We start from the raw sequence: 115343 nt of genomic DNA, 5'->3' as shown, positions 1-115343 counted from the left end.
CGACCGACAGCGCGTTCAGCGCCTTCGGCCGGTTCAGTTCGAGAAAGCCGATGCGGTTCGCGACATACGCGCGTACGTCGGGCTGGGCGGATTCGGCGGAAACGGCAGCGGAAGTGGAATCGGTCATGAGGGTCATCCGGCAAATGGCAGTCGCACGCTCAGTGCGCCTGCATCTTCGAAAACAGGTTCAGCACCACGACGCCGGCGACGATCAGGCCGAGGCCGATCACCGCCGGCAGATCCGGCACCTGACGATAGAGCAGCATCGCGACGAGCGTGATCAGCACGATGCCAGCGCCCGACCAGACTGCATAGATGATGCCGACAGGCATCGTACGCAACGTGAGCGACAGGCAGTAGAACGCGATGCCGTAACCGGCGACGACGAGCAACGACGGCCAGAGGCGCGTGAAGCCGTCTGCCGCACGCAGCGCGGACGTGCCGATCACTTCCGCGACGATCGCGATCGCGAGCCATGCGTAACCGGGCAGTTGCATCGCTCAGCTCCTTGCGAGGGCCAGCACCGCGTAGTCGTGGCCGAGCTCCGCACACAGCGCCTCGACGACGAATTCGTGATCCGCGCGCTGCGGCAGCCCGGATGCGGTGATCGAACCGATCACGCCGGCGCCCGCCACGATCAGCGGAAACGACCCGCCGTACGGCGAGTACTCGGCGACCGGCAGCCCGTGCTTGTCCGCGAGCGTGGTGCCGGCCTGCTGCATGCGCAGGCCGATGGCGTACGAACTGCGGCGGAAATGCGCGACGACGTTGCGCTTGCGGCGCACCCAGTCGGCATTGTCGGGCGTGGCGCCAGCGAGCGCCGCGTAGAACAGCGGCTGGCCGAACGTGACGATGTCGATCGCGACCGCATGGCCACGCGACGTCGCGAGCGCATGCATCCGGTTGCCGAGCGCCCATGCGCGGGCCGGGTCGAAATGGGGAAACACGAGCGCCTGTTCCTGCGCGCCGATCGATTGCAGATCGTGAGCGATGTCCATGAATCCGTCGATACAGTAATGAGAGTCACAACGGCGCCGACGCGATCGCGCACAGCCCCGCTGCCGAAGAGACGAAACAAACCGCTCGATTCTAGCGCACGCGCCCACCGTACCGGCCCCACAAGCGGCGACAAGAAATTGTCAGAAAACGCTTGCACGCGTTCGGGTTACTCCTTATAATTCATTTCTTCGACGGACGCGGGGTGGAGCAGTCTGGCAGCTCGTCGGGCTCATAACCCGAAGGTCGTAGGTTCAAATCCTACCCCCGCAACCAACGTCCAGATTCATGCAAAAAGCCCGGCCTAGTGCCGGGCTTTTTGTTTTTCCGTCGTACTCCCCGCGCCGCTTCGCGCACCCGCACCCTCCACTTTGCGCGACACGCGGCCTGCTCGCGCCCGCGCCCGCGTTCGAGAATGCCGCATCCCGGTGATACACTCGCATCACCTCGTCCCTTCCACTCGACATGAAATTCTGCTCCGTCTGCGGTCACGAAGTCATCGCGCGCATTCCTCCGGGCGACAATCGCGAGCGCTTCGTCTGCGATCACTGCGGCACGATCCACTACCAGAATCCGCGCAACGTCGTCGGCACGGTCCCGGTCTGGGGCGATCAGATCCTGCTGTGCCGCCGCGCGATCGAACCGCGCTACGGATTCTGGACGCTGCCGGCAGGCTTCATGGAGATGGGCGAAACGACGGCCGAAGCCGCCGCGCGCGAAACGCTCGAGGAAGCCGGCGCGCGTGTCGAGGTGCAGAACCTGTTCACGCTGCTCAATGTGCCGCACGTGCACCAGGTCCACCTGTTCTACCTCGCGCGGCTCACCGATCCGGCATTCGAGGCCGGCGAGGAAAGCCTCGAAGTGAAGCTGTTCGACGAAGCCGACATCCCGTGGGACGAAATCGCGTTCCCGACCGTCAGCCAGACCCTGCGATTCTTCTTCGCCGATCGCGCCGCGGGCGACTACGGCGTGCACACCGGCGATATCTTCCGCTCGTTGCGCAACGGCTGAGCCCCCGCCCCATGGTCCCCTGGCTCGGCCCGGACGATCCCTTTCCGCCCATCGAACGCGCGCTCGGCCCCGCGACCGGCGCGCCGGGGCTGCTTGCCGCGAGCGCCGACCTGCTGCCGTCGCGCCTCATCGACGCGTACCTGCGCGGCATCTTCCCGTGGTATTCGGACGGCCAGCCCGTGCTGTGGTGGAGCCCCGACCCGCGCATGATCCTCGTGCCGGCCGAATTCAAGGTGTCGCCTTCGCTGCGCAAGACGCTGAAACGTGTGCTGCGCGCGCCCGAATGGGAAGTGCGCGTCGACTACGACTTTCCGGGCGTGATGCGCGCGTGTGCGCAGGCGCCGCGCCGCGGGCAGCGCGGCACGTGGATCACGGCCGAGATCATCGACGCGTACACGTCGCTCTACCGCTCCGGCAACGCGCACAGCATCGAAACGTGGCACGACGGGCGGCGTGTCGGCGGCCTGTACGGCGTGTCGTTCGGACGGATGTTTTTCGGCGAGTCGATGTATGCGGACGCGACCGACGCATCGAAAATCGCGCTGGCCACGCTCGTCGCGCACCTTCGCGAGCAGGGGCTGGAGATGATAGACTGCCAGCAGAATACGTCGCATCTAGCGTCGCTCGGCGGCCGCGAGATCGCACGCAAGGCCTTTGTCGCTCACGTGCGCAGCGCGGTAGCCGAACCGCCGATTCCGTGGCAGTTCGACAAGCGCGTGCTCGCCGCGCTGACGGGCCGCGCCGAAACGGCGGCCCCCTCCGGGATCGAGCGCTAGCGCGGCACTCCCTCCCTGCAACGAGAGCTGCCCATGACTCACCCGACTGAGCTGCCGCTTTCACCGCTTTCGGCGCTGCAATTCTATGCAACGGCGCCCTATCCGTGCAGCTATCTGGACGGCCGCGTCGCGCGCTCGCAAGTCGCGACGCCGAGCCACCTGATCAATTCCGACATCTACACCGAGCTCGTCAAGGCCGGCTTCCGGCGCTCGGGTGTGTTCACGTATCGTCCGTACTGCGACGGCTGCCGTGCCTGCGTGCCGGTGCGCGTCCCCGTCGACGCGTTCGCGCCGTCGCGCACGCAGCGCCGGATGTGGAAACGGCACCGCACGCTCGTCGCGACGGTCTCGCCGCTGCACTACGACGAAGAGCACTACGCGCTCTACATGCGCTACCAGTCCGCACGCCACGCGGGCGGCGGCATGGATCGCGACAGCCGCGACCAGTACGAGCAATTCCTGCTGCAGAGCCGGATCAACTCGCGTCTCGTCGAATTCCGCGACCTCGACGCACCGGGCGGCGAGCCCGGCAAGCTGCGCATGGTCAGCATGATCGACATCCTCGGCGACGGGCTGTCGTCGGTCTATACGTTCTTCGAACCCGACGACGCGCACACCAGCTACGGCACCTACAACATCCTGTGGCAGATCGAGCAGGCGAAGAGCCTCGGCCTGCCCTACGTGTATCTCGGCTACTGGATCCGCGAGAGCCCGAAGATGGCCTACAAGGCGAACTTCCACCCGCTCGAAGGGCTGATCGACGGCCGCTGGAAGATACTCGACCCGGAACGGATCGACCTGCCGCCGGTCGACGCGGCACTGGCCCGCGCGCCCTTGCCGGGCGGGCATTCCGGCTCGGGCTGACGCGCGCCGCCGGGAGTGACGAAGCGAAGCGCGCCTCTGCCGCGCAACTCCCGGTAAAATAGCGGGTTGTCATTCATTCCGGCTGTCCGCCCTATTCCCGTGTTCAGTTCCCTCTATCCGCTGGCCCGCGCATCCCTGTTCAAGATGGATGCGGAAGACGCTCACCACCTCACGCTGCGCGCGCTCGGCGCGGCCGGCCGCACGGGCCTCGCCTGCGCGCTGTCGGCCCGCGTGCCCGATGCGCCGCGCACCGTGATGGGGCTCACGTTCCGCAACCCGGTCGGCCTCGCGGCCGGCCTCGACAAGGACGGCGCAGCCATCGACGGCCTGGCGGCACTCGGCTTCGGCTTCATCGAGGTCGGTACGGTCACGCCGCGCCCGCAGCCCGGCAACCCGCGCCCGCGGATGTTCCGCCTGCCGCAGGCCGAAGCACTGATCAACCGGATGGGCTTCAACAACCACGGCGTCGACCAGTTCGTGAAGAACGTCCAGGCCGCCCGCTATCGCGGCATCCTCGGCCTGAACATCGGCAAGAACGCCGATACGCCGATCGAGCGCGCCGCCGAGGATTACCTGTACTGCCTCGAGCGCGTGTACCCGTTCGCGAGTTACGTGACGATCAACATCTCGTCGCCGAACACGAAGAACCTGCGCCAGCTGCAGGGCGCGGGCGAGCTCGACGCGCTGCTCGCGGCGCTGAAGGATAAGCAGCAGCGCCTCGCCGACCTGCACGGCAAGCTCGTGCCGCTCGCACTGAAAATCGCGCCCGATCTCGACGACGAGCAGGTCAAGGAAATCGGCGACACGCTGCTGCGCCACAAGATCGAGGCGGTCATCGCCACCAACACGACGCTGTCGCGCGCGGCCGTCCAGGGCCTGCCGCATGCGGACGAAGCCGGCGGCCTGTCGGGCCGCCCCGTGTTCGACGCGTCGAACGAAGTGATCCGCAAGCTGCACGCCGAAGTCGGCAGCGAAGTGCCGATCATCGGCGTCGGCGGCATTTTCTCGGGCGAGGACGCTCGCGCCAAGCTCGCGGCCGGCGCGGCACTCGTCCAGCTGTATACGGGCTTCATCTACCGCGGCCCCGCGCTCGTCGCGGAATGCGTGAAGGCCATCGCCGGCGAACGCACCGCGTAATATAGGCATAAACAAACGATATTTAGAGATCGATTGCGTTTTTGCTATCATCGACCCCGTTATCAGAATCAATGACCCGGACAGGGCAAGGAAACACACGATGAAGATTGCGCTGCTGAAGAAGCTGCTGGTTGCCGGCCTGATCGGCACGTCATTCGCCGCCGCCACCGCGCATGCGGCCGACCTCCTCGACCAGGTGAAACAACGCGGCACGCTGCGGGTCGGCCTCGAAGGCACGTTCCCGCCGTTCAACTCGAAGAACCCGCAAGGTGAACTCGTCGGCTTCGACGTCGACATCGCAAAGGCCGTGGCCGCGAAGCTCGGCGTGAAAGCGGAATTCGTGACGACCGAATGGAGCGGCATCATCGCGGGCCTGCAGGCCGGCAAGTTCGACGTGATCGCCAACCAGGTCGGCATCACCGACAAGCGCAAGGAAACGCTCGACTTCTCGCCGGCATACACGTATTCGTCCGCGCAGCTGATCCAGCGCAACGACGACACGCGCCAGTTCAAGTCGCTTGAAGACCTGAAAGGCAAGAAGCTCGGCGTCGCGCTCGGCACGAACTACATGGACATGGCGAAGTCGGTGCCCGGCATCGACGTGAAGACGTACCCGGGCGCGCCCGAGTACCTGCGCGATCTCGCGGCAGGCCGTCTCGACGCGGCGCTCAACGATCGCCTGATGCTCGCGTACCTGACGAAGAATTCGCAGCTGCCGCTGCGCCCGGGCGCGAACGTCGGCTCGGCGAACCCGTCGGGCATCCCGTTCAAGAAGGGCAACCCGAAGTTCCAGAAGGCGATCGACGACGCGATGGCGCAACTCGAAGCCGACGGCACCTTCACGAAGATCTCGGACAAGTGGTTCGGCATCGACGTGACGAAGCCGATCAAGTAAGCACGCCTGCATTTCCCGCCTGACGGCGGGCCGGAAAGGGCGGCATCCGTAACGATGCCGCCCTTTGTTTTATTCGTCCGGTTTATGATTGCGCTTTCGCGCACGCATTCGATTCGTATTCCATGTCGACAACGTCCCTGCTCGTCCAATCGTTGCCGGTGCTCGCCCAGGGCGCCGTACTGACCGTCAAGTTCGCCGTGCTGTCGATGGTGTTCGGCCTGCTTGGTGCCGTCGTGCTCGCAATGATGGGCATCCGGCAAAGCGAAGCGCTCGAAGGCTTCGAACGCATCTGGGTCAACGCGCTCGCGTGGCTGGCACGCGCGTACGTGAGCCTGATGCGCGGCACGCCGCTGCTCGTGCAGATCTTCGTCATCTATTACGGGCTGCCGAGCCTCGGCATCTCGCTCGACCCGACACCCGCCGGCGTCATCGCGCTGTCCGCGAACGTCGCGGCTTACATGTCGGAAAGCATGCGCGGCGCGATCAACGGGATCGCACGCGGCCAGTGGCTCGCCGCATACAGCCTCGGGCTGTCGTGGGGGCAGACGCTGCGCTACGTGATCGGTCCGCAGGCGCTGCGCATCGCGGTGCCGAGCCTGTCGAACAGCCTGATCAGCCTGATCAAGGACACGTCGCTCGTGTCGGTGATCACCGTGACCGAACTGCTGCGCAGCGCGCAGGAAGTGATCGCGGCGACCTATCAGCCGCTGCCGCTCTATCTCGCCGCCGCGGCCGTGTACTGGATCCTGTGCCAGATCCTCGAATGGGTGCAGCGCTGGTACGAAAAACGCCTGTCGCTGCCGTCGCGGCACTGAGCGCACGTCATCCGCCGGGCCGCACCCGCGTGCCCGGCGCCCTCCTTCCCGCCTACTCGCCCGAATAGCGCACGCCGAGTGCCGCACGCGCGGCATCGGTCATCGCGATCATCTGCCGAGAATGGTCGTGCGTCATGATCGGGCTTTCGGTCTTGCCCGCGCGCAGCAGGTCGCAAAAATGCGCGGTCTCGTAGTTCAGCCCGCCGCCGTCTACCGGCGCGTCGAGTTCGACGGTGCGCCCGTCCGCGTAGCGAATCGTTGCGCGTGACGGGTTCCACCACTTCTCGTGAATCGTCACATGGCCGCCGGCCGCGGCGATCAGCGCGTCGCCGCGCCCCATCACATCGAGCCCGCAAAAGAGCTGCGCGATCCCGCCGTTCGCATGCACGCTGTTCAGGCTCGCGAACAGGTCGACACCGGTTGCGCCGACGCGGCCGAGCGTCTGCACGTCGCGCGCCGCGCCGAGCCAGTCGACCGCGAGAAACGCCTCGTAGATCCCGATATCGAGCAGCGCACCGCCCGCGCGATCGAGGCGATAGACGGAATGGTCGTCCGGCACCGACGACGACGCGCACCCTGCCCGCACGAGCCGGATCTCGCCGATCGGATCGTCATGCAGGTGCGCACGCAACTGACGGTACAGCGGAAAGAACGGCGGCTTCATCGCCTCCATGAAAAGCTGTCCGGCGTCGCGTGCCGCACGCAACACGGTCTCGAGCTGCGCCGCGCTCAGCGTCGCGGGCTTTTCGCACAGCACAGCCTTGCCGGCAGCAAGCGCGGCCAGCGTGTACTGTGCGTGACTGTCATGGAGCGTCGCGATGTAGACCGCGTCGATATCGCTCGCGAGGAGCGCGTCGAGACTGGCGGCTGGCGTACCGCCGTACGCTCCGCAAAATTCTGCCGCGGCATCGGCGCGGCGGGCCCAGGCACCGGCGAGCGTGGCGCCCGGCACATGCGCCAGGCTTTGCGCGAAGCGGCGCGCGATGCTGCCCGCGCCGACGATGCCGAAGCGCACCGGGCGATGGTCGTTGTCGTTCATCCTGATCTTCCGTGTCGGTCGTATGACGGTGGCCGGCATGCTGCCGGCCGGCCGTCATGATAAACGGCCCGGCGGCACACGGATGAGCGACACGCGCAGCGTCAGGCGCGCACGGGCACGTCGACGGAGAAATCGCGCGAGATCTCGTCGGCGCTGAAATCGATCAGCGCGAGCGAAGCGGCTTCGGCTTCGCGCGGATCGCGACGCTCGATCGCGTCGACCACACGCGCATGCGCCTTCACCGCAATGTCGTGCGCCCCTTCCTTCTGCACGACCCGCGGATTCACGAGACGCACTGCACCGCGCACGATCGCCGCCATCTGCTGGAAGAACTGGTTGCCGCTCGCCTGGACGATCCGCGTGTGCAGCAACTCGTCCGCCGTGTCGTAGCCAGGGTCGCCCGGCTGCAGCACCTTGAACGCATCGAACGCTTCGCGGATGCCCGCGATATCGGCCGCCGTCGCACGCACCGCCGCCTGCGCGGTGGCACGCGGTTCGATCAGCATCCGGAATTCGATGACGTCGCGCATGAACTGCGGATCGGGTTTCGCCCGGAATCGCCAGCTCACCACATCCTCATCGATCATGCGCCAGTCGCGCATCGGCCGCACGCGCGTGCCGACCTTCGGCCGCACGTCGAGCATGTCGCGCGCAAGCAACATCGACAACGCTTCCCGCATCACAGTGCGACTCACATCGAACTCTTTCGACAGCACGTCCTGCGGCGGCAAGATGCCGCCATACTTGTCTTCGACGATACCCGAGACAAGCCCATCCATCACTTTGGCGACCAGTGACCGGTCTTTGCCCTGCTCCATGACACCTCCCCGTGCGTCGATTTGCGAACACCTGCTCCGCAGTTCCGCCGGCCCTGGTTACGACTGTTCTTATGATCTATAAGTTGATGAGTTCGAGGACATTTCGCTATCTGGTAAACACCTGACAGGGTTATCCCTCTTTTTGACGGGGTGATTTATACGGCTAAAAATAAGGCCCGGGAAGCGCATTGCGCCTACCGGGCCCCGTTTTCCACAAGATTTAAACATTCAGTCCATTACGGCGTGTGACACATCATTACGGACTGCTTGCCATATCTTTCACTTAGCCGAATAAACGATCGTTTCAACGCCGCTTTCCGTGCCGAGCAAACACAGATTCGCGCCGCGCTCGGCGAACAGGCCAACCGTCACGACGCCCGGCCATGCGTTCACCTGCGCTTCGAAGCCGCGCGGATCGGCGATCTGCAGCCCCTTCACGTCGATGATCTCGTTACCGTTGTCGGTGATGGTCGGCGCACCGTCCTTCGTCACGCGCAGCACCGGCACGCCACCGAGCGCGGTCACGCGCCGGCCGATCGCCGTGCGTGCCATCGGCACGACCTCGATCGGCAGCGGGAACGCGCCGAGCACCGGCACGCGCTTGCTGGCGTCCGCGATGCAGACGAACGTGTCGGCCACCGACGCGACGATCTTCTCGCGCGTCAGGGCGCCGCCGCCACCCTTGATCATCGCGCCGCCCGCGTCGATCTCGTCGGCGCCGTCGACGTACACCTGCAGCGAGTCGACCTCGTTCAGGTCGAACACCTTGATGCCGTGCGATTTCAGGCGTTCGGTCGTGGCGACCGAGCTCGACACGGCGCCGCGATAGCGCGCCTTGACGACGGCGAGCGCGTCGATGAAGCAGTTGGCGGTCGAGCCGGTGCCGACACCGATCACGGCGCCTTCCGGCACGTTCTGGATCACGTAGTCAGCGGCGGCCTGGCCGACGAGGCGTTTGAGTTCGTCTTGAGTCATGGAGTGGTGATGCTGCGGGATTGCGGAAAACCACCAGTTTACCGGACTCGGATGACGGCCCGCGTTTTTCGGCGTACGGCGTGCCGCAGGTTCAGGGCGCACCCGCTCCGGGCGCGTTGTCCGCGGGTTGCGTGCCGGGGAAGTACTTGTCGAGCAATGCCTGCGCGATCGCGTCGGTTTCGGCGTCCGCGTTGCCCGCATAGTCGGACGGCCTGAAATGCATCTGGAACGCCGCGAACACCCGTCGCGTGCGTGCGTCGAGCACACCATCGGTGGCCACGTCGTAGCCGTAGCGCGCGAGCCTGAGCTGCAGTTCCCGCACGTCGACCGGCGCATGCGGATCGCGACCGCCGAGCCGGGCGGCCACGGTCGCATCGTCCGGCCATGCGCCGACGCCGGCCTGGGCCAACGCATGCCACGGAAACAGCGGCCCCGGATCGATCTTGCGTTGCGGCGCGATGTCGCTGTGCCCGACCACGCGCGTCGGCGGAATCCCGTAGCGGGCGACGATGTCCTTCGACAGTCGGGTCAGTGCCGCGACCTGTTCGGGCGGATAGGGCTGCCAGGTGCGGTTCTGCGGATCCAGCGGGCCGCGGTTCACGTTCTCGATGCCGATCGACACCGCGTTCAGCTCGGTCGTGCCCTGCCACTCGCTGACGCCCGCGTGCCATGCGCGCTCGGATTCCGGAACGAGCTGGTAGACAACCGGCATCCCGCGCTCGATGCGCGGCTGCGGCGGGATGACGTAATGCACGCTGACCGAATCGCCCGTCAGCGTGCGCAGCGATTTCGCCTCGTCGCTTTCGGTGTAATGCATCACGAGAAAGCGGATCCGCGAATCGGCCCCGCGCGCGTGCAGGCTCGTGTCGGCGTAGTAGGTACCGCGTTCGACGAGCGACGGCGCCGTGCAGGCAGCCAGCAGGCACAGCACGGCGCAGGATGCGCCAACGCGAAACAGGGTCATCGGTCGCGCGCTCCGGAGAGCCGCGTGCCGCATCGAATCGCGGCACGCGTCGTTCGGGTCATCGAGGACCGCGCAGGTCGCGCGGGACGGGCTGCGTCAGCCCTTCACGCGCCGCTGGCGCACGGCTTCGTACAGGCACACGCCACTTGCGACCGACACGTTCAGGCTTTCCACGCTGCCGGCCATCGGGATGCTCATCACTTCGTCGCAGGTGTCGCGCGTGAGCCGGCGCATGCCTTCGCCTTCCGCGCCCATCACGAGCGCGACGGGGCCGTCGAGCTTCGTTTCGTAGAGCGTGGCAGAAGCCTCGTCCGACGTGCCGATGATCCACACGCCAGCCTCCTTCAGCTCGCGCAGCGCGCGGGCGAGGTTCGTCACCGTGATGTACGGCACCGTATCGGCCGCGCCGCTCGCCACCTTGGCCGCGGTTGCGTTCAGGCCGACTGCACGGTCGCGCGGCGCGATCACCGCGTGCGCACCGGCCGAATCGGCGACACGCAGGCACGCGCCGAGGTTGTGCGGATCGGTGACGCCGTCGAGCACCAGCAGCAGCGCGGGGCCCTGGATGCCGTCGAGCAGCTCGGACAGGTTCTGCGCGAGCGGGATGTCCTCGACGCGCGCGACGACGCCCTGGTGACGCTCGGTATGGGCGAGGCCCCACAGGCGCGTTTCGTCGGCCGCGATCAGCCGCACGCCCGCTTCCTTCGCGGCGTGCAGGAAGTCCTGCATGCGGCGGTCGCGGCGCGTCTGGTCGTACAGCACCTCCGCCACCGTCGATGCATCGTGCCGCAAACGTGCGGTCACCGCATGAAAACCGTAAAGAACCTTCAGACGTGACATGACTGGAACAACCTTCGATCAAACGTGCGGCCGCGCGACGCGCGCAACCGCGATCCATGGAAAAGGAAAGCGCCGCGTTGCCGGCCGATGACCGGTGACGCGGCGTCTCTCGATACTGCAGGGCGGGCGCTTGGCGCCCACCCCGAACGCTCAATACTTCTTGCGGGCGCGAGTCTTCTTCGCGGTCGGCTTCGCCGCCACACCGCCACCGCTGCCGCCCTTCTTCTTCGCGGCGGCACGCGCGGCGCGCGCTTCGTTCACGGCAACGCTCGGCGCGCTCGCGGCCTTCTTGCGGCGCGGCGCGGGTTCCTCCGCCTGCGGCAGCGCGCGGACGCGCGGGCCATTACCGCGGTCGACACCGCCACCAGCGGAAGCCGGCGCGGGCGACGGACGCGGCGCCTTCACCGGCGTATCGCGCACGAGGCGGAAGTCGATCTTGCGCGCGTCGAGATCGACGCGGCTCACCTGCACGCGCACGCGATCCGACAAGCGATAGCGGATGCCCGTCCGCTCACCGCGCAGCTCGTTCTTGATCTCGTCGTACTGGAAGTAATCCGAGCCGAGTTCCGTGACATGCACGAGCCCTTCGATGAAGAGCGTGTCGAGCTGCACGAAGATGCCGAACGACGTGACGCCGTTCACCATCCCGCCGTACTCCTCGCCGAGCTTGTCGCGCATGAAGTAGCACTTGAGCCAGGCTTCGACGTCGCGCGACGCTTCGTCCGCGCGGCGCTCGTTCGCCGAGCAGTGCAGGCCGAGCTCTTCCCAGATCGCCGTGTTCGGGCGCGAGCGGCCGCGCGTTTCGTCGTCGGCCTGCTGCATCGCGCGGGCGCGCGGCGACAGCGCGGTGTTCAGCTCGAAACCGTCCGGCGCCTTCGGCACGTATTTCTTGCCGGACAGGATCGCGTAGATCGCGCGGTGCGTGAGCAGGTCCGGGTAACGGCGGATCGGGCTCGTGAAGTGCGCGTACGCCTCGTAGGCAAGGCCGAAGTGACCGATGTTGTCCGGGCTGTAGACGGCCTGCTGCATCGAGCGCAGCAGCATCGGCTGCAGCATCTGCGCATCGGGCCGGTCGCGGATCTGCGCCATCAGCGCCGCGTAGTCGCTCGCATGCGGCTTGTCGCCGCCACCGAGCGACAGGCCCATGCCGCGCAGGAACGCACGCAGGTTCTCGAGCTTCTCCGGCGTCGGCCCCGCGTGCACGCGGTACAGGCCCGGATGCTTGTTGCGCTTCAGGAAATCGGCCGCGCAGACGTTCGCGGCCAGCATGCATTCCTCGATCAGCTTATGCGCATCGTTACGCTGGCGCGGCACGATCTGCTCGATCTTGCCCTGCGAGTTGCAGACGATGTAGGTCTCGGTCGTGTCGAAGTCGATCGCGCCGCGCTTCTGCCGTGCGGCGAACAGCGACTTGTAGACGCCGTACAGATCCTGCAGGTGCGGCAGCAGGTCCGCGCGGCGCGCAGCCTCCGGCCCCTTCGTGTTCGACAGCACCGCCGCGACTTCGGTGTACGTCAGGCGTGCAGCCGAATGGATGACGGCCGGATAGAACTGGTACGCCTTGATCTCGCCGCGCGCGGTGATCACCATGTCGCACGCGAGCACGCAGCGGTCGACCTGCGGATTCAGCGAGCACAGCCCGTTCGACAGCTTCTCCGGCAGCATCGGAATCACGCGGCGCGGGAAGTAGACCGACGTGCTGCGCTCGAGCGCGTCGGCATCGAGCCCGCTGCCCGGCTGTACGTAGTGCGACACGTCGGCGATCGCGACGATCAGCCGGTAGCCGTCGCCGCGGCCGACCTTGACCGGCTCGCAGTAGACGGCGTCGTCGAAGTCGCGTGCGTCCTCGCCGTCGATCGTCACGAGCGGCACGTCGCGCAGATCGACGCGGAAACGCAGATCGGCCGGCCGCACCTTGTCGGGCAGCGCGGCGGCTTCGTCGAGCGCCGGCTGGCTGAATTCGTGCGGCACGCCGTACTTGCGCACCGCGATTTCGATTTCCATGCCCGGATCGTCGATATCGCCAAGCACCTCGACGACACGGCCGAGCGGCTGCGAATGACGGCTCGGGAAATCGGTCAGCTCGACGACGACGACCTGCCCGACCTTCGCCTTCTTCACGTTCTGCGTGATCAGGATGTCGTGGCCGATGCGCTTGTCTTCCGGTGCGACGATCAGCGCGCCGTTCTCGTTGAGCAGGCGGCCGATCACGCGCTTGTTCGCGCGCTCGGTGACTTCGACGACGTGCCCTTCCGGGCGACCGCGGCGATCGTAGCCGACGATCCGCGCGAGCACGCGATCGTTGTGCATCACCTTCTGCATTTCGCCGTTCGGCAAAAACAGGTCGTCCTGGCCATCGTCACGGATCACGAACCCGTAGCCGTCGCGATGCCCCTGCACGCGCCCGGCGACGAAGTTCGACGGATGGGTCAACTGGTAGTGGCCGCGCTTGTCGAGGCGGATCTGGCCGTCGCGTTCCATCGCGGCGACACGCCGGAAGAACCCCTCGCGCTCCTGACGCTTGATCGACAGGGCTTCGGCGATGTCGTTGGCGGCCAGCGGCGCGTCGCTCGTACGCAGCACGCCGAGAATTTCTTCACGGCTCGGAATGGGGTACGGATATTTGCTCAAGGGTTTGTCGATGGTTGTTCTCGTTGCGTTGATTGATGGTGCACGGCATCAACATAGAGGTGTCCTTCAGACAGTTCTATATTGACGGCGGCGGGTCATTCTATCACCCGCCTGTGTCACCAAATGACGGGAATGCCGCCAGCAGGCGCGGTGGAGGCCGGTTTGCGATGCATCGCAAAAAAGTGTTGACACGAATAATTGGGGCGCTATAATTTCGCTTCTTTGCAGCAAGTAGCTAACTGCAAAACGTGCCCAGGTGGCGGAATTGGTAGACGCACTAGGTTCAGGTCCTAGCGGTGGCAACATCGTGGAGGTTCGAGTCCTCTCCTGGGCACCATCTGTTTTTGAAAAGGTCGGCTTCTAGCCGGCCTTTTTTCATTTCCGGCGCAGGAAACAAAGCGCCTGCTCGCTTCGCGCGAGATCTTGAAAGGCTGCGCTTGCAAGCGCAGCCGGGGTCGCACATGTGTGACTGAGCTCCCCCTCGCGGGCACCCTCTGCTTCTTAAAAGTCTTCTAGCCGGCCTTTTAGCATTTCCGGCGCCCGCATGACAGCGCCCGACTTACTCGCCGATGAACTTGCGCAGCAGCCGGCTCAGTTCATCGAACTCGGTCTTCGAAAATTTCCGCAAGCGGGCATTGAGCACCTTAGGCGCGATCTCAGGAATCTGCGCGGCAACCGCCTGCCCCGCTTCGGTCAGCGCGAGGTCCACCACGCGCCGATCGCTCACACTGCGCGAACGCTCGACGAGCCCCTTGCCCTCCAGTTTGTCGAGCAAGCGCGTCATCAGCCCGGTGTCGACGCCGAGCAGCTTCGACAATTCGAAAGGCGTCGCCGCGCTGCCACTCCGCAGGGACAGCAGCACGCCCATCTGCTGCGCCGTGATATCGAGATCCTTCAATGCCGCATCCATCTCGGACGTGACCAGGTTGCGCGCCTTCGCGAGCACGAACCCCACGCTTTCGGTGAGCAGGAAATTCTTCGGCGTGTAGTGTTCCATCGTGCTCGCTGAGTCGGATATTGTTGACCGACACAATAATTGCGACATCATGATTTTTCAAGGCACGCGGCATCCCGCGTGCGCGCCGGCTCAATGCCCGCCGGCCGCCGCCCCGGCTGCCACGCCCTTGCCCGGTTTCGTCACCCAGACCAGCGGGATGATCAGCACGAAGATCACCGCCGACAGCCAGAAAACGTCGTTCAGCCCCAGCATCGTCGCCTGAGCATTCAACGTCGCTTCGAGGAACGTCAGCGCCTTCGGCATACCTGCATCCAGCGCACCCTGCACGCTGGAGAGCGCGCTCGCGAAGATCGGGTTGTTCACGCTGCCCTGCTCGGCCAGTTGCGCATGATGCAGAATCGTGCGGTCGTTCCACGCCGTGCTCGCGAGCGACGTGCCGACCGCGCCCATGAACACGCGCGCAAAATTGGACAGGCCCGCGGCCGCCGGGATGCGCTCGGGCGGCAGCCCCGACAGGATGATCGACGTGAGCGGCGTCATGAAGAACGCCGTCGGGATCCCTTGCAGCAACGTGGGCACCACGAGCGACCACGTATCGATGCCCGTCGTATAGCGCGAGCGCATGAAAAACACGCCGGCGAATCCGAGAAATGCGAACGTGACGAGCACGCGCATATCCGATTTCGGCATCACCTTCCCGACCACCGGCGCGAGGAGCACCGCGAAGATGCCGAGCGGAGCAGTCACGAGGCCGGCATTGATGACCGGGTAGCCGAGCGAACCCTGGATCCATTGCGGCAGGATCACGAGATTCGCGAAAAATACCGCAAACGCAATCGAAATGGCCACCGTTCCGCCAAGAAAATTTCGTTGTGCAAACAGCCTGATATCGACGATCGGACGCTCCTCGGTCAACTCCCAGATCAGGAAGAACACGAAGCCGACCACCGCCACGATGGTCAGGATCCAGATCGTCGACGAATTGAACCAGTCGAGATCCTTGCCCTTGTCGAGCATGACCTGCAGCGCGGCCACCCACACGACCAGCGCGATCAGCCCAACCTTGTCGATCGGCAGCTTGCTGGTTGGCGTCTCGCGGTTGCGATAGAGCGCCCAGATCACGGCGGCGGCGAACAACCCGACCGGCACATTGATGTAGAAGATCCACGACCAGCTGTAGTTGTCCGTGATCCAGCCGCCGAGCGCGGGGCCGGCAATCGGCCCGACGGTTGCCGTCATTCCCCACAGTGCCAGCGCGCTCGAACTCTTCTCCTTTGGAAACGAAGCCAGCAGCAACGCCTGCGACAGCGGCACGAGCGGCCCAGCCACGGCGCCTTGAACGATCCGTGCCGCGAGGAGCGCGGTGAGGTTGGGTGCAAGCCCGCACGCGGCCGACGACAGCACGAACAGCAGGATGGCCCAGACGAACAGCTTCACCTGCCCGACCCGCTGCGTCAGCCAGCCGGTCAGCGGGATCGACACCGCGTTGGCCGCGGAGAACAGCGTGATGACCCACGTGCCCTCGTCGGTGGACACGCCCAGATTGCCGGAAATGGTTGGAATCGCGACGTTGGCGATCGACGAATCGAGAACGTTCATGAACGTGGCGAGCGCCACCGCGAGCGTGCCCAGTGCGAAGCTGGCGCCGGTCAGCGGCGCCGGCGCGCCCGGACTTTCGGACGGTTTCATCGGAGGTCCTTCTGATCGGGCACCACGCGAACAGCCGCCGCGACACCGAGCAAAATTAACTGACAAGTCAGATAAATGAGGGAAAAAAAGCGACCGGCGCGGCGCGCGGATACTGTCCGCGCCAACGCCAATCGCTGACTCTGAGTTTTCTGCAATGAATATATTTGACTATGCAATCAAATGCAAGCAGGAAACGTCGATCGGCTGTCCGCAAATGATCGAGCGCGCCGCGACCACCGGCGCCTCCACCCTCCCCTTATGCTCGCCAGCCGGATCGATAGCAGAATTTATCGGTTACCGTCTGCCCGCCCCGTTGTAAGTTAGCCGGCTCGCTTCAATGCAACGAACCAGACCAGGAGCACGATCCATGACGTCGATGAACCGCCGCGCATTCGCACGCGTGATGCTGGCCGCAGGCCTCACTGCCGCCGGCGTCCGAACGCACGCCGAGAACGCACCCGATGTGTTGCGTATCGGCTACCAGAAATCGTCGACGCTCATCACACTGCTCAAGACGCGCGGCGCACTTGAACAGGCACTGGCGCCGCTCGGCTTGCGTGTGTCGTGGCATGAATTCGCGAGCGGATTGCCGCTGACCGAAGCGCTCAACGTTGGCGCCGTCGATTTCAGCGCCGACGTGGCCGATACGGTCCCGGTCTTCGCGCAGGCCGCGCATGCGCGTTTCGTGTACGTCGCGCAGGAAGCGCCTTCGCCGAAGGCGCAGGCAATCATCGTCAAGCAGGACGGCGCACTGCGCACGCTCGCCGACCTCAAGGGCAAGCGCATTGCGGTCACGAAGGCAGCCGGCAGCCACTACCTGCTGCTTGCCGCGCTCGCACGCGCGAAGCTCGGGCCTGCCGATGCGGCGATCCATTACCTGACGCCCGCGGACGGCCGCGCGGCGTTCGAGCGCGGCAGCGTGGACGCGTGGATCACGTGGGATCCCTATGTCGCGTCGGTCGACCGGAATCCCGACGTGCGGATTCTCACCGACGGCAACGGGCTCGCGTCGTACCAGCGCTATTACCTCGCATCGAGCCGCTTCGCCGCCGCGCGGCCTGACGTCATCCAGATCCTGTTCGACCAGTTGTCGCAGTCCGGCACGTGGCTGCGCGACCACCCGCAGGAGGCCGCGAATACCCTCGCACCGATCTGGGGGCTCGACGCGACGACGATCGCGCGCGCGAACGCGCGGCGCAGTTATCTCATCCGCGCGGTGGCCCCGCAAAATTTCGGTGAGCAGCAGCAGATCGCCGACACGTTCCTGGCCGCCGGCCTGCTGCCAACGCGTGTCGAGACGGGGCAGGCGCTGCGCTGGAATTTCGCTGCGAAACGGGCGGAGCCGGTCGGTGTGTGAGTGGCCGTTCAGTGAAGGGCGATAATTTTCATCGTCGTCGATGAAATTGTGTTGACAGCCCCTTCGGACACGCTATAATTGCGTTCTTTCGCGATGCAGCAACAAGCGAAACGTGCCCAGGTGGCGGAATTGGTAGACGCACTAGGTTCAGGTCCTAGCGGTGGCAACATCGTGGAGGTTCGAGTCCTCTCCTGGGCACCATCTGTTTTTGAAAAGGTCGGCTTCTAGCCGGCCTTTTTTCATTTCCGGCGCAGGAAACAAAGCGCCTGCTCGCTTCGCGCGAGATCTTGAAAGGCCGCGCTTGCAAGTGCGATCAAGCCCCTCCTGCTAACCACCATCTGCTTTCTACTTTTTTCATTTCCGGCATCCGGAAATGATGCGCTCGAGTTCCTGGTCGGCATCCCAAGTTCGACGACACGCGTCGACCGCCGCAATGTTTGCGCACCCCGCCCGCCCGATGCCCCGAACAGGTCCGCCACATTATTTTCGTTCGCGACCTCAAATTGTGTTGACAGCCCCTTCGGACACGCTATAATTGCGTTCTTTCGCGATGCAGCAACAAGCGAAACGTGCCCAGGTGGCGGAATTGGTAGACGCACTAGGTTCAGGTCCTAGCGGTGGCAACATCGTGGAGGTTCGAGTCCTCTCCTGGGCACCATCTGTATTTAAAAAGGTCGGCTTCTAGCCGACCTTTTTTCATTTCCGGCTCCGGAAAAACATCCCCCATCTTCACGAACGAACCCATCGGTTCCGTTTGCGCGATCAGCACCGGTGAGCCGTGACGGCGTGCTGCGAACCCGGCGACAGCCATTTGTCCCGCGCGAATGCCACCACCGGTATCACGTTGCGCCTGACTTTCCAGCGCGCCTCAATCCGCCCCCGATTCCCGACGCCTCACTCCGCCATCCCCGCCTCCACCCAAAACCGGGATTTCCCTAGGCTGACATGCCGGCGCTCACGCGGTTAAATAAATCAACGTGATTTATTTAATGCGCCACCAAACGGCGCACCATGGAAGGAGACGCCATGAGAAGCCCGCACTTCGGCCAAGGCAGCAACTCGGCCAACGTGCGCCGTTACAACGAGCGCCTGCTGTTGAAGACGCTGCGCCGCGCCGGCAGCGCGTCGAAGGCCGATCTCGCCCGTCTCGCCAGCATGACGGGCACGGCGGTCGGCAGCATCATCGCGTCGCTCGCCGACGCAAAGCTGATCGAATTCGCGGGCCGCACCGAAGGCCAGCGCGGCCAGCCGGCCTCGCTGATTCGCCTCGACCCGCGCGGCGCGTTCGGCATCGGCGTCCATCTCGACCGCATGCGCATCGAAACGGCGCTCGTCAACTTCGCGGGCGACGTGCTCGGCCGCCGCTCGCACGACACGCTGCTGCCTCCGCCCGCCGACGTGCTCGAGATCGTCCGGCACGACATCGACGCGATGCAGGCCCTGCTCCCCGACCACGAGCGCGCCCGCCTGACCGGCATCGGCGTCGCGCAGCCCTACAACCTGGGTGCGTGGATGCGCGAGCTCGGCCTTGCACCCGACACGTTCCGCGCGTGGGAAGACGTCGATTTCGCGGCCGACCTCGGTCGCACGCTATCGCTCCCGGTATTCGGAGAAAACGACGGCAACGCTGCCGCGATCGCCGAGCTGTTCTATGGATACGGCCGGCAGTGCGACGACTTCGTCTACCTGTTCATCGGGCCGGCGATCGGCGGCGGCATCGCGATCGACGGCGACTGCCTGCGCGGCGTAACCGGCAATGCGGGTGACATCGCCGTGATTCCCGTGCCGCCGAGCCGGCTGGCATCCGCACCGCCGCCGCGCGGCCCGTGGGACATCCTCCTCGCGCGCGCGTCGCTGCATGCGCTCGTGCGCCATCTGCGCCATCACGGCGAGACGGTCGACAACCGGGCCGATCTCGAAGCGTGCATCGCCCGCGGCCTGCCTGCCGTCGACGAATGGATCGACGATTGCGTCGACGCGCTTGCGCCGGCGTTGCGAGCGGTGCTGTGCGTGGTCGATGCGCCGGTAGTCGTGCTCGATGCCGATACCGACGCGGGCCTGCTCGACGCGGTCACGACCCGTCTGCGTGCGGCGCTCGTGGCCACCGCGCCCGAAGCGCGCGGCACGCCGGTGCTCGTACGCGGCACGTTCGGCGCCGACGCCGGTGCGATCGGCGCGGCCACGCTGCCGATGTTCTTCAACTTCTCCCCGCGGGCCGGCATCCTCAAAGGCGCCCGCACCGACTCGCAGGAGGCCAGCCATGTCACGATCTGAGTCGCCCCGCCCGCTGCTCGAGATGCGCGGGATCAGCAAGACGTTCCCGGCCGTGCGCGCGCTCGACAACGTCAGCGTGACCGTCTATCCCGGCGAGATCCATTCGCTGATGGGCGAAAACGGCGCGGGCAAATCGACGCTGATGAAGATCCTGTCGGGCGCATACCGCGCCGATGCCGGTGGCGAGATCCTGATCGACGGCGCACGCATCGACATCGACGGCCCGCTTGCCGCACGCGATGCGGGCGTCGCGGTGATCTACCAGGAGCTGTGCCTGTCGCCGAACCTGACCGTCGCGGAAAACATCTATATCGGCCGCGAACTGCGGCGCGGCAACCGGCGCTGGGGCACGATCGACCGCGCGGCGATGGCGCGCGGCTGCGAGGACGTGCTCGCGCGCCTCGGCGCATCGTTCGGGCCCGACACGCTCGTCGACACGCTGTCGATCGCGGAGCAGCAACTCGTCGAGATCGCGCGCGCCGTGCACACCCGCGCACGCATCCTCGTGATGGACGAGCCGACCACGCCGCTGTCGTCGCGCGAGACCGAGCACCTGTTCCGCCTGATCCGCCAATTGCGCGAAGAAGGTCTCGCGATCATCTACATCAGCCACCGGATGGCGGAGATCTACGAACTGTCCGACCGTGTATCGGTGCTGCGCGACGGCGCGTACGTCGGCACGCTCGACCGCGCATCGCTGTCGGCCGAGCGCCTCGTCGCGATGATGGTCGGCCGCGACATCTCCGGCTTCTACAAGAAGGAACACGCACCGTACGATCCCGGCCACCTGCTGCTGTCGGTCCGCGACATCGCCGACGGCGCGCGCGTGCGCGGCTGCAGCTTCGACCTGCACGCCGGCGAAGTGCTCGGCGTCGCGGGGCTCGTCGGCGCAGGCCGCACCGAACTCGCGCGGCTGATCTTCGGCGCCGAACCGCGCGTGCGCGGCGACGTGAAGGTGGGCGACCGCACGTTCGGCTCGCACTCGCCGCGCGACGCGATCGACGCGGGCCTCGTCTACCTGACCGAAGACCGCAAGCGCCAGGGCCTGTTCCTCGACATGAGCGTGCGCGACAACATCAACATCTCGGTCTGCAGCCGCGATGCGCGGCTCGGTGCGCTCGACCTCGCGCGCGGCGCCGAACGCGCACGCGACGCCATTGCGTCGCTGTCGATCCGCGTGCCGAACGCGAACGTCAACGTCGGCGCGCTGTCGGGCGGCAACCAGCAGAAAGTGCTGCTGTCGCGCCTGCTCGAAACGAAGCCGCGCGTGCTGATCCTCGACGAACCGACGCGCGGCGTCGACATCGGCGCGAAATCCGAGATCTACCGGATCATCAACGAGCTCGCCCGGGCCGGTGTGGGCGTGATCGTGATCTCGAGCGAACTGCCGGAGATCATCGGCGTCGCGGATCGCGTGCTCGTGATGCGCGAAGGCGAGATCGCGGGCGAACTCGGCGGCCACACGCACACGCCCATCACGCAGGAAGCGATCATCGCGCTCGCCACCGGCTCGCAGGCCGAACTCGCCGACGCGCACTGAACCCGCCCTTTCATTTCACTTTTACATTCAGGTTACCGAAATGATCAACCCGACCAAGCAGCGGAACCTCGCTTCCGCGACGGCCCAGCCGGTGGGCAACCGTACGCCGCTGTTGCGCGGCACCGATCACCGTGCCCGCGTGCAATCGCTGATCCGCACCGCCGGCATGCTGCCGGTGCTGCTGGTTCTGTGCATCGGCTTCGGCTTCCTGACCGACGGTTTCTTCACGCTGCAGAACCTGTCGATCGTCACGCAGCAGGCGTCGATCAACATCGTGCTCGCCGCCGGCATGACCTTCGTGATCCTCACGGGCGGCATCGACCTGTCGGTCGGCTCGGTGCTCGCCGCCGCGGCCGTCGCGGCGCTGCTCGCGTCGACCATCCCGGGCTGGGGCTGGCTCGGCGTGCCGTTCGCGCTCGTCGTCGGCCTCGTGTTCGGCGCGATCAACGGCGGCCTGATCTCGTTCCTGCGCCTGCCGCCGTTCATAGTCACGCTCGGCGCGATGACGGCCGTACGCGGCGTCGCGCGCCTGATCGGCAACGACACGACCGTGTTCAATCCGCAGTTGCCGTTCGCGTTCATCGGCAACGGCACGATCCTCGGTGTGCCGTGGCTCGTCGTGATCGCGTGCGCGGTGATCGCGATCTCGTGGTTCATCCTGCGCCGCACGGTGCTCGGGATGCGCATCTATTCGGTCGGCGGCAACCCGGAAGCCGCCCGCCTGTCCGGCATCAACGTGCGGGCGATCCAGTTGTTCGTGTACGCGGCGTCGGGGTTGCTCGCCGGCCTCGGCGCGGTGATGTCGGCCGCGCGGCTCTATGCGGCCAACGGCCTGCAGCTCGGCCAGTCGTACGAACTCGACGCGATCGCCGCGGTGATCCTCGGCGGCACGAGCTTCGTCGGCGGTGTCGGCTCGATCGTCGGCACGCTGATCGGCGCGCTGATCATCGCGGTGCTGACGAACGGCCTCGTGTTGCTCGGCGTATCGGACATCTGGCAGTACATCATCAAGGGGCTCGTGATCATCGGCGCCGTCGCGCTCGACCGCTACCGCCAGCGCGATTCCGCACGTACCTGAACCCCTTCCCGTTCATTCGACCTTGCGGCGCAGGCCGATCCCTGCGCCCGCTCGCCAGCCCACTTCTCGGAGACACAACGACATGTTCAAACACAAAGCCATCCTGACCGCCGCTGCCTGCGCACTCGCCTTCGGCGCTTCCGCCGCGCACGCGGCCGACAAGCCGCTCAAATCGATCGGCGTCACGGTCGGGTCGCTCGGCAATCCGTACTTCGTCACGATCGTCAAGGGCGCCGAGGCGCGTGCCAAGCAGCTCAACCCGAATGCGAAGGTCACGGCCGTGTCGGCCGACTATGACCTGAACAAGCAGTTCACGCAGATCGACAACTTCATCTCCGCGCACGTCGACATGATCCTGCTCAACGCAACCGACCCGAAGGCGATCGAGCCGGCGGTGAAGAAAGCGCAGGCGGCCGGCATCACGGTCGTCGCGGTCGACGTCGCGGCGGCCGGCGCGAACGCGACCGTGCAGACCAACAACGTGAAGGCCGGCGAGCTGGCATGCGATTACATCGCGAAGAAACTCAATGGCAAGGGCAACGTGATCATCGAGAACGGCCCGCAGGTGTCCGCCGTGATCGATCGCGTCAACGGCTGCAAGACCGTGCTCGCGAAAAATGCCGGCATCAAGGTACTGTCGAGCGACCAGGACGGCAAGGGCTCGCGCGAAGGCGGGATGAATGCGATGCAGGGCTACCTGACGCGCTTTCCGAAGCTCGATGCAGTATTCACGATCAACGACCCGCAGGCGATCGGCAGCGATCTCGCCGCGAAACAGCTGAACCGTCCGGGCATCGTAATCACGTCGGTGGACGGCGCGCCCGACATCGAAGTCGCGCTCAAGACCAACACGCTCGTGCAGGCATCGTCGAGCCAGGATCCGTGGGCGATGGCGCAGCAGGCCGTCAACGTCGGCTACGGGATCATGAACGGCCAGAAGCCGGCCAACCCGATGATCCTGATCGAACCGACGCTCATCACGCGCGACAACGTGAAGAGCTACAAGGGCTGGAGCACCCCGCGCTGATCGCGCCGCCCCGCCGCAAAACCGGGCGGTGCCCGGCCGCATCGCCGCACGCGACGGCCGGCTCCACCCGCCTGCCGACTTCCCCCCGTGCATGGCCGCGCGCAACGTCGCGGCACAAGGTTTCGACATGACGACGACGTTTCCCCGCCTGATCGTATTCGGCGAAGCACTGACCGATTTCATCCGCGACGACGCGCAGCGCTGGCACAGCGTCGCTGGCGGCTCATGCTGGAACGTCGCGCGCGTCGGTGCGCGACTCGGCGTGCCGACGGCCTTCGCCGGCACGATCAGCCGCGACATCTTCGGCGACGAGCTGATGCGCAAGAGCGCCGACGCGGGGCTCGACCTGCGCTTCATCCGGCAGGTCGATCGCGCGCCGCTGCTTGCGATGGTCGTGTCGAAGCAGCCGCCCCACTATTTCTTCATCGGCGAGCACAGCGCCGATCTCGCGTTCGATCCGGCGGACCTGCCCGCCGGCGCACTCGACGCGGCCGAGATCGTGCATGTCGGTTCGCTCGGTGTCGTGCGCGAGCCGCTCGCGTCGCGCCTGATCGAAGTTGCGCAAGCTGCGCGGGCGGCCGGCAAGCGGATCTCGTTCGACCCGAACTTCCGTGCGCCGATGGCCGCGCCATCGTATCGCGACACGCTGTGCCGGCTGGCCGGGCTCGCCGACTGGATCAAGGTATCCGACGAGGATCTGCACGGGCTGTTTCCCGAACTCGATGAAGCCGCCGCGCTCGCGCAACTGCGCACGTGGGCGCCGGACGCGACGATGCTCGTCACCCGCGGCGCGTCCGGCATGCAGCTCCTGCATCGCGACACCGTGCTGTTCCAGCCCGCGTTCCCGACCGAGGTTGCCGACACCGTCGGCTGCGGCGATGCGAGCATCGGGGGCTGGCTCGCGAGCCAGCTTGCGCGGCCCGATGCGTCAGCCGCCGAGCATCTGCGCTACGCAGCCGCCTGTGCGGCGGTCGCCTGTGCGCATGCAGGCGCCTATGCGCCGACGGCGGCCGAAGTGACCGACATGATCGATCGCTCGGCCGACGCTGTCGTTTCGCAATAACACGCGCCGGCGCGCCGCCCCGGCACCGTCAAGCGGCGGTCGTTCCGCCGCTACCGTTCGGCGGCATCCCGGCCTGCAGCAGCTGCAGGCTCTCGTCGACGCTCAATTCGGACATCGCGTCGTCGTGCAGCGTCTCGTCCGCTGCGCGGCGCAACGCATGCAGCGCGTGCACCTTGAGCCGTACGATCGCAAGGCGCAACCCGCGCGCCGTGCATTCAGCCGCGAACGTGCGCAACGATTCGATCGTCGTGCCGTCGACATCCGGCGTTTCCTCGAGGCTGAGCATCACCGTATGCGTGTCCGGCGCGGTCTTCATCAGCGCACGCACGCGGTTCAGCATCCGGTCCGCATTCGCGAAGAACAGCTGCGCCTCGGGCCGCACGATCAGCACGCCCGACACCGGCTTCGCATCGGCGTGGCTCGCCACGTCGACGAAGTCGTGACTGTCGCGCAGCCGGCCGAGCACGCTGACGTTCGGCTCGGACAGCTTGCGCAGCGTCAGCAGCAGGCTCACGCCGATGGCCGCGAGCAGCCCGTGCAGCACGCCGAGCACGAGCACTGCGAGCAGCGCGGCGATCACGACGAGCCGGTCGCGATGCCAGGCCCAATACGGCCGGAATACCGACGGATGCAGCGAGTGGCTGACCGCGAAGATCACGATCGCCGCGAGCACGGGCTCCGGCGTGCGCGCGAGCTGCGGCAGCAGCAGCCAGACGATCAGCGCGACCACACCCGCCGCCCACAGGCCTGCAAAGCGCGACTGCGCGCCGGCCGCTTCGTTCGCCGAGGTCGCCGAATAGCCCGCACCGACCGGCATCCCGTGCAGCAGGCCCGACACCAGATTCGCGCAGCCGAGCGCGACGAGGTCGCGATTCGGCGACACGCTGTCGCCATGCTTCAGCGCGAAGTTGCGGATCGATCCGTACGATTCCGCGTAGAGGATCAGCATCAGCGCGAACGCAAGCTCGATGGTCTGCATCCACGCATTGCGGTCGAGGGTCGGCAAGCCGAACTCGATGTGCTTGAAATCGATGTGGCCGACGATCGCGATCCCGTATCGCTGCCAGTCGATCGCATAGCCGGCCACGATCGACAGCACGATCACGACGAGCGTCGCGGGCACGCGCGAGCTCCGCCCGAGCGTGAACAGCAATGCCAATGCGGTCGCACCGAGCGCGACGCTGGCGAGATTCGCATGCGGCGCGCCGGTGACCAGGTCGAGCGCGACATGCGGCGCATCGCTGTGCTGCACGGAAATCGCGAGAATCTTCGGCAACTGCTTGATGACGATCGTCACCGCGAGGCCGAACGTGAAGCCGCGCAGCACCGGCCGCGCGACGAAATCCGACATGCCGCCGAGCCGCGCGGCGCCCGCCAGGATGAACAGCACGCCCGTCATCGCGACGAGCGCCGCCGCGAGCGCGAGCTGCGCGGCGAGCGCCATCCCCGACTCCGCGAGCACCGTCGCGGCCAGCACGGCGGCGGACGACGACGTCGACGACACGATCGCGAAGCGGCTGCTGCCGGTGAGCGCATAGACGACGAGACCCGACAGCAACGCGATGAGACCTGCCTGCGGCGGCAGGTTGGCCAACCCCGCGTACGCGACCGCCTCGGGTATCAGCAGGCCCGCGATCGACAGGCCGGCCAGCGCATCGAGGCCGATGCGTCGCTTGGGTGGCGGCGAAGTCGCGTCGAGCACGGCGAAATGGTCGGCATGCTGCGGGCCGGCCTCGGGACGGATCGGGGCGGTCGTCATGAGGCGGTCAAGGCTTGACGGCGATGACGCCCGACCAGCCGGGCAGATAGCGTGCATCCTGCTCATGTGCGCGATGCAGTGCGATATCGAGCGCCTTCGCGAAATTCTTGCGGATCTGGTCGAGCGACACGTGCTGGCGCAGGTAGTCGGCCCACAGGAATTCGCTGAACGGCGTCGCGTCCTTCGCATAGCCGCCCGCCGTGCGCAGCTCGCCGGCAAGGCTGCGGTACGGATCGTCCACGAGCCCCGTCAGCGCCTTCGGCAGATTCTCGTAGTCGCGGCGCGTGCCGTCCGCGCCGAACGGATGCACCCACTGATTGTGTTCCATCATCCGCCAGAAGATCGTGTGGTCGAGCCACGACAGATCCTTCAGCAGCATCGCGTTCACGCGCGCCTCGCCTTCCTCGATCAGTGCGAGGCCGAGATGGTGGTGATCGGTGATGTAGTGCAGCCCGTCCGGGCCGAGCACGGCCGGGAACCAGTGCGATTCGATCGCGGCCTTGCGCGCACGCTTGCTGAGCCCCTTCCAGTGCTTTCGCTTCGCCTTGACTTCGCGATAGCCGACCGTCATCTGCGTGGGACGCAGTTCTTCAAGCTTGACGGGAATCAGATGAACATCATTGCCGAGTGCCATGGTCGTACCCCATGTTGCGAAATTCCGGCAACGATACTCCTGATCGCGCGAGCCGTTAATACGTCATGACCTCGATACGCATCCGGTTGACGATCTCTGACATCCTCCTGCGCATGCGCTACGCACGCAGATCGTTGCGTTCGAGACGATGTCGAATGTAAGGAATACCGTCGTGCACGATGCTCACGCGACGCATCCCGAGCTTGCGCGCGACATTCAGCGAGCCTCTGTTGGCCTCCGCGATATCGGCGATCACGCGCGGCAGCCGCACCGTGTCGAAGGCATGACGCACGACGGCTGACGCAGCCTCGCTCGCGATGCCGCGCCCCCATGTCGTACGCACCAGCCGCCAGCCGATCTCGACGTCGCGCGCGCCGTCCGCATAGTCGGGAATCAGCAGGATCCAGCCGATGAACGCATCGGGCGCGGCCTTCTCGAAGATCGACCAGTAGCCGAGGCCCGGCGGATAGTCGCGCGTGATCCGGTGCGTGACGAAGCGTCGATGCTCGACCGGATCGTGCCACGGGCCCGCGATGTGCCGCGTGACCTCGGGATTGCGATCCATCTCGATGCACGCATCGAGGTCGGCCAGCACACGCGGACGCAGCCACAGCCGGGCCGTTTCGAGCACCGGCAGCGTGGCGGCGGAAGGTTCGGTCATCTGGACTCCTGATTCGGTGACGATGTGCATCGGGCGCATTACAAAACAACTACAAAAAGCCTGCCGGAATGATACAGATGCCTGTCGCCTGTTTCGTGCGACGCCGTTTCCATTTCCGAAACAGTTCATTTCCTAGGGATTATTCCCGATTCGACGTTATCGCGCCCTACATCGCCCGGCGCCGCGGCCTACACTCGATCAATGCCCCCGCACCGCGCGCAAGCCGGGCCCGCATCCGCATCCGCATGCACATCGCGAGCGCGCAAGCCAACGAGGAGACCTCGGACATGAGCTGGACCCGCGAACAACGCAACGTCACGATCGCCGCCTACCTCGGCTGGACGCTCGATGCGTTCGATTTTTTCCTGATGGTTTTCGTGCTGAAGGACATCGCCGCCGAATTCGGGTCGACGATCCCCGCCGTCGCGTTCGCGCTCACGCTGACGCTCGCGATGCGCCCGCTCGGCGCGCTGATCTTCGGCCGACTCGCCGACCGCTTCGGCCGGCGCCCGACGCTGATGGTCAACATCGCATGCTATTCGCTGCTCGAACTCGCGTCGGGTTTCGCGCCGAGCCTGACCGCGCTGCTCGTGTTGCGCGCGCTGTTCGGTGTCGCGATGGGCGGCGAATGGGGCGTCGGCTCCGCGCTGACGATGGAAACCGTGCCGACCCATGCGCGCGGCTTCGTGTCGGGGCTGCTGCAGGCCGGCTATCCGAGCGGCTACCTGCTCGCGTCCGTCGTGTTCGGCCTGTTCTACCAGTACATCGGCTGGCGCGGGATGTTCATGGTCGGCGTGCTGCCCGCGCTGCTCGTGCTCTACGTGCGCGCACACGTGCCCGAATCGCCGGCGTGGAAGCAGATGGAGAAGCGCCCGCGCCCGAGCCTTGGCACCACGATGCGGCAGAACTGGAAGCTCACGATCTACGCGATCGTGCTGATGACCGCGTTCAACTTCTTCTCGCACGGCACGCAGGATCTCTATCCGACGTTCCTGCGCGAGCAGCATCACTTCGATCCGCATACCGTGTCGTGGATCACGATCGTGCTGAACATCGGCGCCATCGTCGGCGGCCTGTCGTTCGGTGCGATCTCGGAGCGGATCGGCCGGCGTCGCGCCATCTTCATCGCTGCGCTGATTGCACTGCCCGTGCTGCCGCTGTGGGCATTTTCGAGCGGCCCGGTTGCGCTCGCCGCGGGTGCGTTCCTGATGCAGATCTCAGTGCAGGGTGCGTGGGGCGTGATCCCGGTTCACCTGAACGAGATTTCGCCCGACGAGATCCGCGCGACCTTCCCCGGCGTCGTCTACCAGCTCGGCAACCTGCTCGCGTCGGGCAACGCGACAATGCAGGCCTCGCTCGCCGTGTCGAACAACAACAATTACAGCTTCGCGCTCGCGCTCGTGGCCGGCATCGTCGCCGTCGTGATCGCCGTGCTGATCCTGTTCAGCCGCGAACGGCGCGGCATCGACATGACGCAATCGGTCAATACGCGTAGCACGGTCAGCTGACCCCGCGGATTGACGCATCGCACCATCGCGCGTGCCCCGCCCTGCCGAGGGCACGCGCGATACTTTCCGCATCCGCACATCGAACTAGAGGAATTTGTCCAGATTCCCCGCTTGCCCGCTCCGCCTGCCCTTTTTTATCTTAATAAAAACGACTGTTTGAATCAGACAAACAAATCACCAGTTCGCGGCCGGGCGACCGGCATGGGAGGCGGGACATGGCAGTAAGTCAGGAAGGACGGCCATCCGTGGGACGGCCGTCCGGGGCACGGTCATCCGGCACTCGGCAGACCGGCGGGACGAAGGCGCGCATCCTCGATGCGGCCGAGGATCTGTTCATCGAGCATGGCTTCGAGGCGATGTCGATGCGCCAGATCACCTCGCGCGCGGCGGTCAACCTGGCCGCGGTCAACTACCACTTCGGCAGCAAGGAAGCGCTGATTCACGCGATGCTGTCGCGCCGGCTCGACCAGCTCAACCAGGAACGCCTCGGCATCCTCGACCGCTTCGATGCGCAACTCGGCACGCACATCACCTGCGAGCACGTGCTCGGCGCGATGTTCATTCCCGCGCTGAAGGCATCGCGCAATCCCGAGCGCGGCGGGCCCGGGTTCCTGCGCCTGATCGGCCGTGCGTACACCGATCCGTCGCCGTTCGTGCGCAACTTCCTGACCGCGCACTACGCGAGCGTCGCGGGCCGCTTCTTCGACGCGTTCCAGCGGGCATTGCCGCACCTGCCGCGCACGGAGCTCGGCTGGCGCCTGCACTTCGCGATCGGCGCGCTGTCCGGCGCGCTCGCCGGCGCCGAAACGGAAAGCCTGATCGACGAGTTCTCGCAAGGCCGCACGATGAACGACGTGCAGATGATCGCGCGACTGTCGTCGCTGATCGTCGCCGCGCTGAAAGCGCCGATGCCCGACAGCGCGCAACTGTCGATCTTCGCGGCCGTGCTCGACGACGCAGGCGCGAGCGAAGCGTTCGGGCTGCCGCAGTCGGGCGCGACCACCGCCGATACGGCGACGCTGCATTCCACGAACTGAGCGCGCGAGGCCACGCGCGGCTTCCTGTTCACGATTTGATTGAAACGCGCGGTCACGCGGGGCGTCGAGACGCCCCCGTCGATCGACCGTGCGGCACGGGGCACGGGCGGGTGCTGAAGCACCCGCCGTCGCCGAGAGCAAAGACCGGAGACATGTCATGTCATCTTCCGCAGCACCCGCAGCGGCCCAGGTTCCGCCGAACTCCGACGGCATCTGGTACGCGTCATACCCGCCCGGCGTCCCGCACGAGATCGACGTCACGCAATATGCATCGCTCGTGCAATTCTTCGACGAATGCACGAGCCGCTTCGCCGAGCGCGTCGCCTATGTGAGCGCAGGCGCATCGATGACCTACCGCACGCTCGCGCAGAAAGTCGACGCGTTCGCATCGTATCTGCAAAGCCTCGGCGTCAAGCCCGGCGACCGCGTCGCGATCATGCTGCCGAACACGTTCCAGTACCCGGTCGCGCTGTTCGGCACGCTGAAGGCCGGCGCGATCGTCGTCAACGTCAATCCGCTCTACACCGTGCGCGAACTCGCGCACCAGCTGAAGGACAGCGGCGCGCAAACGATCGTCGTGTTCGAGAACTTCGCGCGCACGCTGCAGGACGCGCTGCCGGAAACGCAGGTGAAGAACATCATCGTCACCGCGCTCGGCGACCTGCTCGCCGACGGCTTCAATGCGAAAGGACGCCTGATCAATTTCGTGCTGAAGCACGTGAAGAAGCTCGTGCCGGCCTACCACCTGCCGCAGGCCATCCGGTTGCGCTCCGCCCTCGCGCTCGGTGCACGCGGCAAACCGCAACCCGTGAAGATCACGCGCGACGACCTCGCGTTCCTGCAATACACGGGCGGCACGACGGGCGTCGCGAAAGGCGCGATGCTCACGCACGGCAACCTGATCGCGAACCTGCTGCAAGCGAAGGCCTGGATCGCCGACCAGGTATCGGGCGACGTCGAAACCGTGCTCACGCCGCTGCCGCTGTATCACATCTATTCGCTGACGGTGAACGCATTCATCTTCATGGGGCTCGGCGGGCGCAACATCCTGATCGCGAACCCGCGCGACATGACGATGGTGATGAAGATCATCCGCAACGAGACGTTCACCGGCATCACCGGCATCAACACGCTGTACAACGCGTTCCTCGACAACGAGGAATTCCGCAGGCGCGACTTCTCGAAGCTGAAGCTCGCGATGGCGGGCGGGATGGCGATGCAGCGCGCGGTCGCGGAGCGCTTCCAGCAAGTGACGGGCCGGCCGGTCGTCGAAGGCTATGGCCTGACCGAATGCTCGCCGATCGTCACGATGAACCCCGTGGACCTGAACGACATGGCCGCGTTCAGCGGGTCGATCGGCCTGCCCGCGCCGTCCACCATCGTGCGCTTTCGCCGCGAGGACGGCACCTGGGCGCCCATCGGCGAACCGGGCGAGCTGTGCGTGCACGGTCCGCAGGTGATGCGCGGCTACTGGCAACGCCCCGACGAGACGGCCAAGGTGATCGACGCCGACGGCTGGCTCGGCACCGGCGACATCGGCGTGATGGACGAGCGCGGCTTCATCCGCCTGATCGACCGCAAGAAGGACATGATCCTCGTGTCGGGCTTCAACGTGTATCCGAACGAGATCGAGGAAGTGCTGGTGATGCATCCGGGCATCAGCGAAGCCGCGGCGATCGGCATTCCTGACGAGGTACAAGGCGAACGGATCAAGGTATTCGTCGTGCGCCGCGACCCGTCGCTGACGGTCGACGACGTGCTCGCACACTGCCGCAAGAACCTGACCGGCTACAAGATGCCGAAATTCGTCGAGTTCCGCGACGCGCTGCCGCAGACCAACGTCGGCAAGATCCTGCGCCGCGCGCTGCGCGACGAGGAACTCGCCAAAATCAAGGCCGCGAAGCAAGGCTGAACGATCCATCGCCCCGGGAGACGCCGTCGATGAACGAAGGAAAGAAGCGCCACGCGCGGCATGCCGCCGCCGTGGCAGTCGCCTGCCTGTTGTCGCTCGGACAGGCGGGCCTGCATGCACAGGAAACGGCCGCCGCCGCGGGCGCGGCAGCGGGTGCCGCACTGCCGGCGGATCTCGCGAAAGTCACGCGCGAGCCGGTCGCGCAGCAGGCGCGCTGGCTGCGCACGGCCGCACAGCGCGGCACGCTCGCGCAATTCGATGACGCGACGCTCACGGCGCTGTTCAAGGCACTCGATCCGCTCGCCGTACCGCTTTATATCCGGAACGGTCCCAACGGCTATCCGTCATACCAGTTCACGATGGTGCGCCAGGAGCGCATCAGCGGAAAATGGTCCGATACGCCCGACCACATGCTCGTGAAGACCACCCGCGAGCCGCTGCGCGTCTATGCGAAATGGCTGCCGGGCGGTGCGCACGCCGGCCAGGAGACCATCTACGACGCGACGCAGCGCAAGGACGAGATGTACGGTCACCTCGGCGGCCTGCTCGGCAAGATTCCGCTGTGGACGGCACTCGACGGCGCACTCGCGCGCGCCCAGTCGAATCACCAGGTGACGGATCTCGGCACCGAGTTCATCACGAACCTGTACCTGACCGAAGGGAAGAAATACGTGGAAGCCGGCGTGCAGCGGCCGACCGATGTGGAAGCCAGAACGATCGGCGGCGTGCGCGTGGTCGCGCTCACCTACGAAACGCCGACCGGCCGGCCGCAGTTCTACGCGAAGAAGGAAGTCCTCGGGCTCGACCTGCACGCGCCCTATTTCCGGACCGTCGAGTCCTATGACAACGACGGCAAGATCTTCGAGCGGATCGTCATCGAGAAAATCACACCGGCGACACTCGACGACACCGCATTCGACCCGAAAAACCCCGACTACGCGTTCTGATGCGCGCCGGCGGGGCCGGCCTCGGGCTCAATCGTCATCGTCGTCGCCGTGGTGCCGGTGCCATCGCTTGTAATAGTGCTTGCGCCACTTGCGATAGCGATCGTCGTCGTCATCGCCGTAGTAACCGTATCCGTAGCCTGGATAGGCGACCACGGCCGGCTGCGGCGCCACATAGACCGGCGCCGGTTCGACATAGACCGGCGCGACCGGTACGCCGATGCCGACCGACAGGTCGACATGCCCCGCCATCGCACTGCCGGAAGCCAGCAACGCGACGGCCCCGACCCACCCTGCCCATCGTCTCTTGTTCATGTTCTGAATCCCTGATATGCCGGCCCGCCCGGCTCGCCCGACCAATGTACGTGCGGCGCGCGAACCAAGGTGATACGGCACTGCGAGAGTCGTAACGCGGCGTAACGAAATGACATTAGCCGTTCGGTCGAATCGCGAAAATGCGCTGGAACGTCTATAGTGGGTTACGGTTCGACACAATCACGACTGCGCGCTCCCCGATTGAACAGGGTAGAATCCCGCCAAACACCTTGTGGACGAACACGCCACACACACGCACAACATATTCTCTGACGCAGGCTCCTGCCGCACCTCAATGGCCAATCCCGCAGAATCCCATCCGCAAAACGACTTCATCAATTCGGCGCGCAAGGAACGTAAGCGCGTTGAAATCTATCTCGTCAACGGCATTCGTCTGACGGGATGTATCGAGTCGTTCGACCAGTACCTGGTGATGCTGCGCACCCCCGTGGGTCTGCAAGGCATCTACAAGCGCGCGATTTCCACGATCCAGCTCGACACGGGCGGCTCGCGCCCGGGTGGCAGCGGCCCCCGCGGGCCGCGCACCGGCGGGCGCCCGGGTGGCCGTGAAGGCGGCGGTCACAGCCCGTACGGCTCGCACGGCGGCTCGCGCGAATCGCGCGGCGACGGCGGTTACGGCTCCCGCGAACCGCGTGAAGGCTATGGCTCGCGCGAACCGCGCGAAGGCTACGGCGCCCCGCGCGAACCCCGTGAACCGCGCGAAAGCTACGGCGCGCCACGCGACGCCGGCGACGCATCCGGCAGCGCATCGCCGTCGGATTCGCGCGGCGGCAACGGGCCGGTGATCGTGACACGCCGCCGGCGAATCGTGCCGGACGGCCAGTAAAACAAAAGGGCAAGCCAACCGGCTTGCCCTTTTTACTTGTGCGGCCGGCGCGGCATGTCGCCGCACCGCCATCGGGTTCAGTGTGCCGTCGTCGGCAGGCCCGCATCGGCCTCGCGCTGCAACGAACGCACCTGCTGCTGCAACGTACGCAGTTGTGACTGCAGCTCGGCCTGCTGCGCCTGCAATGCGGCCGTCTCGTTGCGTACGCTCTTCTGGCGATCCGCGACCGCCGCCTGCTGCTGGCGGGCGATCGAGATATCGGCCTGCAGGCGCCGCGCGCGATCCTGCGTGACTTCGATCTGCTTGTCCATTTGCGCTTTCTGCGATTCCAGCTTCGCTGCCCGCAGTTCGTTCACGGCCAGCCGCTCCGCCTGATGCGAGAAATCGCGATAGATCGCTTCCGCACGCGTTTCGTCGTAAGTCTTGATCACGCGCCAGAACGCCTTCTGCTGGAACAGTGCAACGAAGTACGCACCGTCCTTGACGTTGAACAGCAGGCTCGCGCCGTAGCTGCCGTTATAGCTCGTGCGCATTTCCGTCAGCGTGTGCGACTGGATCTGGCGCTGCAGGTCGTCGACCGTGCTCGGCCCCGTCGACTCGCCCGCCTGCGGCTGCACCGATGTCTGCGAATCGATCACCGGAATTGCCGCAACCGGCGCCGACGCCTGCTGTACTGCCGGCGAACCGCTGTCTGCCAGACTTTGCGCGTATGCGCCCTGCATGCCCCCCACCAGGGCGAGCAATACGCACGCCCTTCCCAACCCCGTCTTATGGCTCATGAAGTTCTATTCCCGCCCGAGTCGTTATAATTCAGCGCGATTTTATCTCATTAATTACTCACTTTCGCGGGTCTCGGGTTCCTCGTCGAAGATCTGATATTTACGCATTTTTTCCCACAATACCTTGCGGCTGATGCCGAGCTGCTGCGCCGTGTCCTGACGCCGCCAACCGTTTGCGTCGAGCGCCGCAATGACGCGACTGCGCTCGTTCATGTCCCACTTGCTGCGGTCGACGAAGACCTCGGCCGCGCTCTCCGCCGGTACCGGCTGCGCCGAATTGCGAGCGTGCGCAATCAGCCGCTGCAACCGCGCGGCATCCCACCCGCCCGTCTGCCGCACCGTCACGCCGACACGCTCGGCGAGGTTGCGCAGTTCACGCACGTTGCCGGGGAAATAGCTGTCGGCGACCGAATCCGTCAGCCAGTACGGCAGATCGGACAACTGAGCGAGCCGATCCTCGCCGACGATCTGCGCGACGAACGACTTGAACAGCGCGATCTTGTCGACCGCGCCGCGCTCTTCCAGCGACGGAATGCTCAGCTCGATCACCGCGAGCCGGTAGTAGAGATCGGCACGGAACAGGCCATCCTTCACGAGCTGCGGCAGCTTCTTGTTGCTCGCCGCGACCAGGCGGAAATCGACCTTGACCGACGTCGCCGCACCGACGCGCAGCACCGCGCCGTCCTCGAGCACGCGCAGCAGCTTGACCTGCTGGTACAGCGGCAGATCGCCGACTTCGTCGAGGAACAGCGTGCCGCCCCCCGCCTGCTCGAAATAGCCTTTATGCGCAACAACCGCGCCCGTGAACGATCCTTTCGCATGACCGAAGAACAGCGATTCGAACAGGCCGTCGGGAATCGCGCCGCAGTTCACCGGTACGAATTCGCCGTGCCGGTAACGCGAATGCTTTTCGTGCAGCAGTTGCGCGATGCGCTCCTTGCCGACGCCGGTTTCGCCGTGCAACAGCACGTTGGTGTCGCAGTCGGCAAACGTATCGACTTCATGCAGCAGTGCCTGCATCGATTCCGAGTGCGCGACGAGTTCGGTCGGATGCGACGTTTCAGCCGTATGCGCACGCAGCTGCGTGACGAGCTTGCCGATCATGCCGCGCAGTTCGGCGCAGGTGAAGTCGAGCGGCAGGATATGCGAATACTCGGGCGGATACTGCGACGCGTCGTGGTCGCGCGCCGCGCCGACCCAGACGACCGGCATGCCGATGTTGGCCTGCCAGTCGCGCAGGAACGCCGCGCCGGTTTCGATCATCGTCACGCTGATGATCGCCAGCGACGGCCGCAAGGCGGCGCGCTCCGGCGAGATTTCCGCATTGTCGGCGCGGATCACTTCGACGTCGAAGCTCGCCATGCAGCGGGCAACGCGGTCGACAATGTCCGCTTTGCCTTCCCAGACGTACAGGTCGAGCTCTTCGATTGCGGAGGTGTTTCTCATTGTTGATGCTTTCAATGAACGATTTGCGGGGCATTGCAAGTCAGGCCATGTTGTATCACGGTCACCTGGCCGATTTGCAATCCTAATGCCGTCAGCAACGGTGTGACCAACAGGTTGAGCAACGGGTTGACGAGCCCGAGCAGCAGAGGAATGAGCTGATCCGTGAGCGGCTGAAGTATCAAGGTCAGGATCGATAGATCCAGTCCTGCCACGCTGAGCTGGAGCGGCGTTCCGCTCAACAGATTGGTCAGTTGCACGTTGAGTGTGTTGGTTGCTGTCGACGACGTGGTCCAATTGGGTCCCGGAGACCATGCGGACGACGTGCATGCGCCGTTACTCGGCTTGGTATTGCAGAACGAGTATTGCGAATTGTTCGGATACACGATTCCCGTCCCCGACAACGGCAGGCTGGTGCTCAGCGCACCTGGAGTCGAAGGCAATGGCGGCCCGCTGTAGATCGGCGTGCTGGTGCTGCTCCCAACGTACGCTACGGGGTTCGACAGCGACAGACTGAGTTGCAGAAGCGAGAAATTCACCACCCCTGACCCCGACAGTTTCGCCACAGAAAGCGTACCGCTGCTGGTCGCACAGCTCGGGGAATTGAGGTTCAACTTACCCCCGGTAGTCTGTCCGGCGCAAATCATCGCCACGCCCGGCAGCGCGCCGAACGTCGCGGTGCTCGATGCCGGGGTCGACTGGCAACTCGTACTGGCCAGCCAGGCCCGACCCGGCCCGCCCAGGATGATGTAGAGGGGCAAATGTGGCCCTGTCAGCTGAAACGTCAATACGTAGGGAATTCCCACCGGTGGCGGATCCGCCAGCACCTGCACGTCGACGAGGAGCCCGATCTCCGCTTGCGACGCCTGCGTGCGCCATATGCCGTTCACTTGTCCGGCTTCGCCTATTCCGATCGACGGCGGCGCCAGCACCTGCAATTGCAAGCTATTGACTCGAACCAGCGACGACACCGCTGAAATGAGCGGACAGAACGCACTACCGGGGCAGCTTGTTGAATTGACCGACAGTGTCAGCCCGCTGTTGTATGCACCGATCTCCGCCGTCGTGAGCAACAACTGAAGCACATTGATGCTCGCGTTCGCCGCCGCCTCCGCATTGCTGCCCGAGTATTGAAGGAGACTCCCCAAAGAAATCTTGTTGACATTGACATTGGCGCCAACGCTGTTGCTTAGCGCAGAGAGCACCGTGCCCACCGTGGTATTGCTGCCCACCGCCGTGGCGGTGAGGTTCAGGATATCCGAGACGGTCAGATTAAGACCGAGCAACTTCCCGATGCTGGCGGGGCTCGACATGCCCGCCGTGCCGAGTTGGGTCGCCACCGTCGCCAACTGACCCAGCGTAACGTTTGCTCCGGCCAACGCCTGGTAGTTGGCCAGGCCGACGTTGACGTTGGCCGAGGCCCCCAGCAATCCGGTGAGTAGCGGATCGAGTATCGCGGACGAGGAGGTATTCAGGCTCGCAAGCGTCGAACCCACGCTGAACGTGTCGATTGCCGACGCACGTGCAGTAGCCGTCGCGGAGACAGAGGTCTGTCGCCCGCTCAATTGGATCAGCAGCCCCAGGAAGAAGTAGTTCACCTGCCGGTACACCGTTACCTGCGCCGCATTCGCCGCAGTCGACGCCGGCGTCACGTAAGCGCTCGACGAATCCCAACTTCCGCAGCTGACGGCAATCTGGTCGTTTCCCGCGGTAGGATTTCCCGTCGCCGTGGCACCTATCAACGTAAATGCATAACCCTTGTCGTTGATGGTGGCACTCGTCGTCACATTGTTTTGTGCGTCGTTCAGGCAACTGATCGGATCGTTCGACATCGGCTGCACGGCCGCCAATGCGGCCATGTCCGCGATCCGCTGCAGATCCCGCTTCTGCAAATACAGATTCGCGATGTCGATCACCCCGAGCACAACGATCGCGACCATGACCCAGATCGCGGCCATGACCATGATGGAGCCGCGTTGACGTCGTTTGCCCGGCGAGCGAGCGCCGCGCCGCCGAGACCCATATGCTTGATCTGCCCGCATCGTCATCTCGCTTACTGCGCACTCTGCCCGCTACCCGACATGCCGCCGGACGAACTGCCCAGTGTGCTCATCATCGACTGCGGAATCTTGTTCTTGAACGAATCGAGATAACGCTGATAAACGAGCGACGCAACATCGCCGAGCATCGGCTGCACCGGTGCCGCCGCACGGTTGTCTCGCTGCATCGAAAGCCATGCCCTGGTCGAACGGTCGACGTCGGATGCGGCTGGCGCCGTACCTTGTTGCGCATGTACGACTGCGGTGCCCATTGCCATGCAAATGATCGCGCCCAGTACCGCGATCCGCCCCGCACGCATAGCCCGCTGATGGTTGTTATTCATGTCGTTCCCCGCCTGTCTGTTCTGTTCATTGTGCAAACCGTTGCAGCAATGGCACGGTCTGGTCATAGCCAAAATTGTTTGCCATCGGCGTGATCGGCGCGGTCGCGGTGCGCCGCGACACCACCGGTGGCGTTGCGACCGCACGCTGCTGTGCATGTGCAGCCGCCGTAATTTTTGCGGCATCGCCGACGATGTCCTTGCGAATATCCGCCGACAGATGCTGCTGGTTCATCAGCCGCTGCGCGTCCTGTGTGCGCCCTGCCGCGAGCAAATACAGCGCGAGGTTGCTGACGATTTTCGGATTGCGTTGATCCAGCTCCGCCGCCTTCATCAGCGGCACCCGAGCGCCGACCACATCGCCGCTACGCAATTTCGCGTAGGCGAGATCGGACAGCAGCGACGCGTCGGTCGGCTCGAGTTCGGTCGCCTGCGTCAGGGCCTGTACCGCGTGACCGAAATCGCCGGCCGCACCGGCGATCAACCCGAGCCCGCGGTAACCGCGAGCGGCGAGCGGCGTCTTCAGCAACTGCGTATAGGCGGCCGCACCGGCAGCAGGCTGGTCGGTCATGCGCAGTGCGTCTGCGCGCAGCAGGATCGTGTCCGGCGACACGCCGTACGCCTTGTCGTACGCATCGATATGCGCAAGCGACGCGTAATAGAGACCCTGTGCCTGCATCCGCTGGATCAGACCGAGATACATCGCGGGCGTATCCGGCACCGTCTGTTTCTGGTCAGCCGCATGAATCAGCGCCGCGCGTTCGGTCTGCGCACCGATGCCGTAACCGCTTTCCTTGGACGCGCAAGCACCCAGCAGCAGCACCGCCGCCACCATACTTGCGTGCCTCGTCATCCTGATGATCCGCTTCATCGTCGTCCCTTCCACCCATCATTGATGCGCCGACAGCGCATGCATCACGGCCAGCAACCCGGGCCCTGCCGTCACGATCAGCAGTGCGGGTAACAGCGTCAGGACCATGACACCCGTCATCTTCACGGTCAGTCGGCCGATCCGCTCGCGAAGCATCGCGCGGCGCGTCTCCCGCAGCCGGTCGCCGAACTGCTTGAGCGGCTCCTGCACCGCGCCGCCGTGCTTGTCGACCTGCACCATCAACCGGGCAATCGCACGCAAGTCCTCGTTTTCGAACCCGCCCGACAACCGCTGCATCGACTGATCGCGCGTGCGGCCTGCTGCGAACTGACGCTGTGCGATGCCGACCTCCGACGACAGCACCGGCATCATCCCGCGGAAATCGTTGGTCACGACCTGCAGGCTTTGATCCAGCGACAGCCCGACACCCTGCAACAGGCGCAGCATGTCGACGAACAACGGCAGTTCATCGACGACGCTTTGGCGACGAGCGGCGGCACGGCGTTGCACGTAAAGCTTCGGCAGCATGAAACCGAGCCCGAATGCGGCAAACATCCCGATCATCCAGTACGCGCCCTTCATTCGTCCGCTGGCGAATATCGCAAACAGAAGCGGCAACCCGATCCCGCAAGCGATCCGCGCGCTCAGGAACAGTCCGCGCGTGCGCGTATCGACGTAGCCGCATTGCTCGAGAATGCGGCGATCCTCTTCCGCGACAATGTGCTTGCCGAACCCGGTATCGAGCCAGCGCATCCCCGCCGCGGACAGTCGCGCAAGCATGCGCTCGATGCGCTGACGGCCGGGAGAGACCGGTTTCGCGTCGGTCGCGTCCTCCGCCGTGGGCCGTGCCTTGGCCGCGTCGCGTGTTGCCATGCGCTGGTCGAGCGCATCGGCCAGCGCGCGTTCAGCACGCGACGCCGCGCTCGCACGCATCAACGCAATCAGTCCAAACAACAGCACACCTAGCGCGCCAAGCGCCAGAGCAACCGATCCGATCTGAGTTGCCGTCATCGCATCACCTGAGTCGAGCCATTCGATACAACCACACGGTTCCCGCAACCTGCATCAGGAACGCGAAGATGAGGAGCGTTCTTCCGCCCGGGTCGATCCACATCCCTTCCAGATACTTCGGATTGGTCATCACGACAAAACTGCCGATCGCGATCGGCAACATCACAAGCACGAACGCCGATAGCCGCGTCTCGGCCGACATCGCCGTCAGCTCGCGCTCCGCCTGCTCGAGGTCACGCATGAACACGGCCATGCGTTCGAGCATCACGTCCGCGCGACCGCCATACTTGACCGACAAGCGCAGCACCGACCCGAGCAGTTCGAATTCCTGCGCCCGATAGATCTTCGCAATATGGAGCATCGCGCGGTCGATCTCGACACCCGTCCGCAACATTCGCGACACGTGATCGAGGCACCCGCGCAGCGGTTCCTCCGTCGTCAGCAGCGCTGCCTGAAATGCGGCTGGCACGCTGTTGCCAAGCGTCACCAGTCGCACGATCCCGTCGAGAAATGACGGGATCTGCCGGACGATCTTCAGGCGCCGCCGCTGGATGCGCGAAGCGATCCAGATGCCAAAAATCGCAGCCCCGCAGACCAGCGCGGCGAAGCACGCGAGCGCGCCACCGCGGCTGCCCGCGATGGACGCAATCGCGACGAGCACGGCCAGCGCGACGATCGCCTTGCCGCGCGCGCCTTCGATCCCGGCGCGGTTCACGAGGTTGGTCAGATACTCAGTCGCGACCGCGTACCAGTGCGCCCAGAAAGCACGAGATGTCGCGTTGCGCACGCCACCGGATGACGCCACAGTCCGCGACGCAGCGGATGACGCCGGTCTTGCGGACGGCGACGTCGCGCGTGCACCGGGTTCAAGCCGGCTGTCGATGAAGCGCTTTGCATCGGTGCGCACGCGCCGAGTTTCCGCATGTCGCCACAGCATCAGCGCCGATGCCACGCACACCATTGCGACCGCGAGCATCCAGACCATCGCGCTATACATTGAAGCCCCCGCCGCGACCGAAACCGCCGCCGCCGAACCCGGCGCCACCCAATCCGCTGTTCATCAACGTCTGGCGGAAACGTGCGAGCTTCGGCGAATGCGGATGGATACCCAGCGACTCCCAGTTATCGACCTCCTCGCCCTCCGGCGTCACGCGCGCTTCGTAGCGATACAGCTCCTGCGTCGCGATGATGTTGTCGGACAACCCGGTCACCTCGGTGATCGACAGAATCCGGCGGCGTCCATTCGACAGTCGCCCGATCTGCACGATGAAGTCGATCGCGTTCGCGATCTGGCGACGCAGGCTCGATTCGGTCCCCTGGAAGCCCGCGAAACCGGCGAGCATCTCGAGACGATACAGACACTCGCGCGGCGAGCTCGCGTGCACCGTGCCCATCGAGCCGTCGTGGCCCGTGTTCATCGCCTGCAGCATTTCCAGCACTTCGCCGCCGCGCACTTCGCCGACGATGATCCGGTCCGGGCGCATTCGCAGCGTATTGCGCAGCAGGTCGCGAATCGACACGACGCCGGTTCCGTCGAAACCGCCCGGACGGCTCTCGAGACGCACGACGTGCGGGTGATTCAGCGACAGTTCGGCCGTATCCTCGATCGTCACGACACGTTCGGCCTCCGGAATGTGGAATGCAAGCGCGTTAAGCAGCGACGTCTTCCCCGAACTCGTGCCACCCGACACGAGCACGTTGCAACGCGCCTCGACCGCCGCCTCGAGCAACGCGCCGATCTCTTCGTTGTATGTGCCGTTGCCGAGAAGGTCCGAGGGTTTGAGCGGATCCTTGCGGAATTTCCGGATCGACACAATCGGGCCGTCGATCGACAGCGGCTCGATCACGACGTTCACGCGTCCGCCATCCGGCAGTCGCGCGTCGACCATCGGGTTCGACTCGTCGAGACGACGCCCGATCGGCGCAAGAATCCGGCGCACGATGCGTAGCAAGTGCGCGTTGTCGGTGAAGCGCACCGGCAGCTTCGCGAGAATCCCGTGGCGCGACACGTACACGTCGTTATAGCCGTTGATCAGGATGTCCTCGACCGCCGGATCCGCGAGCAGATCCTCGATCGGCCCGAAGCCCGCGAGTTCCTTCGTCAGCGCTTCGGCGATCGTGCGCACCTCGTTCTCGTTGAGCGGAATGCGACGCAGGCGCACGAAGCTGTCAATCTCGAGATCGACGAACTGATTGATCGCCTCGCGGGACCATCGGCCGAACTCGGCGCCCAGTTCCTCGATACGCGTCAGCAGATGCTCGTGCGCGGCATTCTTGATGTCGTGGAATTGCTGCGTCTGGGAGAACGGCGCTGCGCCGTCGGCAAATTGAATGTCGTGTGCCATCGGTTATGACCGCTTGGACGAGGGTTTAATGAAACGCTTGAGCGCGGACAGGCCCGGCGCGGTGCGCGACGCGCCCGCCATGCCCGATACGCCGGGCAGCCGCGCGGCGAGGGATTCGAGTGCGCGTACATACGGATCGCGCTCCGCCGCATCGACGATGAGCCGTCCCTGGTTCGCGGCATGGCCGATCGCGACGCGACGCGCGGGCAAGGTGCCGACCAGCGACAAGCCGAGACGCTCGGCGATCTGCCCCGGCATCAGGTCCAGCGCGGGATCGTACTGATTGACCACGAGCTTGACGCGGTCGGTATCGACGCCCGCATCGCGCAGCCCGGTGAGCAAGTCGGCCGCCGACACGATCGATGCGACACCCTGATCGCACACAAGCCACGACTCGTCTGCCGATGCGGCGATCTGCATGACGAACTCGCGATTCGAGAACCCGCCGAGGTCGACGACCTGCTGGTCGAAGAACGCGCGAAAACGGTTCAGCAAACCGATGCATGACGCATAAGACACGTCGCGCAACGCGCCCAGGTCCGGCGGCAGTGTCGTCAGTGCGACGCCGCTCTGGTGCCGCGTGAGTGCGGTGTTGACGAACGTGCGATCGATGCGGCGCAGGTTCTGCACGGCGTCGATGAAATGGAATTCGCAGCGCGTATTCAGGAACAGCGCACCGTCACCGGCTGGCAACCCCAGATCGATCAGCGCGGTTTGGCGACCGGCCGGCACGCCGCCGTCCGGGCTGCCTGTCGCCCCTGGACCGAGCGCCCGCTTCTGCAGCCAGACCGCGAGATTCGCGGCAAACGTGCTGACGCCCATGCCGGCACGCGCCCCGAGCAGCGCAACGACCTTGCCGTGGCGGCTCGTCGGCTCGCTGACGTGAGTCAGCAGACCACGCGTCGTCCGCAGTGCATCCTCGGCCGAGGCCGACACGTCGATGAAGTCGCGCACGCCCGCACGCAGTGCAGCGAGCGTGCTTTCCGGCTGGGCGAGCGAGCCGAGCGCAACGATCGGCAACCCCGGATGCGCTGCGCGTACCGTGGCAGCGGCGACGCTCGCCGCATCGCTGCGTTCGGAGAAATCGATGAACACCAGGGCCGGATTGAGCCCCGTGATGCGCTGCGCAAGCGCACCCGGCTCCAGCGATGCGGCCTCGACCGCCCCGGCCGACACCAGCGTATCGGCCAGCCAGCGCACATGCGCTTCCTTTGTCGATGCGCAAACGAAGTAGTCGGTCACGGCGGGTTCACACAATGATTGAGTTCGTGCATTCATGTCGAACACCCCCGATTACGCAAGGCGTAGCGATGTGCCGCAACGCGCAATGCTTCACATTCATCTCGAAAACCCCGGTGCTGCATCCGGCGACGCCGCGCCGCCCAGATAGGATCGCCACACCGGCCCATCACGCTGCTCGGACAACTCGCCGGGCGTCGCCGGCAGTACCGCCCCCTTCGCAATCGGTGCGACGAGATGCGGGGTCACGATGATCAGCAATTCCTTGTCGTTCTGCTGGTAGTTCAGGTTCTTGAAGAACGTGCCGATAATCGGCAGGTCACCGAGCAGCGGCACCTTGTTCACGTTCGACATCGTCTGGCGGTCGATCAGGCCGCCGATCACGAAGCTCTCGCCGTCACCAAGTTCGACCGTCGTATCGGCACGGCGCGTTGTGATGCCCGGCACGGCAACGCCGCTGATCGTCACGCTGTTCACGAAGTCGAGCTGGCTCGATTCCGGTGCGACCTTCAGCGCGATCCGGCTCGGGCTCAGCACCGTCGGCGTCAGCGACAGCCCGACGCCGTATTGCTTCCACTGGATCGCAGTCGAGCCGAGCCCCTGCGGCGACGGCACCGGAATCTCGCCGCCTGCGAGGAAGCTGGCGCTCTGGCCGGACAGCGCGACGAGCGTCGGCTCCGCGAGCACGCGCGCCATGTTGTTTGCTTCGAGCAGCGACAGGTCAGCGAAGATGCCACGTCCCGCGGCGTTCACAACCAGATTGAACGCGGAGGCAACCGGTGCGCCGAGCGTGGGAATGTACCCGCCCGTGCCCGGCCCCGATCCGCCGCTGTACGATTGCACACCGCCCGGCGAGAACGAGCCGAACGAAAATCCGTTGCTCTGCTTGAAGAAGTTGAAGCCGACTTGCTTGAGCACCGAGCGGCTGAATTCCACCACCCGCACGTCGACCTGCACCACGTTCTTGCCGACCAGCGTCGAGCGATCGATCACCGTGCCCTTGGGGCTCATGTTTTTGGCAACCACCGCGGCCCGCTCGTGCGCATCGAGCGATGCCGACGTTCCCCGCAGCACCGACGTCCCGCCGTACGCTTTCACCTGCGGCGTCGAGCCGTCGAGTACCGCTTGCGCAGCCGCGTCGACGACTTCGACGCTCCAGACCGTCGGTTCGTCGTGACCGCGCTCCCACAACATCACGTTCGTCGCCCCCGGCGCTTTCGCGATCAGCAGCACCGAACCGGCACGACTGCCCTTCATGATGAGCACATCGGCGATCGCCGGATCGCCGACGGCGACCCGCTGCAGCGCGCGGCCGGCGGAAATCTGCCGCTGCGCGCCAACCGCGAGCTCGATCGTGCTGCTCGCGCTTGCAAAGGAGGCGAATGTCAGGGCCCAGAGAGCAATCGCGAATGCAATCAGTGAGTTTTTCATTGTTTATTGGACCGTCGCACGGCCGTTACTTGTCGTCGCTGATATCGATGGCCATCGATGTTGTTCAATACGCAACCGTTTCCGACCGGCCGCCCCGGATTACCTCGATGCTGCCGCTGCCACCGCTGCTACCGCTGCCGCCTGGCCGCACCGCAGGCGGCAGGCGCGACGGCAGCGGCGGCACATTCGCGTTGGCCACTGCGGTCCTCGACGTGCCGGACAGTTGTTGCAGCGATACGCCGGCGGCGGCGAGCGCCGACGGCGACAGCTTGTTGTCTGTGCGCACCGCCACCGTCTGCGTCGCAAGCTCGTCGTCGCGCGGGTTGCGCAGCGCGAGCGTCAGCCGGCCGCTCGCCTCGCCGAGCGTCAGTGCATCGACCTGCGCGGTCGGTATCGCGAGTACCGCGATGCGCGTGTTGCTCGGCTGGCCGTTATTGCCGTTCGTGTTGCTGCCGCTGTCGCGCTCCGGTGTCGCATCGCCGAACGACAGCACGCGAACCTTCGACATCAGCAGCCGCGCCTGCGTCTGCGACACTTCGCCATCGAACATTCCGCCGCCCCCTTCACGCTTCAGGTTCACGAATACGTCGACGAAGTTGCCGGGCCGCAGACGGTTGCCGACCGCATTGGTCTCGTCGACGCGAACCGCAATCGCGCGTTCGCCCGGCTGAACGTCCTCGGCGAGCCCGGACACCAGTGCGTCCGACACGACCGGCATCGACGCCGGGATGTCCCTCGCGGGGACGCGACCCACCAGCGTGGCCGGATCGGCAAACGCGCCGGCCGGCGCAGGAGCAGTCGGTTGAACCTTCAGTGCATCGGCGGCAATCGGCTGACCGACCGGCAGCGTGCGCGTCGCAATGACCACGGGTACCGGGTTCGCAGCGACGGTCGGTTGTACAGGGACGGGGCGCGACGTACTGCGCCCGAGCATCCATGCGTAGATTCCAAGCAGAACAGCGATCGCAATCAGCAACCCCGCGATGATTTTTGTCAGATTGTTGGCCATGTTGGTATGGGAATGCCGGAATCAGGTTCTGGAGCGTGTCAACGGTCGGGTGACTACATTCAATAGGTGTGCGATTCAAAGCATGCTGGGCTGAACCTGCACGGTCGCGCTACTCTGCAACTGCGGCGCATTGAACAGGAATATCCACGGAATCAGCGGATTCGCCGCGTATGAATAGGTCGTCGTCACCATCACGTTGAATGCGGACGTGGACGTCGATACGAATGCCGTGCCGCAGGTCACGCCGGGCGTCGATGTCGGTGCCGGCGCCGACGTGGAAACCTGCGCGGCGAAACTGACGTTACTCGACCAGGGCGCGCCGGCCAACGCTTGCGTCACCGCATTCCGCGCATTGACCTGCAGCCGGTCACACGGCACAGACGTGTAGTTCAACGCGGCGCGTGCGCCTTCGGATGCCGCGAATGTCAAACTTTGCTGGATGATGAAAACCATCCCGAACGTGACGATCGCGTAAAAGATAAGAAAGAACAAAGGAAACACGACAGCGAACTCGACCGCCGCCACCCCCCGTTGCCGCCGCCATGCGGACGGCTGGCGTGCTTGCGTCCCCCGAGCCATCACATCCCCCTCACATACACAAGATGCAGTAGCCATGCAGCCGCAGGCATCACCAGAAGCGCCGCGTATGGCGTCGCTCGACGGGCACCGAGCGTCATCGTGGGCGTCGCGCGCTTGTACAGTGCGGAGACTGGCGTACGCGACAGAAGCATCATCCAGAGCGCGTGCACGCCTGCGGCGAGGCTCGCGACAATCCAGAGCCACAACAGCGCTGGCGCACCACACCATGCACCCAGTACGGCGAATACCTTGACGTCGGCCGCACCCATTACACGCAATGCGAACAAGGGGAAAAAACAAACCAGCCCCACAGCCGCACCGACCAATGATTGGGACAACGAGATTCCGAACGGATTTCGATCGATGGTCGCAGCCACCAAAGCGCCGACCAACCCCGCGACGACCAGCGAGCTTCGAATACGCCGAAAGCGGATATCGCTAGACGCGACGAATGCCGCCCAGCACAGGAATGCCCCGATGAAGAAAAGATGAGCCATCACGTCGCGACCTGCCGCGACCAGGACAGCGGGCGAATTACGTCAATAATTCGCCCGCCGCAAAGCCGCAAGGTGTTTTCGGAACCGGCAGTTTTTACTTGTCAGGTAGCAGGCGTCGTCCAGCACGCGGCGCTCGGCGACGAGACACAGGTTCCGATTTTCGTGAAGGTGCTGCTGAGGCTAGTCCCCACCGATGAGGCGCCAGCAATGATGGCAACTGCAATCAGACCCGCGATCAGACCATACTCGATTGCGGTAACCCCGTCTTCTTCCTTAAGGAAGCGCTTGATGAGTGCTTTCATTTTATTCCTCGTGCCTGTATTTACGTTTTTTGGCCTTTTATACGTATACGTCCCCGCATATCTGGCCGCTTGCCCCACGCTGTTCGCCACATTTGCTGTAACGACAACCAGGTGCGCTTTCTTTATAGATTGCCCCGAGGGGCATGGCTCAACATTTGATGCAAGTTAACATTCGCGATAGTGCCCCTCCTCGAACGTTGTGTACCGAACCGTACATTTGCTTACATCTGCTCCGGATTCTATATCCGATCCTATTTAACTTCCAACCTCTTTTAACGACTCGGATCGAAAAAATGACCAGCAGCACTGCGTATTTGTACGGCGTTTCGGTATGACTTACACATAGGATTTACGATAGGTTAGATGTGCACACCTAATCCACCAGTAAAACAATTGCCTCGTCCACCAAGCCTGCGCGGCCACCACGTTACGCCCCACGCGTAACGCCAATGTTGTGACGTTACGTTACGAAACGGTCGAAACCGTTCTCATTTATCTGTACTTAAACAGATTCAACAATCTTTCAATTTCCATAACTTCCTTTTCCAACAAGGAATTGCCCCGTTTAAAACCTGTTGTCGAACCGTCGGGCATCGAAATGGCACGACTGTTGCAGAGTAGTCCGCGCACCACTCAACACAACGCAGTTCACAACACATTTTTAATGCGAGGACAAAATGGACATTAAGGTTATCCCTCATGGCGTGTTCCGGACGACTCTGATCGCGGCCACCGTTGCAGCCATGCTTTCCCTCTCCGCGTGCGGCGGCTCCGGCTCCATCAGCCAGGGGCTCGGCGGCGGCTCGAGCTCGGGCGCCGGCGATTCGATCTCCACGTCGGGTGGCGGTACGTCCGGCACCAGCGGTACCTCGGGCACGAGTGGCACCTCCGGCACCAGCGGAAGTTCGGGCACGAGCGGTACCTCCGGCACCAGCGGAACCTCGGGCACGAGTGGCACCTCCGGCACCAGCGGTACGTCGGGTACGAGCGGTACCTCCGGCACCTCGGGTGTGTCGTCGAACCCAGTGGGAACTGTCCTCGCAAGTAGCAGCAACATCGTCACGGGTGTCGGCGGAACCGTCTCGGGTCTCGGCTCCGTCATCGCCAGCCAGTCGCTGCCGGGCGTCAACCCGGCCACCACGCAGGCCGCTGGCGGCATCGTGCAGAACGTCGGCGGCGCCGTGACCGCACTCGGCAACGGCCTTGGCAACGGTCTCGGCCAGCTCGGCGCGACGAAGGATCCGCTCGGCACCACGCTCGCCAGCACGGGCGGCGTGGTCAACCAACTCGGCGGCGCGGTCACGCAGACGGGCAACCTGGTCTCGAGCCTCGGCAGCGGCCCGCTGACGCCGCTCGCGCCGGTCACGGGCGCCGTCGGCGGACTCGTATCGACGCTCGGCGGCGCCGTATCGAACGGTGGCACCACCCTCACCAACGCACTGTCGACCGGCCCGATCCAGCAGGTCACGCAGGCGGTCAGTTCGGCCATCACGCCGATCACGACGATGGTCGGTCAGACGACCCAGACGGTCGGCACGGCGACCGGCCTCGGCGCGCCCGTCAACACGCTGCTCGGCACGGTCGGCAACGGCCTGAACCAGGCCGGCGCCCTGCTCGCGTCGACCGGCGGCAACCCCGTCACGACGGGCCTTGGCAACACGGTCTCGTCGACGGGCAACACGGTGAAGGCCGTCGGCGGCCTGCTCACGGGCGGCACCGGCGGCGTGACCAACCCGCTCGCTCCGCTCACCGGCCTCGTCTCCACGGTCACCGGCGCACTGGGCGGCGCAACGGGTGGCGGCAGCGGTCCGCTCGCACCGGTCACCGGCCTCGTCTCCACGGTCACGGGCGCACTCGGTGGCGCAGCAGGCGGCAGCAGCGGTCCGCTTGCCCCGGTCACGGGCCTTGTCTCGACGGTTACCGGCGCACTCGGTGGTGCAACGGGCGGCTCGGGCGGCGGTCCGCTCGCACCGGTCACAGGCCTCGTCTCCACGGTTACCGGCGCACTCGGCGGCGCAACGGGTGGCAGCGGCAGCCCGCTCGCACCGGTCACCGGCCTTGTCTCCACGGTCACGGGCGCACTCGGCGGTGCAACGGGTGGCAGCGGCGGCCCGCTCGCACCGGTCACCGGCCTTGTCTCCACGGTAACGGGCGCACTCGGCGGCGCAACGGGTGGCAGCGGCAGCCCGCTCGCACCGGTCACCGGCCTCGTCTCCACGGTCACGGGCGCGCTCGGCGGCGCAACGGGTGGCAGCGGCAGCCCGCTCGCACCGGTCACCGGCCTCGTCTCCACGGTTACCGGCGCGCTCGGCGGCGCAACGGGCGGCACGAGCGGCGGCCCGCTCGCGCCGGTCACGGGTCTCCTCGGCACGGTGACGGGTGCACTCGGCGGCGCGACGGGCGGCAGCAGCCCGCTCGCCCCGGTGACGAACGCAGTGTCCACGGTGACCAGCACGGTTGGTGCGCCCGCATTGACCGGCGGTACGGGCGCCGTCACGAACTCGGGCTCGGCGTCGAATCCGCTCGCGCCGGTCACGTCGCTGATCGGCGGCCTGCTCGGCGGCACGCACGGCAAGTAAACCAAGATCCATCAATCGACAAGACAGCGAGGAGTCACTCATGTCCCAGCAACGTTCTCTCACGACAGCCACCCTGCGCCAATGGCGCGTGCCCCTCACGGCCTTCGCCGCAGCCTGCCTGCTGGCCGCCTGCGGCGGCGGCGGCGTCAGCTCGCCGCCGACCAGCAGCAACAACAACCCCAGCACGAGCGGTACGCCGAGCACGAGCGGCACCAGCGGCACGCCAACCGGCACCAAGGGAGTCGTCAGCACGGTTGGTCAGACGGCCACCGACCTCGGCAGCACGGTCGGCAACATCAGCCTGCCGGGCCTCGGCGACGGCGTGACGAAGGGTGTCGGCAGCACGATCTCCAGCACCGGTACGATCGTCGGCGCAGCCGCCGATGCCGTGAGCAACGGACTGGGACAGATCGGCACGACTAACGATCCGGTGGGCACGACCGTTGCAGGCCTCGGCAATGTGGTCGGCGCGACGAGCAACACGGTGTCCGGCCTGAGCTCGACGGTCAAGGCGCTCGGCACGGGCCAGCTCGCGCCGCTCGCTCCTGTCACGACGCCGGTCGGCACCGTGCTCGATACGGTGGCCAACGGCCTGACAGCCGCCGGCACGACGATCGGCTCGACGCTGTCGTCGGGCGCCGTACAGCAAGTGACGCAGCCGCTCAGCTCGGCGATCACGCCGCTCGTGATCACCGCCGGCCAGGTCACGCAACAGGTCGGCACGACGACCGGCCTCGGCCAACCCGTCTCGGGCCTGCTCGGCCAGGTTGGCGGCGCGATCAGCTCGGCCGGTAAGCAGGTCGGCGGCACGTCGAGCCAGCCGCTCGTCGGCGACGTCGGTCAGCTCGTGACCGCGGTCGGCAACACCGTGACCAACGCGGGCGGCCTCGTCAACCCGAACGGCCCGAACGGCGCAGCACCGATCCCTGGCCTGATCACGAGCCTCGTCGGCGGCTCGACGGCGACCGTACAAAACGGCGCATCGTCGGGTTCCGGCTCGACGAATCCGCTCGGCGGCCTGCTGTCGGGTCTCGGCTCGACGCCGCTCGGCTCGCTCACGGGCGCACTCGGCGGCGCGACCGGCGGTTCGGGCAGCGGCCCGCTCGCACCGGTCACGGGCCTCGTCTCCACGGTGACGGGAGCGCTCAGTGGCGCAGCAGGCGGCAGCGGCGGCCCGCTCGCCCCCGTCACGAATCTCGTGTCGACAGTGACTGGCACGCTCGGCGGCGCAACGGGCGGCACAGGCAGTGCAAACCCTCTCGCGCCGGTCACCGGTTTGCTGAATACTGTCACCGGAGCAGTGGGTGGCGCAGCAGGATCGGGGAGCGCTAGCCCGCTCGCGCCGGTCACGTCGCTGGTCGGCAGCGTCACGGGTACGGCAGCGGCGGGCGGCAGCTCGACGGGCCTGCTGGCACCGGTCACGGGGTTGCTGGGTAGCGTTGGCAAGTAAGGAGGACGGTCGCATCTTCGCAGCCGGAGCGAATGGCGCGGCCATACAAACACAACCGGCATTGCGGCACGCGGCGCGCGACACCCTGGTGTCGCGCGCCGGCATTACAAAGAAGACGAAAAGCAAGGCCTACGAGGAAGAACAATGAAATCCAGACTCGACAGATGGATGATGCTGCTCGCCATCGCGGCAGCAGGCACGGCACATGCACAAACGCGCGTCGGAGGTAACCCGCTCGACTCCCTGCCCCAGATCAACGCGCCGAAAACCGGCCCGAACGTGACCGTGCAGGTCGCACCGCAAGCACCGCAGTTGCAGGAGTTGCTATCGCGCCACGTGACACCGAAGACGTTCCAGGTCGAAGGCGTGAAGTCCGTGCCGTTCGAGGAAATCTCGCGTCGCTTCACCCCTCTCGTCGGCAAGGACATCACGATCGGCGAATTGATCGAAACCGCCAACGGCGTAACCAAGCTGTACCAGGATCGCGGTTTCGCGCTGTCGTTCGCGTTCATTCCTGCGCAGACGTTCGAGAACGGCGTCGTGCGCATCACGGTTGTCGAAGGCTACGTGTCGGACGTCAAGGTCACCGGCAAGCCCGGTGCGATGGAATCGAAGATTCGTGCGATCGCCGCGCATATCACTGCCGATCGCCCGCTGCGCCGCGCGACGTTCGAACGCTACGTGAACACGTTCGGCCTGTTGCCCGGCCTCACGGTAAAGGCGAACGTACCGCCGCCGCAAACCACCGACGGTGCGACGACGCTCGAACTCGCCGTCGACCGCAAGCCGTTCAACGTCAGCACCGGCATCGACTTCAACCACCCGGGCGTCCAGGGTCTCATCACCGCGACCGAAAACGGCCTCACGTCGTTCGGCGAGCAACTGAGCATTTCCGCGCTGGCGCCGCCGGGGCGCGACAAGCAGACTTACTTCGCATTCAGCGGTGCGCTCCCCGTCGGTAGCAGCGGCCTGATCACGCGCCTCGACGCAAGCACCTATCGCGGCAAGCCGACTGACAATCCCGGCCTGCCGTCGTACATCCAGCGCACGGTCAAGAACGAAAAACTGGGTCTTTCGGCATCCTATCCAATACTGCTGAACAATCAGCGCAGCCTGCTCGGTACCGTATCGGGCTATGCGGCGCATAACGAGGACAATTACCAGAACCAGATCACCGGCGCGACGCTCAACAATCGGTCGCAGGTTCGCGTGATGCAGTTGCAGCTTGACTACACGAGCGTCCAGCCGAAGCAGGTGCGAAAGTTCAGTGTCAACGTGGCCAAGGCGTTCGACATCCTCGGTGCGTCAAAATCGCAGACCGCCCAGGCGAATGGCTCGACGATTACGTACGCCGACCCGATTTCACTGACCTTCGTCCGTACCGGTGCGACCTTCACGCAAACCAACGAATGGCCGTTCCGGATCGGTACGTCGATCTCGCTGACCGGGCAATACAGCCCCGACTCGCTGCCGACGTCCGAGCAGATTTCGTTCGGCTCGACGCGCTACGCGCTCGGCTATCAGCCGGGCGAAGCGTCGGGTGACTCGGGATGGGGGATGTCGCTGGAGGTCAACCGCGGCTTCACACCGGGCTGGACGTATATGAAATCCGTTACGCCATACATCGCCTACGACATGGCACGTGTGTACCTGCATGCCGGCACACCGTCACCGAACCGCATGTCGTCGGTCGGCATCGGCGTGCGTTTCTCGGACAGCCGCTTCTACAGCCTCGATCTGAACGTCGCGAAGCCGGTGGGAGACGCGCCCGTCGAAAGCGCATCGCGCAGCCCGCGCATCAACGCCGCATTTTCGTATCAGCTCAACTGATCGGTCACCCGACAGCCCGCGCCACGCGGGCTGTTTCGATTAGAGTCCCCTCTATCAAACGTGGCGCGCGGTTTCACGTATTCTGGCGAAGCTCGCAACATGCCCGCCCCATGCAGACGGTTGTGCGTGCAAATCGAACACGACATGCAAAACAAGGAGGACGACAATGATTCAACTGACCCGCCCGTTGCGTGCAATCGCCGTCGCCGGCGCACTGCTCGCTTGCGCCGCCCCCACGTTCGCACAAGCTGACAACCCCATCGGCATGTGGCAGACGATCGACGACAACACCCATCAGCCGAAGGCGCTCGTGCAGATCGCCGAAGACAGCGACGGTGCGCTGACCGGCAAAGTCGTCAAGGGCCTCGGCGCGAACGATACGCCGGATCGCCGCTGCACCGCCTGCACGGACGAGCGCAAGGATCAGCTCATCAAGGGCATGACGATCATCAAGGCAATGAAGAAGGAAGGCGACCACTGGGACGGCGGCAACATTCTCGACCCGGAGAACGGCAAGGTCTACAAGTGCAAGATGACGCTTGAAGACGGCGGCCAGAAACTCGTCGTGCGCGGTTACATCGGCGTGTCGCTGCTCGGTCGTTCGCAGACCTGGGTTCGCTCTCAATAATGCGACTCGGGCTTAAACGCACGGCTCAATGAAAAAATCGGCCTGCGACAATGTCGCCAGGCCGATTTTCTTTTGGTGCAGGTGTAGCTGGAACCGATGGATATCACGCTGCATGCTTCAGCGTGTCCGACGCATAGCTGCCAGGTGCGCGATACGCGGGCGCCACATTGCTGCGCGCTTCCGCCGCCTTCGATTGCGTGTGCTTGCGCATCCGCGTGGACAACTCGTTGCACAGATTCACGCCTGCATCGCCATAGAGTTCGCGCATGACACTCATCAACGTACCCGTCTCGTGCCAGACCTTGAAGCGTCGATGGCAAGTCTGATACGAAGGGTAACGGCGCGGCATGGCCGACCACGTTGCGCCACTGTAGATTACCCAGAGCACGCCGTTCAGCACGGCACGCGTATTGGCCAACGGCCGGCCGCGCAACTCGGTGCGCGGCTGCATTTCGGGCAGAAGCGACGCGACGCAGCGCCACTCTTGATCGGTCAAATCGCGATACGGTGTCATGGACATCTCCAGCCTTGGTAACCATGACACAACGATATCGGCTCACCTCAACAATGAATATAAGACAAATCCGAAAATACCCCGAGATCGCCCCAATTTGACCGGAATTGACGTTTGAATCCCGCCCATTCCCGAAAATCGCAATCAGGTCAGCGACGTATCGACGATGCGGCGGGGTGTTTCGATATATTCCTTCGACTGCATTTCGACGATTCGCGAGACCGTCCGCGCAAACTCGTTGGCCATCGGGCCTTCGACATACAACTGCTCCGCCGGCACCGCCGCGGACATCAGCAGCTTGACCTTGTGGTCGTACAGCACGTCGATGAGCCACGTGAAGCGACGCGCCTCTGACGCCATCCGCGGCGACATCTGCGGCACCTCGGACAGCACGATCGCGTGGAAGCGGCTCGCGAGTTCGAGATAGTCGTTCTGCGAACGCGGGCCGCCGCACAGCGTCGCGAAATCGAACCAGACGACACCGTCCGCCTTGCGCAGCGCCTTCAGCTCACGCTTCTCGATATGCAGGAGCGGGCTTTCGTCAGGAACGGCAGCGAGCTTCTGGAACGCATGGCGCAGTTCGCGATCGGCGTCAGCGCCGAGCGGCGTGTGATACATCTTCACCTGCGCGAGCGTGCGCTGGCGATAATCGACGCCCGCATCGACGTTGAGCACGTCGAGCCTGGACTTGATCAGCGCGATCGCCGGCAGCATGCGGTCGCGATGCAGGCCGTCCGGATACAGGTCGTCGGGGTCGTAGTTGGACGTCATCACGAACTGCACGCCGTTGTTGAACAGGCGGTCGAGCAGACGATACAGGATCATCGCATCGGCAATGTCCGACACGTGGAACTCGTCGAAGCAGATCAGCCGGTAGCGCTTCGCAATACGCCGTGCGAGTTCGTCGAGCGGATCCGCCTGCCCTTTCAGTTCCTCGAGCTCGCGGTGCACTTCGCGCATGAATTCGTGGAAATGCAGGCGCGTCTTGCGCTGCACGGGCACGACCGCGTAGAAGCTGTCCATCAGGAAGCTCTTGCCGCGACCGACGCCGCCCCACATGTAGACGCCACGCGGGAGGTCGGGATGATTGATGAGCTTCTTGAATGCGTTCGAGCGGCGCGCCTTGTACTCGACCCACTCGTCGAAGCATTGCTGCAGGCGATCGACGGCCGCGCGCTGCGCGGGATCGGACTGATAGCCGCGCGTGGTCAATTCGCGCGTGTAGTATTCGGTGACGTTCATCGGGCAAACCAGAAAAAACGAAGGCGGACGGGAAACCCCGCCCGCCTTCGTCATGAGACGGCTGCGCCGGCCGTTGGCCGGCCGGCGCTATACCGCGCTCAGCTGTTCAGCGAGCGCTTGTCGACGGCGAGCGCCGCTTCGCGCATCACTTCCGACATCGACGGGTGCGGATGGCAAATACGGGCGATGTCTTCCGACGCCGCCTTGAACTCCATCGCGACCACGGCTTCCGCGATCAGGTCCGACGCGTTCGCAGCGATCACGTGCACGCCGAGCAGTTCGTCGGTCTTCGCATCCGCGATCATCTTCACGAAGCCGTCCGGCGCGTTCATGCCGAGTGCCCGGCCGTTGATCGAGAACGGGAACTTGCCCGACTTGATCTCGCGGCCTTCCGCCTTCAGCTGCTGCTCCGTCTTGCCGACCCATGCGATTTCCGGGTACGTGTAGATCACCCACGGAATGCAGTTGTAGTCGATGTGCGGCTTCTGGCCGTCGATCACTTCCGCGACCAGCACGCCTTCGTCTTCCGCCTTGTGCGCGAGCATCGGGCCACGCACCACGTCGCCGATCGCGAACACGTTCGGCACTGCCGTGCGGCAGTGGTCGTCGACGTCGATGAAGCCGCGTTCGTTCGCCTTCAGGCCGATTGCCTCGAGGCCGAGGTTGTCGGTGTTCGGCACGCGGCCGACCGACACGATCAGGCGGTCGGCGTCGAGCGTCTGCGCGTTGCCGTCTTTGTCCGTGTAGGCGATCGACACGCCGTCCGCGGTCGTCTTCACTTCGCCGATCTTCACGCCGAGATGGATGTCGAGGCCCTGCTTCTTGAACAGCTTGGCCGCTTCCTTCGCGAGCGCTTCGTCGGCTGCGCCGAGGAACGCCGGCAGCGCTTCGAGCACCGTCACTTCGGCACCGAGGCGACGCCACACCGAGCCGAGCTCGAGGCCGATCACGCCTGCGCCGATCACGGCGAGCTTCTTCGGCACCGCGTCGAACGTCAGCGCACCTTCGTTGTCCGACACGATCTTGTTGTCGACCGGGATGCCCGGCAGGTGACGCGCCTTCGAGCCCGTCGCGATGATCACGTTCTTCGCGGTCACGACTTCGGCTTCGCCTTCGCCGCTCACTTCGATCTGCACGCCGGCGTCGGTCTTGCCGGTGAACTTGCCATGGCCCTTCAGCCAGGTGATCTTGTTCTTCTTGAACAGGAACTCGATCCCGCTCGTCATCTTCTCGACGATCGCGTCCTTGCGGCCGAGCATCTTCGCGACGTCGATCTTCACGCCGTCGACCGTGATGCCGTGGTCGGCCAGGTGGTGCGACGTGTTCTCGAACTCTTCCGACGATGCGAGCAGCGCCTTCGACGGAATGCAGCCGACGTTCAGGCACGTGCCGCCGAGCTTCAGCGCGCCGGCCGGGTTCTTCCACTTCTCGATACAGGCAACGGTCTTGCCGAGCTGCGCAGCGCGGATCGCGGCGATGTAGCCGCCGGGGCCGGCGCCGATCACGACGACGTCAAATTCCTTGGACATGACAATCCTTTGTTCTTGTGCAACCGCACGGGCAGCGCGTGTCGCGCGCCCGTGCGGAGCGGGTCAATGCGGTGAAACTCGGCTTACAGGTCGAGCAGCAGGCGTGCCGGATCTTCCAGCGCATCCTTCATCGCGACGAGCGACAGCACGGCTTCGCGGCCGTCGATGATGCGGTGGTCGTACGACAGCGCGAGGTAGTTGATCGGACGGATCACGATCTGGCCGTTTTCGACGACCGGACGCTCCTTCGTCGCGTGCACGCCGAGGATTGCCGACTGCGGCGGGTTGATGATCGGCGTCGACAGCATCGAGCCGAACACGCCGCCGTTCGAGATCGAGAACGTACCGCCCGTCATTTCCTCGATCGACAGCTTGCCGTCCTTCGCCTTCTGGCCGAACTCGGCGATCTTCTTTTCGATCTCGGCGAGGCTCAGTTGATCCGCGTTGCGCAGGATCGGCACGACGAGGCCACGCGGCGAGCCGACAGCGATACCGATGTCGAAGTAGCCGTGGTAGACGATGTCGTTACCGTCGATCGACGCGTTCACGAGCGGGAACTTCTTCAGCGCGTGGACGGCCGCCTTCACGAAGAACGACATGAAGCCGAGCTTCACGCCATGTTCCTTCTCGAACTTGTCCTTGTACTTGTTGCGCAGTTCCATGACCGGGGCCATGTTCACTTCGTTGAACGTCGTCAGGATCGCGTTGGTCTGCTGCGACTCGAGCAGACGCTCGGCGATACGCGCACGCAGGCGCGACATCGGCACGCGCTGCTCCGGACGGTCGTTCAGCCAGGTCGTCGCCGACGCCGGCACCTTCACGTCCGGCAGCGACGGCTTCGCAGCGGCGGTCTTCGCCGGTGCGGCAGCCGGAGCAGCCTTCGGTGCGCTGCCTGCTGCCAGCGCGTCGCCCTTCGTGACGCGGCCGTCACGGCCCGAACCTGCGACGTCGCCCGCCGACAGGCCCTTCTCGGCCAGCAGCTTCGATGCAGCCGGCGATGCGGTGGTCGACGATGCGGCTGCGGCAACCGGCTGTGCTGCCGGCGCGGCTGCAGCAGGCGCTGCTGCCGGCTTGACTTCGGCGGCGCCCGCCGCGGCTTCGGCTGCACCTGCCTTCGCTTCGGTGTCGATCGTTGCGATCAGCTGATCGGCCACGACGGTGTCACCGTCGTTCTGCAGCACTTGCGCGAGCACGCCCGCGGCCGGCGCCGGCACTTCGAGCACGACCTTGTCGGTCTCGAGTTCGATCAGGATTTCGTCTTGAGCAACTGCTTCGCCCGGCTTCTTCTTCCACTGCAGCATGGTGGCTTCCGAAACCGACTCCGAAAGCTGGGGGACTTTGACTTCTACGATAGCCATGTGATTTTCCTGGATGCTTAATCTGGGTAATGACGAGGTTCGTGCGATTCCTTCGGCCGGTGCGGCGCGCTACGCGCCCGGCGGGCCAAAAGAGACGGGAAAGCGCATGATGCCTTCCCGTTTCGCTTCCGTCGGTTATTTCGCGATCGATGCGCTCTTCAGGCGGCCGAATGCACCTTCGATGAGGGCCTTCTGCTGCTCGTAGTGCTTCGCGTAGTAGCCAACCGCCGGCGAGGCCGAAGCCGGACGACCGCTGTATGCCAGCTTCTGCCCTTCCTTCATGCCTTCCTTCAGATGGTGCTCGACGTAGAACCAGGGGCCCTGGTTCTGCGGCTCGTCCTGCACCCAGACCACTTCAGTCGCGTTCTCGTACTTCTTCATTTCGGCTTCGAACTGCTTGTGCGCGAACGGATACAGCTGCTCGATACGGATGATCGCGACGTCGTTCGCCTTCGCTTCGCGGCGATGGGCGACGAGGTCGTAATACACGCGGCCCGAGCATGCCAGCACGCGCTTGACCTTCTTCGCGTCGATGCCGCCGTCGGTTTCGCCCAGCACCGGCTGGAACGAACCCTTCGCGAGTTCCGACAGGTCCGACACCGCTTCCTTGTGACGCAGCAGCGACTTCGGCGTCGCGATGATCAGCGGCTTGCGGAACAGGCGGATCATCTGGCGACGCAGCAGGTGGAAAATCTGCGCCGGCGTCGTCGGTTGAACGACCTGCATGTTGTGATCTGCGCACAGTTGCAGGAAACGCTCGATACGCGTCGACGAGTGTTCCGGACCCTGGCCTTCGTAGCCGTGCGGCAGCAGCATCGTGAGACCCGACACGCGGCCCCACTTCACTTCGCCCGACGAGATGAACTGGTCGATCACGACCTGTGCGCCGTTGACGAAGTCGCCGAACTGCGCTTCCCACAGCACGAGCGTATTCGGCTCGGCGGTCGAGTAACCGTATTCGAAGCCCAGCACCGCTTCTTCCGACAGCACCGAGTCGATCACCGTGAACTTCGCCTGGCCTTCAGCGATGTTCTGCAGCGGCACGTACGTGCCGTCGTTCCAGCGCTCGCGGTTCTGGTCGTGCAGCACCGCGTGACGGTGCGTGAACGTGCCGCGCCCCGAGTCCTGGCCCGTGAGGCGCACCGAGTAACCCGATGCGACGAGCGACGCGAACGCGAGGTGCTCGCCCATGCCCCAGTCGAGCGGCTGGTCGCCACGCGCCATGTTGCGACGGTCGTTGATCACGCGCTCGACGAGCGGGTGAACCTTGAAGTTTTCCGGGACCGTCGTGATGCGTTCGCCGAGGCGCTTCAGTTCTGCGAGCGGCACGGCCGTGTCGGCTGCATCCGTCCACTTGCGGTTCAGGAACGGAACCCAGTCGACCGCGTACTTGCTCTTGTAGTTCGACAGGACCGGGTCGACCGTGTGGTGACCGTCGTCCATCGCCTTGCGGTACGCCTTCACGTAGCCGTCGACGTCTTCCGCGGCGATCACGCCCTGCTGCACGAGCTTCTCGGCGTACAGCGCACGGGTGCCCGGGTGCTGTGCGATCTTCTTGTACATCAGCGGCTGCGTAACCGCCGGCGTGTCCTGCTCGTTGTGACCCAGCTTGCGGAAGCAGACGATGTCGATCACGACATCCTTGTGGAACTGCATCCGGTAGTCGATCGCGATCTGGATCGCGAGGACGACCGCTTCCGGATCGTCGCCGTTCACGTGCAGCACCGGCGCTTCGATCATCTTGACCACGTCGGTACAGTACAGCGTCGAGCGCGCATCGCGCGGGTCCGACGTCGTGAAGCCGATCTGGTTGTTGATGACGATGTGCAGCGTGCCGTGCGTGCCGTAACCGCGCGTCTGGGCGAGGTTCAGCGTTTCCATCACGACGCCCTGGCCAGCGAAGGCCGCGTCACCGTGGATCTGCACCGGCAGCACTTGCAGGCCGTCTTCGTCGCCGCGACGATCCATACGCGCCTTCGCGGAACCTTCGACCACCGGGTTCACGATTTCGAGGTGCGACGGGTTGAACGCGAGCGACAGGTGGACCGGGCCGCCTTCCGTCGACACGTCCGACGAGAAGCCCTTGTGGTACTTCACGTCACCGGCCGGCAGGTCGTCGACGTGCTTGCCTTCGAATTCGGCGAACAGGTCGGCCGGCATCTTGCCCAGCGTGTTGACCAGCACGTTCAGACGGCCACGGTGGGCCATGCCGATGATGATTTCCTGGACGCCGCGCTTGCCCGAGTGCTGGACGACTTCGTCCATCGCCGCGATGAAGCTTTCGCCGCCTTCGAGCGAGAAGCGCTTCTGGCCGACGTACTTGGTGTGCAGATAGCGCTCGAGGCCTTCCGCTGCCGTCAGGCGATTCAGGATGTGCTTCTTCTCGTCCGCCGAGAAGTTCGGCGTCGCGCGGATCGACTCCAGGCGCTCCTGCCACCAGCGCTTCTGTTCCGGGTCGCTGATGTACATGTATTCGGCGCCGATCGTGCCGCAGTACGTGTCGCGCAGACCCTTGACGATGTCACGCAGCGAAGCCTGATCGAAACCGAAGTACAGATTGCTTGCGCTGTACGTCTGGTCGAGGTCGCCTTCGGAGAAATCGTAGAACGCGGGTTCGAGCTCGGGAATGGCGGGACGTTCGCGACGCTTCAGGGGATCCAGATTGGCCCATTGCGAGCCGAGGAAGCGATAGGCGCTGATGAGCGACTGGACGTGCACTTGCTTGCGTGCCGCAGCCAGATTGCTGGTGCTTTCGCGCGGAATGAAGGCATTGGCCTTCGCGCGCTCGGCGAACGATTCGACGATCGGAAAATGGGCGACGTCATTGGCATTCGAACCGTCCGTTGCAGGTACGTTCTGCAGCGCGTCGAAATACTCTCGCCAGTTCTCCGGCACCGATGCCGGATTGTTGAGGTATGCATCGTACAGTTCTTCAACGTACGAAGCATTGCCGCCGAACAGATAGGAGTTCAGCTGAAACTGCTTCATTACATCTGACATTTTACGCTCACCTTTCTTCGAGCTTCTCGAGAAATAGCGGGTTACTCAACCTTCCGCGACACGGCCTGACCGTTTAGCGGATTGCGAATCAAGTCTTGCTTGGAAGGACCTAAACTTGCGTGCGCGCAGCATATCACAGAACCGATACCGGAGTTCACGGTGAAATGCGCCTGAAAGCCCGCCCGACGGGGTTTTGCCGGATTGCCGCGACCGGCAGAAACAGTGTTTTGCAGGCAACCCGATTGCACGTCGCGCAGATGCAAAAAAGGCTGCCCGCAGGCAGCCTTTTCCGTGATGCAGCGAACGGTCGAAATGCTTAGTCGACCGCGCCTTCGCGGCTCGCGCGGCGACGCTCGTGTTCCTTCAGGTGACGCTTGCGCAGACGGATCGACTGCGGCGTCACTTCGACGAGTTCGTCGTCGTCGATGAATTCGACCGCGTATTCCAGCGACATCTGGACCGGCGGCACGAGGCGCACGGCTTCGTCGGTACCCGACGCACGCACGTTGGTCAGCTGCTTGCCCTTGATCGGGTTCACGACGAGGTCGTTGTCACGGCTGTGGATACCGATGATCATGCCCTCATACAGCGCGTCACCCGGCTTCACGAACATGCGGCCGCGATCCTGCAGCTTCCACAGTGCGTAGGCCACGGCAGCGCCGTCGTCCTGCGAGATCAGCACGCCGTTGCGGCGTTCGAACACCGAGCCGTCCTTGACCGGTGCGTACGAGTCGAAGATGTGGCTCATCAGGCCCGTGCCGCGCGTGAGCGTCAGGAACTCGCTCTGGAAGCCGATCAGGCCACGCGCCGAGATCTTGTATTCCAGACGCGTGCGGCCGCGGCCGTCCGACGCCATGTCGAGCATCTCGCCCTTGCGGCGACCGAGCTCTTCCATCACGCCGCCCTGATGCTCGTCCTCGACGTCGACCGTCAGCAGCTCGTACGGCTCGTGACGGACACCGTCGATTTCCTGCATCACGACGCGCGGACGCGACACGGCCAGCTCGTAGCCTTCACGACGCATGTTCTCGACGAGAATCGTCAGGTGCAGTTCGCCGCGGCCCGACACTTCGAACACCGTTTCGTCGCCGGTGTCCTTCACGCGCAGCGCGACGTTGTGGTTCAGTTCCTTCATCAGGCGGTCGCGGATCTGGCGGCTCGTGACGAACTTGCCTTCGCGGCCGGCGAGCGGCGACGAGTTGACGAGGAAGTTCATCGTCAGCGTCGGCTCGTCGACGGTGATCATCGGCAGCGCTTCCGGCGTATCCACCGCGCAGATCGTTGCACCGATGCCGACGTCTTCAATACCGTTGATCAGCACGATGTCGCCCGCTTCGGCCGATTCGACCTGCACGCGCTCGAGGCCCGTGAACGACAGCACCTGGTTGATCTTGCGGTTCAGCACATCGCCTTCCGGCCCGAAGCGCATCGCGACCGGCTGGCCCGGCTTGATGCGACCGCGCGTGATACGGCCGACGCCGATCCGGCCGACGTACGTCGAATAGTCGAGCGACGTGATCTGCAGCTGCAGCGGCGCCTCCGGATCCGCCGGGCGGACCGGCACGTGTTCGAGGACTGCCTCGAACAGCGGGCGCATGTCGCCTTCGCGCGCAGCCGGGTCGAGCGACGCATAGCCGTTCAGGCCCGATGCGTAGACGATCGGGAAGTCGAGCTGCTCTTCCGTTGCGCCGAGCTTGTCGAACAGGTCGAAGGTCTGGTTGATGACCCAGTCGATCCGCGCACCCGGACGGTCGATCTTGTTGACGATGACGATCGGCTTCAGGCCGAGCGCGAGCGCCTTCTTCGTGACGAAACGCGTCTGCGGCATCGGGCCCTCGACCGCGTCGACGAGCAGCAGCACCGAGTCGACCATCGACAGCACGCGCTCCACCTCACCACCGAAGTCCGCGTGCCCCGGCGTGTCGACGATGTTGATGTGCGTGCCTTCGTACTCGACCGCACAGTTCTTCGCGAGAATCGTGATCCCGCGCTCTTTTTCGATGTCGTTCGAGTCCATCACCCGTTCCGCAATCTGCTGGTTCTCGCGGAAGGTGCCGGACTGGCGAAGCAGTTGGTCGACGAGCGTGGTCTTGCCGTGGTCGACGTGGGCGATGATGGCGATATTGCGAAGGGCGCGGGTCATAGAAACCTGGAAATCGTTTGAACGCGCAAAAGCGCCCGCTCGTTTTTCACGGGCGCGCGCATTGCAGCTTGGAAAGCCATAAATTATAGCACGTGAGAATGTCGAAAGCTGACGGGCACGTTGCGACGCGACAAGCTGGCCGGCACGCCCTCCCCTCGAACGCATCAATCATGCCGAAGCCGCATCGCCGGCGAGGTCAAAAACCTTATCCGTACAAGGGATTTGTCTGACGCGAAGCGCGCCCTTTGCCGTTCGATTAACATTTGCCGCGGCAAGCAACTGTGCCTATACTGCTGCCTAGTCAACTATTGCAGCTTCAGGGTTTTATGTCGGATTCTTCTACCCAACCGCCCGTTTCGCCGCTGTCTTCGTATCAGATGAACGATAGCGTCGGCTATCTGATGTCGCGCGTGAAGTCGGTGATGACCAACCTCGTCACGCAACGCACGCAGGAAGAGCTCGGCATCACGGGCACGCAGGCGAGCATGCTGTTCATGATCGCGGTCGGCAAATGCTCGACGGCCGCCGAGCTCGCGCGCGAGTACGGAATCGACGCGAGCGCTGTCACGCGCCTGCTCGACCGGGTCGAGAAACGCGGCCTGCTGTCCCGCGTCCGCAGCATCGAGGATCGGCGCGTCGTGCGCCTCGAGCTGACCGACGAAGGCCGTGCGCTCGCCGAGCGGCTGCCGCCCATTTTCCGCAGCGTGCTCGACCAGGTGCTGGACGGGTTTACGCCGGAAGAAGTCGGGTTCCTGAAGAGCATGCTGCGCCGCATTCTCAGCAACTACTGCGAGACCGCCGGCGGCAGCATCACGTAATAGTTGCCATAACAATTACTTTTGACAGATTAATGTAAGGAAATCCTTGCAGTGTCCATCATTCATTCCGAGTCAGGGATCAGCGCGATGAAATCCTCCCCGTTGTCCGTGCGCGCCGGGTCGTGCCGCGCCGCCGTCGCCGCCGCGGTCGCCGCACTGGCGCTGGCGGGCTGCGCTAATTACATCGGCATCAAGAGCGACAAGCAGATCGCCCCCGCGTCGCAATTCGAATCCGCCCAGAGCCTGCCGGCCCAGGGCGGCCAGTGGCCGGCGCTCGACTGGGCCGGCCAGTTCGGCGATCCGCAGTTGCCGAAGCTGATCGAGGAAGCCCTGCAGGGCAATCCGTCGATCGCGCAGGCGCAGGCGCGTATCGCCAAGGCGTCGTCGTACATCGAATCGTCGCGTTCGAGCCTGCTGCCGAAGGCGGAAGCCAGCTATTCGTGGACACGCGAGCTATATTCGTCGAATGCACTGTTCCCGCCCCCGTACGGCGGCCAGTGGTACAGCGAGAACAACGCGCTCGCGAGTGCATCGTGGGAACTCGACCTGTGGGGCAAGAACCGCGAACGCCTGCACACCGCCGTGTCGCAGGAAAAGGCGGCCGAAGCCGACATGCAGCAGGCGCGCATCACGCTCGCGTCGTCGGTCGCACGCACCTACAACTCGCTCGCGCAACTCTATGCGCTGCGCGATATCGCACAACGGGAGATTACCAACCGCGAGACGGTCGGCAAGATCACCGACGGCCGCGTGTCGGCCGGCCTCGACACCAACGTCGAACGCCAGACGGCCCGCGGCAATATCGCGACGACCCAGGCTTCGCTGTCGGATCTCGACGGCCAGATCACGACCGTGCGCTACCAGCTCGCGGCGCTGCTCGGCAAGGGCCCGGATCGCGGGCTGCAGATCGCCGCGCCCGTGATGAACCCGAGCGGCGAAGTCGCGCTGCCCGGCAACCTGCCGGCCGATCTCGTCGCGCGCCGCCCCGACATCGTCGCCGCACGCTGGCAGGTCGAAGCCGCGATGCACGACGTGAAGGAAGCGAAGGCCGAGTTCTATCCCGACGTAAACCTCGCGGCCGGCTTCGGTTTCGATGCGTTCGGCTGGGGCAAATTCCTGAACTTCGCGAGCCGCCAGGCGCAGTTCGGCCCGGCGATCCACCTGCCGATTTTCGACGCTGGCGCGCTGCGCGCGCAGCTCAAGGGCCGCTATGCGGACTTCGACCTGTCGGTGGCGAACTACAACCAGACGCTGATCAGTGCGCTGAACGACGTCGCGACGCAGGTCGCGTCGATCCGCGCGGTCGATCGCCAGATGGGCGATGCGCAACGCGCACTCGACGCATCGACGCGCGCCTATGACCTCGCGGTCATCCGCTACAAGGCCGGCCTGTCGCCGCAACTGCAGGTGCTGACCGCGGACAGCAACCGCCTCGCATCGGAGCAGACGGTGACCAACCTGAAGATGCGCCGGCGCGACATGCAGCTCGCGCTGATCAAGGCGCTGGGTGGCGGGTTCGACGCGACCGGTACGCCGCTCGCCGCGCCCGATGCCGACAAGCCGACGAAACAGGCCGCCAACTGATCCGGCGCCACCACTACGCAGACACTCGAAATAACGGACGGAGAAAATCGCCATGAGCGACCAACAAAACGCCGCCAGCGCGCAGCCGCAGAGCAACGGCAAACGCAAGCGAATGATGACGCTGCTCGTCGCGGTCATCGTGATCGCGGCCATCGCGTACGGCCTGTATTACTTCCTCGTCGCCCGCTTCCATGAAGGGACCGACGACGCGTACGTGAACGGCAACGTCGTGCAGATCACGCCGCAGGTCACCGGCACCGTGATCGCGGTGAAGGCCGACGACACGCAGACCGTCAAGGCCGGCGATCCGCTCGTCGTGCTCGACCCGGCCGACTCGCAGGTCGCGCTGCAGCAGGCCGAAGCCAATCTCGCGCAGACGGTGCGCCAGGTGCGCGGCCTGTTCGTCAACGACGACCAGTACCGCGCGCAAGTCGCACTGCGCCAGTCCGACCTGTCGAAAGCCGAGGACGATCTCCGTCGCCGCGTCGCCGTCGCGCAGACGGGCGCCGTGTCGCAGGAAGAAATCTCACACGCACGCGACGCCGTTCGCGCCGCCCAGGCATCGCTCGACGCATCGCAGCAGCAACTCGCGTCGAACCGCGCACTGACCGCAAACACGACGATCGCATCGCATCCGAACGTGATGGCCGCGGCCGCGAAGGTGCGCGATGCCTATCTTGCGAACGCACGTAACGTGCTGCCCGCGCCGGTCACCGGCTATGTCGCGAAGCGTTCGGTGCAGGTCGGCCAGCGCGTGTCGCCGGGCACGCCGCTGATGTCGGTGGTGCCGCTGAACGCGGTGTGGGTCGATGCGAACTTCAAGGAAGTCCAGCTCAAGCACATGCGCATCGGCCAGCCGGTCGAACTGACGGCCGACATCTATGGCTCGTCGGCGGTCTACCACGGCAAGGTGGTCGGTTTCTCGGCCGGTACCGGCTCGGCGTTCTCGCTGCTGCCGGCGCAGAACGCGACGGGTAACTGGATCAAGGTCGTGCAGCGCCTGCCGGTGCGGATCGAACTCGATCCGAAGGATCTCGACAAGCACCCGCTGCGCATCGGCCTGTCGATGCAGGTCGACGTGGACATCAAGGACGAACGCGGCGACCAGCTCGTGAACGCGCCGAACACCGTCTACGAGACCAACGTGTTCGCGAAGTACGGCGACGAAGCCGATGCCGAAATCGCCCGCATCGTTGCCGAGAACGCAGGCGGCAACGCATCGGCACCGGCCGCGGCGAAGTCGAACGCCATCGCGAAGATGATGTAACCGTTCCGACTCCGGAAAGACAACCGACATGGCACAGGCTCCTGTCTCTCACCCGCCCTTGCAGGGCGGGCAGCTCGTGATCGGGACGATCGCGGTATCGCTCGCGGTGTTCATGAACGTGCTTGACACGTCCATCGCGAACGTCGCGATCCCGACCATCTCGGGCGACCTCGGCGTGTCGTCCGACCAGGGCACATGGGTCATCACGTCGTTCGCGGTCGCGAACGCGATCTCCGTGCCGCTGACCGGCTGGCTGACTGACCGCTTCGGGCAGGTTCGCCTGTTCCTCGCGTCGATCATCCTGTTCGTGATTTCGTCGTGGATGTGCGGGCTCTCGCCCAACCTGCCGTTCCTGCTTGGGTCGCGCGTGCTGCAAGGCGCGGTTGCGGGCCCGATGATCCCGCTGTCGCAAGCGCTCCTGCTGTCGAGCTATCCGCGCGCCAAGGCACCGATGGCGCTCGCGCTATGGGCGATGACGACGCTGATCGCGCCGGTTGCCGGCCCGATCCTCGGCGGCTGGATCTCGGACAACTACTCGTGGCCGTGGATCTTCTACGTCAACATCCCGGTCGGCATCGCCGCCGCCGCCGCGACGTGGGCGATCTACCGCAATCGGGAATCGGCCGTGCGACGTGCGCCGATCGACGGCGTGGGCCTCGCATTGCTGGTCATCTGGGTCGGCTCGCTGCAGATCATGCTCGACAAGGGCAAGGATCTCGACTGGTTCGAGTCGACGACCATCATCGTGCTTGCGCTGACCGCCGTTATCGCGTTCGCGTTCTTCGTCATCTGGGAATTGACCGCCGAACACCCGGTCGTCGACCTGTCGCTGTTCCGCATGCGGAACTTCACCGGTGGCACGGTCGCACTGTCGATCGGATACGGTCTGTACTTCGGCAACCTCGTGCTGTTGCCGCTGTGGCTGCAGACGCAGATCGGCTACACCGCGACAGACGCCGGCCTCGTGATGGCGCCGGTCGGGCTGTTCGCCATCCTGCTGTCGCCACTCACCGGGAAGTATCTGCCGCGCACCGATCCGCGCTTTATCTCGACGGCGTCGTTCCTGACGTTTGCGCTGTGCTTCTGGATGCGGTCGCGCTACACGACGGGTGTCGACGAATGGTCGCTGACCCTGCCGACGCTCGTGCAGGGCATCGCGATGGCCGGCTTCTTCATCCCGCTGGTGTCGATCACACTGTCCGGCCTGCCCGGTCACCGCATCCCCGCGGCGTCGGGCCTGTCGAACTTCGTGCGGATCATGTGCGGCGGCATCGGCACGTCGATCTTCCAGACGGCCTGGGACCATCGCAACAACTTCCATCACGCGCAACTGGTCGAGCAGACGAACGTCTACAACCCGACGTTCAATCAGGCCGTCACGCAGATGGGCAACCTCGGTCTGACGCAGGACCAGGCGCACGGGCTGATCAACAACATGGCCACGCAGCAGGCCGCGCAGCTTGGCGTGAACGACCTGTTCTACATCTCCGCGGCGATCTTCGTGCTGCTGATCGGGTTGATCTGGATCACGAAGCCCGAGCGCTCAGGTGGCGGCGATGCAGGTGCCGCGGCATCGGCTGCACACTGAACACGCAGCCAGAACGCAAACAAAAAGCCCCGCTTCATGAACTGACCCCGCAAAGTTGGACGGGTTATGACGGCTAGGGCTGACAGGGCTGAGTTCTGTATTGCACGGGACTCAGCCCTTTTAGTTTCAGTTTGATACGGTCGTGATTGTAGTAGTGGATGTAGCTTGCCAAGCCGGTTTGCAGTTCGTCCAGGTTGCGGAATCGGTTCAGATGGAAGAACTCGGATTTCAGCGTGCCGAAGAAGCTCTCCATAGCGGCGTTGTCCAAGCAATTCCCTTTACGCGACATGCTTTGAGTGAGCGCTCGTTGCTGCAATAGGCGGCGATACGCCGGCATCTGGTATTGCCAGCCCTGATCGGAATGCAGGAGAGGTCGCTCGTGTGACTTCAAGCGCGCCAATGCCTTGCGAAGCATTGCGCTGACCATCTCGAACGCCGGACGCCTGGCGGTTTCATAAGCAATGATTTCGCCGTTGTACAGATCGAGCACTGGCGACAGGTACAGCTTCTGGCCGCCCACGTTGAATTCCGTGACATCCGTTACCCACTTCTCGTTCGGACGTTTTGCGTAAAACCGACGCTGTAAAACATGAGGTACAACACGCCCGACGCTACCTTTGTAGGAGCGGTATTTCTTTGGGCGCACACAAGACTTCAGCCGCAGTTCACCCATCAGACGTGCAACGGTCTTGTGGTTAATCACCTGTCCCAGATTGCGCAGAGCGAGCGTGATGCGTCGATAGCCGTAGCGGCCCTTGTGCCGTTCGAACAGCGCGCAGATCCTCGCCCTTGTATCGGCATATTTGTCGGCTGCTCCGAGCAATTTCTGGTGATAGTAGAACGTGCTGCGCGCCAGGCCGGCAACCTTCAGCAAGCCTAAAAGCGGATATTGCTGCCTTAGCTCGAACACGAATTGCGCTTTTTGCGTTGCGCTGATCGCTGCTGCGCTTGAGCCAAGGCTTCGAGCTTTTTTAGGTACGCGTTCTCCATGCGCAGGAAGTTCAACTCGTCGAGCAGTTCCTGCCGGGAGCGCGTATCGTCCTCGGGCAGCAGCGGTGGCGTGATCGGTGGTTTGGGCATCTTCCTGGGGCGCCCCCGCTGGCGCGGCGACAGTGCGTCTATACCGCCCTCATCATACTGGCGTTTCCACTGGCCGATGGCCGTACGGTTCCTAATGTTGAAGCGTGCAGCCGTCTCACGCTCTGACAGCCCCTCGCTACGCATTTGCTGCAGTACAAGCAACTTGAACTCCGGGCTGTAGCGCTCGCACTTCCTCTTCAGGCCTGCCGGACCATGTATTCGATAGGCCGCCACCCACTTGCGGATCGTCGCTTCATCGACGCCGTGGCGCTTGGACATCTCATGGAACCCGGCGTGGCCGCACTCGTACTCCTCCGCAATGGCTACCTTGAACTGCTCCGTGTACTTGCTCATGAAAAACACCCCAAAGGTTGGATCGATATCCAACTTTTGGGATGCAGTTCACCTCGACCGGGCTTTTTCATTTCGACACGAGCGCGTTCGCTCGGCGGCGTCAGCCAGCCGTGACGACGAGCCGTTCGGGCGCCAGTACGCCGTTCGCCTTGCGCGCCACACCGAGCAGCCGCGTCGCGTCGTAGACACGCACACGCTCGCCTTCTGCCGCATCGATCGGATCAAGCGCCGACAGCGGCAGACGTTGGCCGTGCAGGAACCGCTTCGCACTGGTTTCATCGAGACGAACCAGCGGAAACGTCGACAGCAACGCGTCGACCGGCTGGAGCCACGCATCGCGCGACGCTTCGTCGGCGTCGGACAGCGCATCCAGCGTCACCGCATGCTCGAGCGTCAGCGCGCCGACGCCCGTGCGACGCAGCATCGTCAGATGCGCACCGCAACCGAGCGCCTCGCCGATGTCCTCGGCCAGCGTGCGCACGTAAGTGCCCTTGGTGCAGGTCACGCGAAACGTCACGTCGGGCAGGTCGCACGCGAGCAGGTCGAGTGCGAGGATCGTCACGTTGCGGCCCTCACGCTCGACGGTTTGACCCGCGCGCGCATATTCGTACAGCGGCTTGCCATCGCGCTTGAGCGCCGAATACATCGGCGGCACCTGCACGATATCGCCGGTGAAGCGCACGAGTGCGGCTTCGACCGCCGCACGGTCGCATTCGACGGGCCGCGTGTCGATCACCTCACCTTCCGCGTCGCCGGTGGCCGTACGCTGACCGAGACGCATCGTCGCTTCGTAGGTCTTGTCGGCTTCGAGCAAATCCTGCGAGAACTTCGTCGCCTCGCCGAAGCACAGCGGCAGCAAGCCCGAAGCCAGCGGATCGAGCGTGCCGGTGTGACCGGCTTTCTTCGCGAGCAGCAGGCGCTTCGCGCGAATCAGTGCGTCGTTGCTCGACAGGCCGATCGGCTTGTCGAGCAGGAGGACGCCGTCCAGCACGCGCCGGGGCACGCGCGGACGTTGGGGTGCTGCAGTCGTCATAGGCCGGTCGAGCTCAGTCGTCCTTGGCGGCCGCGTCGGCCTCGTCATCGTCCTTCGCGCGCGTCGAGTTCGCTTCCTTGATCAGGCGCGACATTTCGACGGCCTTCTCGATCGTCTGGTCGTAGTGGAAATGCAGCGTCGGCACCGTATGAATGTGCAGGCGCTTGAACAACAGGTTGTGCAAGTGACCCGACGCATGATTCAGCGCTTCCTGCGTCTTGGCCGGATCGCCGGTCAACGCGGTGAAGTAAACCTTCGCGTGCGCGTAATCCGGCGTGAGTTCCACGCTCTGGATGGTCACGATGCCGATGCGCGGGTCCTTGACCTCGCGCATGATGAGTTCGGACAGATCGCGCTGAATCTGGTCAGCGATCTGCACGTTGCGATTGGGGGAAGTACGTTTCCTGGACATGATCGATCCGTGATCCGTTTATCAGGATAAAGCGGCGGCCAGTGTTGGCACGCCACCATGAAAATGGGCGGGACAGGCTCAAGCCTGCCCCGCCCATGAGCCGATGCGCGAGGGTTACAGCGTACGCGCGACTTCGGTCACTTCGAAGACTTCGAACTGGTCGCCTTCGACGATGTCGTTGAAGTTCTTCACCGACATACCGCACTCGAAGCCTTGCTTCACTTCCTTCACGTCGTCCTTGAAGCGCTTCAGCGATTCGAGTTCGCCCGTGAAGATCACGACGTTGTTGCGCAGCACGCGCACCGACGACGAGCGCTTGACGATACCGTCCGTCACCATACAGCCGGCGACTGCACCGATCTTCGGTACCTTGAAGACCTGGCGCACCTCGACCGTGCCGGTGATGACTTCGCGCTTCTCCGGCGCCAGCATGCCCGACATCGCCGCCTTCACCTCATCCACTGCGTCATAGATGATGTTGTAGTAACGGATGTCGATGCCGTTCGACTCGGCCAGCTTGCGCGCCTGTGCATCTGCACGCGTGTTGAAGCCGATGATGACCGCCTTCGATGCCGTTGCGAGGTTGACGTCGTTTTCGCTGATGCCACCCACCGCGCTGTGCACGATCTGCACGCGCACTTCGTCGGTCGACAGCTTGAGCAGCGACTGCACGAGTGCTTCCTGCGAGCCTTGCACGTCCGCCTTGATGATAAGCGGCAGGTTCTGCACTTCGCCTTCGCCCATCTGCTCGAGCATGCTTTCCAGCTTCGCGGCCTGCTGCTTCGCAAGCTTGACGTCGCGGAACTTGCCTTGACGGAACAGTGCGATTTCACGCGCCTTGCGCTCATCCGGCAGCACGATCACTTCTTCGCCCGCACCCGGCACTTCCGACAGACCCTGGATTTCGACCGGGATCGACGGGCCGGCTTCCTTCGTCGGCTTGCCGTTCTCGTCGAGCATCGCGCGCACGCGGCCGTAGGCCGTACCCGCCAGCACGACGTCGCCTCGATTCAGCGTACCGGACTGCACCAGGATCGTCGCGACCGGGCCCTTGCCCTTGTCGAGCTTCGCTTCGATCACGATGCCCTTGGCCGGCGCCTCGACCGGTGCCTTCAGTTCCAGCACTTCGGCTTGCAGCAACACGTTCTCGAGCAGATCGTCGATACCCGCGCCCGTCTTCGCCGAAACCGGCACGAACGGCGAATCGCCACCGTACTCTTCCGGCACGACGCCTTCCGCGACCAGCTCCTGCTTGACGCGATCGAGATTGGCGTCCGGCTTGTCGATCTTGTTGATCGCGACGACGATCGGCACACCGCCTGCCTTCGCGTGGGCGATGGCTTCCTTCGTCTGCGGCATCACGCCGTCGTCGGCTGCCACCACCAGCACCACGATGTCGGTCGCCTTCGCGCCGCGTGCACGCATTGCCGTGAATGCTTCGTGACCCGGCGTATCGAGGAACGTGATGACGCCACGCGGCGTGTCGACGTGATAAGCGCCGATGTGCTGCGTAATGCCGCCCGCTTCGCCAGCGGCAACCTTCGCGCGGCGGATGTGGTCGAGCAGCGAGGTCTTGCCGTGGTCGACGTGACCCATGACCGTGACGACCGGCGGACGCGGCAGTTGCTCCGCATCGGTACCCGTTTCGCCTTCGACGAGCAGCGCTTCAGGATCGTCCAGCTTCGCGGCAACCGCGCGGTGGCCCAGTTCCTCGACGATGATCATCGCCGTTTCCTGGTCCAGCACCTGGTTGATCGTGACCATCTGGCCCATCTTCATCATCACCTTGATGACTTCGGAGGCCTTGACCGACATCTTGTGCGCGAGGTCGGCAACCGACACGGTTTCCGGCACGTGCACTTCGCGGACGATCGGTTCGGTCGGCGCCTGGAACGTCGAGCTGTCCTGGTGACGGCCGCGACCCTTCGGGCCGCCGCGCCAGCCGCGGTCGACGCCGCCGCTCGAATCGCCGCGCGTCTTGATGCCGCGACGCTTCGATGCGTCGTCCTGCCAGCCGCCCTTGCCTGCGCCCGGCTTCTTGTTGCGGTCGCCCGCGCCTGCCGGCGCAGTCGTAGCCGGCGCAGCAGCACCGGCCGGCTTCTTCACGGCCGGACGCGCCTGCGCACCTTCCGGCTTTGCCGGCTTGTGCAGCGTGCCCTTCGCTTCGGCCGGCTTCGGCGGCTCGACCGGCTTCGGCGGCTCGACTGCCTTGACCACGGCCTTGCGCGGCGTGTTCATCATTTCGCGAATCGCACGCGCTTCGGCTTCTGCCGCCGCACGACGCTTGCTGATCTCTTCCTGCTCGGCGCGCGCCTTGTCCGCCGCCTCGCGGGCAGCGTCTTCAGCCTTCTTCGCCGCTTCGCGCTGTGCCGCACGTTCGGCGGCTGCGCGTGCTTCGTCCTGCGCGGACTGCGCAGTCGCCGCTTCCTGTTCGGAAGCAGCAGCCTGCTGTGCGGCCGCCTGCTGCTGCGCGGCTGCCTGCTGCTGTGCTGCCGCAGCTTCAGCCGCAGCACGCTTCGCCGCCGCTTCTTCCTCGGCACGACGGCGCTCGGCTTCAGCCGCTTCCTCGCGGGCACGGCGCTCCGCTTCCTCGCGCTCGAGGCGCTCCTGACGCTCGCGCAGTTCCTGCGCCTGCTTCTCGAGCAGCTCGGCCTCGCGGCGCGCTTCTTCTTCGCGACGCTTCAGTTCTGCATCGTCATCCGCTTCGGCGACCTGCGCCTGACCCTGTTCCGCACCCTCGCTCGCGTCGTCGCGCTTGACGAACGTACGCTTCTTGCGGACCTCGACCTGAATGGTGCGAGCCTTGCCCGTCGCGTCAGATTGCTTGATCTCCGACGTATGCTTGCGGGTCAGCGTGATCTTGCGCTTGTCGCCGTCGGTTGCGCCGTGCGACTTGCGCAAATGATCGAGCAGACGCGCCTTGTCCGTTTCGGACAGCGCATCGTCTTCACTCGCTTTCTGGACGCCCGCTGCCTGCAGCTGTTCGAGCAGCACACCAGCAGGCATTTTCAGTTCCGCGGCAAATTGGGCTACGTTGTTACTCGCCATTCATTCCTCTTAGTGCAAGGACCGATTCCTTGCTGTTAGCATCGGGTCAGGCCATACGGCCGCCATCAAATCAGTGCGCCATGGTCATTTCTCACTGGAACCAGTGTTCACGTGCTTTCATGATCAACGCCTTAGCGGCATCCTCTTCCATCCCGGTCATGTCGACCAGTTCATCCACAGCCAGCTCGGCGAGATCGTCTCGCGTCTGCATGCCGTGTTCGGCCAGCTTCGCAAGCAACTCCGGCGTGATGCCGTCGAGGCTCTTGAGATCCAGCGCTGCGTTCTCGACCTTTTCTTCGTTCGCGATGGCCATCGTCAACAGCGCGTCGCGTGCGCGGTTGCGCAGTTCGTGCACGGTGTCCTCGTCGAACGCCTCGATCTCGAGCATTTCGTTGAGCGGCACGTACGCGATCTCTTCCAGGCTCGTGAAGCCTTCGTCGATCAGGATGTCGGCAACTTCTTCGTCGACGTCGAGACGCGCCATGAACAGCGCACGCAGCCGGTCGCGCTCTTCACCCTGCTTCAGGGCGGATTCGTCCGGCGTCATGATGTTGATCTGCCAGCCGGTCAGCTCGCCTGCAAGGCGAACGTTCTGACCGCTGCGGCCGATCGCGACAGCCAGCTCGTTCTCGTCGACGACGACGTCCATCGAGTGCTTTTCTTCATCGACGACAATCGACTGAACAGCTGCCGGCGCGAGCGCGCCGATCACGAACTGGGCGGGATCCTCCGACCATAGCACGATGTCGATGTTTTCGCCACCGAGCTCGTTGCGCACGGCCTGCACGCGGGAACCGCGGATGCCGACGCACGTGCCGATCGGGTCGATCCGCTTGTCGTACGCGATGACGCCGATCTTCGCGCGCACGCCCGGGTCGCGGGCAGCCGCCTTGATCTCGAGCAGGCCCTGCTCGATTTCCGGCACTTCCATCTCGAACAGCTTCATCAGGAATTCGGGCGCCGTACGCGACAGCTCGATCTGCGGGCCGCGCGCGGTGCGGTCGACCTTCGCGATGTACGCGCGCACGCGGTCACCCACGCGCAGGTTTTCCTTCGGGATCAGCTGATCGCGGCGCAGCAGCGCCTCGACACGGCCCGATTCGACGATGAAGTTGCCCTTGTCGAGGCGCTTCACCGTACCCGTCATGATCTTTTCGCCACGCTCGAGGTAGTCGTTCAGGATCTGCTCGCGCTCGGCGTCGCGCACCTTCTGCAGGATCACCTGCTTCGCGGCCTGCGCGCCGATGCGACCGAACTCGATCGACGGAACGGGTTCCTCAACATACTCGCCGACTTCGACGTCGGGCTTCTGCTCACGTGCTTCGAACAGCAGGATCTCGCGATCCGGCTCCTGCAAGCCTGCCTCGTCGGGTACGACGAGCCAGCGACGGAAGGTTTCGTGCTCGCCGCTTTCGCGATCGATATGGACGCGGATTTCGGCGCCTTCGTCGAACAGCTTCTTGGAAGCGGACGCGAGCGCAGCCTCGAGGGCGCCCAGCACCACATCCTTGTCGACGTTTTTCTCGCGCGCCAGCGCATCCACCAGCATCAACACTTCGCGACTCATTATTTGCGGCTCCTAAAGTCAACTTGCGGAATCAGGCGGGCTTTGTCGATATCGGCCAGCGTGAAATCCAGCATGGCCGCCTCGCCCTTCTTCCTCTCAAATTCCAAACCGATCGTTTCGCCATTCGGCGCGTGCAGAATGCCCCGGTACGTCTTGCGCCCGTCCAGCGGCTTTTTCAAAGTCACGGAAACTTCGCTGCCGGCGAAGCGCTCGAAGTCGGCCAGCTTCTTCAACGGGCGGTCGAGCCCCGGGGACGAGACTTCGAGCCGTTCGTAATCGATGTTTTCGACCGTCAAGACGTGCTGGAGCTGACGCGTGACCTTTTCGCAATCTTCGAGCGAGATGCCGGCAGGCTGATCGATGTAGATGCAAAGCATGCCGCGCCCGGTGCGCTCGAGATCCACCAGCTCGTAGCCGAGCCCGGTGACCGTGGTTTCTATCAGTTCCGTCAGTTGCACTGTGTCCTCTCAGGTGTTCGCGCCCGCCGCTCGCGATTCACCCGCGGGCGCGCGCCTTAGCCGGCGCAGGAAGCGCTACCCGAGATGCCTAACCGTTTCAGCAAAAAAAAATGGGCGGAACGCCCATCTTCTTACTGGTGGTCGCACCTGAGCCGCACATTGAATCCGTACGCCCAGCGACTTCGCGATTATAGCGATTTTTGGCGCAAACGCCAAGCCAGCCGGTAAAAGCAGCGTGTTGCCTGCCTTTACAGGCCCAAAATGCGAAATCGGGCTGCCCGATCGACCGGCGCCATCGTGGCACGCCGGCGATCGATTATGCCGACGGCCAAGCAGCGGCACGCGACATATATATAGCCGAAAGCAATAAACGCAATGCGTCGCACCGACAGAACCGGACGACTGCCGATCCTTCCGGTACGCCGGCGGCTTTGCACCGCCGCAGCCTGGACGCTTAGCGGCTGCGCGTGCGGCTGCGCTGCGGACGCTGGCCGCCGCGGGCACCGCCACCGTTGCCGGCGGCGCCCTCGGCACGATTGCCGTTCGGGTTGCGGTTGCCGCCCTTGCTGCCGCCGCGTTTGGGTCCCGCGCTGTCGCGCTTGGGGCCTGCGCCATACGACGCACGGTTGCCGTCGACATCGCCACGGCCACCGCCAGCGCGATTACCATCGCGCCCACCGCCCGCACGGTTGCCGTCCCGGCCGCCGCCAGCGCGATTGCCGTAGCCCGACGGCGCGACCGGCAGGCTGCCGTAGCCGCTCAGACCCGGCAGGCCCGGTCCGCCGCGGCGACCACCGCCGCGACGCGGCTGATCCAGCTGCCCGTGCGTCGTCAGCACCGGCTCGCGGCCGATGAAGCCCATCGACGTCTGCATCGGATCGGGCTGACGACGCTCGGCCTGGCCGGCACTGCCGCGCTTGCCCTTCTCCTCGGACGGCGCCTTCAGGCCGACGGTCGCCATCAGCTTGCGCACCTGCGCGTCGTCGAGCTCTTCCCAGCGACCGCGCTTCAGACCGCGCGGCAGCGGAATCGGGCCGTGGCGCGTACGGATCAGACGGCTCACCATCAGGCCGACCGCCTCGAACATACGGCGCACTTCGCGGTTGCGGCCTTCGGCCAGCGCGACGTGATACCAGTGGTTCGTGCCCTCGCCGCCACCGTCACGGATGCGCAGGAAGTTCGCCGGGCCGTCATCGAGCTCGACACCATGCAGCAGCTTCTGCCGCATGCCTTCGGCCAGCTCGCCGACGACGCGCACCGCGTACTCGCGCTCGACGCTGTAGCGCGGATGCATGAAGCGGTTCGCGAGGTCACCCGAAGTCGTCAGCATCAGCAGACCTTCGGTATTGAAGTCGAGGCGGCCCACCGCGAGCCATTTCGCCGTCTTCATCGGCGGCAGGCGGTCGAACACCGACGGACGGCCTTCCGGATCTGCGTGGCTGACGATCTCGCCCGTCGGCTTGTGGTACAACAGCACGCGCGGCGGCTTGTTCGGCAGCTTGCGCTTGACCGGCTTGCCGTTGATCCGCACCTGGTCGGTCGGCATGATGCGCTGGCCGATGTGTGCGGGCTCGCCGTTCACCGACACGCGGCCGGCGACGATCAGCTCTTCCATTTCGCGGCGCGAGCCCATGCCCGCTTCCGCCAGCACCTTGTGAAGCTTCGGCGCATCGTCGTCCGGCGACAGCACACGCTTGTTCGCCGGCTGGCTGCGGCCGCGACGCAGCATCGGCGCACGCACGCCGCTACCGCCCGCGGAATTGTCCGCATCGAATGCCGGCGACGTCACGTAGGCGAACAGCTCGTCCTGGGACGCATCGCCTTCCGCCTTCACCGTGCCGCTTTCAACCTTCGCCGCAGCGCCGCGACGGCCCTGGCCACCCTGGCTGCCTTGGGCCTTGGCCGCACCTTCACGCTTGGCAGCAGGCTTGCGAGCACCCTTGGCCGCCCCTTCCTTGCGCGGCGCACGCGCCGGCTGCTGCGCTTCGTCGGCTTCGGCCGGCTGCGCGTCAGCGCTTTCGCCGCTCTGCGGCTCGCCTTCGGCGCCCTTCGACTTGGCCGCCGCGCGACGCCGCGCGATCAGGCTACGCGGGCCTCGCCGCAGACCGCGGCGGGGACGCTCGTCGCCACCCTCGGCCGAAGCGCCCTGCTCCGGCGCATCGTCGGCACGCGCTGCCTGCACGGCAGGCGCGGACGATTCAATATCGTGGATATCTGTCAAAACAACCTCAAAATGTCAGGTCTCGCGCCCGGCTCGGGCGCGGCAAGAAGTTGGCCGCGATCAGGCGCGACGCTGTTCGGGTTCTGCTTCGTCGTCCGGCAGCGCGTCGGCACCGATCGGTGCACTGGCGCTTCGTACGGCGTCGGCGAGACTGTCGGACGTATCGTCCAGCATCTCGCCGTCCGCGGGACGGGAACGGGAGGCGTCGGCCTGGCCGGCCTCGCCGGGCATGTCGCCGGCCGCTTCCGCTCCGTCTCCGGCAACCGTTTCGGCAGCCGGCTTGCGATCTTCCTCGCTCCAATCCGCGCGCAGCGGCTCGGGCTGCACACCGGCAGGCACTGCTTCGGCGCCAGCCTGTTCCAATTGTTCCGTTTGCCCGCGACCAGCATCGAGCGTATCGCGGCTCGGAATTTCCTGCGTCGACGCGACGTCCGCCGCGGGACCATCCGGCAATCCTGCCAATTGGCCGGCGGATGCCTCGTCCGCGTGCGACGTATCGCCCGGTGCGTCGTCGGCAACCGGCATGCCCTCGTCGAAATCCATTGCCTGCTGAGCCAGCAGCGCAGCCTCGATGTTCGCGGCCGGCTCTTCGAGCGCAGGCAGATCATCGAGCGCCTTCAGGCCGAGGTCGTCGAGGAACTGCTTGGTCGTCGCATACAGCGCCGGGCGCCCCGGCACGTCGCGATGGCCGATCACTTCGATCCAGCCGCGATCCTCGAGTTGCTTGACCACCTGCGTATTGACCGTCACACCGCGAATCTCTTCGATGTCGCCGCGCGTGACGGGCTGCCGGTACGCGATGATCGCGAGCGTTTCGAGCACCGCGCGCGAATATTTCGGCGGCTTCTCGGGATGCAGGCGATCCAGATAATGACGCATCGCCGGCTTGCTCTGGAAGCGCCATCCGGTTGCCAGCGCCACCAGTTCGACGCCGCGGCCGGACCAATCCTGTTTCAGATCTTCGAGCAACGTGCGGACCGTGTCAGCCGACACGCCGTCGGCAAAGAGCTTGCGCAAATCGCCGAGTTTCAGCGGTTCCTGCGCGCAGATCAAAGCAGTCTCGAGGACGATCTTCGCCTCTTGGGTATTCATGCAGCTAGGTCAGACCCTGTGGTCAAACGAACCGGATCAACAAACAGACGAAAGGAACGGAAGACGCGCTCGCCCGATTCTGATCGGTCATATTGATGGGAGCACGAACCGGGGGCGGCGAACCAACTTCAGGCCAGGCCCAAACCGGACGGAACAGCACGGCTCAACGACGGAACCGCGTGACTGAGCGCCATATTACGCAAAATTGCCCGGTGCGTAAAGATGAGCCGAACGGGCTGCCGCCAGCGCGCCGTGTCCGCTCCGGCCCCGCTTCAGCGGGCGGCTCCGCCGCGCGCGAGGAACCGGCGCAGCCGTTCGACGCCCGCGTCGAGTCGAGCCGGATCGCATGCGTAGCACCAGCGCACGAACCCTTCCCCCTCCGGGCCGAATGCGCGCCCGGGCGCAAGGCCGAGCCCCGCATCGCGCACCAGTGTCTTGCAGAACGCCAGGCTGTCGGCCGCGCCCGGCAGGCGCAGGAACAGGTACATCGCGCCCGGTGGAGGCGGCACCTCGACGCCCGGCAGGGTGCGCAGCGCAGCGACCAGGTGATCGCGCGCATCGCGCAGCGCCGCGACGAACGACCGCACGAACGGCTCGCCATCGCGTAGCGCGACTTCGCCTGCGGCCTGCACGAAGCCGGGCGCGCACGACGTGTTGTACTCGACGAGCTTCGACAGGTCGCCCATCACCGCTGCCGGCGCGATGAGCCACCCCAGGCGCCAGCCCGTCATCGCCCACGCTTTGGAAAACGAATTCACGACGACGACCCGCTCGCCGCGCGACGCGATGTCGAGGAACGATGGCGCGCCGCCCGCGCCAAACGCGAGCCGCTCGTACACCTCATCGGCAACCAGCCAGATGCCGTGGCGGCGGCAATGGGCGAGCACGGCTTGCTGGTCGTCGCGCGACATCGTCCAGCCGGTCGGATTGTTCGGCGAGTTGATCAGCAGCATCCGCGTATCGGGCGTCAGCGCCGCAAGCAGCCGCCCGACGTCGAGTTGCCAGCCCGCATCGCCATAGCCTAGCGGCACGCATTCGACCTGCGCGCCAAGGATCTTCGGAATCTCGACGAGATTCGGCCACAGCGGCGTGACCGCGACGACCCGCTCACCCGGACCGACCAGCATCTGCGCGGCCAGCATCAGCGCGCTCACGCCCGAACTCGTCACGGCCACGGTATCGGACGCCGTCGCGCCGTGACGGGCACTGACGTAGGCCGCGATCGCGTCACGCAGCGGCGCAGTACCGAGGTTGTGCGTGTAGAAGGTTGCACCATCGCGCAGCGCCGCGGCTGCGGCGTCGCGGATGAAGTCCGGCGTCACGCGATCGGATTCGCCGAACCAGAACGGCAGCATGTCCGGCACGCCAAAGCCGGCGTTTGCCACCTCCCGGATCAACGACGGTCGCAACGCGTGCACCGCGTCGCGCGCCGCCGGCGCGCCGGCCACCGGAAGAAAGTCTGCGGAATGCGTCATCGAGCACCACCATCGAGGAACACGATCCGCGTAGTGTACCGGCCCGCAAGCCGGACCGGCGCGCGGCGCTGCGCTGTGCGTCAGTCGAGATCCTCCGCCCTTGCCGGCATCTGTCGCACGAGTTCCCAGATCGCCTGCGCAGCGGGCGACAACGACCGGTCGCGGCGGCGCACCAGCTCGACCGTGCGCTCGGTGCGCGGCGTGAGCGGCCGCGCGACGAGCGTCGAGCCGGCAGGCAGCGGCAGCGACAGCCACGGCTGTACGCTCACACCGACGCCGGCCTCGACGAGCCCGAACACGGTCGCCGAATGCCCGAGCTCCTGCATGACCGTCGCGTTGACGCGATGGGCAGCCAGCGCGGCATCGATCAGCGGCCGGCTTCCCGACGCATGATCGAGGAGCACGAGGCGCTCGCCGTCCAGCGCCGTCCAGGGCACCTCGGCACGCGCCGCGAGCGGATGGTCGGCGCGCGCGACCAGGCAGAACGAATCGGTCATCAGCGATTCGCAGACGAGATCAGCTACCGTGAGCGGCCCGATCACGACGCCGAAATCGACCTCGCTCGACTTCACCTTGCGCAACACGTCGCTCTGCACGTCGTCGCGCAAGCCGAGCGTCACGAACGGAAACTGGCGCTCGCACGACGCCACCACGCGCGGCATCAGCCGGCATGCGATCGTCGGGCTGGCCGCGACGATCACGCGCCCGCGGCGCTGCTCGCCGATCTCGCGAATCTCACGCAGCGTGTCGTCGAGATCGTCGAGCAGACGCGACACGCTCGCGATCAGGTTCGCGCCGACATCGGTCAGTTGCACGTCGCGCGTCGTGCGGTCGATCAGCTTCAACCCGAGCTCGGCTTCGAGCTCGCGCACGCAGCGGCTGACCGCGGACTGCGTGAGCCCGATCTCGCCGCCCGCGCGACTGAAGCTCTTGAGCCGCGCGACCTCGATGAAAACGCGAAGCTGGCGCAGCGTGACGTTCATTTCCCGACCTCATCAATCGTCGATATCGATGCGTGATTTTAATGCGCGAATCCGGCTTCGATGTGCGAATCAGGCACCTGCCCCACATGTTTCGCTGCGGTGCAATACAACCGCGAACGCACGTGGCGCGGGCGAACTGCACAAGATTGGTGATTGTCCCGATTTGCTGGCGGGTTATTTTGGCGTCTTATACGCCCCTAGCTGACTTAGCCGTTAGCTCGCTGCCAAGCGGCTCTCGAGGGAATTACCTCCGACATGGCACGCTTCGTGCATTACCTGGCGCACAGGGCGCAGGTTTCGTCGGACGGAAGAGCAGAAACGCCGCTGCCGGCCAACCGGACGCCCCCACCCGGCACTCGAGGATCGAGTGCTTGAAGAGTGCGCGGCGCAGGGCAGCGCACCGGAGTTAGCTTCGCTGAGGTGAGGACATGATGCTGTTCGACGATTTGAGAGATAACGAGTGGGCGCTGGTCGAGGGTCTGTTTTGCTCGGAACCCGCACGGAGTGAGCGGCGCGGCCGCCCCCGCGTGGAAGCCCGCTCGGTGGTGAACGCCGTGCTGTGGGTGCTGTCGACGGGTGAAGGCTGGTCGAAGCTGCCGGGCCGCTATCCGTCGCCGCCGACTTGCCGCCGTCGCTTCGACGAATGGCAGGCGGACGGCACGCTCGCCGAAATCGTGAAGCGACTCGGTACGAGCGGCCGGCAGATCTCCCTGCGCGGGCGTATCGGCGCAAGCGCGGCGAAGCCGCCCGCACCGCCGAGCCGCGACCGGCTGCGCGGCGCCTTCTGGACCAATCCGGAATCCTGGCGCGCGCCCGTCAAGATGGCGTAACGAATGCTCGATCGGGCGGCTACGGCCGCCCGGTCTCTTTCTGCGACGCGACCCGTTCGCGACGCCTGCATTGCCGTCGATTACCGTTGTCGTGCCGAGATACATCTATTTACCAATATTTACAGCAAGCCTGCACTCCCACGCTTACCTTAGCGACATATCAACAGGCCGCGTCGACGGCTTGAAGGGAGCCCCGCCATGAAACCAATGTCACTGCTCGTTGCATGCGGCATTGTCATTTCCTTGGCGCTGTCCGCTCCAGCCCGGGCCGATGATCGCGCGAAGCCGCCCCATCATCAGCAGGATCACCGGAACACCGTCCGCCAGCCACCGTCCGCCAACTCGCCCAGCCGGCAGACCGTGCCGCGTGGCGATCTGCGCGGCGACATCGCCAACAATGCGCGGGCGCGCATTGGCTCGCAGCCGTCCGACGGACCGCGCCATCCATAGTCCTGCCAATTTAAGGATTTCGCCAAAGAAAATGCCCGCAGTCGGGAACTGCGCCGCATGCGACGAGTCACAACGTTGCCATGAGCACAGCGTGGCAACAGCAAAAGTATCCGGTACGCCCGTATCCTCGCGATACGGGCTTTTTTTTGGCATCGCCAGCCGCCCGGCGATGCGCGCGACGGAATGATCGGCCGCTACAGGCGGCTTTCGAGAATCGCCACGGCACTTGCTTCGCTCAATGCGTAGTCGGCCATGCGGCGATCGGTCCAGGAAAGTAATTTCTCGTCGCGCTCGAGGCGCGAGAATTCGGCTCGACCGCTTTCGGTCAGCACGGCAATGTCGACCGGTGCGTGGAAGCCCGGCGCGGGAGCAACGGTTTTCTGCCTGACCGTGTCCATCAGCCCGAGTGAACGGAGATACTCGAACACACCCGGGCGGCGTGCCCACGGTACCTGGCGGTACTGCACTCGTCTCAATGCGTCGAGCACCGCTTCGTTGGAATACGTGGCCATCTCGATTCTTTCTTAAAGTGCAGCGACAATGCGAAGCGGCACGCCGGACGGAATCTCCGCCAGCCGATACCGCCACCGATTCTGGAGGCCGACGTTCGGCGTCGCGTCAGGGCCGGATCGTTAGCCGTCCATAAAAAGACACCATACCCCAATCAAATTGATTCTGTTCGATTCATTTGTACTTCTCTTCATCTGTTTCATGCTCTGCCACAAGCGGCGTCGAATCATCTCGATCGTTGCCGTTGTGGTGTTCTGGCTGCTCGCGACAGGCTGGCTCGCCGCGCCGCTGATCGCCTGGACCGAGGCGGGTGTCGTACCCGTCGAGCACCCGGACATGCATGGGCGAACCACACTGATTCTCATCGGCGCCGGAACGCAGCGCACCGACACCGGGCTAAGGCCACCGCCTGACGGAGCCGCACGCATCCACAAGGTCGCGGCGCTCTATCGCACTTGCCGGCAGCAGGCCGAGCGCTGCACCGTGGTGATGTCGGGTGGTGACCCGCAGCATCACGGCGAAACCGAGGCGGCCGTATACGGGCGCCAACTCGTCGCCGAAGGCATCGCTCCCACGGATCTCGTTCTGGAACCGGATAGCCGCACAACCTACGAAAATGCGAAATTCACTGCGTCTATACTACGCTCACAGTATGACGACGCGCGCATTCTCGTCACCTCGTCGTATCAGATGCGCCGCGCATTGCTCGATTTCCGCCGTTTCGGGATCGATCCGCAGCCCGTTTACGCGAATCGCCGACGCGCGCAAACGGGCTGGCTACCGCGCTGGCGCAATGTGGCCAACGCCGAGCAGGCGCTGCACGAACTGATCGGCATCGCGCAATTCCACGTCTATCGATGGCTCGGATGGTTCTGACAACTCGCACAAACCGGAACGAAAAAGGCGGCGGCGCCCAGGATGGCAGGCGCGTGACGAACTGCACGAAGTGTTGCGCGACTTCAACGGGGCCTTGCGTCGTGCCGCGATCGGATGCACATTGATCCGTCACTTTTGTTACACTCGACACGCACTCGATTGCAGTCGCCAGACAAAACGGCAACACTCGGGTTCATCACCACTTAGCGGAGGTAAAGCAATGAAGAAGACGTCCCTGGCTATCCTGGTAGCGATGTCGGCGCTGACTGGCGCAGCGTATGCGCAAGAGAGCACGGAAATCAAGACGATCACCGATCCGGCCAAGATCTCCGAGATCGAGCAGCGCGCACAAGCACTGCAGCAGCAGCAAGCGGCCGAAGCCGCACAGCCGGCGATGCAGGAAGAGCATCATCACGGCAAGAAGGCTGCTCACCACAAGGCAGCAGCGAAGAAGGCCGGCAAGAAGGCTGCCAAGGCCGCAGACGCTGCCAGCCAGTAAGTTCGGCGGCACCGCACAAGCGAAAAGCCGAATCCGGGCAACCGGGTTCGGCTTTTTTGGTTGCGGTGCCCGTGCGCTGTGCTAAAGTCGCGCACCGAAATTTTCCACCCGTGCGCACCCCGGTGCGGAGGACAGCATGAGCAACATTCAACTCGACATCGAGTGGACCGAAGCCGCCACTCGCCAGATCAAGCAACTGATGCCCCGCGGCTCGGCCGACGCGTTCCTCGCGCTGCCGCCGATCGAGTGCCTGCCGATGGAGGGCGACGTGCTTTTCCTCGGCCCCCAAGGCAAGCAGCAACCGTTCATCGTCGCAGAGCGCCAGTATCATCACGACGGCGACGCCGACTGGACGATCATCCTGATCCTCGACGTACCCAACACGTCGCACTGACGCACCCCGCGACCGGACGCGTCCGGTCGCCCCACCCGGCTCAGACGAGCTTCGACAGCACGCGGATTTCGGAACGCTCGATCCAGTTCGCGGCCGCTTCGCGATAAGCGAGAATGTGCGCGGAGCGCGCATGAGCGGCAAGTGCCTCCTCGCTTTCCCAGCGCTCGACAAATACGAACCGCGCGGGCTCCTTCAGGTCCCGATGCAGGTCGTATTGCAATGCGCCTGCTTCATTGCGGGTCGGCTCGACGATCCCTTCGAGCTGGGCGCGCAACATCTCTTCGGCGCCCGGCTTCGCCACGATCAGCGCCACGACTGCAATTTCTGCCATTCCCGCCCCCTTCATCTGGAAAAGTTCGAGAATACGCGAATCGCGAATCGCGCATCGGCTACGCCAGCACGGCACCGCACGACGGCCCCCAAAAAAATAGCCCGCGCTTCAGAGAAGCGCGGGCGAAACCGTCGCCCTACGAGGATAGGCGACGGGGCCATCGAGATCCGCACGCTGGCGCGGATCGTCATCTGTTGCGCCGACACTTGTCGCATCGGCATTCGAGGACGTCGATCCCGTTGATCGGGCGCTCGCGGCGCACCCCCGGCATCTGACGCCATCCTCCCTGTTCCAACGATTCCAACATATAAAGCAGATTGCATGCCAGCCGCCACACGCCGAGTACCCTATTGATTTATAAGGACAAAATTTTTGTTTGTGACAATGTGGCAGACGTTCTGCCGCCGTAACGCGCGGATGTTACGTAACGTCACGAGGAGGGACCGAACCTCCCGCACACGCGTGCGCAGACGAGCGGCCATGAAAAAAGCCCGCCATGTGGCGGGCTTTTCACGGATGCGGACAAACGTCGAAATCAGCGAAGCTGATTCACGAGCAGCCCCATGATCTGACGAGCCGCCGACGACGTGTCGACCGAACCCGAATCGTCGACGACCGCAACGCGGGTCTGGTCGGCCGTGAGCGCCTTCACGTTGACACGGTACTGCTTCGCCTGCTTTTCCTTCTTGCCGTGGAACAGCTGGCTCCAGAAGCCCTGCTCGGCCGAACTCAGATCCTTCGGATCGACGTAGCGCACGAAATACAGGCCCTTCGTGCGATCGCGATCGTCAACCGTGAAGTTCGCACGATCGAGTGCGAGACCGACGTGCAGCCACGACCGGTCGTACGGCTCGCCGAGCGTGACTTCCGACGGCACAGCGGCGTCGGCCGCATCGTTACCTTGCGCCGACGTGCGGGTGACGTTTTGCGCGGCAATCGCTGCAGCGGCCTTCGACGATGCGTCGGTGTCGGCTTTCTTGTCCTTCGCTACCGTGTTGTCCTTGATGTTCGCGATCGGCGGCTCGCCGTTCTTCGCGCGCTGCTCGTTCTGGGCGAGCACGGCCATCAACCGCTTCAGGTATTCGGTCTCGAGCGCCGGATCGTTCGGCTTCGGTTCCCACTTGCTCGAATCGTTGTTCGCGCCCGTGATCGCTTCGCGCATGCCCTTCTGGCTGATGAACACGTAAGTGCCGCCATTCGGTGCCGAATCGAGACGCGTGCGGTACTTGTTACGCTCGGCCGTCACGTACGAGTTGCCCATCGCCTTCGAGATCACGCTACGGATCAGGCCGTCGTTGATCTGCGGATGGGTTTCGTTCCAGTCGGTTTCCATCACGCCCTTGTCGCGCTGGTCGACGACGAGCAGGAAGCCCTGCTCCTGCCAGAAGCGGCGGACCTGCGGCCAGACATCGGCCGGCAGCTTGCCGTCGATCACGAGCCAGCTTTCGGTGCCGTCGCGCTGGATATGCATGCCGGCCACGGCCGGAGCCACAGTATCCAGCGCAGGCGCCGCCTGCTGGACCTGGTGAAGCGCGGACAGGGAAGTCGCGCCGCCCTGGGGCGGCAGCGAACGCTGATCGGCCGTCTCGTCGAGCATGTTGGGCGGCACTGCGAGCGACGCTTCCTTCGATTTCGAATCGCTCTTGTAGTCCACTTTCGTGGGCGACGATGTACCGCAACCGGCGACGAGCGCGCCGGTGGCGAGCACTGCAGCGAACCGCATGGTAAGACGAAGATCAGTCATGTTCGGGGAATCCTCTTCCGCTAAATCACGGCGCTTTCCGTGGATCAACCTTGCATTTTACCGGGGCCGCGCCGCGATGTGCAAAAAAGCGACCGGCAAGAAAAAACCCGCGTCAGCCTGAGCTGACGCGGGTTTTTTGTCTGGTCGGGGCGAGAGGATTTGAACCTCATCAAACCCTCGTTGGGACAAGGCTCTCCGGGCGGTGCGTCGGCCTAGGCCGTCATGGCAATTGACACGGAGTCGCACACCTTGGCACGGGACGTCCTCTCATCGATGGTCGTCTTATGGCCCTCGAGCGTCATCGGCGGCCCGAAATCCCACCATCCAAGCCTTCCGCAATCTCAAGCAGGCTGGCGCTCAAAGTAGGTGGAGTCCGCGGTTCTCCTTGCGTGCAATGAGAACCTCTGTCGCGCCTCGGGTCGACGATGGACTCCTCTCGAAATCACCTTGTCACCGCGCCCGGTTGTATCGATTACTGCTCCGGATCCATTGGCGTCACCCGCTTTGGTTTGGCCCCACAAGCCGTCTTCATGCCATCCAGCGCCACGGCGCCGTCATCTATCGCGCACCGGTTCGCCCCTTGGACAATCGGATAGGAGTCGCCGCATTTAGGGCACGAAACCATGTGACCGGCACCGGTCGCAGGCCATGCCATCCAGGTTCGCATGGCCAGCAGCTTCGAGCGGAATACCACCGTGATTTGTAGAGTCACCTTTACGAACAATGGCTTTCACAGCAGCAATATTTTCCGTCGCCAGATGCGAGATATACGAATACAAACAATGTGATCAACATGGAAATTTTTGACGGCTTACCGGAATTCAGCGCAGCCAATGCCATTGATTTTCCAAAACTCGCTTACTTTATTGCGGACAATATGCATCAAGCCCCTTCGATGCCGTCCATGCCACCCCCATATAATAATCAACTCCAGCAGCATCACGCGAGGCAACGATGTTAAGACTCATCCCGCCCTTGCAGAATTTAACGGCTTTCTCGCCATATTTATCCTTCTCACCAGATTCGATCCAGCCCAACCCAGGCAAAGTCGCTCTGCAATAGCCCAAGACATCATTTACGCCAGCGCTCGATTGAAGATGACCACTCACAGCGTTGACCGAATTTTTCTCGAACGATTGCGGGGAAGAACTCCAATTATCTCCATCACGGATTTTTATCTTGCAAAACTCCATCTTGAGCGTCGAAATCGCGGCCTCGTTTTTTGTCGCTCCAATCAAAAAATTTACAAAATTCTCTTGCTCCACAAAAACAAATACCAAACAAATTAAAGCTCAGAGAACATAAAGAATTTTATACTTGAGATTCATTCCCATTGCCCAGGCAAGCCACCGAACAGTTGATGCACGTATTCGACAGACTGAAACGCCACCCCAGGAGCCTCCAGGGAAAACTCAGTAAAAGACCGTGGATATGACCGCTACCGTAACGCTGCAAGCCACGGCACTCATGCCCACAACATGCGTTTCCTTGCGACCTACCACCGAGCCCAGTCGGTGTTGTAGCCGTCAGACGCGACCGTGATGCGACTGGATCTTGGCCGGTTGGCGCCCAATGGCGTCATACTCATACGTGAGCTGCGATGCCTCGCCGAACAGTGACGCGCCCGCGTAAGCAGGCCTCTTCGCGCTGTATCGAAATTGCCTGAACCGACCATCGAAGCCGATCTGTATAGGGTTGTTCGCTTCCACCTCTGATCAATTGCACAAGAAACGGGCACGAAGCGACGCGGCATTCCGGGAAACACAGATGTCAATATTAGAAGACGCTCCGCGCAGTTCCCTGTACACGAGGAACCCAAGATGCCCTCGGTGGCCCCTGCGGCCGCTTAAACGTGCTATCACCTGTCGCGGCAAGAAATGCGTCGTGCGCGAATCATTTGATCGCGCATGTGTCTGCATGCAGCCGGTAGGAGATTACGTCAGGATCGGCCGTTGCACCGTTTCATATACCGAGAACCAGCGACGCACCAGCCATATGGTCACGATACCCACGATCACGCCGGCACCGATATCTGCCAGGTAATGGCCACCTACCGAGAACGTCGATACCAACATTACAAAATTCAGCGCGAGCGTGAGGGGAAAAATGAAGCGCAGGTTACGCGTGACAAAGATCAACATCAGCGCGACGACCGCGTGAAATGACGGCAGCGAAACGATTCCCTGCATCGCCATGGGATTCATTACCATGGGCGCACCACTTCTAGCACTGAAGTAATCCGAAAGATGAGATGCCGGCCCCGAATCGTTAATACCGAAATGCGGAAACGCACTCGCCGCCGGATACCATGTCGAAATCGCAACCACGAATAGCAGCGAAATCACGAATATCAGCATCATCTCGCAAAGCTCTTGCCTACGACGCAATATTCCGAACAAGAAGCATAATAAAACCATCTGATATGCCATGCTTCGATATGCAAACTCAAGCACCTGCTGAAGAATATTGGAGCGGACGATCCATTGATAGGCTCTCAACCAATCGAATCCAAATGATTGCTCCCACGCCAGAAGCGCATCCTGAACCTCGGGACGGCCGACGGCCGCCCCGATATACGTCGCAACCGCTACAGCCTGCCCATACATTGCGATAATCCGAAAGCAAAGGATCGAAAGCGCGACATCCTGGCAGCGAAGCTTCTCCGCAACTATCCGGTATCGCGGGATACGTCCGATACCGACCAGGACACCGCAAATTAGCAGCGTCATGAGGCATGTCTCGACCGATTGCAGATACCATTCAGGAATGATGGATAGCCCAAACCGGCCCATGGTCGCGAAATCGACAGCGAACATTACAACGGTCAGAATCCACGCAATCGAAAACGCCCCCAATACCCTCATTTTCATATTTTCCCCGGCCATAATTGTTATTGACGGTGGGTCCGCCCTGTTGGCACATATTCAATCACGTCCCGCAAAAAATTTCACTGGGCGTTTGTCATGGGCTCCATCGAATCAGTCATCGCGGGACCGGCACCCGGAGCGGAAGCGGTTACGGTATATCCATCGTTGTAGATGGCGTTGCCGCGCCACGACCGCCATGCGTCGATCGAAGGAACCCGCGTAGTCGGTTGGCACTCGCACAATCGTTGCCCCATTCAGACTATCGAACGCGACGTGCGTCGCCTCGTTCGTGATCAGAGGCAAGAAAGGCAATCCGAAGGCGAACCAGGTTTACTGCGACGCATGGGATGGCGCCATCGAGCGCGTCGAAAAGTTTGATGCGTCGATCAAATATATCCGCGCGAAGGCGCCGACGGACGCGAAGCCGGCCGGCTACGCGATTGAGGAACTGCGCTTCGCCGGCGCTCACACCGACACCGCGACGACCAAGCCCTACATCAAGTCGCCCGAGGTGCCGCGATCGAATGTCGTCCCGCCCTTGCCGACGCCGAAATCGGCATAGGATGCAGCCCGATATTAGAGATTCTCCAATATGGTCTCTAATTTGCCCAAAAAATGAGCACCAAATAAAAAACCCGCACAGCCTTACGCTGTGCGGGTTCTTGTCTGGTCGGGGCGAGAGGATTTGAACCTCCGACCACCTGCACCCCATGCAGGTACGCTACCAGGCTGCGCTACGCCCCGAAAGAAAGAAAGTATAACAGACGGTTTCCCGATTTAGAACGGGTCGCATGCATTTTGTGAATGTTCTTGTGAATTTTTTTGCGCGACAGCGCCGATGCAAGCAACGACGCGCATGGCCTGGCGACTTGCGCACGGCCCCGCATCCCGTCACTGCTTGCGCGCGACACAGATGACCGTCAGGCCGGCGACGCGGTTGAAGCGGAACATCGGCAACTCGATCCGGCAGATCGTCTTGAGCAGGCCGTTGACGACCGGATGGTGGCGGCGCAATTGCGATACCGGTTCGCGCGGATGCCGACGCGCCCGCTCGCCGAGCCGCAACGCTGCCGCAAGTGGAAACGTGAGACCGAAATAGTAGGCGCCGTGCTCGACGTCGAGCCCCGCGCGACGCACCACGTCCTCGAGACTGCCGAGCGTATATCTGCGCTTGTGCTCGAGAAAATCGTCATGGCCGCTCCAGAGGAACTGGAACGCGGGAACCGTAATCAGGAACCGGCTGCCCGACGGCGCGCCCTTTACGTATTGCATCAGCAGGCCGACATCGTCGTCGACATGCTCGAGCACGTCCATCAGCAACACGAGATCGGCGTCGAATCGATCAACGGATCGCCGGAAGTGGATGGGCTTGCCAGCCGCCTCGCCGTCGGTATCGTCGACGTAACTCGTATCGACACACCACGCCTCCGACGCCTGCGTACGCTCGAGCAAGTGCTTCGAGAAGAATCCGGAGCCTGCACCGACATCGAGTATCCGGTTCGCGCCCGGCGACCCCAGGAATCGACGGATCGCACTCGCCTTCGACGCGTAGTACCAGTGATCGCCCACGCCCGCACCCAATACGTCGACTTCCTTGAGATCCATGACGTTTCCCCGTGATGGCTACTGTGCTTTGGTCGTCCAGCCACTGTTGCCGATCTTACCTTGCCGGCGCCACCGCTCCTATCCGTCCCGACGCGCAGCCAACTCCGGCAACCCGCACTCCGCCCGCATCGAAAAGGACGATGGCCGGTTCGCCGCAAATCACTAACCAGGTCATCGCATCGTACGGCTCGAAGACGTCGTATATCGCGAACGGCCTGCAACTCGACCAGGTGACGCTGAACGCGATCCGGCAGCACATGCTGACCTGGTCGGCCCGCGGGCCGCTGCGTCGGGGCCGGATCGCACCCGTGCTTCGACCGCACTGCCCCTCAAACCTCGTATCCGGCGAAACCCGCACTGGTCAAGGCTGGAGCGGGTTTGTCCGGGCGCGGAAACATCCGCCGACGACCGGCCGCGCAAACCAAACGACCGTTTGATCTGGCCGCCCCACCACCCCGAATCCGTTGCCCCGCAGCCCGCCGGCCTACCCTGCCCGGGTGGCCGTTGTTTGGTAACGCCGCTCTAGCACGCTATGCCACACTGCACGGCATCGACGCTCGCGCCGTGCAATGGCACGCGCTGCCGTCGATCACGACAAGACATGGAGACAGACGATGCGGAATGCGGTCCGGCGCGGCCATCGCTCGCCTTTGGCAATTTTCGACTGGATTTCCGGCCCGCATCGCGCGGCCCGCCCCATCTCGCCCAAGCCATCCCGCGTGTTCGGCTGCGGTGTGCTGGCGCTCGCGCTGCTGTGTGCCGGTTGCGCGGAATCGTCCGCGCAGCGCGACGGCAACACGTCGGTCGCGTCGACCAAAATCGAACGCGCGAAAGCCGAACGCCTCGCCCGCGAGCAGCAGGTCGCTCGCACCGTACCGTCGCTCGCATCGATCAACCTCACGCAGCCGCGCCCGTTCACGCTACGCGACTCAGGCCAGAATGGCGCGATGACGTTCCTGCGCGATGTCGACTTCCGCATCGTCAACAACCTCGGCTTCTTCATCCATCAGTTGTCAGCCACACTCGTGCCGACGCAGGCTGGTGCGCCGATCGTGTTCGATGATCCGACGAGTTTCGAGATCGACGTGCATGAAGGCACGGTCACGCTCGACAACGCGAAGCTGACCGCCCTCTTCAACACCTACATCTTCGGCTATCGCAACGCGCCGCTGCGCAAGCTCGCCGTGTCGGCCGGCGACGGCGTGATTCACCTGCAAGGCGAGATGCAGCGCGACGGCTGGGTGCCGTTCTCGCTGACCGGCACGCTCGCGATCCGCGACGGCAGTCAACTCGTGTTCCATCCGACGGGCGTGCGCGTCTCGGGCATCAACGCACAGCCGGTGATGCGCGCGGCCAACGTGAAGATGGCCGACCTGCTGAAAGTCCAGACGCCGATCGCGCAGCTCGCCGGCGACGATCTCGTGATGTCGGTCGACAAGCTGATGCCGCCGCCACGCCTGAAGCTCACGATCACCGCGCTGCGCGTGACGCCGGCCGGCCTCGACCTGAAGCTCGACGACGGCACGCATGCCGGCTTCGCGATGCCCGCAAACGCACCGCAGCAAGCGATGTACATTCGCGGCGGCGACGTGAAGTTCATGCGCTCGATGCCGATGAACGCGGACATCCTGATCGGCCCGGTCGATCCGGCGAAGCGCGACCAGACTTTCGTGTTCGACCTGTATCACTATCGCGACCAGGTCTCGGCCGGCTACTTCAATTTCGACGAAAACGGTGCGATGGCGATCCGGATGCCTTCGTACGCGGGCCCGGCCAGTGGCGCGCTGCTCGGCAACGCGGCCGCGCGCCTGAACGACAGCTTCCTCGCCGCGCAGCAGAATGCGCTGCGCGACATACGCCAGCACTGGGAAGCCTACGCACTCGCAGCGAACACCGTTCACCCCGGCATGCAGAAGGTCGCGATGCGGCGCACGTCGACCACGCCGTTCAACGAACGGCACGTGTCGAACCGCAACCCGACGATCCATCTGCGCAACGTCGACTTCAACCTGTCCGGCGATATCGGCTTTCACGTCGAGGATCTCGACGTGGAACTCGTATCGAGGCGGCCCGGCGAACCCGTCGACCTCGACGATCCGAACCAGTACGACATCCGGATTCTCGGCGGCACGGTCGTCGAGTCGTGGAAGGCGATGTCCGCGCTCTTCAACAACTATCTGCTGGACTACGCGCCGCGTTCGCTGAACGACCTGCAACTGAGCGCGGACGGCACCAATCTGCGCGTCCAGGGCGGCATCAAGCTGTGGAACCATGTGCCGGGCGTCTGGCTGCCGACCGACATGAAGGGTTCGCTGTCAGTGCTCGACGACCGGCACCTCGCGTTCAACCCGTCCCAGGTGTCGGTGCTCGGCATCCCGCAGGCGAAGCTGCTGCGTTCGCTCGGCATCGAGCTCGCTTCGCTGACGCCATTGCAGCGGCGCGGCGCGGAACTGCGCGGCGACACGCTCGTGCTCGACCAATACACCGTGTTCCCGCCACCCATGCTGAACGGCAAGCTCGGACAGGCAACGGTCGAGCGGGACGGACTGCGCCTCACGTTCAGGCGCCTGGCCGGCGCGCCTGCACCGCAACGGCCGCAGATCGATGCGCCGAGCTACATGTGGATGGAAGGCGGCGACATGAAGATGTTCAACGTGCTCGAACTGAACGTGCGCGCGCTGATCCGGAATTCGGCCGAGGCCGGCCCGATGCGTTTCGACCTGTACGGCTACCGCAGCCAGGTCGCGCAAGGCTCGGTGCGGATGCTGCCGGACGGCACGCTGGTCGTCGACATGGGGCAAAAGAATCCGCTCGCGTCGCGTTGATGCGCATGGGCGACGCCCATGAAAAAGCCCGGTTGGCACATCGCCAACCGGGCTTTTTGTTTCATCTCATTCGTGCTTCAGTCCGTCGATCACATCGAGCAGCGCCTGCCGCAACGCAGTGACGTCGACAGTTACGCCCGGCTTGGCCGACACGCGCGCATCGGTGGCCTGCACTTCGGGTTCGACAGGTGCCGCCGCACCTCGCTCGCCGCCCGGCGAATCGAGCCGGTTGCGCGCGCCGTTGATCGTGAATCCCTGCTCGTACAGCAACTCGCGAATCCGCCGGATCAGCAGCACTTCGTGGTGCTGGTAATACCGACGATTGCCGCGCCGCTTCACCGGCCGCAGTTGAGTAAATTCCTGTTCCCAATAACGCAGCACATGCGGCTTGACCCCGCACAGTTCGCTGACTTCACCGATCGTGAAGTAGCGCTTCGCGGGAATCGGAGGCAAGACGACTTTCTCAACCGTAGTGGTCATCGTCGGTTAACCGTCGGTAAAGGGTGCGCGGCGGCCGCGCGGGGACGTCAGCGCGCGGGGCTTACTCCGCGCCGTTTTCGACCAGCGCCTTCAGCTTCTGGCTCGCGTGGAAGGTTACCACCCGGCGGGCCGCGATCGGAATCGCCTCGCCCGTCTTCGGATTGCGGCCCGGACGCTGCGGCTTGTCGCGCAACTGGAAATTGCCGAACCCCGACAGCTTGACGCTTTCGCCGTTTTCGAGCGCGTCGCGGATCACTTCGAAAAACGCCTCGACCATGTCCTTCGCTTCACGCTTGTTCAGCCCGACGCTATCGAACAGCAGCTCCGCCAGTTCCGCCTTCGTCAGCGTGGGCGTCTCGGTGGACGCCGGCGCCGAAGCGTCGCGGTTCATGGCGCTGCGTTGCGCCGTCAGGAGGGCTTCGAATTCACTCGAGGTCATGTCGTTCATATCTGCCATACAGCGCGTTAAATCAAAACTTACGATCGGAAAAAGCCGCCCGCGAGCGGGCGGACCTTCTCCTTAGCCGCGCAGGCGCGCACCAGCACGAGCCATCCGCTCGACCAGCGTCTGGATCGCCTGATCGACGACCTCATCCTGTAGCGTGCCAGCCGCGTCCTGCAGCGTCACGCGGAAGGCAAGGCTCTTCTCGTGCGCGGCAAGACCACCGGAAGTATTTGATTTTGCACGAAATTCGTCGAAGAGTACAACCTTCTGAACGAATCGGCAGGCCTCTTCGGCAAGCGCCTTCTTCATTTCGTCGAAAAGTGCCTGAACCTCGACCGCCTGATCGACGACCACGGCGATATCGCGACGAACCGGCGGGAATTTCGACACATCGGTCGGCGCGGGCAACGCACGCGCAATCAGCGCGTCCGCATCGACCTCGAACATCACCGGCGCGTGCGGCAGCTCGTACTTCTGCATCAGGCGCGGGTGCAGTTCGCCGATCCAGCCGACCACACGGCCGTCGACTTCGATGCGCGCGCTGCGGCCCGGATGGAGGGCCGGATGCTCCGCCTTCACGAACCGTGCAGCGGCAGGCGCGAACAGCGCCTCGAGATCGCCCTTCACGTCGAAGAAATCGACCGCACGGGTCGCGACGCCCCACTGCTCGTCGAGCGCCGGACCGTAGGCAAGCGCACCGACACGCTTCGGCTGCACATAGCCCTCGACCGTCAACTCACCGGCCTTCGCCGACGCATCGGTGAGAAACACGCGGCCGGCCTCGAACACGCGCACGCGATCTGCACGGCGGTTCAGGTTGTGGCGCAGCACGGAGATCAGGCTGCCGAACAGCGTCGTGCGCATCACCGATAGCTGGCTCGCGATCGGGTTCAGCAAGCGGATCGGTTGATCGTTGCCCGCGAAATCCTGCTCCCACTCCGCATCGACGAAACTGAAGTTGACGGTTTCCGCGTAGTCGCGCGCGGCGAGCGCGTGACGGATGTCGTGGATCGAGCGCCGCGTTTCGTTGGTCGCGCGCATTTCGCTCGTCGCGACCGGCGGACGCGCCGGGATCTTCTCGAAGCCGTAGATGCGCGCCACTTCCTCGATCAGATCTTCTTCGATCTCGATGTCGAAGCGATGCGACGGCGGCGTGACGAGGAACGCGTCGTCTTCACGCTCGAACGGCAGGTCAAGGCGCGTGAAGATGCTGGCGATCTCGTCGCCACCGATCTGCACGCCGATGATGCGGTTCGCGCGCGACACGCGCATCTTCACCGGCGCGCGTTGCGGCAGGTTCACGGACTGATCGTCGACCGGGCCGGCCTTGCCGCCGCAGATCTCGAGAATCAGTTGCGTGATGCGCTCGACGTGCTCGACGGTCGTCGCGTAATCGACGCCGCGCTCGAAGCGATGGGCCGCATCGGTCGAGAAGTTGTACTTGCGCGCACGGCCGCGGATGCTGTCCGGCCACCAGAATGCGGCTTCCAGGTAGATGTTGGTCGTATCGAGCGTGACGGCCGTGCTGTCGCCGCCCATGATGCCGGCCAGGCTTTCGACCTGGCGGTCGTCCGAAATCACGCCGACCGTTTCGTCGAGTTCGACGGTGTTGCCATTGAGCAGCTTCAGCGATTCGCCACGCTTGCCCCAGCGCACCTCGATACCGCCGTGGATCTTGTCGAGATCGAACACGTGCGACGGACGGCCGAGCTCGAACATCACGTAGTTCGAGATGTCGACGAGCGCCGACACGCTGCGCTGGCCGGAACGCTCGAGGCGCTCGACCATCCACTGCGGGGTCTTCGCATGCGCGTTCACGCCACGGATCACGCGCCCCGAGAAGCGGCCGCACAGATCGGGCGCGGCAATGCGCACCGGCAGCGTTTCGTCGAGCTCGACGCGCACCGGGCGGATGTCGACCGGCGTCAGCGGCGCGCCAGTGATCGCGGCCGTCTCGCGGGCGATACCGAACACGGACAGGCAGTCAGCCTTGTTCGGCGTCAGCTTGATTTCGAAGATCGTGTCGTCGAGATTGAGCGTCTCGCGGATGTCCTGGCCGACCGGCGTGTCTTCCGGCAGCACCAGCAGGCCGCTGTGATCCTCGGACAGCTTCAGTTCGCGCGCCGAGCACAGCATCCCCTGGCTCTCCACGCCGCGCAGCTTCGACAGCTTGATCGCGAACGGCTTGCCGCCCTCTTCTGCCGGCGGCAGTTCCGCGCCGACCAGCGCGACCGGTACCTTGATGCCGGGCGCGACGTTCGGTGCGCCGCAGACGATATTCAGCGTCGCGCCGGTGCCGGCGTCGACCTGGCAGACATTGAGCTTGTCCGCATCCGGATGCTTGACGACTTCGAGCACGCGGCCGACGACGATCTTCGACGTCGGCGGCGCAGCCTTGCTCAGCGATTCGACTTCGAGCCCCGCCATCGTCAGCGCGTGCGACAGTTCGTCGGTCGTCAGCTGCGGGTCGACAAAGGTTCTCAACCAGGATTCAGGGAATTGCATGGATGTCTACGTTCGAAACAGGTTAGATCGACGCCCGGGCCCCGTCGGATCGTCCGTCGGGGCGTGCACGGGCACAGGTCGGCGCGGCGCGCGGCGTTACGCGAACTGGCGCAGGAAACGCAGGTCGTTCTCGAAGAACAGCCGGAGATCCTGGACGCCGTAGCGCAGCATCGTCAGGCGCTCGAGGCCGCTGCCGAACGCGAAGCCGATGTAGCGCTCGGGATCGAGGCCCATGTTGCGAATCACGGTCGGATGCACCTGCCCCGAACCGGAGATTTCGAGCCACTTGCCGGCGTTCTTGCCTTGCTCGAACATCATGTCGATCTCGGCCGACGGTTCCGTGAACGGGAAATACGACGGACGGAAGCGCACGAGGATGTCGTCGCGCTCGAAGAATTTTTTCAGGAAGTCGGTATAGACGCCCTTGAGGTCGGCGAAGCTGATGTTTTCGTCGATCCACAGCCCCTCGACCTGATTGAACATCGGCGAGTGGGTCGCATCGCTGTCGACGCGATACGTGCGGCCCGGCGCGATCACCTTGATCGGCGGACGGTTCATGCGCGCGTAACGCACCTGCATCGGGCTCGTGTGCGTGCGCAGCAGCAGCTGGCGGCCGTCGGCATCCTTGCCTTCGACGTAGAAGGTGTCCTGCATCGAACGCGCCGGATGGTTCTCCGGGCTGTTCAGCGACGTGAAGTTGTACCAGTCAGTCTCGATTTCGGGGCCGTCGGCCACATCGAAGCCGATCGAGCCGAAAATCTGTTCGACACGCTCCCACGTGCGCATCACGGGGTGCAGGCTGCCTGCACCGGCGCCGCGGCCCGGCAACGTCACGTCGATCGACTCGGCAGCGAGGCGCTGGTTCAGCAGCGCGTCGGCGAGTGCCTGACGGCGCGCGGTCAGCGCGGCTTCAACCTGCTGCTTCACGACGTTGATACGTGCGCCTTCGGTCTTGCGTGCTTCGGGATCGAGCTTGCCGAGGCCCTTCAGCAACTCGGTCAGCGCACCCGACTTGCCGAGAAATCGGGCTTTCTCGTTTTCGAGCGTGGTGATGTCGGCAGCCTGTTCGAAGGACTGCTGCGCGTCGGCGACAATCTGGTCCAGATCCATAGATCCCATCATTTCCAACGTCATTCGGTCTTGGCGAGCGAAATCGCCCACCAAACAAAAAAGGGGCTCGGAAGAGCCCCGTTTTCGCTGCAGCGGCCGAGACTACCGGAACGTCGCTGCAACTAACCACGCAGTGCTAATTTCGCAATTAGGCTGCAACGGCGGCTTTCACCTGCTTGACGATCGCAGCAAAAGCAGCCTTGTCGAACACCGCCATGTCGGCCAGCACCTTACGGTCGAGTTCGATCGACGCCTTCTTCAGGCCGTTGATGAACACGCTGTAGGTCATGTCGTGCTGGCGAACTGCCGCGTTGATACGCGTGATCCACAGTGCGCGGAACACACGCTTCTTGTTGCGGCGATCGCGGTACGCGTACTGACCAGCGCGCATCACCGCCTGCTTGGCGATGCGGTAGACGTTATTGCGGCGGCCGCGATAACCCTTGGCCAGGTTGATGATCTTCTTGTGGCGGGCCCGTGCGGTTACCCCACGTTTGACTCGAGGCATGTTTCTCTCCTTAGAGTATCAGTTAGGGGTTACGCGAACGGCAGCATCGCGCGGACGGAGTTCAGATCGGAATCATGAACTGCCGTTGCGCCGCGCAGGTGACGCTTGTTCTTCGTGGTTTTCTTGGTCAGGATGTGACGCTTGAAGGCTTGACCGCGCTTGACGGTACCGCCCGGACGCACCACGAAGCGCTTTGCAGCACTCTTCTTGGTCTTCATCTTAGGCATGACGAACAACTCCAGTTTATTAGATGGCGATGGGTGTGCGGTTGGCTTGCGCCCTTGACCCGCCCTTCGAAACCCAGTCCACTTGTGTACGGCAACCGCTTGCGCAGCCGCCGTCATTGTTGGCGCGCCGCCCTGACCGGGCCACGCGCCGAACCACTTCGAACCTGCGCGCGAAGCGCGCGGGCTCGTTACTTCTTTTTCTTCGGCGAGAGCACCATGATCATCTGGCGCCCTTCCATCTTCGGCATCTGCTCGACCTGGCCGACTTCCTCGAGATCCGTGCGCAGACGCTCAAGCATCCGCATGCCGATCTCTTGGTGAGCCATTTCACGGCCGCGGAAACGCAACGTGATCTTCGTCTTGTCGCCTTCCTCAAGGAAGCGCACGAGGTTGCGGAGCTTGACGTTGTAATCCCCGTCATCGGTACCCGGGCGGAACTTGACTTCCTTCACCTGGATGACCTTCTGCTTCAGCTTTGCTTCGTGCTGCTTCTTCGACTCCTGATACTTGAACTTGCCGTAATCCATCAGGCGGCAGACCGGCGGAACCGCTTGCGGCGCGATTTCCACCAGATCGACATCAAGTTCTTCCGATTTACGGAAAGCATCAAGGAGTTTTACGATACCGAGCGGTTCGTTCTCGAGCCCGACCAGACGCACTTCCGGCGCAGTGATTTCACCGTTGATGCGATGCGACGACTTATCAGTAGCGATGTTACGTTTCCTCTAAAAATTAAAAAAACGAGCCGCGCTGCCAGGGCGGTTACTTGAACGAGCGCAGGTTTTCCTGCAGACGCTCAACGAAGGCTTCGACCGGCATCACGCCAAGATCGACGCCGCCACGGGCACGCACGGCTACCGTTTGCGCATCACGCTCCTTATCGCCCACGACGAGGAGATAAGGCACCTTTTCCAGCGTGTGCTCGCGTATTTTATAGCTAATCTTCTCGTTACGCAAATCGGCCGCCACTCTAACCCCTTGTTTTTGCAACGATTGGGCCAGAGATTGTGCATATTCAGCCTGACTTTCGGCGATATTGAGCACAACTGCCTGGAACGGCGCGAGCCAGGCCGGCATCGCACCAGCGTGGTGCTCGATCAAAATGCCAAGGAAACGCTCCATCGAACCGACGATCGCACGGTGCAGCATCACCGGACGGCGACGGCTGCTGTCATCCGCGACATACTCGGCGCCGAGGCGCTCCGGCAGCACCATGTCGAGCTGCAGCGTGCCGCACTGCCACGAACGGCCGAGCGCATCCTTGATGTGGTACTCGATCTTCGGGCCGTAGAACGCGCCTTCGCCCGGCAGCTCTTCCCACGTGAGGCCGCAGGCCGTCAGCGCATCGCGCAGACCCTGCTCGGCACGATCCCAGGTTTCGTCCGTACCCGCGCGCTGGTCGGGGCGCAGCGACAGCTTGATGTCGATATGCTCGAAGCCGAAATCCTTGTACACGCTCATCGCGAGCGTGTTGAACGCGATCGACTCGGAGATGAACTGCTCTTCCGTACAGAAGATGTGCGCATCGTCCTGCACGAAGCCGCGCACGCGCATCAGGCCGTGCAGCGCGCCCGACGCTTCGTTGCGGTGGCACGAGCCGAATTCCGCATAACGCAGCGGCAGGTCGCGGTACGAGCGCAGGCCGTGCTTGAACACCTGGACGTGCCCCGGACAGTTCATCGGCTTGATCGCGTAGTCGCGCTTCTCCGACTCCGTCGTGAACATGTTCTCGCGGTAGTTCTGCCAGTGGCCCGACGCTTCCCACAGCGAGCGGTCCATGATCATCGGCGTCTTGATCTCGAGGTAGCCGGCTTCATTCACGCGGCGGCGCATGTACTGCTCGACCTGCTGCCACAGCGCCCAGCCCTTCGGATGCCAGAACACCATGCCCGGCGACTCTTCCTGCATGTGGAACAGGTCGAGCTGCTTGCCCAGCTTGCGGTGGTCGCGCTTTTCCGCTTCCTCGAGCATGTGCAGGTACTGGTCCTGGTCTTCCTTCTTCGTCCAGGCCGTGCCGTAGATGCGCTGCAGCTGCTCGTTCTTCGAGTCGCCGCGCCAGTACGCACCCGCGACCTTCATCAGCTTGAAGACCTTCAGCTTACCGGTGGACGGCACGTGCGGGCCGCGGCACAGATCGGTGAAGCCGCCATGCGAATACAGCTTGATTTCGTCGCTTTGCGGAATCGATTCGATGATCTCGGCCTTGTACTTCTCGCCGATGCTGCGGAAGTAGCCCGCCGCTTCGTCGCGCGACACGACACGGCGCGTCACGGGCTCATCCTTCTTCACGAGCTCCTGCATGCGCTTTTCGATCTTCTCCAGATCTTCAGGCGTAAACGGACGGTTGTACGAGAAGTCGTAATAGAAGCCGTTATCGATCACCGGACCGATCGTCACCTGCGCATCCGGATACAGCTCCTTCACCGCATACGCGAGCAAGTGCGCCGTCGAGTGGCGGATGATGTCGAGGCCATCGGCATCCTTGTCCGTCACGATCGCGAGCGACGCGTCGCGGTCGATCACGGCCGACGTATCGACGAGCTCGCCATCGAGCTTGCCACCAAGCGCAGCCTTCGCAAGGCCGGGACCGATCGAGGCTGCAACCTCGGCAACTGTCACCGGATGCTCGTATTGTCGAACTGAGCCGTCAGGCAAGCGTATCGAAACCATAGCAATCTCCGTGATGCCGACAGTGGGCGGCAGACCAGGTACGCGATTCAAAAATCACGCGGGAAAATTTCGCGACAAAAAAAATGCGGCCCCGCTTTCGAGGGGCCGCATTCGATACTTCACTCAAACTGAAAGGGCGAAAGGGTTCCTCGACTAGCGTCGCTCCGAAAAGGTTTCGGTCAACGTTCGCGGTGTCATAACCGTATTCGCCTTGTTCGCGTTGAGTTATTTGCTGCATCGAACACCCGGAGACCGGGCATTCTCAATTCGTTGGTAGGCTCGATTGGACTCGAACCAACGACCCCCACCATGTCAAGGTGGTGCTCTAACCAGCTGAGCTACGAGCCTAGTGAAGCCAAGATTATATGGAGCCGCTACCCGCTTGGCAAGTATTTTTATGCGGTCGCAGCAAAATAACGGTGCTCGAACCCCACATCACGCCTTCCGCCCGGCCCGCACGACACCCTGTATCTCACCGAGCAGCGTGCACGCGCGCTGCACCTGTGCCGAATTCGACACCTCGACCGTGAACTGCATGAATGCCGCATTGCGGCGACTCTGCGTCTTCACGCCCACCACGTTCATCTTCTCGCGCGCGAACACTTCGGAGATATCGCGCAGCAACCCTTGCCGGTCGCTCGCCTCGATCATCAGGTCGACCGGATAGACGGACGCACCGCGCCCGCCGAGCACGTCGGCCGACCAGGTCGTCTGCAGCACGCGCTCCGGCGCGCGCTCGACCATCCGGCGGAACGTCGGGCAATCGGTGCGGTGGATCGACATGCCCTTGCCGCGCGTGACGAAACCACTGATCGGATCGGGCGGCGCCGGACGGCAGCAGCGCGCGAGCTGGGTCAGCAGCGCATCGACGCCCACGACCAGCACGCCGGTCGACGCGCCGTGCGCGACGCTCGCGCCGCTGCTACGCTTCTCGAAGTCGGCAGGCGCTTCGGGCGCCGGTTCGGGCGGCGGCGCATCGGACAGCGCGTGCTCGACATTACGCAGGCTGAACTCTTCCTTGCCGACGACCGAGAACAGCTCCTCGGGCGACTTGAAGCCGAGCTTCGCCGCGAGGTTGTCCAGATTGACCGACGTCTTGCCCTCGCGTTGCAGCGTCTTTTCGACGAGCGCGCGGCCGTGCGAGACGTTTTCTTCCTGCTCGATCGAGTTGAACCACGCACGCACCTTCTGTCGCGCGCGCGGGCTCTTCATATAGCCGAGCTGCAGGTTCAGCCAGTCGCGCGACGGCCCGCCCTCCTTCACCGCGACGATCTCGACCGTTTGACCGTTGGCAAGCGGCGTGTTGAGCGGCACCATCGCGCCGTCGACGCGCGCGCCACGGCAGCGATGGCCGAGTTCGCTGTGCAGGTGGTACGCGAAATCGACCGGCGTCGCGCCCTGCGGCAACGCGATCACGCGCGCCTGCGGCGTCAGCACGTAGATGTGGTCGTCGTCGAGCGACGTCTCGCGCAATTGCGCCCACGCCTTGTCGCCCGACTTTTCCGCGCCGTCCTCGACGTCATCCTTCCACGCGAGCAACTGGCGCAGCCATGCGATCTTCTCGTCGTACTTGTCGCTCGCCGAGAACTGGCCGCCGTAGCCGCGCGCGCCGGCCTCCTTGTAGCGCCAGTGCGCAGCGACGCCGTACTCGGCGAATCGGTGCATCTCCTGCGTGCGGATCTGTACTTCGAACGCGCGGCCGTCGTCGCCGATCACGACCGTGTGCAGCGACTTGTAGCCGTTCGGCTTCGGCCGCGAGACGTAGTCGTCGAATTCCTTCGGCACCGGCTGCCACAGGTGATGCACGATGCCGAGCACCGCGTAGCAATCCTTGATGTCCGGCACGATCACGCGAAACGCGCGCACGTCGTACAGCTCGGAAAAATCGAGCTCCTTGCCGCGCATCTTGCGCCAGATGCTGTAGATATGCTTCGGCCGGCCGCTCACGTCGGCCTGGATGTGCACGTCCGCCAGCTCTTGCCGCAACCGGTCGATCGCCTGCGTGACGTACGCTTCGCGCTCGATGCGCTTCTCGTCGAGCAGCTTCGCGATCCGCTTGTAGGTGACGGGATCCTCGAAGCGGAACGCGAGATCCTCGAGCTCCCACTTCAGTTGCCAGATACCGAGACGGTTCGCGAGCGGCGCATAGATCTCGAGTGTCTCGCGCGCGACATCGGGCGGCGGATCGATCTTCGCGGCCGCGTAGTAGCGCAGCGACTGCAAGCGCGACGCGAGCCGGATCAGCACCACGCGGATGTCTTGCGCGAACGCAAGCAGCATCTTGCGCAGCGCCTCGATCTGCGTACGCCGCTCTTCCGCCTTGTCGCGCCCCGCGTCGGGCACCGCGTTCTGCGCGGCTCGCAGGCTGACGGTGCCGAGCCGCAACAGCTTGCGCACGTCGGACACGAGCCGCGCCACTTCGTCGCCGAAACGCTCGGTGAGTTCACGCTCGGGGTCGCTCAGGTGCGGCGTCAGCACGAACAGCGCGGCCGCCTGCATCGCGGGCGGATCGACGTTCAGCGTGCGCATGATCGACGCCGTGCCCGCCGAGTGATCGGCGAGCAGTTCACCCGACGACAGGCGCACGTCGCCGGCCCGCTCGCGCACGAACGCGAGCACGTCGTCGAACGACGGCGCCGCGACGGGGGAAGCGGAAACGGACTCGGTCATTGCTCGGCCTGGCGGAATGCGGTCATCGTCGGATTACGTTCAGCTCAGCTCCGTTGCGCGGCGACCACCACGATCTCGACGAGCAGCGCGGGATCCGCGAGCTTCGCCTCGACGGTGGCGCGCGGCGGCGTGTTGCCCTGCGCGACCCATGCATCCCACTCCGCATTCATGCCGTCGAAGTTCGCCAGATCCGAGATGTAGATCTGCACGGACAGCAGATGCGCCTTGTCGCTGTTCGCTTCGGCGAGCAGGCGGTCGATGTGGCCGAGCACTTCGCGCGTCTGGCCCTTGATGTCCTGCGTGGTGTCTTCGGCGATCTGGCCGGCCAGATACACGGTACCGTTGTGGATCGCGGTTTCGGAGAGACGGGCCCCGACGTGATGACGAATGACTGCCATGGAATGTTCCGGTCGTTTGATGAATGAGTGAAGCGTTCGGCGACGACGCGGCCCGCGCGCCGTCGAACCGCATATTATGACGCGTTTATGCGCCGGTTTCGACGAAAAACCGTCGTGCGAGCGCGATCTGGTCGGCATTCAGGAACGCCGGCGCATGCCCGGTGCCGGGAATTTCCGCCTGCGTCACGTGGCGGCCGCGCTGCACCATCTCGGCGACGGTCTCGCGCGACAACAGATCCGACTCGGCACCGCGCACGACCAGCAGCGACGCTTCGGTCGTCTCGACCGCACGCCACAGCGCAGCCTCGCCGAGCGCCGCGAGTTCGGGCGTCGTCGTCTTGAACGGTTCGGCGATGCGCGGATCGTAGCGCATCGTCCAGTCGCCTTCGGGCAACTGACGTAGCAGCGGCGCGTTGATCTCGCGCCACTCGTCGCCGGTCAGCGCGCCGAACGGCAGCGACAGCGACGTCAGGTAGTCGATGCCCTCCTGCTCGGTCGCGAAGCGCGGCTGCACGCCGAGATACTCGCCGATGCGCGTGAGCGAATCGGGTTCGATGCGCGGGCCGACGTCGTTGACGATCATCCGGCGCACCGGCGTACCGGGCAGCCCCGCGAGCGCCATGCCGATCAGGCCGCCCATCGACGTGCCGAACCAGTCGACCGATTCGGCGCCGGTGCGCGCGATCAGCGTCACCATGTCGGCCACGTATTGCGGAATTGCATAGAGCCGCGGATCGGCGAGCCAGTCGGAGCGACCGCGCCCGACGACGTCGGGGCACACGACGCGATACGTATCGGACAGCGCCGCGGCGAGCCGGTCGAAATCGCGCCCCGAGCGGGTCAGCCCGTGCACGCAGACCAGCACCCGCGAATTGGCGGGGTCGCCCCATTCGGTATAGGCGACGTGGTGAAGGCCGGCCGCGCTCGCGCACTGCACGCGCCGCTGGCGGGGGATCGAGGAATTCACGGAAGAAGTGGGCATCGGAAGCATCCTGTCGAACGGTGCGGTGCGACGCGATGACGTGCGCCGGGCCGGCCCGAAGGGTGGGCGGGGACGCAACCGATTGTAAACCCGTTCCGGATCACGAGTCGGTTCATCGCGCCCGCAGGCGTTCGAGTCACACCCGGCACCGGCGAGTCGGGCGTCGTACTGCATGCTCGGCGGAGGAGAAAGAAACCGGCGGGCGGCGACACGCTGCCTCCCCCTCGCCTCCCGCCGTGCCTCGCCCATGCCGTCGCGAGCGGCGCTTCCGCCAAGCGGTCGCGCGGCCAGCCCCGACGGCTCGGCACCGCGGCGCCGGCCGGCGTGTTACGGAAGCTGCGCAGCGTCGTACCGATCGCGAAACCGACAGGAAAAAGATTGCGCGGCTGCACGCACAGCGCCGCGAACGCACCGTCCTCGCGCCGGCTTGCCATGGCCGGAACGTCCCGGCTACTTCATCTTCACTTCTGCACGACCGCGCCGATGCTCGCGCCGACCACGCACAGCGTCCCGGCAATCTGCAGCGCCCCCATCGGCTGCGCCAGTACGACGAAGCCGATCGCCGCCGCGATCGCGGGCTCGGCGCTCATCAGAATGCCGAATGCCGACGCACTCATCCGTCGCAGCGCGATCAGTTCCAGCACATACGGGAACAGCGGGACCAGCACCGCCAGATACGCGGCATCGACCAGTTGCCCGGCCGGCAGATGGCCGCCGCTCTGCGCGAGCCCGAACGGCGTCGTCACGAGCGCGGCCACGATCAGCGACGTGGCGAGCCCCTGCAATCCGTCGAACAGCGTACCGACGCGCTTCATCAGCAGGATGTACGCGGCCCAGCCGAGCGCCGAGCCGATCGGAAAGATGAGCGCGGCCGGCGTCGCCACCCACATGCCGTCCTGCCGCGCGAGCAGCAGCACGCCCGTCAGCGCAAGCACCGGCCACACCAGCATCGCCGGCTTGCGCACGCCGAACGTGGCGACCGCCAACGGCCCGAGGAAGTTGATCGCCACGGCCAGCCCGAGCGGCACGCGCCTGACCGCCGCGAAAAAGCACAGCGTCATCGCGGCCATCGCACCGCCGAGCGCGATCGCGGCAATCCAGCGCTGCCGTGAATACGTATGGAGCGGCGGCCGCACGACGAGCGCCAGCGCGAGTGCGGCGAAGCAAAGCCGCAACCAGGTCGTGCTGACCGTGCCGTACTCGATCGTCGCCGGCCGCGACAGCGCGGCGCCGAGTTGCACGCTGCACATCGACGCAACGGCAAGCAACGGCGCGACCGCATGCGCAAACGACGGGGCCGCGCGCTCGGCGCCATTCGGTCGTGCGGTGCTCAATTCGTCGCTCATTCGGTCGCTCCAGATCGTTGACACGACGATGCTAACCGCGGTCGCACGCTTGATATAAGCTGATAATTCTTATGCTCGCATCAGGAAAATTGATGATCCGCGATCTCGACAGCACGCTGCTGCGCACGTTCGTGACGGTGGTCGAAACAGGCAGCGTCAGCGATGCGGCGACGGCGCTGCATCGCACGCAGGCAGCCGTCAGCATGGCGCTGCGCCGACTCGAGGATGAAGTCGGCCAGCGCCTGCTCGAACGCTCGTCGCGCGGTGTGAAGCCGACGGCGGCCGGCAGCGTGCTGCTGCCCTATGCGCACCGGTTGCTCGACGTCGGGCTCGCCGCGCGCGCCGCGCTCAATGCCGGCGACATCTCGGGCACCGTCCGGCTCGGCATCCTCGAGGACATCGCCGTCGGCCATCTGCCGCATGCGCTGCGGCAGTTCGCGGCAGCGTTTCCGCGCGTCGCGCTCGAGATCGTCGTCGATTCGAGCCCCTCGCTGTCGCAGCGGCTCGCGACCCATACGCTCGACTTCGTCATCGGCGATCCCGCGCTGATCCGGGCCGAACCGCTCGCCACCTGGCGGCATCCGCTTCGCTGGGCCGCCGCGCGTGCGCAGGACGCGCTGCCGCGCGACGAACCGTTGCCGATCGTCGCATTCGGCGGCACGTGCCCGTGGCAGGAGAAACTGTTCACGGCGCTGCGTGAAGCCGGCCTCGCGTGGCGCGTCGTCTGCACGAGCACGAGCCTGTCCGCCATCCAGTCGGCGGTCGAAGCCGGCCTCGGCGTCGCAGTGCTGCTCGACCGGAACGTGCGCGGCGACACGATGCACGTGCTCGACCCGCAGGCCGCCGGGCTACCCACACCGCCTGCCGCCGACTTCGGTCTGTTCAGCCATGCAGATGCCGGCGACCGCACGTCGGCGGCCGCCACGCTGCAGCGCTTCCTGTTTCATGCGTTGCAGCTCGGCTCGCCTGACGCCGACGACGACACGCCGGCAACCGGGCGCAGCGTCGCCTCGTTGCGGGTCGCCGTCTGACGCGTCCGCCGCAACCTCCGGAGCGCCACTGCGGCGGCCCGGAAACGAAAACGCCCCGCATGCCTGCCGGCATGCGGGGCGAATCGCTTCGCGCCGAAAAACTCAGCCCACCGCGCTCACGTCGAGCGGTGCGCCCGTCTTCGCCTTGATCTCGTCCGCGCTCACGCCGTCGGCGAGTTCGAGGACCTTCAGGCCGTTCGGCGTCACTTCGATCACGCCGAGATCGGTGATGATCAGGTCGACCACGCCGACACCCGTCAACGGCAGGTTGCATTCCTCGAGGATCTTGTGCTGGTCGCCCTTCGCGACATGCTCCATCAGCACGACGACGCGCTTCACGCCAGCGACGAGATCCATCGCGCCGCCCATCCCCTTGATCATCTTGCCGGGGATCATCCAGTTCGCGAGGTCGCCCTGCTTGCTGACCTGCATCGCGCCGAGGATCGCGAGGTTGATGTGACCGCCACGGATCATCGCGAACGAATCGGCCGACGAGAAGATCGACGAGCCCGGCAGCGTCGTGACGGTCTGCTTGCCGGCGTTGATGAGATCGGCGTCGACTTCGTCTTCGGTCGGCGACGGACCGATGCCGAGCAGGCCATTCTCCGATTGCAGCCACACCTCGACGCCTTCCGGCACGTGGTTGGCAACGAGCGTCGGCAGGCCGATGCCGAGGTTCACGTAGAAGCCGTCCTGCAGTTCCTTCGCCGCGCGCGCGGCCATCTGGTCACGATTCCAGGCCATGTCAGTCTCCTTTCGCGCGTACGACGCGTTGTTCGATGCGTTTTTCGGGCGTCGCGTTCAGCACGATGCGCTGCACGAAAATCCCCGGCGTGTGGATATGGTCCGGATCGAACTCGCCGTTCTCGACGATCTCCTCGACCTCCGCAACGGTGATCTTGCCGGCCATCGCGCACATCGGGTTGAAGTTGCGCGCGGTGCGGCGAAAGATCAGGTTGCCGGACTTGTCGGCCTTCCAGGCCTTCACGAGCGCGACATCGGCCGTCAGCGACGGCTCGAGCACGTAGTGGCGATCGCCGAACTGGCGCGTTTCCTTGCCTTCCGCGATCACCGTGCCGTAGCCCGTGTTCGTGAAGAACGCCGGGATGCCCGCACCGCCCGCGCGCAGCTTTTCGGCCAGCGTGCCCTGCGGCGTGAATTCGAGTTCAAGTTCGCCGGCCAGGTACTGGCGCTCGAACTCCTTGTTCTCGCCGACGTACGACGAGATCATCTTCTTGATCTGGCGCGTTTCCAGCAACAGGCCGAGGCCGAAGCCGTCGACGCCCGCGTTATTGCTGATGCAGGTGATGCCCTTGACGGCCGAATCGCGCAATGCCGCGATCAGCGCCTCCGGAATCCCGCACAGGCCGAAGCCGCCCACCGCGAAGGTCTGTCCGTCGCGGACGATCCCTTCCAGCGCGGCAGCCGCGCTTGGATAGACTTTGTTCATCTGTTGTCCCTTCCTCTATGGAAACCAGCGAAACCGGTTCACGCGCCCACGTGGCCCGCAAGCCCGCCGCATCATTCTATGCATGCACGGCGATGCCTGCGTCGAGGCGCGCTGTTTTTATGTCGCAGCCAACCGCCGCGAGATGCCTGAAAGGGTACGATGCGGCGCGGATGCGGCACAATACGCAAAAATACATAAGCATTTGCCATCGTCTGCCCGCGTCCATGACCGCCCTCGATTACCAGACCGCCTTCCACCTTGCGCCGCTCGGCCTCGTCCTGTCGCGCGACCGCGTGATCGAGGACTGCAACGACGCGCTCGCGTCGATCTTCCGCTGCGTGCGGGCCGACCTGATCGGGAAATCGTACGAGGTGCTCTACCCGTCGACGGACGAATTCCAGCGAATCGGCGAACGCATCGCGCGCGTGATGGCCGCGAACGGTATCTACTCGGATGACAGAATCATGAAGCGCGCGGATGGCGAGCTGTTCTGGTGCCACGTGACGGGCCGCGCACTCGACCGCACCGCGCCGCTCGCGGCGGGCGTCTGGACCTTCGAGGACTTGAGTGCGACGCGCCGGGTCGCCGTGGAACTGACCCCGCGCGAGCGCGAGATCGCCGCGCAGCTCGCGACCGGCAAGACCAGCAAGCAGATCGGGCGCGTGCTCGACATCAGCTCGCGCACGGTCGACATCTACCGCGCGCGGCTGATGCGCAAGTACGGGACCAACAATACGCCGGAGCTGCTGCAGCGCCTGCTCGGGCAGTGAATGACGGCTCCCGGATGACAATCGGCCGCGCATGGCGGCCGGTTCGGGAAACAACGGGCATCGCGTGCCGCCGGCGCCCTGGCGCCGGCCTCGCCGTATCGACGCTCAGCCGACCTTCGTCGCGAGCGCACGCTCGATCGTGTCGCGCAGCAACTGGGGCAGCGGCGCCGACTTGCCGAGCGCGTAGTCGACCCACACGCAGCGCGCATTGCCGCGCGCATAGACATGCTGCGGATCGTCGGCGCGAGTCAGCTCGAAACCCGTGTCGAAGCTGCTACGACCGGGTTTCGCAGCCGACATCTTCGCGATCACGTCGCCCGGATAGTGCAGTTGCTTCAGAAACTCCATCGACGCCGTGACGATGACGGGCCCCTGCCCCTCGCCGTTGCCGCCGGCAATGCCGAGCTCCTCGAACCACGAGATCCGTGCCTGCTCCATGTAGCGGAAATAGACCGTGTTGTTCACATGGCCGAACGCATCCATGTCGCCCCAGCGGATCGGCATCGACATCTCAAAAACGGGGGAATAATCGCTCATTGCAGTCTTCTTTGTTGCTGAATGTCATCCGCTCAGGCGAGGCCGAAGCCGTCGTCGGCGGAGATAATCGAGCCATTGATGAACTGCGACTCGTCGGCCGCGAGCAGCAACAACAGCCCGTCGAGATCCTGCGGCTTGCCGACGCGCCGGCGCGGCAGCATCGACTGCAGCTTCTGGCCCTGCTCGGTTTCCCACAGGTAATGATTGATTTCGGTATCGATATAGCCCGGACAGATCGCGTTGACGTTGATCCCGTGGCGCCCCCACTCGAGCGCCATCGCACGCGTCATCTGCACGACCGCGGCCTTGCTCATCGCGTACAGCCCGATCTGCGGAAACACGCGCAGCCCGGCCACCGACGCGATGTTGATGATCCGGCACGGCGGCTTGCCGTTGCCGCTCCCGTTCGCACGCATGATCATTCGCTTCGCGACTTCCTGCGCGACGAAAAACGCGCCGCGCGTGTTGGTGTCGAATACGAACTCGAAATCGGCCGGCGTCACGTCGACGAGCTTCTGCATCGTCGACACGCCCGAGTTGTTCACGAGGATGTCGATCGTGCCGGCCTCGGTCTCCGCGTGCGCGACCGCCGCCTTGATGCTCTGGACGTCGGTGACGTCGAGCGACACGACGTGCGCGGCGCCGCCCGCCGCCTCGATCTCGGCACGCAGTTCCTTCAGGCGCTCAACACGACGGCTTGCGAGCACGACCTTCGCGCCGGCCTGCGACAGCACTTGCGCAAAGCGCTGCCCGAGGCCGCTCGACGCGCCCGTGACCAGCGCAACCTTGCCTTCCAGATTGATCGACCGACCCATTTGCACTTCCCCTTTCGATGTCGTTTCGCCGCCATGGACAGTACGGCCCGAGCGGCATTACCCTAGCACGAAAATAGAACGATCGTGCTAATCTAGCCGCATGCTGTTGCGGCAAGCGTTTCGTTTCGCAGACAATACGCTCCCGAATAAAAGCATTCTAACGGTTAGAGGAACGCCCATGACCCCCGCAAGCCTCATCGAGCAATACGGCCCGCGCGAATCGATGGAATACGACGTCGTGATCGTCGGCGGCGGCCCCGCCGGGCTGTCGGCAGCGATCCGGCTCAAGCAGTTGGCCGCCGAGAAAGGCACCGAGATCGGCGTGTGCGTGCTCGAGAAGGGTTCCGAGATCGGCGCGCACATCCTGTCGGGCGCGGTGATGGATCCGCGCGCGATCAACGAACTGTTCCCCGACTGGAAGGAACGCGGTGCACCGCTCGACGTCGAGGTGACGGAAGACCGCTTCCTGTTCCTGTCCGAGAAGAGCGCCGTCACCACGCCGAACTGGGCGCTGCCCGCCAACTTCCAGAACCACGGCAACTACGTGATTTCGCTGGGCAACGTCACGCGCTGGCTTGGGGCACAGGCCGAAGCCCTGGGCGTCGAGATCTTCCCAGGCTTCCCGGCCGCCGAGATCCTGTACAACGACGACGGCTCGGTGAAGGGCGTCGCGACCGGCAACATGGGCGTGGGCAAGGACGGCGAGCCGACCGAGAACTTCCAGCTCGGCATGGAACTGCACGCGAAGTACACGCTGTTCGCCGAAGGCTGCCGCGGCCACTTGGGCCGCCAGCTGATCTCGAAGTTCAAGCTCGACGCGAACGCGGATCCGCAGGCTTACGGGATCGGCATCAAGGAGCTGTGGGAGATCGACCCGGCGAAGCACAAGCCGGGCCTCGTGATCCACACGGCCGGCTGGCCGCTGAAGTCCGATACGTACGGCGGCTCGTTCCTGTATCACATGG

The 115343-nt window shown here is 64.4% G+C and carries 102 protein-coding genes, 6 tRNA genes and 2 pseudogenes (1 of these 110 running past the window's edge); 40 read left to right on the top strand and 70 right to left on the bottom strand.

Annotated elements, in window-relative coordinates:
• The 3 genes in view from QZM67_RS29005 to QZM67_RS28995 are tightly spaced (at most 31 nt apart) and all read right to left on the bottom strand, a layout consistent with a single transcriptional unit that may run on beyond the window.
• Positions 1 to 127, bottom strand: the beginning of a protein-coding gene (locus tag QZM67_RS29005) for an enoyl-CoA hydratase/isomerase family protein (RefSeq protein ID WP_301808640.1). Its footprint begins 1028 nt before the window's first position; 127 of the gene's 1155 nt are visible here — the first part of the coding sequence; its start codon is at positions 125 to 127; the stop codon falls past the left edge of the window.
• A 31-nt stretch (positions 128 to 158) separates the two neighbouring features.
• A complete protein-coding gene (locus tag QZM67_RS29000; RefSeq protein ID WP_011351857.1) occupies positions 159 to 497 on the bottom strand; it encodes a multidrug efflux SMR transporter in 339 nt (112 codons plus the stop codon).
• A gap of 3 nt (positions 498 to 500) precedes the next feature.
• Positions 501 to 998: a heme-degrading domain-containing protein gene (locus QZM67_RS28995; protein WP_301808638.1), complete on the bottom strand. Its 498-nt coding sequence runs from the start codon at positions 996 to 998 to the stop codon at positions 501 to 503.
• A gap of 197 nt (positions 999 to 1195) precedes the next feature.
• Between QZM67_RS28995 and QZM67_RS28990 the strand changes: the two genes are divergently transcribed.
• The 7 genes from QZM67_RS28990 (at position 1196) to QZM67_RS28960 (ending at position 6494) form a co-directional block, all read left to right on the top strand.
• A tRNA-Met gene (locus QZM67_RS28990) sits at positions 1196 to 1272 on the top strand.
• 189 nt (positions 1273 to 1461) lie between these two features.
• The gene (locus tag QZM67_RS28985) at positions 1462 to 2007 is read left to right on the top strand and encodes an NUDIX hydrolase (protein WP_011351855.1); all 546 of its coding nucleotides are present in this window, start codon (positions 1462 to 1464) and stop codon (positions 2005 to 2007) included.
• Positions 2008 to 2018: 11 nt separating this feature from the next.
• Positions 2019 to 2783 carry a leucyl/phenylalanyl-tRNA--protein transferase gene (gene aat / locus QZM67_RS28980; RefSeq protein ID WP_043182662.1) on the top strand — a complete coding sequence of 255 codons (765 nt, stop codon included), beginning with the start codon at positions 2019 to 2021 and terminating at the stop codon, positions 2781 to 2783.
• Between the two features lie 33 nt (positions 2784 to 2816).
• The gene (locus QZM67_RS28975) at positions 2817 to 3647 is read left to right on the top strand and encodes an arginyltransferase (RefSeq protein WP_122945213.1); all 831 of its coding nucleotides are present in this window, start codon (positions 2817 to 2819) and stop codon (positions 3645 to 3647) included.
• 99 nt (positions 3648 to 3746) lie between these two features.
• Positions 3747 to 4784: a quinone-dependent dihydroorotate dehydrogenase gene (locus tag QZM67_RS28970; protein ID WP_175026508.1), complete on the top strand. Its 1038-nt coding sequence runs from the start codon at positions 3747 to 3749 to the stop codon at positions 4782 to 4784.
• A gap of 100 nt (positions 4785 to 4884) precedes the next feature.
• Entirely contained in the window at positions 4885 to 5679 is a 795-nt protein-coding gene (locus QZM67_RS28965) for a cystine ABC transporter substrate-binding protein (protein ID WP_011351851.1), read from the top strand.
• Between the two features lie 122 nt (positions 5680 to 5801).
• On the top strand, positions 5802 to 6494 hold the full coding sequence (locus tag QZM67_RS28960) for an amino acid ABC transporter permease (RefSeq protein ID WP_043182654.1): 693 nt from the start codon (positions 5802 to 5804) through the stop codon (positions 6492 to 6494).
• A gap of 52 nt (positions 6495 to 6546) precedes the next feature.
• On the opposite strand, the gene QZM67_RS28955 is transcribed toward QZM67_RS28960, so the two are convergent.
• The 6 genes from QZM67_RS28955 to rnr all read right to left on the bottom strand — a co-directional run bounded on the left by QZM67_RS28955 (position 6547) and on the right by rnr (position 13761).
• Positions 6547 to 7533, bottom strand: coding sequence for a Gfo/Idh/MocA family protein (locus tag QZM67_RS28955; protein ID WP_301808634.1), 987 nt, complete (start codon positions 7531 to 7533; stop codon positions 6547 to 6549).
• 101 nt (positions 7534 to 7634) lie between these two features.
• On the bottom strand, positions 7635 to 8351 hold the full coding sequence (locus QZM67_RS28950) for a FadR/GntR family transcriptional regulator (protein WP_006484155.1): 717 nt from the start codon (positions 8349 to 8351) through the stop codon (positions 7635 to 7637).
• Between the two features lie 279 nt (positions 8352 to 8630).
• Positions 8631 to 9326 carry a ribose-5-phosphate isomerase RpiA gene (rpiA, locus tag QZM67_RS28945; RefSeq protein ID WP_301808632.1) on the bottom strand — a complete coding sequence of 232 codons (696 nt, stop codon included), beginning with the start codon at positions 9324 to 9326 and terminating at the stop codon, positions 8631 to 8633.
• 91 nt (positions 9327 to 9417) lie between these two features.
• On the bottom strand, positions 9418 to 10290 hold the full coding sequence (locus QZM67_RS28940) for an N-acetylmuramoyl-L-alanine amidase (protein WP_301808630.1): 873 nt from the start codon (positions 10288 to 10290) through the stop codon (positions 9418 to 9420).
• Positions 10291 to 10386: 96 nt separating this feature from the next.
• The gene (gene rlmB, locus QZM67_RS28935) at positions 10387 to 11130 is read right to left on the bottom strand and encodes a 23S rRNA (guanosine(2251)-2'-O)-methyltransferase RlmB (RefSeq protein ID WP_043182646.1); all 744 of its coding nucleotides are present in this window, start codon (positions 11128 to 11130) and stop codon (positions 10387 to 10389) included.
• A 150-nt stretch (positions 11131 to 11280) separates the two neighbouring features.
• The gene (gene rnr, locus QZM67_RS28930) at positions 11281 to 13761 is read right to left on the bottom strand and encodes a ribonuclease R (RefSeq protein WP_175026512.1); all 2481 of its coding nucleotides are present in this window, start codon (positions 13759 to 13761) and stop codon (positions 11281 to 11283) included.
• A 250-nt stretch (positions 13762 to 14011) separates the two neighbouring features.
• On the opposite strand from rnr, the gene QZM67_RS28925 reads away from it, so the two are divergent.
• Positions 14012 to 14098 (top strand) — tRNA-Leu (locus tag QZM67_RS28925).
• Positions 14099 to 14320: 222 nt separating this feature from the next.
• Here QZM67_RS28925 and QZM67_RS28920 read toward each other — a convergent pair.
• Entirely contained in the window at positions 14321 to 14758 is a 438-nt protein-coding gene (locus QZM67_RS28920) for a MarR family winged helix-turn-helix transcriptional regulator (protein WP_175026513.1), read from the bottom strand.
• 90 nt (positions 14759 to 14848) lie between these two features.
• Complete coding sequence (locus QZM67_RS28915; RefSeq protein ID WP_301808627.1) at positions 14849 to 16408, bottom strand: DHA2 family efflux MFS transporter permease subunit; 1560 nt, start codon at positions 16406 to 16408, stop codon at positions 14849 to 14851.
• A gap of 367 nt (positions 16409 to 16775) precedes the next feature.
• Here QZM67_RS28915 and QZM67_RS28910 point away from each other — a divergent pair, with 367 nt between their 5' ends.
• The 8 genes and pseudogenes from QZM67_RS28910 to QZM67_RS28875 all read left to right on the top strand — a co-directional run bounded on the left by QZM67_RS28910 (position 16776) and on the right by QZM67_RS28875 (position 24747).
• Positions 16776 to 17765 carry an aliphatic sulfonate ABC transporter substrate-binding protein gene (locus tag QZM67_RS28910; protein WP_301808625.1) on the top strand — a complete coding sequence of 330 codons (990 nt, stop codon included), beginning with the start codon at positions 16776 to 16778 and terminating at the stop codon, positions 17763 to 17765.
• 114 nt (positions 17766 to 17879) lie between these two features.
• Positions 17880 to 17966: transfer RNA gene (locus tag QZM67_RS28905), tRNA-Leu, on the top strand.
• Between the two features lie 370 nt (positions 17967 to 18336).
• Positions 18337 to 18423: transfer RNA gene (locus QZM67_RS28900), tRNA-Leu, on the top strand.
• A 368-nt stretch (positions 18424 to 18791) separates the two neighbouring features.
• Positions 18792 to 20039, top strand: coding sequence for an ROK family protein (locus tag QZM67_RS28895; RefSeq protein ID WP_175021866.1), 1248 nt, complete (start codon positions 18792 to 18794; stop codon positions 20037 to 20039).
• Positions 20026 to 21579 carry a sugar ABC transporter ATP-binding protein gene (locus tag QZM67_RS28890; protein WP_301808619.1) on the top strand — a complete coding sequence of 518 codons (1554 nt, stop codon included), beginning with the start codon at positions 20026 to 20028 and terminating at the stop codon, positions 21577 to 21579. The genes QZM67_RS28895 and QZM67_RS28890 overlap by 14 nt, the downstream gene beginning before the upstream one ends.
• A 124-nt stretch (positions 21580 to 21703) precedes the next feature.
• A pseudogene (locus tag QZM67_RS28885) lies at positions 21704 to 22657 on the top strand (ribose ABC transporter permease); the annotation flags it as partial.
• A gap of 82 nt (positions 22658 to 22739) precedes the next feature.
• On the top strand, positions 22740 to 23684 hold the full coding sequence (locus QZM67_RS28880) for an ABC transporter substrate-binding protein (protein ID WP_301808615.1): 945 nt from the start codon (positions 22740 to 22742) through the stop codon (positions 23682 to 23684).
• A 127-nt stretch (positions 23685 to 23811) separates the two neighbouring features.
• The gene (locus QZM67_RS28875; RefSeq protein ID WP_301808613.1) at positions 23812 to 24747 is read left to right on the top strand and encodes a carbohydrate kinase; all 936 of its coding nucleotides are present in this window, start codon (positions 23812 to 23814) and stop codon (positions 24745 to 24747) included.
• Positions 24748 to 24775: 28 nt separating this feature from the next.
• Here QZM67_RS28875 and QZM67_RS28870 read toward each other — a convergent pair whose 3' ends face one another.
• The 3 genes from QZM67_RS28870 to QZM67_RS28860 form a co-directional block, all read right to left on the bottom strand.
• Positions 24776 to 26506: a SulP family inorganic anion transporter gene (locus QZM67_RS28870; protein WP_301808611.1), complete on the bottom strand. Its 1731-nt coding sequence runs from the start codon at positions 26504 to 26506 to the stop codon at positions 24776 to 24778.
• 7 nt (positions 26507 to 26513) lie between these two features.
• On the bottom strand, positions 26514 to 27140 hold the full coding sequence (locus QZM67_RS28865) for a ParB-like protein (RefSeq protein WP_175021871.1): 627 nt from the start codon (positions 27138 to 27140) through the stop codon (positions 26514 to 26516).
• Positions 27141 to 27258: 118 nt separating this feature from the next.
• Positions 27259 to 27801 carry a GNAT family N-acetyltransferase gene (locus QZM67_RS28860; RefSeq protein WP_301808608.1) on the bottom strand — a complete coding sequence of 181 codons (543 nt, stop codon included), beginning with the start codon at positions 27799 to 27801 and terminating at the stop codon, positions 27259 to 27261.
• A 287-nt stretch (positions 27802 to 28088) separates the two neighbouring features.
• Here QZM67_RS28860 and QZM67_RS28855 point away from each other — a divergent pair, with 287 nt between their 5' ends.
• The 4 genes from QZM67_RS28855 (at position 28089) to QZM67_RS28840 (ending at position 33205) form a co-directional block, all read left to right on the top strand.
• Entirely contained in the window at positions 28089 to 29309 is a 1221-nt protein-coding gene (locus QZM67_RS28855) for an MFS transporter (protein ID WP_175021873.1), read from the top strand.
• 215 nt (positions 29310 to 29524) lie between these two features.
• Entirely contained in the window at positions 29525 to 30346 is an 822-nt protein-coding gene (locus QZM67_RS28850) for a TetR/AcrR family transcriptional regulator (protein ID WP_175844237.1), read from the top strand.
• A gap of 157 nt (positions 30347 to 30503) precedes the next feature.
• The gene (locus QZM67_RS28845; protein ID WP_301808599.1) at positions 30504 to 32258 is read left to right on the top strand and encodes an AMP-binding protein; all 1755 of its coding nucleotides are present in this window, start codon (positions 30504 to 30506) and stop codon (positions 32256 to 32258) included.
• 29 nt (positions 32259 to 32287) lie between these two features.
• Positions 32288 to 33205 (top strand): DUF1571 domain-containing protein, encoded by a 918-nt coding sequence (locus QZM67_RS28840; RefSeq protein ID WP_301808596.1) that lies wholly within the window; start codon positions 32288 to 32290, stop codon positions 33203 to 33205.
• A 27-nt stretch (positions 33206 to 33232) separates the two neighbouring features.
• Here the strand turns inward: QZM67_RS28840 and QZM67_RS28835 are convergent, their stop codons facing one another.
• Positions 33233 to 33517 carry a hypothetical protein gene (locus QZM67_RS28835; protein WP_175021877.1) on the bottom strand — a complete coding sequence of 95 codons (285 nt, stop codon included), beginning with the start codon at positions 33515 to 33517 and terminating at the stop codon, positions 33233 to 33235.
• 295 nt (positions 33518 to 33812) lie between these two features.
• Between QZM67_RS28835 and hfq the strand changes: the two genes are divergently transcribed.
• Positions 33813 to 34364 (top strand): RNA chaperone Hfq, encoded by a 552-nt coding sequence (hfq, locus tag QZM67_RS28830; RefSeq protein ID WP_301808672.1) that lies wholly within the window; start codon positions 33813 to 33815, stop codon positions 34362 to 34364.
• Positions 34365 to 34441: 77 nt separating this feature from the next.
• Here the strand turns inward: hfq and QZM67_RS28825 are convergent, their stop codons facing one another.
• From QZM67_RS28825 to QZM67_RS28760, 14 genes are all read right to left on the bottom strand, one after another.
• On the bottom strand, positions 34442 to 35143 hold the full coding sequence (locus QZM67_RS28825) for a DUF2968 domain-containing protein (RefSeq protein ID WP_301808593.1): 702 nt from the start codon (positions 35141 to 35143) through the stop codon (positions 34442 to 34444).
• A gap of 54 nt (positions 35144 to 35197) precedes the next feature.
• Positions 35198 to 36589 carry a sigma 54-interacting transcriptional regulator gene (locus tag QZM67_RS28820; RefSeq protein WP_043182617.1) on the bottom strand — a complete coding sequence of 464 codons (1392 nt, stop codon included), beginning with the start codon at positions 36587 to 36589 and terminating at the stop codon, positions 35198 to 35200.
• An 11-nt stretch (positions 36590 to 36600) separates the two neighbouring features.
• Positions 36601 to 38550 carry a TadG family pilus assembly protein gene (locus tag QZM67_RS28815; protein WP_301808590.1) on the bottom strand — a complete coding sequence of 650 codons (1950 nt, stop codon included), beginning with the start codon at positions 38548 to 38550 and terminating at the stop codon, positions 36601 to 36603.
• Between the two features lie 89 nt (positions 38551 to 38639).
• Entirely contained in the window at positions 38640 to 38969 is a 330-nt protein-coding gene (locus QZM67_RS28810) for a DUF3613 domain-containing protein (protein WP_175021879.1), read from the bottom strand.
• Between the two features lie 25 nt (positions 38970 to 38994).
• The gene (locus QZM67_RS28805; RefSeq protein ID WP_175021880.1) at positions 38995 to 39837 is read right to left on the bottom strand and encodes a pilus assembly protein; all 843 of its coding nucleotides are present in this window, start codon (positions 39835 to 39837) and stop codon (positions 38995 to 38997) included.
• 18 nt (positions 39838 to 39855) lie between these two features.
• On the bottom strand, positions 39856 to 40848 hold the full coding sequence (locus QZM67_RS28800; protein WP_301808586.1) for a type II secretion system F family protein: 993 nt from the start codon (positions 40846 to 40848) through the stop codon (positions 39856 to 39858).
• Between the two features lie 4 nt (positions 40849 to 40852).
• Positions 40853 to 41845, bottom strand: coding sequence for a type II secretion system F family protein (locus QZM67_RS28795; RefSeq protein ID WP_175021882.1), 993 nt, complete (start codon positions 41843 to 41845; stop codon positions 40853 to 40855).
• Positions 41838 to 43193, bottom strand: coding sequence for a CpaF family protein (locus tag QZM67_RS28790; RefSeq protein ID WP_175021883.1), 1356 nt, complete (start codon positions 43191 to 43193; stop codon positions 41838 to 41840). The genes QZM67_RS28795 and QZM67_RS28790 overlap by 8 nt, the downstream gene beginning before the upstream one ends.
• A gap of 3 nt (positions 43194 to 43196) precedes the next feature.
• A complete protein-coding gene (locus tag QZM67_RS28785) occupies positions 43197 to 44471 on the bottom strand; it encodes a fimbrial protein (protein WP_175021884.1) in 1275 nt (424 codons plus the stop codon).
• Between the two features lie 60 nt (positions 44472 to 44531).
• Positions 44532 to 45863, bottom strand: a complete 1332-nt coding sequence (locus QZM67_RS28780; protein ID WP_175021885.1) for a type II and III secretion system protein family protein — start codon at positions 45861 to 45863, stop codon at positions 44532 to 44534.
• A 64-nt stretch (positions 45864 to 45927) separates the two neighbouring features.
• Positions 45928 to 46872, bottom strand: a complete 945-nt coding sequence (gene cpaB, locus QZM67_RS28775; protein ID WP_301808577.1) for a Flp pilus assembly protein CpaB — start codon at positions 46870 to 46872, stop codon at positions 45928 to 45930.
• Between the two features lie 75 nt (positions 46873 to 46947).
• Entirely contained in the window at positions 46948 to 47451 is a 504-nt protein-coding gene (locus QZM67_RS28770) for a TadE/TadG family type IV pilus assembly protein (protein ID WP_175021978.1), read from the bottom strand.
• Positions 47451 to 47948, bottom strand: coding sequence for a prepilin peptidase (locus QZM67_RS28765; protein WP_175021887.1), 498 nt, complete (start codon positions 47946 to 47948; stop codon positions 47451 to 47453). The genes QZM67_RS28770 and QZM67_RS28765 overlap by 1 nt, the downstream gene beginning before the upstream one ends.
• Positions 47949 to 48049: 101 nt before the next feature.
• Entirely contained in the window at positions 48050 to 48250 is a 201-nt protein-coding gene (locus QZM67_RS28760; RefSeq protein WP_175021888.1) for a Flp family type IVb pilin, read from the bottom strand.
• Positions 48251 to 48927: 677 nt separating this feature from the next.
• Between QZM67_RS28760 and QZM67_RS28755 the strand changes: the two are divergent.
• From QZM67_RS28755 to QZM67_RS28740, 4 genes and pseudogenes are all read left to right on the top strand, one after another.
• Positions 48928 to 50538 (top strand): annotated as a pseudogene (locus tag QZM67_RS28755) (collagen-like triple helix repeat-containing protein); the annotation flags it as partial.
• Between the two features lie 331 nt (positions 50539 to 50869).
• Positions 50870 to 52279 (top strand): collagen-like triple helix repeat-containing protein, encoded by a 1410-nt coding sequence (locus QZM67_RS28750; RefSeq protein WP_301808573.1) that lies wholly within the window; start codon positions 50870 to 50872, stop codon positions 52277 to 52279.
• Between the two features lie 144 nt (positions 52280 to 52423).
• The gene (locus QZM67_RS28745; RefSeq protein WP_301808570.1) at positions 52424 to 54109 is read left to right on the top strand and encodes a ShlB/FhaC/HecB family hemolysin secretion/activation protein; all 1686 of its coding nucleotides are present in this window, start codon (positions 52424 to 52426) and stop codon (positions 54107 to 54109) included.
• Between the two features lie 166 nt (positions 54110 to 54275).
• Positions 54276 to 54737: a DUF2147 domain-containing protein gene (locus QZM67_RS28740; RefSeq protein WP_175021891.1), complete on the top strand. Its 462-nt coding sequence runs from the start codon at positions 54276 to 54278 to the stop codon at positions 54735 to 54737.
• A 103-nt stretch (positions 54738 to 54840) separates the two neighbouring features.
• Here the strand turns inward: QZM67_RS28740 and QZM67_RS28735 are convergent, their stop codons facing one another.
• From QZM67_RS28735 to typA, 6 genes are all read right to left on the bottom strand, one after another.
• Positions 54841 to 55251 (bottom strand): transposase, encoded by a 411-nt coding sequence (locus tag QZM67_RS28735; protein WP_043182594.1) that lies wholly within the window; start codon positions 55249 to 55251, stop codon positions 54841 to 54843.
• Positions 55252 to 55395: 144 nt separating this feature from the next.
• The gene (gene zapE, locus QZM67_RS28730; RefSeq protein WP_041492816.1) at positions 55396 to 56493 is read right to left on the bottom strand and encodes a cell division protein ZapE; all 1098 of its coding nucleotides are present in this window, start codon (positions 56491 to 56493) and stop codon (positions 55396 to 55398) included.
• Positions 56494 to 56591: 98 nt separating this feature from the next.
• On the bottom strand, positions 56592 to 58022 hold the full coding sequence (lpdA, locus tag QZM67_RS28725) for a dihydrolipoyl dehydrogenase (protein ID WP_175021892.1): 1431 nt from the start codon (positions 58020 to 58022) through the stop codon (positions 56592 to 56594).
• A gap of 83 nt (positions 58023 to 58105) precedes the next feature.
• Positions 58106 to 59380 carry a 2-oxoglutarate dehydrogenase complex dihydrolipoyllysine-residue succinyltransferase gene (odhB, locus tag QZM67_RS28720; protein WP_089450367.1) on the bottom strand — a complete coding sequence of 425 codons (1275 nt, stop codon included), beginning with the start codon at positions 59378 to 59380 and terminating at the stop codon, positions 58106 to 58108.
• Positions 59381 to 59515: 135 nt separating this feature from the next.
• On the bottom strand, positions 59516 to 62380 hold the full coding sequence (locus QZM67_RS28715) for a 2-oxoglutarate dehydrogenase E1 component (protein ID WP_175021894.1): 2865 nt from the start codon (positions 62378 to 62380) through the stop codon (positions 59516 to 59518).
• A gap of 316 nt (positions 62381 to 62696) precedes the next feature.
• Positions 62697 to 64523, bottom strand: coding sequence for a translational GTPase TypA (gene typA, locus QZM67_RS28710; RefSeq protein ID WP_043182588.1), 1827 nt, complete (start codon positions 64521 to 64523; stop codon positions 62697 to 62699).
• A gap of 326 nt (positions 64524 to 64849) precedes the next feature.
• On the opposite strand from typA, the gene QZM67_RS28705 reads away from it, so the two are divergent.
• From QZM67_RS28705 to QZM67_RS28690, 4 genes are all read left to right on the top strand, one after another.
• Positions 64850 to 65341, top strand: coding sequence for a MarR family winged helix-turn-helix transcriptional regulator (locus tag QZM67_RS28705; protein ID WP_011351804.1), 492 nt, complete (start codon positions 64850 to 64852; stop codon positions 65339 to 65341).
• Positions 65342 to 65428: 87 nt separating this feature from the next.
• Positions 65429 to 66925, top strand: a complete 1497-nt coding sequence (locus QZM67_RS28700) for an efflux transporter outer membrane subunit (protein WP_301808564.1) — start codon at positions 65429 to 65431, stop codon at positions 66923 to 66925.
• Positions 66926 to 66977: 52 nt separating this feature from the next.
• Positions 66978 to 68192: an HlyD family efflux transporter periplasmic adaptor subunit gene (locus QZM67_RS28695; protein ID WP_043182585.1), complete on the top strand. Its 1215-nt coding sequence runs from the start codon at positions 66978 to 66980 to the stop codon at positions 68190 to 68192.
• Positions 68193 to 68220: 28 nt separating this feature from the next.
• Positions 68221 to 69780, top strand: a complete 1560-nt coding sequence (locus tag QZM67_RS28690) for a DHA2 family efflux MFS transporter permease subunit (RefSeq protein WP_043182584.1) — start codon at positions 68221 to 68223, stop codon at positions 69778 to 69780.
• A 73-nt stretch (positions 69781 to 69853) separates the two neighbouring features.
• Here QZM67_RS28690 and QZM67_RS28685 read toward each other — a convergent pair.
• The 10 genes from QZM67_RS28685 to QZM67_RS28640 all read right to left on the bottom strand — a co-directional run bounded on the left by QZM67_RS28685 (position 69854) and on the right by QZM67_RS28640 (position 83503).
• A protein-coding gene (locus tag QZM67_RS28685; RefSeq protein ID WP_301808560.1) for an IS3 family transposase occupies positions 69854 to 71214 on the bottom strand; the annotation gives its coding sequence in 2 pieces (ribosomal slippage) (positions 69854 to 70755 and positions 70755 to 71214; 1362 coding nt in all).
• A gap of 100 nt (positions 71215 to 71314) precedes the next feature.
• The gene (truB, locus tag QZM67_RS28680; RefSeq protein WP_175021897.1) at positions 71315 to 72247 is read right to left on the bottom strand and encodes a tRNA pseudouridine(55) synthase TruB; all 933 of its coding nucleotides are present in this window, start codon (positions 72245 to 72247) and stop codon (positions 71315 to 71317) included.
• Between the two features lie 13 nt (positions 72248 to 72260).
• Entirely contained in the window at positions 72261 to 72659 is a 399-nt protein-coding gene (rbfA, locus tag QZM67_RS28675) for a 30S ribosome-binding factor RbfA (protein ID WP_011351799.1), read from the bottom strand.
• Positions 72660 to 72773: 114 nt separating this feature from the next.
• Complete coding sequence (gene infB / locus QZM67_RS28670) at positions 72774 to 75707, bottom strand: translation initiation factor IF-2 (RefSeq protein ID WP_301808557.1); 2934 nt, start codon at positions 75705 to 75707, stop codon at positions 72774 to 72776.
• 91 nt (positions 75708 to 75798) lie between these two features.
• The gene (nusA, locus tag QZM67_RS28665; RefSeq protein ID WP_043182579.1) at positions 75799 to 77274 is read right to left on the bottom strand and encodes a transcription termination factor NusA; all 1476 of its coding nucleotides are present in this window, start codon (positions 77272 to 77274) and stop codon (positions 75799 to 75801) included.
• Positions 77274 to 77732, bottom strand: a complete 459-nt coding sequence (gene rimP / locus QZM67_RS28660) for a ribosome maturation factor RimP (RefSeq protein WP_014897219.1) — start codon at positions 77730 to 77732, stop codon at positions 77274 to 77276. The genes nusA and rimP overlap by 1 nt, the downstream gene beginning before the upstream one ends.
• A gap of 454 nt (positions 77733 to 78186) precedes the next feature.
• Positions 78187 to 79953 carry a 23S rRNA pseudouridine(2605) synthase RluB gene (rluB, locus tag QZM67_RS28655; protein ID WP_301808555.1) on the bottom strand — a complete coding sequence of 589 codons (1767 nt, stop codon included), beginning with the start codon at positions 79951 to 79953 and terminating at the stop codon, positions 78187 to 78189.
• Between the two features lie 60 nt (positions 79954 to 80013).
• The gene (scpB, locus tag QZM67_RS28650; RefSeq protein WP_301808553.1) at positions 80014 to 81045 is read right to left on the bottom strand and encodes an SMC-Scp complex subunit ScpB; all 1032 of its coding nucleotides are present in this window, start codon (positions 81043 to 81045) and stop codon (positions 80014 to 80016) included.
• Positions 81046 to 81317: 272 nt separating this feature from the next.
• Positions 81318 to 82520 carry a pyridoxal phosphate-dependent aminotransferase gene (locus QZM67_RS28645; protein ID WP_301808551.1) on the bottom strand — a complete coding sequence of 401 codons (1203 nt, stop codon included), beginning with the start codon at positions 82518 to 82520 and terminating at the stop codon, positions 81318 to 81320.
• Positions 82521 to 82600: 80 nt separating this feature from the next.
• Positions 82601 to 83503 (bottom strand): LysR family transcriptional regulator, encoded by a 903-nt coding sequence (locus QZM67_RS28640; protein ID WP_089450360.1) that lies wholly within the window; start codon positions 83501 to 83503, stop codon positions 82601 to 82603.
• 428 nt (positions 83504 to 83931) lie between these two features.
• Between QZM67_RS28640 and QZM67_RS28635 the strand changes: the two genes are divergently transcribed.
• A complete protein-coding gene (locus QZM67_RS28635) occupies positions 83932 to 84333 on the top strand; it encodes a transposase (RefSeq protein ID WP_006409263.1) in 402 nt (133 codons plus the stop codon).
• A gap of 198 nt (positions 84334 to 84531) precedes the next feature.
• Positions 84532 to 84783: a hypothetical protein gene (locus QZM67_RS28630; RefSeq protein WP_235995884.1), complete on the top strand. Its 252-nt coding sequence runs from the start codon at positions 84532 to 84534 to the stop codon at positions 84781 to 84783.
• 194 nt (positions 84784 to 84977) lie between these two features.
• Here QZM67_RS28630 and QZM67_RS28625 read toward each other — a convergent pair whose 3' ends face one another.
• On the bottom strand, positions 84978 to 85295 hold the full coding sequence (locus tag QZM67_RS28625) for a hypothetical protein (RefSeq protein ID WP_011351791.1): 318 nt from the start codon (positions 85293 to 85295) through the stop codon (positions 84978 to 84980).
• 157 nt (positions 85296 to 85452) lie between these two features.
• Between QZM67_RS28625 and QZM67_RS28620 the strand changes: the two genes are divergently transcribed.
• The 3 genes from QZM67_RS28620 to QZM67_RS28610 all read left to right on the top strand — a co-directional run bounded on the left by QZM67_RS28620 (position 85453) and on the right by QZM67_RS28610 (position 87062).
• Positions 85453 to 86169 carry a YdcF family protein gene (locus QZM67_RS28620; RefSeq protein WP_301808547.1) on the top strand — a complete coding sequence of 239 codons (717 nt, stop codon included), beginning with the start codon at positions 85453 to 85455 and terminating at the stop codon, positions 86167 to 86169.
• A gap of 220 nt (positions 86170 to 86389) precedes the next feature.
• A complete protein-coding gene (locus tag QZM67_RS28615) occupies positions 86390 to 86668 on the top strand; it encodes a hypothetical protein (RefSeq protein WP_011351789.1) in 279 nt (92 codons plus the stop codon).
• A 136-nt stretch (positions 86669 to 86804) separates the two neighbouring features.
• Entirely contained in the window at positions 86805 to 87062 is a 258-nt protein-coding gene (locus QZM67_RS28610) for a hypothetical protein (RefSeq protein ID WP_021162409.1), read from the top strand.
• A gap of 40 nt (positions 87063 to 87102) precedes the next feature.
• Here the strand turns inward: QZM67_RS28610 and QZM67_RS28605 are convergent, their stop codons facing one another.
• From QZM67_RS28605 to QZM67_RS28585, 5 genes are all read right to left on the bottom strand, one after another.
• Positions 87103 to 87393: a putative quinol monooxygenase gene (locus QZM67_RS28605; RefSeq protein ID WP_043182565.1), complete on the bottom strand. Its 291-nt coding sequence runs from the start codon at positions 87391 to 87393 to the stop codon at positions 87103 to 87105.
• Positions 87394 to 87928: 535 nt separating this feature from the next.
• Positions 87929 to 89137 (bottom strand): outer membrane protein assembly factor BamC, encoded by a 1209-nt coding sequence (bamC, locus tag QZM67_RS28600; RefSeq protein WP_043182564.1) that lies wholly within the window; start codon positions 89135 to 89137, stop codon positions 87929 to 87931.
• 472 nt (positions 89138 to 89609) lie between these two features.
• A complete protein-coding gene (locus QZM67_RS28595) occupies positions 89610 to 89762 on the bottom strand; it encodes a PAAR domain-containing protein (RefSeq protein WP_230624294.1) in 153 nt (50 codons plus the stop codon).
• Positions 89763 to 90000: 238 nt separating this feature from the next.
• Positions 90001 to 90402, bottom strand: coding sequence for a hypothetical protein (locus QZM67_RS28590; protein WP_301808542.1), 402 nt, complete (start codon positions 90400 to 90402; stop codon positions 90001 to 90003).
• A 669-nt stretch (positions 90403 to 91071) separates the two neighbouring features.
• Positions 91072 to 92007: a phosphatase PAP2 family protein gene (locus QZM67_RS28585; protein WP_301808539.1), complete on the bottom strand. Its 936-nt coding sequence runs from the start codon at positions 92005 to 92007 to the stop codon at positions 91072 to 91074.
• 286 nt (positions 92008 to 92293) lie between these two features.
• Between QZM67_RS28585 and QZM67_RS28580 the strand changes: the two genes are divergently transcribed.
• Entirely contained in the window at positions 92294 to 92566 is a 273-nt protein-coding gene (locus tag QZM67_RS28580; protein WP_301808536.1) for a hypothetical protein, read from the top strand.
• A 105-nt stretch (positions 92567 to 92671) separates the two neighbouring features.
• Here QZM67_RS28580 and QZM67_RS28575 read toward each other — a convergent pair.
• A tRNA-Pro gene (locus tag QZM67_RS28575) sits at positions 92672 to 92748 on the bottom strand.
• A gap of 147 nt (positions 92749 to 92895) precedes the next feature.
• Positions 92896 to 93609 carry a bifunctional 2-polyprenyl-6-hydroxyphenol methylase/3-demethylubiquinol 3-O-methyltransferase UbiG gene (locus QZM67_RS28570; protein WP_301808533.1) on the bottom strand — a complete coding sequence of 238 codons (714 nt, stop codon included), beginning with the start codon at positions 93607 to 93609 and terminating at the stop codon, positions 92896 to 92898.
• 140 nt (positions 93610 to 93749) lie between these two features.
• On the opposite strand from QZM67_RS28570, the gene QZM67_RS28565 reads away from it, so the two are divergent.
• Positions 93750 to 94046, top strand: coding sequence for a hypothetical protein (locus QZM67_RS28565; RefSeq protein WP_301808531.1), 297 nt, complete (start codon positions 93750 to 93752; stop codon positions 94044 to 94046).
• Between the two features lie 177 nt (positions 94047 to 94223).
• Positions 94224 to 96434, top strand: coding sequence for a hypothetical protein (locus tag QZM67_RS28560; RefSeq protein ID WP_301808528.1), 2211 nt, complete (start codon positions 94224 to 94226; stop codon positions 96432 to 96434).
• Between the two features lie 66 nt (positions 96435 to 96500).
• Here the strand turns inward: QZM67_RS28560 and QZM67_RS28555 are convergent, their stop codons facing one another.
• From QZM67_RS28555 to QZM67_RS28495, 13 genes are all read right to left on the bottom strand, one after another.
• On the bottom strand, positions 96501 to 96914 hold the full coding sequence (locus tag QZM67_RS28555) for a MerR family transcriptional regulator (RefSeq protein ID WP_301808526.1): 414 nt from the start codon (positions 96912 to 96914) through the stop codon (positions 96501 to 96503).
• A gap of 61 nt (positions 96915 to 96975) precedes the next feature.
• Positions 96976 to 97362, bottom strand: coding sequence for an integration host factor subunit alpha (locus tag QZM67_RS28550; RefSeq protein ID WP_006486093.1), 387 nt, complete (start codon positions 97360 to 97362; stop codon positions 96976 to 96978).
• 72 nt (positions 97363 to 97434) lie between these two features.
• Positions 97435 to 99864, bottom strand: a complete 2430-nt coding sequence (gene pheT, locus QZM67_RS28545) for a phenylalanine--tRNA ligase subunit beta (protein ID WP_301808523.1) — start codon at positions 99862 to 99864, stop codon at positions 97435 to 97437.
• 96 nt (positions 99865 to 99960) lie between these two features.
• Complete coding sequence (pheS, locus tag QZM67_RS28540; RefSeq protein ID WP_043182559.1) at positions 99961 to 100974, bottom strand: phenylalanine--tRNA ligase subunit alpha; 1014 nt, start codon at positions 100972 to 100974, stop codon at positions 99961 to 99963.
• A gap of 148 nt (positions 100975 to 101122) precedes the next feature.
• Positions 101123 to 101482, bottom strand: a complete 360-nt coding sequence (rplT, locus tag QZM67_RS28535) for a 50S ribosomal protein L20 (RefSeq protein ID WP_004192938.1) — start codon at positions 101480 to 101482, stop codon at positions 101123 to 101125.
• 29 nt (positions 101483 to 101511) lie between these two features.
• Positions 101512 to 101709 (bottom strand): 50S ribosomal protein L35, encoded by a 198-nt coding sequence (gene rpmI, locus QZM67_RS28530; protein WP_004191477.1) that lies wholly within the window; start codon positions 101707 to 101709, stop codon positions 101512 to 101514.
• A 188-nt stretch (positions 101710 to 101897) separates the two neighbouring features.
• Positions 101898 to 102422 carry a translation initiation factor IF-3 gene (infC, locus tag QZM67_RS28525; protein ID WP_080741557.1) on the bottom strand — a complete coding sequence of 175 codons (525 nt, stop codon included), beginning with the start codon at positions 102420 to 102422 and terminating at the stop codon, positions 101898 to 101900.
• Between the two features lie 49 nt (positions 102423 to 102471).
• Entirely contained in the window at positions 102472 to 104379 is a 1908-nt protein-coding gene (gene thrS, locus QZM67_RS28520) for a threonine--tRNA ligase (protein WP_301808520.1), read from the bottom strand.
• A gap of 271 nt (positions 104380 to 104650) precedes the next feature.
• Positions 104651 to 104727: transfer RNA gene (locus QZM67_RS28515), tRNA-Val, on the bottom strand.
• Between the two features lie 87 nt (positions 104728 to 104814).
• The gene (locus QZM67_RS28510) at positions 104815 to 107049 is read right to left on the bottom strand and encodes a bifunctional (p)ppGpp synthetase/guanosine-3',5'-bis(diphosphate) 3'-pyrophosphohydrolase (protein ID WP_301808518.1); all 2235 of its coding nucleotides are present in this window, start codon (positions 107047 to 107049) and stop codon (positions 104815 to 104817) included.
• Between the two features lie 44 nt (positions 107050 to 107093).
• Positions 107094 to 107447 carry a RidA family protein gene (locus QZM67_RS28505; protein ID WP_021162422.1) on the bottom strand — a complete coding sequence of 118 codons (354 nt, stop codon included), beginning with the start codon at positions 107445 to 107447 and terminating at the stop codon, positions 107094 to 107096.
• An 85-nt stretch (positions 107448 to 107532) separates the two neighbouring features.
• The gene (locus QZM67_RS28500; protein WP_301808515.1) at positions 107533 to 108429 is read right to left on the bottom strand and encodes an alpha/beta fold hydrolase; all 897 of its coding nucleotides are present in this window, start codon (positions 108427 to 108429) and stop codon (positions 107533 to 107535) included.
• Positions 108430 to 108890: 461 nt separating this feature from the next.
• Entirely contained in the window at positions 108891 to 109775 is an 885-nt protein-coding gene (locus tag QZM67_RS28495) for a DMT family transporter (RefSeq protein ID WP_301808514.1), read from the bottom strand.
• A gap of 92 nt (positions 109776 to 109867) precedes the next feature.
• Between QZM67_RS28495 and QZM67_RS28490 the strand changes: the two genes are divergently transcribed.
• The gene (locus tag QZM67_RS28490) at positions 109868 to 110806 is read left to right on the top strand and encodes a LysR family transcriptional regulator (RefSeq protein ID WP_175021915.1); all 939 of its coding nucleotides are present in this window, start codon (positions 109868 to 109870) and stop codon (positions 110804 to 110806) included.
• A gap of 102 nt (positions 110807 to 110908) precedes the next feature.
• Here QZM67_RS28490 and QZM67_RS28485 read toward each other — a convergent pair whose 3' ends face one another.
• Together QZM67_RS28485 and QZM67_RS28480 are read right to left on the bottom strand one after the other, a co-directional pair.
• Positions 110909 to 111550 carry a CoA transferase subunit B gene (locus QZM67_RS28485; protein ID WP_043182550.1) on the bottom strand — a complete coding sequence of 214 codons (642 nt, stop codon included), beginning with the start codon at positions 111548 to 111550 and terminating at the stop codon, positions 110909 to 110911.
• Between the two features lies 1 nt (position 111551).
• On the bottom strand, positions 111552 to 112256 hold the full coding sequence (locus tag QZM67_RS28480) for a CoA transferase subunit A (protein WP_175021916.1): 705 nt from the start codon (positions 112254 to 112256) through the stop codon (positions 111552 to 111554).
• Between the two features lie 224 nt (positions 112257 to 112480).
• On the opposite strand from QZM67_RS28480, the gene QZM67_RS28475 reads away from it, so the two are divergent.
• Entirely contained in the window at positions 112481 to 113026 is a 546-nt protein-coding gene (locus QZM67_RS28475; protein ID WP_043182545.1) for a LuxR C-terminal-related transcriptional regulator, read from the top strand.
• Between the two features lie 105 nt (positions 113027 to 113131).
• Here the strand turns inward: QZM67_RS28475 and QZM67_RS28470 are convergent, their stop codons facing one another.
• Both QZM67_RS28470 and QZM67_RS28465 read right to left on the bottom strand, forming a co-directional pair.
• The gene (locus QZM67_RS28470; protein WP_301808510.1) at positions 113132 to 113563 is read right to left on the bottom strand and encodes a thioesterase family protein; all 432 of its coding nucleotides are present in this window, start codon (positions 113561 to 113563) and stop codon (positions 113132 to 113134) included.
• 32 nt (positions 113564 to 113595) lie between these two features.
• A complete protein-coding gene (locus QZM67_RS28465) occupies positions 113596 to 114378 on the bottom strand; it encodes an SDR family oxidoreductase (RefSeq protein ID WP_011351770.1) in 783 nt (260 codons plus the stop codon).
• 178 nt (positions 114379 to 114556) lie between these two features.
• On the opposite strand from QZM67_RS28465, the gene QZM67_RS28460 reads away from it, so the two are divergent.
• The coding region (locus QZM67_RS28460; RefSeq protein ID WP_301808508.1) for an NAD(P)/FAD-dependent oxidoreductase at positions 114557 to 115343 on the top strand (787 nt) is incomplete at its 3' end.

Source organism: Burkholderia sp. AU45251 (assembly GCF_030482905.1).
Lineage (GTDB): Bacteria > Pseudomonadota > Gammaproteobacteria > Burkholderiales > Burkholderiaceae > Burkholderia > Burkholderia aenigmatica.
This window is presented reverse-complemented; position numbering and strand designations above follow the sequence as displayed.

Excerpts from the sequence above, each read along its gene's own strand:
- QZM67_RS29000 (WP_011351857.1), bottom strand. The coding sequence starts at position 497 with ATGCAACTGCCCGGTTACGCATGGCTCGCGATCGCGATCGTCGCGGAA.
- QZM67_RS28995 (WP_301808638.1), bottom strand. The coding sequence starts at position 998 with ATGGACATCGCTCACGATCTGCAATCGATCGGCGCGCAGGAACAGGCG.
- QZM67_RS28985 (WP_011351855.1), top strand. The coding sequence starts at position 1,462 with ATGAAATTCTGCTCCGTCTGCGGTCACGAAGTCATCGCGCGCATTCCT.
- aat (WP_043182662.1), top strand. The coding sequence starts at position 2,019 with ATGGTCCCCTGGCTCGGCCCGGACGATCCCTTTCCGCCCATCGAACGC.
- QZM67_RS28975 (WP_122945213.1), top strand. The coding sequence starts at position 2,817 with ATGACTCACCCGACTGAGCTGCCGCTTTCACCGCTTTCGGCGCTGCAA.
- QZM67_RS28965 (WP_011351851.1), top strand. The coding sequence starts at position 4,885 with ATGAAGATTGCGCTGCTGAAGAAGCTGCTGGTTGCCGGCCTGATCGGC.
- QZM67_RS28960 (WP_043182654.1), top strand. The coding sequence starts at position 5,802 with ATGTCGACAACGTCCCTGCTCGTCCAATCGTTGCCGGTGCTCGCCCAG.
- QZM67_RS28955 (WP_301808634.1), bottom strand. The coding sequence starts at position 7,533 with ATGAACGACAACGACCATCGCCCGGTGCGCTTCGGCATCGTCGGCGCG.
- QZM67_RS28950 (WP_006484155.1), bottom strand. The coding sequence starts at position 8,351 with ATGGAGCAGGGCAAAGACCGGTCACTGGTCGCCAAAGTGATGGATGGG.
- rpiA (WP_301808632.1), bottom strand. The coding sequence starts at position 9,326 with ATGACTCAAGACGAACTCAAACGCCTCGTCGGCCAGGCCGCCGCTGAC.
- QZM67_RS28940 (WP_301808630.1), bottom strand. The coding sequence starts at position 10,290 with ATGACCCTGTTTCGCGTTGGCGCATCCTGCGCCGTGCTGTGCCTGCTG.
- rlmB (WP_043182646.1), bottom strand. The coding sequence starts at position 11,130 with ATGTCACGTCTGAAGGTTCTTTACGGTTTTCATGCGGTGACCGCACGT.
- QZM67_RS28920 (WP_175026513.1), bottom strand. The coding sequence starts at position 14,758 with ATGGAACACTACACGCCGAAGAATTTCCTGCTCACCGAAAGCGTGGGG.
- QZM67_RS28915 (WP_301808627.1), bottom strand. The coding sequence starts at position 16,408 with ATGAAACCGTCCGAAAGTCCGGGCGCGCCGGCGCCGCTGACCGGCGCC.
- QZM67_RS28910 (WP_301808625.1), top strand. The coding sequence starts at position 16,776 with ATGACGTCGATGAACCGCCGCGCATTCGCACGCGTGATGCTGGCCGCA.
- QZM67_RS28895 (WP_175021866.1), top strand. The coding sequence starts at position 18,792 with ATGAGAAGCCCGCACTTCGGCCAAGGCAGCAACTCGGCCAACGTGCGC.
- QZM67_RS28890 (WP_301808619.1), top strand. The coding sequence starts at position 20,026 with ATGTCACGATCTGAGTCGCCCCGCCCGCTGCTCGAGATGCGCGGGATC.
- QZM67_RS28880 (WP_301808615.1), top strand. The coding sequence starts at position 22,740 with ATGTTCAAACACAAAGCCATCCTGACCGCCGCTGCCTGCGCACTCGCC.
- QZM67_RS28875 (WP_301808613.1), top strand. The coding sequence starts at position 23,812 with ATGACGACGACGTTTCCCCGCCTGATCGTATTCGGCGAAGCACTGACC.
- QZM67_RS28870 (WP_301808611.1), bottom strand. The coding sequence starts at position 26,506 with ATGACGACCGCCCCGATCCGTCCCGAGGCCGGCCCGCAGCATGCCGAC.
- QZM67_RS28865 (WP_175021871.1), bottom strand. The coding sequence starts at position 27,140 with ATGGCACTCGGCAATGATGTTCATCTGATTCCCGTCAAGCTTGAAGAA.
- QZM67_RS28860 (WP_301808608.1), bottom strand. The coding sequence starts at position 27,801 with ATGACCGAACCTTCCGCCGCCACGCTGCCGGTGCTCGAAACGGCCCGG.
- QZM67_RS28855 (WP_175021873.1), top strand. The coding sequence starts at position 28,089 with ATGAGCTGGACCCGCGAACAACGCAACGTCACGATCGCCGCCTACCTC.
- QZM67_RS28850 (WP_175844237.1), top strand. The coding sequence starts at position 29,525 with ATGGCAGTAAGTCAGGAAGGACGGCCATCCGTGGGACGGCCGTCCGGG.
- QZM67_RS28845 (WP_301808599.1), top strand. The coding sequence starts at position 30,504 with ATGTCATCTTCCGCAGCACCCGCAGCGGCCCAGGTTCCGCCGAACTCC.
- QZM67_RS28840 (WP_301808596.1), top strand. The coding sequence starts at position 32,288 with ATGAACGAAGGAAAGAAGCGCCACGCGCGGCATGCCGCCGCCGTGGCA.
- QZM67_RS28835 (WP_175021877.1), bottom strand. The coding sequence starts at position 33,517 with ATGAACAAGAGACGATGGGCAGGGTGGGTCGGGGCCGTCGCGTTGCTG.
- hfq (WP_301808672.1), top strand. The coding sequence starts at position 33,813 with ATGGCCAATCCCGCAGAATCCCATCCGCAAAACGACTTCATCAATTCG.
- QZM67_RS28825 (WP_301808593.1), bottom strand. The coding sequence starts at position 35,143 with ATGAGCCATAAGACGGGGTTGGGAAGGGCGTGCGTATTGCTCGCCCTG.
- QZM67_RS28820 (WP_043182617.1), bottom strand. The coding sequence starts at position 36,589 with ATGAGAAACACCTCCGCAATCGAAGAGCTCGACCTGTACGTCTGGGAA.
- QZM67_RS28815 (WP_301808590.1), bottom strand. The coding sequence starts at position 38,550 with ATGGTCATGGCCGCGATCTGGGTCATGGTCGCGATCGTTGTGCTCGGG.
- QZM67_RS28810 (WP_175021879.1), bottom strand. The coding sequence starts at position 38,969 with ATGAATAACAACCATCAGCGGGCTATGCGTGCGGGGCGGATCGCGGTA.
- QZM67_RS28805 (WP_175021880.1), bottom strand. The coding sequence starts at position 39,837 with ATGAAGCGGATCATCAGGATGACGAGGCACGCAAGTATGGTGGCGGCG.
- QZM67_RS28800 (WP_301808586.1), bottom strand. The coding sequence starts at position 40,848 with ATGACGGCAACTCAGATCGGATCGGTTGCTCTGGCGCTTGGCGCGCTA.
- QZM67_RS28795 (WP_175021882.1), bottom strand. The coding sequence starts at position 41,845 with ATGTATAGCGCGATGGTCTGGATGCTCGCGGTCGCAATGGTGTGCGTG.
- QZM67_RS28790 (WP_175021883.1), bottom strand. The coding sequence starts at position 43,193 with ATGGCACACGACATTCAATTTGCCGACGGCGCAGCGCCGTTCTCCCAG.
- QZM67_RS28785 (WP_175021884.1), bottom strand. The coding sequence starts at position 44,471 with ATGAATGCACGAACTCAATCATTGTGTGAACCCGCCGTGACCGACTAC.
- QZM67_RS28780 (WP_175021885.1), bottom strand. The coding sequence starts at position 45,863 with ATGAAAAACTCACTGATTGCATTCGCGATTGCTCTCTGGGCCCTGACA.
- cpaB (WP_301808577.1), bottom strand. The coding sequence starts at position 46,872 with ATGGCCAACAATCTGACAAAAATCATCGCGGGGTTGCTGATTGCGATC.
- QZM67_RS28770 (WP_175021978.1), bottom strand. The coding sequence starts at position 47,451 with ATGGCTCGGGGGACGCAAGCACGCCAGCCGTCCGCATGGCGGCGGCAA.
- QZM67_RS28765 (WP_175021887.1), bottom strand. The coding sequence starts at position 47,948 with ATGGCTCATCTTTTCTTCATCGGGGCATTCCTGTGCTGGGCGGCATTC.
- QZM67_RS28760 (WP_175021888.1), bottom strand. The coding sequence starts at position 48,250 with ATGAAAGCACTCATCAAGCGCTTCCTTAAGGAAGAAGACGGGGTTACC.
- QZM67_RS28750 (WP_301808573.1), top strand. The coding sequence starts at position 50,870 with ATGTCCCAGCAACGTTCTCTCACGACAGCCACCCTGCGCCAATGGCGC.
- QZM67_RS28745 (WP_301808570.1), top strand. The coding sequence starts at position 52,424 with ATGAAATCCAGACTCGACAGATGGATGATGCTGCTCGCCATCGCGGCA.
- QZM67_RS28740 (WP_175021891.1), top strand. The coding sequence starts at position 54,276 with ATGATTCAACTGACCCGCCCGTTGCGTGCAATCGCCGTCGCCGGCGCA.
- QZM67_RS28735 (WP_043182594.1), bottom strand. The coding sequence starts at position 55,251 with ATGACACCGTATCGCGATTTGACCGATCAAGAGTGGCGCTGCGTCGCG.
- zapE (WP_041492816.1), bottom strand. The coding sequence starts at position 56,493 with ATGAACGTCACCGAATACTACACGCGCGAATTGACCACGCGCGGCTAT.
- lpdA (WP_175021892.1), bottom strand. The coding sequence starts at position 58,022 with ATGTCCAAGGAATTTGACGTCGTCGTGATCGGCGCCGGCCCCGGCGGC.
- odhB (WP_089450367.1), bottom strand. The coding sequence starts at position 59,380 with ATGGCTATCGTAGAAGTCAAAGTCCCCCAGCTTTCGGAGTCGGTTTCG.
- QZM67_RS28715 (WP_175021894.1), bottom strand. The coding sequence starts at position 62,380 with ATGTCAGATGTAATGAAGCAGTTTCAGCTGAACTCCTATCTGTTCGGC.
- typA (WP_043182588.1), bottom strand. The coding sequence starts at position 64,523 with ATGACCCGCGCCCTTCGCAATATCGCCATCATCGCCCACGTCGACCAC.
- QZM67_RS28705 (WP_011351804.1), top strand. The coding sequence starts at position 64,850 with ATGTCGGATTCTTCTACCCAACCGCCCGTTTCGCCGCTGTCTTCGTAT.
- QZM67_RS28700 (WP_301808564.1), top strand. The coding sequence starts at position 65,429 with ATGAAATCCTCCCCGTTGTCCGTGCGCGCCGGGTCGTGCCGCGCCGCC.
- QZM67_RS28695 (WP_043182585.1), top strand. The coding sequence starts at position 66,978 with ATGAGCGACCAACAAAACGCCGCCAGCGCGCAGCCGCAGAGCAACGGC.
- QZM67_RS28690 (WP_043182584.1), top strand. The coding sequence starts at position 68,221 with ATGGCACAGGCTCCTGTCTCTCACCCGCCCTTGCAGGGCGGGCAGCTC.
- truB (WP_175021897.1), bottom strand. The coding sequence starts at position 72,247 with ATGACGACTGCAGCACCCCAACGTCCGCGCGTGCCCCGGCGCGTGCTG.
- rbfA (WP_011351799.1), bottom strand. The coding sequence starts at position 72,659 with ATGTCCAGGAAACGTACTTCCCCCAATCGCAACGTGCAGATCGCTGAC.
- infB (WP_301808557.1), bottom strand. The coding sequence starts at position 75,707 with ATGGCGAGTAACAACGTAGCCCAATTTGCCGCGGAACTGAAAATGCCT.
- nusA (WP_043182579.1), bottom strand. The coding sequence starts at position 77,274 with ATGAGTCGCGAAGTGTTGATGCTGGTGGATGCGCTGGCGCGCGAGAAA.
- scpB (WP_301808553.1), bottom strand. The coding sequence starts at position 81,045 with ATGAATACCCAAGAGGCGAAGATCGTCCTCGAGACTGCTTTGATCTGC.
- QZM67_RS28645 (WP_301808551.1), bottom strand. The coding sequence starts at position 82,520 with ATGACGCATTCCGCAGACTTTCTTCCGGTGGCCGGCGCGCCGGCGGCG.
- QZM67_RS28640 (WP_089450360.1), bottom strand. The coding sequence starts at position 83,503 with ATGAACGTCACGCTGCGCCAGCTTCGCGTTTTCATCGAGGTCGCGCGG.
- QZM67_RS28635 (WP_006409263.1), top strand. The coding sequence starts at position 83,932 with ATGATGCTGTTCGACGATTTGAGAGATAACGAGTGGGCGCTGGTCGAG.
- QZM67_RS28630 (WP_235995884.1), top strand. The coding sequence starts at position 84,532 with ATGAAACCAATGTCACTGCTCGTTGCATGCGGCATTGTCATTTCCTTG.
- QZM67_RS28625 (WP_011351791.1), bottom strand. The coding sequence starts at position 85,295 with ATGGCCACGTATTCCAACGAAGCGGTGCTCGACGCATTGAGACGAGTG.
- QZM67_RS28615 (WP_011351789.1), top strand. The coding sequence starts at position 86,390 with ATGAAGAAGACGTCCCTGGCTATCCTGGTAGCGATGTCGGCGCTGACT.
- QZM67_RS28610 (WP_021162409.1), top strand. The coding sequence starts at position 86,805 with ATGAGCAACATTCAACTCGACATCGAGTGGACCGAAGCCGCCACTCGC.
- QZM67_RS28605 (WP_043182565.1), bottom strand. The coding sequence starts at position 87,393 with ATGGCAGAAATTGCAGTCGTGGCGCTGATCGTGGCGAAGCCGGGCGCC.
- bamC (WP_043182564.1), bottom strand. The coding sequence starts at position 89,137 with ATGACTGATCTTCGTCTTACCATGCGGTTCGCTGCAGTGCTCGCCACC.
- QZM67_RS28595 (WP_230624294.1), bottom strand. The coding sequence starts at position 89,762 with ATGGTTTCGTGCCCTAAATGCGGCGACTCCTATCCGATTGTCCAAGGG.
- QZM67_RS28585 (WP_301808539.1), bottom strand. The coding sequence starts at position 92,007 with ATGAAAATGAGGGTATTGGGGGCGTTTTCGATTGCGTGGATTCTGACC.
- QZM67_RS28570 (WP_301808533.1), bottom strand. The coding sequence starts at position 93,609 with ATGGATCTCAAGGAAGTCGACGTATTGGGTGCGGGCGTGGGCGATCAC.
- QZM67_RS28565 (WP_301808531.1), top strand. The coding sequence starts at position 93,750 with ATGGCCGGTTCGCCGCAAATCACTAACCAGGTCATCGCATCGTACGGC.
- QZM67_RS28560 (WP_301808528.1), top strand. The coding sequence starts at position 94,224 with ATGCGGAATGCGGTCCGGCGCGGCCATCGCTCGCCTTTGGCAATTTTC.
- QZM67_RS28555 (WP_301808526.1), bottom strand. The coding sequence starts at position 96,914 with ATGACCACTACGGTTGAGAAAGTCGTCTTGCCTCCGATTCCCGCGAAG.
- QZM67_RS28550 (WP_006486093.1), bottom strand. The coding sequence starts at position 97,362 with ATGAACGACATGACCTCGAGTGAATTCGAAGCCCTCCTGACGGCGCAA.
- pheT (WP_301808523.1), bottom strand. The coding sequence starts at position 99,864 with ATGCAATTCCCTGAATCCTGGTTGAGAACCTTTGTCGACCCGCAGCTG.
- pheS (WP_043182559.1), bottom strand. The coding sequence starts at position 100,974 with ATGGATCTGGACCAGATTGTCGCCGACGCGCAGCAGTCCTTCGAACAG.
- rplT (WP_004192938.1), bottom strand. The coding sequence starts at position 101,482 with ATGCCTCGAGTCAAACGTGGGGTAACCGCACGGGCCCGCCACAAGAAG.
- rpmI (WP_004191477.1), bottom strand. The coding sequence starts at position 101,709 with ATGCCTAAGATGAAGACCAAGAAGAGTGCTGCAAAGCGCTTCGTGGTG.
- thrS (WP_301808520.1), bottom strand. The coding sequence starts at position 104,379 with ATGGTTTCGATACGCTTGCCTGACGGCTCAGTTCGACAATACGAGCAT.
- QZM67_RS28510 (WP_301808518.1), bottom strand. The coding sequence starts at position 107,049 with ATGACCGAGTCCGTTTCCGCTTCCCCCGTCGCGGCGCCGTCGTTCGAC.
- QZM67_RS28505 (WP_021162422.1), bottom strand. The coding sequence starts at position 107,447 with ATGGCAGTCATTCGTCATCACGTCGGGGCCCGTCTCTCCGAAACCGCG.
- QZM67_RS28500 (WP_301808515.1), bottom strand. The coding sequence starts at position 108,429 with ATGCCCACTTCTTCCGTGAATTCCTCGATCCCCCGCCAGCGGCGCGTG.
- QZM67_RS28495 (WP_301808514.1), bottom strand. The coding sequence starts at position 109,775 with ATGAGCGACGAATTGAGCACCGCACGACCGAATGGCGCCGAGCGCGCG.
- QZM67_RS28490 (WP_175021915.1), top strand. The coding sequence starts at position 109,868 with ATGATCCGCGATCTCGACAGCACGCTGCTGCGCACGTTCGTGACGGTG.
- QZM67_RS28485 (WP_043182550.1), bottom strand. The coding sequence starts at position 111,550 with ATGGCCTGGAATCGTGACCAGATGGCCGCGCGCGCGGCGAAGGAACTG.
- QZM67_RS28480 (WP_175021916.1), bottom strand. The coding sequence starts at position 112,256 with ATGAACAAAGTCTATCCAAGCGCGGCTGCCGCGCTGGAAGGGATCGTC.
- QZM67_RS28475 (WP_043182545.1), top strand. The coding sequence starts at position 112,481 with ATGACCGCCCTCGATTACCAGACCGCCTTCCACCTTGCGCCGCTCGGC.
- QZM67_RS28470 (WP_301808510.1), bottom strand. The coding sequence starts at position 113,563 with ATGAGCGATTATTCCCCCGTTTTTGAGATGTCGATGCCGATCCGCTGG.
- QZM67_RS28465 (WP_011351770.1), bottom strand. The coding sequence starts at position 114,378 with ATGGGTCGGTCGATCAATCTGGAAGGCAAGGTTGCGCTGGTCACGGGC.